Raw genomic sequence first — 110,997 nt, forward strand, 5'->3', positions numbered from 1 at the left:
GAGTTTTATTAGTTGGTAAAAGTAAGATTGGCTCTAATGTTTGTGTTGGTTCTTTGACAACTATTATAGAACAAGATTTAGAATCAGAGAAAGTTGTGTTACCTGCTTCTATTATTGGTAACTCAGGGAGAGAAATATTAGACGATAATACTACATTTACACCAACTAAAACACATTTACTGAAAAATCAAAATTCATCTAAAAATGCTCATGTATTGGATGAAACTTATGAAAATAATTATGTTTCAAATTTAGAAAATACTGCTTTATCTCCAGAGACAAATCAAACGGAAACTGAACCAGATAATACTCAATTACAATTAGCAAATACTGTTTCATCTCCAGAGGAAAATCAAACAGAAATTGAACCAGATAAGACTCAATTACAATTAGTAAATACTACTTCATCCCCAGAGGAAAATCAAACAGAAACTGAACCAGATAAGACTCAATTACAATTAGTAAATACTGCTTCATCCCCAGAGGAAAATCAAACAGAAACTGAAACAGATAAAACTCAATTACAAGAAGAACCATTTCCAAATATTGATCCTCAAATTTATGGTAAGGATTATGTCAACCAGATAATGAAGACTTTATTTCCTTATAAGAATTCAAGGAATTCTCATCCTGATGATGAAGACTAAAATATATTGTCAAGAATGATTTTGACGTAAAGGAGATATATCAAGAAAGTGTGAGAATTATAAGATAAACAGATCATAAGGTGTGAACTCCAAGGGGAATGTCATAATTTTTAGTTGGTAGATCATTATCAATTACTAATGAAGCTACTTTTTGAGGATTATCTTGTTTAAAATGAATAGTTTGAGCTGGAAAATATGTCGTTTGATAATCATAAATAGTTTGCTCTTTTGTTAAACCCTCTTGTCTTCTTGATAATGCTCTTTTCAAAGTAGTTTCAAAGCTACAATTGAGCCAAAGTTTAAAGTCATATTCTTTGATAAATGGCTCTTTAAACAGAAATATTCCTTCAATAATAATAATGTCTATATTTTGGAAATCATAAATATATGAATAAAAATTATCTGTTTTAATATCGATTAGCTCGGCTTCCAAGCGAATTGATTTTTGAGATTTAAGAGGGATAATTAATGAGTTAAAAAGTTCTTCCCAACGAAAAGCATTTTCATAAAAATGTTGAGCTGAATTTATTTCATTAAATCTAATATCTTGAGAGTTATGCCAAGCATCAAGACTAACCAAAGCAACTTTTAAACTTTTGGCTTGCAATAAATTAAATACTTCATTTGCCACTACTCCTTTACCGAAAAATTTTGGTTTAAAGCCTCCCCTTTTAAGGGGATAATAAATAAAAATTTTCCTTTTAGTCAATCCTCTTCTTTTCAAGGAGAGGTAATTATTAATTATTCATTATTCATTATTAATTGTTGAACTGAGCCATCAATACCACTAATAGCAACCAGTAAACTTTGAGTATTAGGAATTCGAGAACCCATCTGTACTATTTGATTAACGGCATTTTGAATATTATTTAGCAAAACTTGAGGTAACTTCATCTTTAAATTTTCCTATCTGTTATAGCAATTTAATTAGCTATCAGCTTTTAGCATTCAGCAACGCCGAAAATTTATGTTTGACAAGAACACATTTTTTTAGTAGTAGATAAGATCAAATCCTCTGGCAATGAAAGTATTATAAAAAACCGGGCTTATGGGGGGTAGATGTTAGTATAGTGGAGTATTTAATAAAAATATGGTTTCTATGTTTATTTATACCGATACTACCGAATTTGATATAACTTGATCATTATAAATAAAATATAATATAATCTAAAATTAAGTAGAGACATACCTAAAAAACTTTCTATCTTGCAGGGACAATAAAGTGATTAATAATCTCTAAAAATTAACTTCCTTAATCTCAGAAACTCCCACTGGTGAGAGTTTAACTGTAATTTTAGGTGAACTAAACCAGTTTATATTTTCAATTTCATATATATATAAAATTCCCAAATTAGCCCTAAAGACCATCAGCTAGGATGTTGGAAAGATTTAGGTGGGTTAACTGCTACGCCGAAGTCAAGAGGTAGAAAATGAAAATACAAACCCACAATAATTATAAGCTAGACTCTATTGAATCCCCAACCAAGTTTGGAGATTCAGCTCTTGGTTTAGTAACAACTCGAAGTTTTCCGGCCATAGTTGGTACTGCTGATATGATGCTAAAGTCATCTGGCGTAATTTTGGTAGGGTATGAAAAAATTGGTAGTGGATATTGTACGGCGGTAGTTCGCGGTGGTATAGCAGATGTTCGTTTAGCGGTAGAGTCTGGAGCAGAAACAGCCGAAAAATTTGGACAACTTATTTCTAAAACTGTCATTCCTCGACCTTTACCTAATTTAGAACTTGTATTACCTATTGGCAGTCTTTTATTTAAACTATCTCAAGGTAAAATTTCTGCTGAGTTTAGAAATAAGGCAGTTGGTTTGATAGAGACTAGAGGTTTTCCAGCAATGGTGGGAGCTTGTGATGCTATGCTGAAATCTGGTGATGTACAGTTAACTGCTTATGAAACTACAGGTGCGGGTTTATGTACTGCTATTGTTCGGGGTTCGGTTTCTAATGTGGCGATCGCTGTAGAAGCAGGAATGCACGAAGCTGAAAGAATTGGAGAGTTAAATGCTGTAATGGTAATTCCTAGAGCATTGGATGATTTAGAAAGAACATTGCCTATAGCTAATTCTTTGATTGAAGAAAAACTTGAACCTTTACGTTTACCAATGGCAGTTAAGGAGAAAGAAAAGGAACTGGTAAGATTACCTGATTTTTCTCAACTTCCTTTACCGATGCAAGAAGAAGTTAAGGATAAATTATAAATTATAGACATCTCCAGAAAAGTGTTTCAAGTCAAAAGTAGCGAACTGACACAGCTAAAACTTTGCATTAAGCTTTTTCTTTTAATTCTTGCTATGGCAAAGTTTCACTACTTTTTTTCTCATACAACATTTAAAGTGCGTTGGTTGAGTATGGCTTGTGACGACGGATTTCGGAATCCTTTTCATAATCTGATTTTCAGCCCTATAAGACATCCTACTGGCGCTATTGTGTATAGAGCAAGAATTGATTCATTTCCTGAAGCACTCCGCCAGAGGGGATGGATAGTAAAATTTCTCTTCTATTGCGTATAGAGCAAGAGTTAATTCATTTCCTGAAGCACTCCGCCAGAGGGGATGGATAGTAAAATTTCTCTTCTATTGCGTATAAAGCAAGAGTTAATTCATTTCCTGAAGCACTCCGCCAGAGGGGATGGGTAGTAAAATTTCTCTTCTATTGCGTATAGAGCAAGAGTTAATTCATTTTCTGAAGCACTCCACTAGAGGGGATAGATAGTGAAATTTCTCTTCTATTGCGTATAAAGCAAGAGTTAATTCATTTCCTGAAGCACTCCGCCAGAGGGGATGGGTAGTAAAATTTCTCTTTTATTGCGTATAAAGCAAGAGTTAATTCATTTCCTGAAGCACTCCACCAGAGGGGATGGATAGTAAAATTTCTCTTCTATTGCGTATAGAGCAAGAGTTAATTCATTTCCTGAAGCACTCCACCAGAGGGGATGGATAGTAAAATTTCTCTTCTATTGCGTATAGAGCAAGAGTTGATTCATTTCCTGAAGCACTCACTCCACCAGAGAGGATAGATAGTAAAATTTCTCTTCTATTGCGTATAAAGCAAGAGTTAATTCATTTCCTGAAGCACTCCGCCAGAGGGATGGATAGTAAAATTTCTCTTCTATTGCGTATAGAGCAAGAGTTGATTCATTTCCTGAAGCACTCACTCCACCAGAGAGGATAGATAGTAAAATTTTCGTACTGGACTGACAAGCTTTAAATGTTGCATTAAAAAAAAATCGTTAAACCTCGCTATAACAAGAATTATACAAAAAAACTAATGCACAGTTTTAGCTGTGTCAGTCCACTACTAAACCTTCTAGCGTCAAGTTAAATTTTAAACAAAGGCACCACCGTCTCTACGAGTAACACCAATTACAGAAGGTCTTGGGGGTAATAAACCATTAAAACTACCTCCAGGATTTCCTACATATCCTATATTGCTAGGCCAACTACTACCACGAGGTACACTTCGTGCCTGATTGAATAAACTTGTACCATCCAAACTTAACATCTCAATAGTACGACCTAGTATAACTCCATCCCCAATAGGAGAACTTTCACCAGGATGCTGTACAGCTAATAGTAGAGTTTCATCTACACCACTACGATTTCTGATAAAGTATGGTCCAGTCATTTCGCAACGAGGAGGGCCATAAGCAAAAGGTACAACTAATCCAGCATTAGGTCCAACAACAGGAATGTAGAACAACCAGTTATTACCAAATACTCCTGTCAAGCTAGAAATATTTCCAGTAGCAGTATGGTCAATCTCTCTTAGCTCTGCAGCAGCACCAGTTCTGAAACCATTATGGTTACTGGTAGACATATCAGTTACGCCCCAGATATTACCCAGAGTATCAATTTCTAGGTTATCTACATTAGCAAAACCTGCGCCATTAATAGCACCATCTTCTCCGCTATGCTCAAAAACTGACCAACTAAAAGTGGTACTTGTGGCATCGCTGTTTGTTTCAATGAATCGGTACAGACCACCAAACTGCTGAATGGCATTAATATCTGCGGAGTATTTACTCACAACAAATATTCTGGAGTCTGGATATCCATCTCCACCAGGTGCATTATCTGTATAGGCAATAAATAAACTACCATCACCAGGATGAACTTCCACATCTTCAGGACGAGAAGAAGGAGTACCACCTATTAAGTTAGAAGCTAAGAAAGCGTCGGATAAAATTGCACCTTGGCTAGAATAAAAATCTCCTAGAGTTCTACCTTGATAATCAGATAATACATTGTCATTAGTCAAGTCTACAATGAGAGATCCACCATCCTCAGTTGCTCCTGCAATACCAGCACGTTGAGGTAGGCGAATTCGACCATCTCTTTGAGCTTCACCAAAAGCATTCAATTCAGCTTCAGCAATTTCTCTTGGTGATAGAGGATTAGTTGGTGTACTAGGAACTAATGGAATCCATTGACCAGAACCATCACGATTTAATCGTGCCACATAAAGAGTACCTGCCTCAAATAATTGGCTATTGTTTGGATCAGTAGGACTGGAAACAATACCATTACTGATGAACTTATAAGTATGACCACCACGACGGTCATCTCCCATATAAGCTACTAATGGTCTACCTGCTTCTATTCTAAAAGCAATATTTTCATGGCGGAAACGACCTAAAGCTGTATGTTTTCTGTTTACGAAACTTGGGTCTGCTGGAGATATTTCTACCATCCAGCCATACTTTTCACCAACTAAACCAAAGGTAAAACCTATACCTTCTTCGTCATAACCAGTCTGAATACCATTAGGTTGTACAGCTTCAGTAACGCTTCCTTGGAAGTTTTCTTCTGCAGTCAGAATTGTACCCCAAGGGGTTGTACCACCAGAACAATTAAAGGCTGTACCAATAATTCTATTACCAAGTCCATCAGAACTTAGAGGAAATACTTCAGTAGCAGCAGGTCCGGTACCTATTAAGAAGTTTTGGTCTCCAGTTTGATAGCTAGCTGTACCCCAAGATGTGACGCTTTGATAACCATCTGAACGTTCAGAGTTAATTCCTAGTCCAGATAAGAGATGTACTCTACGGTTAGCATCATCTGCTACAGGAGTATAACGACCATTACTTTTTGTAATTCTGACAATAGATCCACCTTGGTTATAAGCAAACTCACCCAAGGTGAAGAGAGTGGGTTGAGATAAATCTAAACCTAATACTAGCTGGTCTGTAGTGGGGAAACCTGCTAGGTCATCACCACCTAGTAATGATGATATTGGATAAGAAACATACTCATGGTTCGCCCATAGGTAGCCATCATCTGGGTTACCATTAATAGGGATAAAACTGAGGTAGTCATTGTTATAACCAAAGTATTCTTCTTGGTTGGGAAATACGCGATCGCCCCAACCAACAATCACATACCTTTCATATTCGGGGGGTACTATAACATCATCAAAGTATTCGTATGATTGTAGTTGCACATCTACACCTGCTCCTATTGTATTTCCTCCTCCACCAATTCCTAAAGGTACGAAGCTAGGGCTATTTTCATAAGCTTCTAAAGGATGTGCCAATTTTAGGGGTGTAAAACTCAAACCTCCAGTTTGAGCTTGAGCTACTTCGGAGCTACCCAAAAAATTACCAATTTTTGGTGATAGTGCTGTAGCTGCTGCGCTACATCCGAAGAACATTAATAGTTTTCTACGAGTGAGTCTGGACATAAAACTCTATTTTTTGTTTCTCTCTTTGAGGTAAGTAGTGGATAGGGATTTTTGATGTATTACGGGCAATATTTTCAACCTGAATTTTGTTCATATTCTCAGTTTTTTTTATACTGCCTCCAGCAGTTTATCTATAACAATTTATCGTTAGTTTATAGTTTAATTAAATTTAGTTAAAGTGTTGTTTAAATTTAGGTTAATTGATCAATTAACCTAATATTTATACCATTTCGACCTGATGTTGCGCTTAATATAAAAATGAGAATAGTCAGTGTAATAAGGTCTGAGCAAAAATTATTAAGCGCATTGTTACAGAGAAATGGTATTAGGAATACAAAAGAAGAAAAATAGTAAACATTCAGCTTAAAGCAGTCAGCTAGAGCGCAAATAATAGACTTATGCGTGAAAGTTAAAAATAACATCAATTATTATCCATAAATTATCAATTAATTCTCTTTTTAGTTAAGTTTTCCCTATTTTATCGAGAGGTATAATGAATATCCTTGTCACGTTAAAGGAGTGTACTAAAGTTCAACTTATCCCACTATTCTAAAAATGCTGATTTACTTAAGTAAAATTTTTCTGAAAAGCTGGATTTTTCGTTTTTATATTTAAGAGTATTTGGGCTTTTCAACAAAAATATTATTGGTGGGATAGGTTCTCTTAACTTTTAATTATCTCTCAATTTCAAGGGTTGCTTTTACCTCTTTAGCTGATAGCTAATAGCTGATGTCTGAATGCTTAAGAAAAATAACTTTACCTCAGTAACTTGAGGAACACTATATTATATAAAATATTATATAAAATATAAAAAAGAATGCTACCAATAATTTAGGTGGTTAAAAGACTTTACTTAAGACTTTTCAATTTAACTAAAAACAGAATTTGAATGTAATAAATGTGTAATAAATCAATGATATATAGGCTATTCATACTGAATTTTGACTCCTTGAAACACCCTAAGTATTTGTAGTAAAAATTTTAGTATTTCATATTAATTAGCTATCAACTATCAGCCTAAAAATTTGTGCATAGAATTAGGGCTTGCTGATTAAATTTTAAAGTGTTTACATATCAAGCTTTTGGTCTTTTTAAGTCTTGAAAAAGTAGGATATTTTGAGTTGAAAAGCCTCAAAATGTTAGTATTTTAGACGCATAGTTGGACAGAGCAATTGAGGAACAATTCTAACTCCTACCTCCTCTAAATCCCTATTCCTATTCCTATTCCTATTTCTACTGACTACTACAAAGAGCAAAAATACTTTTGAGCGCAAACCCTAATTAGGTATCTAAAAGCTTGGATCATAATCCCCGACTTCTAGCTTGTCGTCTAATTTTAGGAGGGTTGAATAATGGATAATGGATAATTACCTCTCCCTAAAAGGGAGAGGATTGACGCGGTAGGGAAAAAATTTATTTCTCTTGGTTAATTGGATATGGTTAGGTAACCCATCCATCCCATCCTACGGACTGCTCCGCAAACAACCGCTCTCTTGGGGAGGCTTTAAATCTGAATTATCTAATTATTTAATTGTTTAATTCTTTAATTGTTTCGGTAAAAATTTTCTTCTAAAAAAGCTGACTGCTGTTTGCGGAGCATTCCGTCAGGAAAAGCTTTTTAATAGTTAATCATCTATTATTTTCGGGTCATCTTCATCAGTGGGAAATATGGGAGAAGATGAAGGTCTTTGTCTAGGAGATTTCTTTTGAGGTTGAGGAATTGTTGGTTGAGAATCAGGTGATGGTCGAGGTGGAGCAGGAACTTGAGGAGAAGAATTAGGAACTTGAGGTTGATTATCAGAAATATCGCTATTATCATCAAACTTTAATAACAATTTAGCATCGGCAAAATATCTAGTAAAATCATCAATCTTAGGATTATTTTGCCATTCTGCACGAGATACAGTAGAACGGATAACAGGTACTATTTGACTTCTACGTTCTCCTAATATAGTAATAGTAATTTCTGTAATTTCTGGATTATTGGCAAATTCTTGATTAATTCTTTCTTGGGCTAAATTTTCTGCTTGTTGCACCAGAATATTATAAGAGTTATTATCATTAGAATCTATCAAAATACTGGTATTTTTTGTAGATGCTAAAACCGTTAAGTTGGTTATTAAAAGACTAGCTAATGTGAAGATTATATTCAATAAAATACGATAATATAAATTCATTGACCTTTAGTGAAGTCTGTTCAATAATTAATAATTAATAATTAGCTCTTCTGTTATAGAAGGATTGGTTAAAAGAAATTTTTTTTCTTCTCAAGGGGAGATTGGATATGGTTAGGTAACCCATCCACGCCATCCTACGGAATGCTCCGCAAATAACCGCTTTTTTAACATTGATAAGGAGAGGCTTTAAACCTTATTTTTTCGGTAACATACATAAAAATTTATACCCTACTTTAGCCAACAATAGTTAAAATCTGATTAAATTTTGGTTAAATTTTGAATGGCATTATATTTTTCAATTTTATAGCAAAGAAAGAATTGGTTAAGATAATTACTGATGATGAATCAAAATCCCGGAAATGTTTTTTCAACTGTTCCCAATTAAGTGTTACCAGTTCAGCAATTAACAATTAACCACAATCTTTCGGTAAGAATAGAAAATAAGAAAAGCAACTATACCTCAGTAACTTGAGAAACCCTATATATATCTATAATTTATTCTCAGTAAAAATTCATAGTTAACTCAGATTATCATAATTTTAAGATGATATTATGTGAATTTATATAGCAATCAGGAATGATTTATGAGATATTTAAAAACGATTCAAATAAATCTAAATCCTTTTATATTCTGACTCCTGACTCCTGACTCCTGACTCCTAATTACTACTAAAATCTCACAACTGAAACATGATTGCTATAGTTATATATAAATTCATTGAATATAACAGGTAAAACTCTGTCAATAAATATGGCAGAAACATTGAAGATTTTTTTTGCATATCAGACCTAAATCTAGTCGTTCAAAAAAATTTCAAACTTTTTCCTGTTATTTACTTTCACAAACAAAATATATAAAGCAGATTGAGAATGATAAATATAATTATAACTACTCCTGCTTATGAAAAATTCAAGAAAAATAGGCAAGTTTCTTTTGTTATTTATTCTAGTTATAAGCCTAATTATTACAAGCAAAAAATTTAATATACCGGAACTTTTAAGAAATACATTAATATGGATTGAAACTCTAGGCTTCTGGAGTCCTATAACTTTCATCATTATTTATAATTTAGCGACTTTGCTATTAATTCCTGGTTCTGTTTTGACCCTGGGAGGAGGAGTAATATTTGGAATTTTTTGGGGGTCAATTTATGTCTTTTTGGCTTCAATTTTGGGAGCTACAATAGCTTTTCTAATTGGCAGATACATATCTCGTGATTGGGTTTCTCAAAAATTAAGTAAATATCCAAAGTTCCATGCTATCGACCAAGCTGTTGTAAAAGAAGGATTGAAAATTGTATTTTTAACTAGACTTTGCCCATTGTTTCCTTTTAATCTTTTGAATTATGCTTTTGGTGTAATGCAGGTTTCTTTTAAAGATTATTTTTTGGGGTCTCTAGGTATGATTCCAGGAACATTGATGTATGTTTATCTTGGTTCTTTAATGGGGGATATTGCTTTAATTGGTACTTCTCAACAACCTACAAGTTTTACTGTGGAAGTAACTAAATGGATAATTAATATAGTTGGTTTAATTGCTACAGTTGCTATAACTATTTATTTAACTCGACTAGCTAAAAAGGCTTTAGAAGACAGTATTAATTAATATTCTGATATTTCAGCAAAAAACGAATTAATTTAATATCAAAAAGTAGAGAAATCGGGTTTCTATTAAGTTCACTACTATACTAATATCTACCTCCTATAAACCTGGTTTCTTATAGGACTCATTTGGGATTTTTACATTGATTTTCCTTTCTACAACATTCACTCCGAGCTGAGAAACTAGAATATTTTGTGTTGAATAAAAAGTCAGGCATATAGGCGAACGACCCCAGTTAATCTTTATAATATCGCAAAAATTGCGAGGATGCAACTGCAAATTCTTTGAGGCGCGATTTTTTTCATTAGCTCTCAGAAAATGAGAATGTTTGTGGTTTTCCACTTAAGAGTGATGTATGGAAAGATTTGATGAGGGAAAAGCAAGTATTTTGGGAGGCTCCACTTTCTGGAAAACTTTTCTGCTATTGCTCCTGGGGAAAATTCCTGAATGTGACTGATTGTCTATGAGTAAGGAAATTTGATTGAACAAAAAATCAAGCATATAGGCGAAGGACTCCATTCAATCTTTATAATATCGCAAAAATTGCGAGGATGCAACTGAAAATTCTTTGAGACGCGATTTTTTTTAGGTAGCTCTCTAAAATGAAAATGTTGGTGATTTTCCACTCAAGAGCAGTGGATGGAAAGATTTGATGAGGGAAAAGCAAGTATTTTTGGCAGCTTCAGAGGATGAAAACATTTCTGGTATTGCTCCTAAGAAAAATTCCTGAATCTGAGTTCCTGAATATGAGCGATCGCGGAGGCGAGATTTTTTTAGGAGCTTCAGAAAATGAAAATGTTGGTGATTTTCCACTCAAGAGTGATGGATGGAAAGATTTGATGAGGGAAAAGCAAGTATTTTTGGCAGCTTCAGAGGATGAAAATATTTCTGGTATTGCTCCTGGGAAAAATTCTTGAATGTGAGTGATTGTCTATCACTAAGGTAAGTTGGTTGAATAAAAAGTCAGGCATATAGGCGAGCAATCCCAGTTAATCTTTATAATATCACAAAAAATGTGAGGAAGGAAGGGAAAATTCTTTGAGACGCGATTTTTTTCAGGAGCTTCAGAAAATGAAAATGTTAGTAATTTTCCATTCAAGAGCAGTGGATGGAAAGATTTGATGAGGGAAAATCAAGTATTTGAGAAAGCTCCACAGGATGAAAATATTTCTGGTATTGCTCCTGGGAAAAATTCTTGAATGTGAGTGATTGTCTATCAGTAAGGTAAGTTGGTTGAATAAAAAGTCAGGCATATAGGCGAACAACCCCAGTTAATCTTTATAATATCACAAAAAATGTGAGGAAGGAAGGGAAAATTCTTTGAGACGCGATTTTTTTCAGGAGCTTCAGAAAATGAAAATGTTGGTGATTTTCCATTCAAGAGCAGTGGATGGAAAGATTTGAATGATGGGAAAAATCTGATTCTAATCTTAAAAGTAGGGGATTCAATAATGGATAATGGATAATTGATAATTGATAATTGATAATTACCTCTTCCTTTTAGGGAGAGGATTGAATAAAAGGAAAATTTTTTCTTCTCTTGGTCGATTGGATATGGCTAGGTTTCCTCAGCATCCCACCCTACGGGAAACTGCGTTAACGACCGCTTTTTTATTCTTGCTCATGAGAAGCTTTAAACCTTAATTATTCGGTAAGTAAGAGACAATTTTTCAATCTTTTTCTTATATTGCCTCTATTCCACTCCCGACTCATAATTCAAAAAATTTGACGCGGATAAATTTACCAAATAGCTTCAATAAACCATCAAAGCAACCAGATTTAATCTTAGGTGTAGGTGATTCAGCAATAGATTTTCCTAGCACCTAACACCTAATACTTCTACCCTTCTAATTTCTTACTAATTAATTGATTTGTCATCTTTGGATCGGCACGACCTTGTGTTTTTTTCATTACTTGCCCAACAAAGAAACCTTTGAGTTTTGTTTTACCACCACGATATTTTGCTAACTCTTCTGGATGTGCTGCTAAAACTTCATCAATAATTGCTTCGATCGCCTTAGTATCTGATATTTGAATCAGACCTTTTTTCTCCACTAATTCTTTAGGAGAACCACCTTTTGATAATAATTCTGGCAGAATATCCTTAGCAATTTTACCACTAATAGTACCATCTTCAATAATTGTGACTAACTCAGCCAAATTATCAGGTTTCAGACCAATATCATTAATACTAATCTTTTCATTTTTCAAAAAAGCAGTAATATCTCCCATTACCCAGTTAGCTGCTTGTTTAGAATTTCCACCTGCTGCAACTGTAGCTTCAAAATATTTTGCTACATTAGAGTCGTCAGTCAGTACCCGAGTATCATAAGCAGATAAACCTAACTGACTTTCATAACGCTGACGTTTGTGTGCGGGTAACTCTGGTAACTCAGCTTTCCAAGTATCTAACTGCTGAGTCGATACCTCAATAGGTGGAATGTCAGGTTCGGGAAAATAACGATAGTCACTAGAACCCTCTTTAACCCTCATACTAATAGTACGTTGAGAACCCTCTTCCCAAAGCCTAGTTTCTTGGACAATTTTTTCTCCTGCTTCAATAGCTTCCGTTTGCCTTTCTATTTCATATTCGATCGCCCGTTGTATGGCACTAAAGGAATTCATATTTTTGATTTCTACTTTTGTGCCAAATTCTTTTTGGCCTACAGGTCGCACAGAAACATTTACATCACACCGCAGGGAACCTTCTTGCATATTACCATCACTAACTCCAAGGTAACGAACAATTCGTCTTAGTTCTTGAGCATATTCGGCAGCTTCAACTCCAGAACGCATATCCGGTTCTGAGACAATTTCGATTAATGGCACACCAGCACGGTTGTAGTCCACCATTGAATAAGTTGAACCAGATAAGCGATCGCTACCTCCATGGACTAACTTACCCGCATCTTCCTCCATGTGTAGTCTAGTAATACCAATTTTTTTACGAGTTGCACTACCATCCTCGTCTACCATCTCTATTTCTAGCGAACCATGTTCGGCGATGGGTAAGTCATACTGAGAAATTTGATAATTTTTTGGTAAGTCTGGGTAAAAATATTGTTTCCGGTCAAATTTACTGTAGGGTGCAATTTGACAATTTAGGGCCAATCCTGCTTTGACGGCATATTCTAGAACTTTTTGATTAAGTACGGGTAATACTCCTGGCATTCCCATACATATTGGATCGATGTTAGTATTGGGGGTTGCACCAAATTCTGTGGAGGAATTGGAGAAAATTTTAGTTTGGGTACTAAGCTGACAATGGGTTTCTAGACCAATAATAGCTTCATACTCTGTTTTAATTTTTACAGTTGTGGTCATTTCAGTTATCAGTTATCAGTTATCAGTTATTAGTACCTCTAGCTGAAGCCGAGGATTGAGACTTTCTTTTTTAATTTATCTAAAATTATAGCATTAATTTTTCGATGATAAATAAAAATTAAAGGTAAGTATTGAGCATTCAGCTATCAGCTATAAGTTATTAACTGATTATCAGACTGAAGGAGAATTAAAACTTATTAATAAAAAGGAAAGGTCATAAGCTAATCGAAGTCAAGTCCTGTAGGTTCAAAAGCAAAATGCAAGTGCATTCTACAGTAAAAGCTGAATGCTGAATACTAATAGCTGAATCCTTACAATTAAAGAATAAAAATAATAACTGATAACTGTCATTTCAGTTATTAATACCTCTGGCTGAAGCCGAGGGTTTAGTCCTTATTTTTTTGTCAGGAAAATTCGGGCATAAGTAAGAATTATTCAAAGCATTTTTACCGATAAATTGTACTAGAAAGCAATCTTATTAAGATAGCAATCCTCAAATAAGTTGTCACAATTCAAAAACTATAAATAAATTCCTAAATTCTTGTTTACTGCTGACAAACTTATTCCCGAAAAGGGATAATATTTATACAAAAAAAAATTGAATAGGATTGCTAGAGAATTATGTACTTTGCTTCTTCTTTATTTATGATTCTACGAATTTTTTTAAAGCTAAAAGTGTTTGAGATAAAGTTCTTTTCATTTGAGAACCTAACAAAAGTGAAAAAATATACTTGAAAATTCCTAAAAACAAAATTCTATGTGTTACTAAAGTTTTACTTTCAAATGGTTCAAGAATATGTTCAAACCTGATAGTACATAAAGGTGATTTTGATTCATTAATAAACAACTTATTCTTAATTACTTTGACTAACCTAATTTGAACGTGCCCAGATTGAGTTTGTAAATCAATCAATGAATTATCAGCAAAATCTCCATGAAGATGTGCATATTTAGTATCTGGGTCCCAATTTGACCATTGGTTTACTTCTGAATAAACTTTAAAGATATTTTCTGGATTGGCATTAATTTCTATTTTGGATTCAAGTTGCATTATTTGTATACCTCCGAATAAATTTTCAGTAAATAAAATAAATACATATTCTAGTGCTATTTTGTACTATAGGAAGAGTCTTTAAAACTTGATTTTGTATTGATTTAGCAAGTTCGGGATAAAATTTATGGTGGAGAACTGAAGATTGTCTAAATTTTTTTACTTGATTGGTGCTTTTATTGTGAACTGAAGAGTCGGTAAAATTATTTTGATTCTTGATAGCAACTGTGACTACTGCTTCTAGTTCTTGAGGTGCCAATAAATTATCAATTTGCAGATATTTTATAGGTAAAATTTTGGATTGATTTTGATTTGAGGTTGACTGAGAAAAGTTGGGCATAAATGTCGGTATTTTCGAGGTAGCAGGTGCAGCAATACTGCTATTAGCTGAAGTTATTGGATTTTGAGTAGTTCTTTGAGTAGATTGAACTATTTCTAATATTCGCAAAGCAATCTCTACTCTTTCTGCTAATGGTATGTTTTAGTTATCAAGAATGGTTTCTAGGAAATCAACAGACTTAGTTGCTAGTTTTTGTAGTTTATCTACAGGCATATTGTTGGTAATTAATAGTTTTCTTCAGACATGATTTTTTAAGGAATTCAGAACTCTGAATTCAGACGTTATTTTTCTAACAATAATTTTTATAAACAATCCTAAAACATTTCACTATTTAGATGGAGTAAATCACCCAATTATTTTGATAAATCTGCTCAGAAAAAGGTGTATTTTGTGTCTGGTTTTGACCATTTTTACTTTTACCATCTAGCAGTTGTTTCATTAATTAATAATGGATAATTACCTCTTCCTAAAAGGGAGAGGATTGACTAAAAGGCAGGGTCAATTTATTGTTACGCCTAGAAAAAAGTAGGAGAGGGTGGGGAGGTGTGGGAGGTGTGGGAGGAAAGTCCGCTTTTATTTATGGAGCTTGGGATACCCCAAGACCTTATCCTCCTCATCGGGACCATCGGGACCATCGGGACCATCGGGACCACCCTCTCCCTAAATATTCTCTGGCGACAAAGAATGAGCAATGCCTTGGAAAGGGGGGAGGGGAGCGTCGGGATGGGAAAGCCAGGCCAGGGAGTACGGTTCTATAGTTATATTTGATTATAGCCATTGACAATTATATATATAGCCATTACAATAACTAGCTGAGAAATCCAGCTAGATTCTACGATGCTACTGAAATATAAGTCTGAGCTTCAAGCCACATAAGAGTCAATAGGATTATTATCAACACAGAAGGAGGACATCACTTCTGTTAAAACTGCGGTCATAGCTCACTTGGCCCTCAGAATCCCGCGCTCTCCATCCCCCCTAACCCCCCTTGGAAAGCTATCCCTGATCAGGAACTCCTGAAACCCTTGTGGAGAGGGTGGGGAGCATGGGGAGGATGGGGAGGATGAGAAGGAAAAATCCTGTCTATATTGATAAAAAAGTGTATTGAAAAATACTCTTTTCTCCTGAAAAAGCAGATTCAAGAATTAAACATAACTTGTCTATGTTGTCAAGTTTTATGTTAAGAAAGATGTATATAAAGCATAGCTTAGAAAGGGGGGAGGGGAGCGTCGGGAGTATGTCAAATCTCTATATCTAGACAAACCTTGTAGAATTTGGGCTATAAGATAAGTAGTTAAGGTGATTTAAGTTATGAGTTATCACTACTTCTGGCTTGACCTAGTGCCCCTACGCGGAAGTAATGCATTCAAAATTCATGCATTATTGCTGAGTAAGGCTTTTAGGATTTTGTAACTGGTCAGTTATTTCTGCAATCCTGCACTAGAGGTACGAGACCTTATTTCTTGGTAAACTAATTGTATATTTGACGTTTAGTGGCCTTAGTTAGAATCTAGTGGTCACCCCGTGAGATATGTAGCAAAACTTTTGATATTTCGTATTATCGCCTTCTCCCTAGTCTGAAAAATAGTCAAAGCAAGAATTTGAAAATCTAATAGTAAATTAAATGGTAAAATAATAGTGTAAACTTTGTAAGTCGAGCCTAATTTTGGCAATTAGTTTAGTAGGAGAAAATATGGCTGAATTAAGCAAGGAAGAAATGCGTGAAAGACTGGGCAATATTGACAAGATTCGCGATATAATTTTTGGTTCTAAGTTGAGAGAATACGAAAGTCGTTTTGATAATTTAGAATCAGAATTATCCATAGTTAAACAAGAAATTTCTAATCAAATAGAGCAAGTCAAAAATGCTTTTTCGACAGAACTACAAGCTACGGTTGATTCTATGGAAAAAAAAATTAGAACTATAAGTTTAACTCTGGAAAATACTCAAGAAGATATTGGAGAAACTAAGCAAAAAATTGAAAGAGTAAATCGTAAAATTGCTACAACTAAAGAAGGCTTGGATGAAATTATTGATAACCAAACAAATTCTATCCGGGCAGATTTGTCTCAAACAAGAGAGAAATTACAAAATGATGTTATGAATCTTAAAAGCCAAATATTTGAGGAACTTGAGAAACGTTTTTCTTTACTGAAAGATAGCAAAGTTTCACAGGATGACTTGGCAGAAATTATGTTTGAAATTGGCATGAGGATGAAAAAGACTGAGTTTGTAACTGAACTGATGGAAGCAGCAGATCAAAATTTAGAAACAGCAATTTTAAAGTCAAACAACAATTATTAAGTTCTGGGAAAAATGGCTTACTTAGATAGAAAACTCGGTAATAATCAGCAAAATATAAATAATAATCAATCTGTTGAACTAAACCCGGAAGCAGTTGTACAGTTAGAACGTTTGCTGAATTTATTGACTGACCTCAATTTAATTAATTTTCCGGTAGAATTAACAGAGGAATCTATTAAGCCTGAAGAGCAGAAAAATTTGCTCGCAACTCAAACTAATCAAACGGAAGAAAATCATAATTTAATCCATCAGAGCATCACTAAAAATTCTGCTGAAAATGAAGATGACGTTATTGATGTAATTAATTTTCTAGCAGAATTGCCAGAGGAATTTATCGAGTCTAAAGAGCAGAGAAATTTACTCATAACTGAAACTGATCGAGCAGAAAAAAATCATAATTCAATCCATCAGAGCATCACAAAATATTCTCGTCAAAATTACGATAATGTTATTAATTTAGAGAGTCAATCTACCAAACATCAACAAGAAATACCAACCAGAGAAAAACCATTATTTATTCCTGAAAAATTATCAGAATTATCAGGGTGTCATCAACAAAATGATGCGGAGTTAGAAGCGTTTGAAGCTCTACAAAATCTTTTATTTGGTTCACAAGTAGCTAGATTAATTAGAAAGCTAAATACTAACCTGAAAAAACAAAACTTTAATGATCGTCAAGATGAATTAAAAAATCTATTCAATCCTTTATTACTAGAAAATTTATTCACTCATTTAGGTCAAACAGAAGGAGAAGTTCTAGAAACAATTACCCCAGTAATTGACGAAGCTATACAAAAAAGATTTAGACAAGATCGAGGAGCAATCAGTTCTGCACTAGCTCCTATATTATCTCCGGCAATAGCAATACAAATAAATCAAGATCCCCAAGTAATGGCTGAGGCACTAGCACCAATTATTGATGTTATTCTGATTAAAAAAACAGAACAAGACCAACAATCAATTATTGAAGTTTTAGCACCTTTATTTCCAGTAATAATTTCCTATGTTATACAGAATTATCCTCAAGAAATTGCTAAGGCATTGGCACCAGAAATGGGAGCGGCAATTAGAGAACAAATTAAGATAGATAAGCGACAAATTTCCCAAGCATTAGCACCAGAAATGGGTACAGCAATTAAAGAGCAAATTTTCTTAGAGCAAAATTCTATAGTTGATGCTTTATATCCTGTTATTGGCAGTACCATTTCTAAATACATGACAGAAGCAATCCGGGAAATTAATGAGAAAATTTCAGATACATTTAGTTTCAAGGGAATAAGACGGAAAATTCAGGCAATTTTTCGAGGGGTTTCTGAGGCAGAACTTATTATCTCAGAAATAATGGTTTTTGCTGTCCAAGCAGTATTTTTAATTCATAAAGAATCTGGTTTAGTAATTGCTGAAGCTCAACAGTCTGGGCGAGAAAAATTAGAATCAGAAATGGTGGCGGGAATGTTAACAGCTATTCGGAGTTTTGTGAATGATTGTATTGTTCAGTCTGGAGATGTTTCAGAATTGAATGAGATTGAATATGGAGATTCAAAAATTATTTTAGAAGTTGTCGGATATTGTTATTTAGCAGTAGTAATTAAGGGAGAACCTAGCAAGTCATTTATCAAAGAATTACGACAAACACTCACCAATATTGTCATAGATTACGGTAAAGATATTAAGAATTTTGCCGGCGATCCAGATACAATCCCTAGCTCAATTAAATTACAACTAAAAGGATTATTAGATGTAGATGTACAAGAAAATGAAAATAAAAAATTATCTATTTCTAAACCTCCCACTGCTTTGTTAATAGTTGGTGGATTAGTTGCAAGTTTAATTTTAATTCCCTGGGGAATTTATCAGTATTACAGTAGACTTTATCGAAGTGTTGAAGTCAAAACTACTCAAGCTTGGGCGAATGCTCCAGAATTAGCTTTTTATAGTTTTAGTTTAAATGCAGAAGTAAAAAGAGGTTCTTTAACTCTAACTGGGAAACTACCAAATCAAAATTTACTTGATCGAGCAGTAGAAATAGCCAAAGAACAGGCTAATTTTTCTAATTTAGATTTAGAACTAGATAATCAAATAGTAGCTATAAAAGTACCACCTGACCCCTGGAAAATAAGTGGTGAAGTAGAGCGAATCACAAAAGCATTAAATCAAATAGAAGGAGTGTCGATAAGCAGTAACTATACAGAAGATAAAGTGACAGTCAAAGGAACAGTGATGGATATGGCAGATGTTGAGAAAATAACCAAAAAAATTGAACAAGTTCCTGGAGTTGAATCTGTCACTACCACGATTAAACTAGATCCACTAAAAGTGAAAGAGCGCATCTATTTCGCTCGAGGTTCAGCTAAACTTGAATCTGCTTATGCAAAGACAATAGCTGACATTAAAGAATTTCTGAGTCAATACCCTCAAGAAAATCTTAGGATAATAGGTCATACAGATCGTACTGGCAATCCAAATATTAACAAAAAATTGGCCCTGAGAAGAGCAAATGTAGTTAGGTATGCTTTAGTAAAGGAGGGAGTAGATGCCAGACGATTAAAAGTAACTGGACAAATAAACTCTCCTCAAGATGTGGAGTCTAATCAACCACTATTGTTAAGTAGGTGTGTAACATTTGATTTGTTTAAAGGAACGGCAAAAGACAACTGACTATAATTATGATATCGAAAAAAATTTGTCTTGTTGGTGATTTTGGTGTGGGAAAAACTAGCCTAATTCGTCGATTTGTGGATCGACAATTTAGTGATAAATATCTTTCTACAGTGGGGGTAAAGATTTCTACTAAAATAGTAAATTTAGCCACAACAGAAACAGAAAAAAATAATTCCTTGAAGCTATTAATTTGGGATTTAGAAGGACATACTAAGTTTAAAGCGATCGCTCCTAGTTATTTACAAGGATCGAGTGGAGCGATAGTTGTTGCAGATGTCACTCGTCAAGAAACTATAGATAATCTAGCTGAAAGATTAGAATTATTTTTCTCAATAAATCCTCAAAGTTTAGCTATATTGGCTTTTAATAAATCTGATTTAGTTGATGCAGAAATAATTAATCAACTATTATTAAAATTTAGCGATCGGGAAGATGAAAGAGTTATTGCGACATATCATACATCTGCTAAAACTGGTGAAAATGTGGATGATATTTTTGATAAGTTATCTTATAGGATAGTGGCATAAACAGCTTGAAAGGAGTAGAAAAAATTCGGTTATTGAGGGATGCTTATCCCATCCCTAAATTCGATGTAAAGTAAAGATAAGACTTTTTTAAATACCTTCTTATACTAATACTAAGTGTAAAAAAAGAACGTTAAAAATAACGAGCTAGTATTAATGGAAACTTAATTTATGATGCTAAAAATATGAATATTTGGTTATTAATTAGCGCCTACCACTATTAACCTAAAATTTATTTGTAGCAAATCTTTATAAAACTGGTATTAACTGGTATTAGTAATATGGATTTGGTATTAGATTTGGTATTAGTAGTTAGGGTGTATCATAAATTAAATTTGAAAGTGCTATGTAGCAAGAGTTTTGAGTTTTTAACCTTAAAAGACTCCAGACACTAAAAACCTTGAGTGACAAAGCTTCTAACTTCTAATTGATGACAGACTCTAGGAGATAGGAGACAGAATTAATGTAAGAATTCAGCTATCAGCTAGTTCAGTTATTATCTTTGAGGGAGGAACTTAGTATGGCAAGATTGAGGATAAATTAAAAGTTAGTGTCAAAGCAAATTAGCTAATTTTAGCAGTTTTGTAAAGACAGCTAAAACCAGACAATTAATAGTTGTTAATAGTTGAAGGGTTGGGAATTAATTAGTTAATAATTTAGTTACGTCACTAATTAAAAACTACCAAATAATATTTTTTTGTTCTTAAACGTAGTTATATTAAGTCTTTTGAACTATTATTAATAAGGCGCTATATATTCCTAAAAAAAACGTATTAGATAATAAGTTTTAGGTGTTAGATTTTTGGGAAAATAGGTTTAGTAGAAAGTACCTATCATAAATTAAGTATAATACCAATTCGCAAAAATAATGCTATACTTTGGTAAGACTTCAGTTATTAAATAATAAGTAAGATTCAGTAATCTTTTGAAAGATTCATTGGCCAAACCCAAGGATATATTATACCTAATTTATCTATTCCCTACTCCCTACTCCCTATTCTTAATAAATTAGATTTTTCAGTTTAAAGCACCGATGATTAACCTATTTAAAAAACTATTATCGTCTCGTCAAACAGAGTATTCGATCATTGATTCCCAGTTAAAAATTTTAGAGGTATCAAATGGGTTAAAAAAATTTGCTGAATTTCCAGAATTAGCAGTTCCAGGTGAAGATATTCAGAATAGTTTTCCAGAATTAGTAGGATCTGAAAAATTATTAGAGGAAGTGATTAGTGGCAAGAGAGAAAATTTTGAATATGAGGGGGTAGCTAGATATTCCACAGAAAAAAATCCTCTATATTTTAATATCCTTGTAATTGCTGATTTAGATGAAAATTCCCAGGAGCAAAATTTAATAGTATTAGTAGAAGATGTCACTGAAAAAATGGTAATGCAGCAAAAGTTAATTCAAAGTGCCAATGAATCTAATCTTTTATTAAATAAAATAACTGCGTCTCAGGATTATATTAATAAAATTATTACTTACATGGGAGATGTTTTATTGGTAACAACAAGTTCGGGAGTGATTAAAACTATTAATCGAGCAGCAGAAATTTTATTTGATTATCAGGAAGAAGAGTTGCTAGGCAAAGAAATTTCCATGATTATTCCCCAAGAAAAATTACTACATAAAGCGCGAGAGAAACATCTGCTATTACAAGGAAAAGTATCTCAAGATGTAGACTTAATTTGTCAGAACAAAAGTGGAGAAAAAATTATTGTTGAATTTTCTTGTTCAGTAATTCAGACAGATGTTGAAGGAGTAGAAAATTTTGTTTATATAGGTAGAGATATTACAGAGCGGAAAAAAGAGGAAGAAAAAATACGTCAAGCTTTGGAACAAGAACGAGATTTAAGAGAAGTAAGGGGTCGTTTTTTCTCAATGGTTACTCACGAATTTGGTAATCCGTTGAATACAGTTTTATTATCTACTCAATTGCTACGAAGTTATGAATCTCAAATTACTGAAGTCGAAAAAGATAAATATTTAGTATTTATTGAAGAGTCTACACAAGAAATGCTTGAACTGCTAAATGATGTCAGATTTATTGGTAAAGCGGATGCTGGAAAACTGAAATATAAACCGGCACCTATTGATTTGATTAAAGTCTGTAATTATATTGTTAATTCAATTAAAGTTACTGCTAGAGATAGACATATTATTAATTTTACGGTTAGCAAAAAATTTTCCACAAAATATAAGTCTAAGTCTGGCAATAATGAGGTGCAATTTTTCTTGATGGATGAGAAACTAATTCGACATATTTTAAATAATTTGTTATCTAATGCTGTTAAGTATTCACCGACAGGAGGTAAGATAGATTTTCAGTTGAGTTTGAACGATCAAACAGGCATTTTTCTGATTAAAGATGAGGGAATAGGTATTCCAGTTGAGAACCAAAAAAAATTGTTTGAATCTTTCTACAGAGCAAGTAATGTAGGCAAAATAGGAGGAACAGGATTAGGATTGTCTATTGTTAAACAGTGCGTAGAGTTGCATCGTGGAAAAATAGATTTTTCTAGTGAAGTTGGTAAAGGAACTACTTTTATAGTGGAAATTCCATTAGAAAGAGTATCTTCAAATTAGGGAAGTGTGGGGAGTGTGGGAAGTGTGGGAAGTGTGGGAGGTGTGGGGAGTGTGGGAAGTGTGGGAGGTGTGGGAGGTGTGGGGAGTGTGGGGAGTGTGGGAAGAAGGAAGAAAAAAATACTCTACTTTATTTGAATGATGAAAAAAAATGTGGTGTTTTTGCCTAAAAAGTGTGGAATAGGGAATAGAAAAAAAGCTGTACTTCATTTGAATAACGACAAAAAATGTGGTATTTTTTTCCCTAGAAAGTAAACTTATACAGGAATAATCATACTATGGCTTTAACAGAGTCTACAATGCTAACATTGGCAACTCCAGCACCAAATTTTCAGTTACTAGATGTAGTTTCTGAAAAGACAATTTCTCTATCAACATTTGAGGGGAAAAAAGCATTATTAGTAATGTTTATTTGTCGTCATTGCCCATTTGTAAAGCACGTTCAATTAGAACTTGCTAAAATTGGCAAAGATTATGTTTCAAAAGATGTGGGAATTGTTGCTATTAGTTCCAATAATATTGAAACTCACCCTGATGATGCTCCAGATAAACTAAAAGAAATGGCTTTAGAATTAGAGTTTAATTTTCCTTATTGTTTTGATGAAACTCAGGAGGTAGCAAAATCTTATACTGCTGCTTGTACTCCTGATTTTTTCCTATTTGATGCAGATTTTAAATTAGCGTATAGAGGGCAATTAGATGATAGTCGTCCTAGTAATGAAAAACCAGTAACGGGAAGTGATTTACGAGCAGCTTTAGATGTAGTTTTAGCAGGAAAAAATATAGGGGAAGAACAAAAACCTAGTGTAGGTTGTAATATTAAATGGAAACCAGGAAATGAACCTCCTTATTTTGGTTAGAAGTAATTAGATTCAGTATGATTTGAGAAAAAATCATAAATTTTCCAGTCAGAGATTGTATTTATTTAATAAGAAAAATCGTAAGCATTTAGCTATTAGTATTCAGCTCTCAGCTTTTTAATGAATGAAGCAAGCATTCTTTGAACTTCTACTGCATTTTAAACCAGAGTATTGAAGCACAATAAAAATAGATTTGAGTTGTGAACCAATACAATTTGGTGCTGGGAAATTGTCGATGTATTTCGGAAGCTGAAAACCTATTTTATCCGCAGGAAAATAGCTAATAGGTGACCACTATTTGGGCAGTATTCCGCAGGAAATGGTTACGAAAAATAACTTAACTTTGTAATAGTTACCCTACAAGGTTAAGTTATTTTTTAGCTATTAGCAGTCAGCGTTCAGCTTTTTAATTTAATGAATGAAGCCAGTTTTTTTTGAACTTCTACTGCATTTTAAACCAGAGTATTTAAGCACAATAAAAATAAATTTTAGTTGTGAACTAATACAATTTGGTGCTGGGAAATTGTCGATGTATTTCGGAAGTTGATAACCTAGTTTATCCCCAGGAAAATAGCTAACAGCTAACCGCTATTTGTGCAGTATTCCGCAGGAAATGCTTACGGAAAATGACTTAACTTTGTAGTAGTTATTCTGCAAGGTTAAATCAGCATTCAGCTATTAGCAGTCAGCAGTCAGCTTTTAAATTTAATTAATGAAGTAAGCTGTCTTTTAACTTATACTGCATTTTCAAGGAGAGTATTGAAGCACAAGAAAAACGGAGTTTAGTTGTGAATTTATACAATTCTGTGGCAGGAAATTGTACATGTATTTCGGAAGTTGATAACGCAGTTTATCCCCAGGAGACTAACTAATAGCTAACCACTATTTGGGCAGTATTCCGAAAATTATTACGGAAAATGACTTAACCTTGTAGTAGTTATTCTGCAAGGTTAAATCAGTATTCAGCTATTAGCAGTCAGCATTCAGCTTTTTAATTTAATGAATGAAGCAAGGTTTTTTTGAACTTATACTGCATTTTCAACCAGAGTATTTAAGCAAAATAAAAATAAATTTTAGTTGTGAAGCAATACAATTCTATGGCAGGAAATTGTAGGTGTATTTCGGAAGTTGATAACATAGTTTATCCGCAGGAGATTAACTAACAGCTAACCGCTATTTGGGCAGTATTCCCCAGGAAATGCTTACGGAAAATGACTTAACTTTGTAGTAGTTATTCTGCAAGGTTAAATTATATCGAAATTAACTAAATAGAAAAAATCTCATCTAAATTTATGAGGATTTTATTATGTCAAAAAAAGATTCTGACTCTTCTCGCCTTTTTGATGCAGGTTGCCTTGTAGAACTGCTAATTTTGACGATGATTTTAGGAGGAAGTTATTGGTGGTTTATTGAGAGAAAGAATATTGATTTATCTCAAGTCATATCTAAGACTTCTGTTGTTTCTTGGTTCCATGAAAAGTTTCCTAATGTACCTATTCCTTTCAAACCATCTCCATCAGAAGTAACTAAAAATTTACCAGACTCATCTAAAATCAAAACACCATTACCAACTCCTTCTCCACAAAAAAAGGAAACAGAATTAACTCCAACTCAACCATCTCCAACAGAAGTAACTAAAAATTTACCAGACTCATCTAAAATCAAAACACCATTACCAACTCCTTCTCCACAAAAAAAGGAAACAGAATTAACTCCAACTCAACCATCTCCAACAGAAGTAACTAAAAATTTACCAGACTCATCTAAAATCAAAACACCATTACCAACTCCTTCTCCAAAACCAACTGTTCATCCAATTCAATCTAAGAATAATTCCTTAGATGAAAAAAGTTTAACTCCTTGGGAGAGAAAACAAATTAGAGGTATATATTTAAGTCGTTATGCTGTAACTAATAATGCTAATGAAAGAACAATTCGTGAACGAGTTCGTTATTACAAAAAACAAGGATTTAATACAATAATTCATGGGGTGTGGGGAAATGGTTGTACTATGTACAAAAGCGAAGTAATGGAACAAATATTAGGAGCAAAAAGTTGCCCGAATCTATTTAATGAACAATGGTTAAACTGGTTAATTGATGAAGCACATAAACAAGGAATGGAAATTCATGCTTACTTTGAGAAAGGTATTAAAATAGATGAAAATAGTCCGATATTTGATTTAGCAATTAGGAAAAAATGGATAGTTCCTGGAGTAGACAAAACCTACGATAGAATCGAGCATTATGTTTTAGATGTAGAAATGGAAGAAGTGGCTAATTTTTTCACTAAAATTTTAGTTGAATTTGTCAAAAAATATCCCAATATAGATGCTGTTCAATGGGATGATTATCTGGGATATCATGCAGAATTACCAGGAAAAGTTGACCGAACTTCTAACTTAACGAATTTTACTCAGCGAATGATTAAAAAAATGAAAGAAGCTAATAATTCAGTTAGTTTTGATATCTCTCATCACAACCCTTATTGGGCAAAAAAATATTTTGCAGCAGATTGGGAAAAATGGTCGGTAGATCGAGTTTTTATTCAAGCTTATAATGAAGATAATTTTCAGGAAGAATTAAATTATGCGAAAAAATATGACGGTGTTGGTATTACAGATCAACAATTACATCGCCTTCGGGAATTAGTTAATGATTCTAATGTTAATAGTGTGTTAGTTTTCCCTCTTTCAGGAAAACCTGAAAAAGCTGCTTCCCGTGTTAATTCAACTTTGTCAGATTAGGGATTTGAGGAAAATTAAAGAATTCTGAATTCTGAATTCTGAATTTAGAATTTCAAGGAGAAACTATACTAATACCATTTCGACCTGATGTTGCGTTTAATAAAAAATAACAGCTATTATTCATTAATGAATAATGGATAATTACCTCTCCATTCAGAATTCAGAATTTAGAATTTCAAAGAGAAACTATACTAATACCATTTCGACCTGATGTTGCGCTTAATAAAAAATAACAGCTATTATTCATTAATGGATAATGGATAATTACCTCTCCCTTTTAGGGAGAAGATTGACCAAGAAGGAAAAAATTTATTTCTCAAGGGGAGATTGGATATGGCTAGGTTTTATCAGCATCCCTAGACCGATTTTTCCCTTTGAAAGAGGAGGTTTTCAAGGTAAATTATTTAATTAATAATTATTAATTATCCGCTCAAATTCATGCGCTAAAATTCAGGTCTGGGTAATAATTCTTAAGCGCATTGTTATAGAGAAATGGTATTACAACTTAAACAATAGTGATAACTGATAACTGAAATGGCATGATTAAGATAAAATCAATAATAAAGGGAGTTTTGAGGAGAATAAAAATGGCTGTAAAATTACAACGACCAATTTTAGTAGGGGGAATAGGATTATCTCTACTGTTATGGTTATTAGATAGTGTCCAACATTCTGTGACGGAATTTGGTGGAACTACTATGTTAGGAATTATGGCAGCAAGTCTGGGGGTTTGGTTATTGAAAAGACCAAAATGTTTACCGCCCCAGAAAGCAACTATAATTCCATCACCAACAAAAGAAGCTGCGGAAAAAGCGATCGCTACTTTAACTACTACTATAGATCAGCTTGCTTTGGAAGTGGAAGGTATTAATAAGTCTGAAAAAATAGGTAATGATATTAGTGAACTACGTCAAAAAGTAACTACTCTTACTCAGGAGTTAGAAAGAGAGGAATTAAGTATAGTTATTACGGGTAATCAAGGAGTTGGTAAAACTGCTTTGACTGAGATATTAAAGTCTGAGTTGATATCTGAAAATTCTCAAAAAATAGAAGTTACTGATATAACTTGGGAGTCGGAATGGATAACCAAAAATGAGGATGCTAAAGTTAATCCTTTATCGCCTTACGATTTAATATTATTTGTAACTACGGGCGATTTAATAGATTCAGAATTTCAAGCTTTATCAAAACTAACAACTTTTGGTCAACGTTTTATTTTGGTTTGGAATAAACAAGATTTATATTTGCCAGACCAAAAACCACAAATTTTCCAAAAAATCAAAGACACTTTATCTACTATTAACTCAGAAGAAAATTTACTGGGAATTTCTGCTCAACCTAGTTCTATTAAAGTACGGAAATATCAAGAGGATGGCAATATTCAAGAATCTATAGAACAACCATTACCAGAAATATCTGGATTGACAGAAAAGCTGAATCAAGTATTAGAGCAGGAAAGGGAAAAATTAGTCTGGGCGACTACTACAAGAAAGGCAGAAATAGTTAGATTAGAAGCAAAAAATATTCTCAATCAAATTAGAAGAGAAAGAGCTATTCCTATAATTGAACAATATCAATGGATAGCTGCTGCTGCTGCATTTGCTAATCCAGTTCCTGCTTTAGATTTATTAGCAACGGCGGCTATTAATGCTCAATTAATAGTAGATTTAAGTGCTATATATGAGCAAAAATTTTCCCTGGAAAAAGGCAAGGAAGTAGGGGGAACTATGGCAGAGTTGATGTTAAAACTTGGATTGGTAGAATTATCTACTAAAACATTAACTACTATCCTAAAAAGTAATAGTGTAACTTTTGTCGCTGGTGGTGCAATTCAAGCGGTAAGTGCTGCTTATTTAACTAGAGTAGCAGGTATGAGTTTAGTGGAATATTTTGCTGTTCAAACAGATAGTAATTCTGTGAATATTGAGAAATTAGGAAAAATTATTCAAGGTGTATTTAGCAAGACTCAAGAGAATAATTTCTTGAAGTCTTTTGTGACTCAGGTAATGAGTCATGTTTTACCACAGGAGAAAAAATTAGAAGTTGTTTCAATTCCAACAGAATAATATGGGAATAGATGATAAGTACCTCTGTGGAAGATTTACTATTTTGATAATTTTTCAGAGGTGACTATTATGGGAGGAGACTAACAGATATCTACTGAGCATTCAGACTTCCCGACTTCGGCAAATACTAAATTTTCTGGGAGTTGAGAAATGAGGAAAAATTCTGCAAGAAATAGTCAGTACCCCTGGGGAAGATTTACTATTTTGATAATTTTTCAGAGGTGACTATTGTGGGAGGAGACTAATAGATATGAACTGAGCATTCAGATTTCCCGACTTCCTCAGATACTAATGCATGTGAAAGTTGAGAAACTCGGAAAAATTCTATAGGAAATAGTCGTTACCTCTGCTGACTAATTAGTAGATTGAGAATTTTTTAGAGGCGATTATTATCTGATTAGACTAGGAGATACGAACGGAGCATTTAGATTTCCCGACTTCCCCAGATATTAATGCATGTCAAAGTTGAGAAACTCGGAAAAATTCTGCCAGAAATAGTCAGTACCTCTGCTGACTCATTAGTTGATTGAGAATTTTTCCGAGGCGACTATTCTCTGAGAAGACTCGCGGATATTAACTGAGTAAAATTTTCCCGACTTCCTCAGATCCTAATTTTGTCAAAGTTGAGAAACTCGGAAAAATTCTATAGGAAATAGTCAGTACCTCTGCTGACTCATTAGTTGATTGATAATTTTTTAGAGGCGATTATTATCTGATTAGACTAGGAGATACTAACGGAGCATTTAGATTTCCCGACTTCCCCAGATACTAATGCATGTGAAAGTTGAGAAACTCGGAAAAATTCTATAGGAAATAGTCAGCAGAGGTACTGACTCATTAGTTGATTGATAATTTTTTAGAGTGGTTCTAAGAAACTCTCTTCGTACAGAAGATCAGATATCTGATCTGAATTTTCATCAATAATTCTGTCAACTTTATCTCTTAATAATTGTTCCCAATTTTTTAGTGGTGTCAAATTTTCGTAGTCAAAATAGCTTTTTTCCTTACCGAATAATTAATAATTAAATAATTCACCTTTTTTCAAATGATTAATCCTGGACAAATATTACAAAATCGCTATCAAGCAATTCAATTACTAGGAGACTCTGGTTTTGGTCAAACTTGGGAAGTTGATGATGGTGGTACAAGAAAAATTCTGAAAATATTGCAAGTTCCAAAAGCAATAGATGATGAAGAAATGGAGCAAGTCATTGCTCTGTTTGAACAAGAGGCAAATGTTTTAAAAGAATTGCACGATCTTGGATTGCCAAAAGTGGAACCAGAGGCATACTTTATTGAGTCAACGGAAGGTGTGGGACTATTACACTGTTTGGTAATGGAAAAAATTGAGGGTATCAATTTATCTGAATGGCTCAAACACAATCATCACAATCAATCTATAGAAGAAGAGCAAGCGATCGCTTGGCTAACACAATTAGTAGAAATTATTAGCAAGCTCCATCAGCATCACTGTATCCACCGGGATATTAAACCAACAAATATTATGCTGCGTACCTCAACAGTACAAAACCAAAATCCTACTATTGTACAACAGATAGTATCTGAAAATTTGTCACAGAATAGCCAAGTTGAGTCAAAAGATAAAGAAGTTACGAATGCCGAAAATTTATCTCCAATCTCACTGACTCCAAAAAATGTTGCACAACAAGGAAATAATACAGAAACACTTGGAACAACAGAGGGCGACAAAAGGGAACTTGAGAAGAAAAAAAATCATATAGCAGATCGGCAACAGTCGCCAAAACAAGAGTGGGGTCAACTAGCATTAATTGACTTTGGCGCTATGAGGCAAGTTACAGAAACTTATGTAAAACAAGTAGAAGGTAAAGATGTCACTGGAATTATTTCTCAAGGTTATACATCCCCAGAACAATATGAAGGCAAAGTAACAAGACAGTCGGATGTTTTTGCTATTGGTCGGACTCTAGTTTACTTACTAACTGCTGAAAAACCTACCAAGTTGCCCACAGAACCTCAAACTGGTAGATTAATGTGGCGAGATCGTGCTACTCACATCTCACAAGAGTTGGCAGACTTAATTGATGAGATGATGGAAAATTTGCCTCAGTGTCGTCCCCAAACAACTGAAGATATTCTGGAACGTCTTGCTACTTACAAACAACAAGTAGAAACAGAAACAGAAGTTGAACTTCTACCTACTCAAAAACAACAACCGACTGCTGTAACAGAAAACAAGTATTATTCGCGACTACTCCAGCTAAAACTACTTAATTTCCAGGGTAAATCTCAAAAAACTAAACCTAAACCTAACAAATGGTTAGGCAAGATTTCTCTATTTACACTGGGAGTAATAGCTGTTGTCATTGCTTTTTTACCTGAAGCACCAACAACTTGCCCTTTAAAGTTTGATGACAAGTTAAGTTGTGGCGAAGAAATTCTGATTCCTGGTTCGGCAGCAAAAGATAAAGAAAAAGGAGTAAAAGCTTTTGCTGATGGTAATTATTTGCAGGCAGTCATGCTCTTAGAAGCAGCTAGAAACAAACAAATTAACGATCCAGAAATTCTGATTTACCTGAATAATGCTAAATTGGCGGCTAACAATACTGAAGCTTATACTATAGCTGTTGCAGTACCAATAACTGGTGAGTCACGCGCTTTCAACTATAGTTTGGAAATATTGCGGGGAGTTGCTCAAGCTCAAGAGGAAATTAACCAAAGCGATACTGCTGACGCAACGCTCCGCGAACGCCGGATCGGAGGTAAGGGTTTAATTGTGATTATTGCTGATGATGTAAATTCTTCTGCACAAGCTGTGATTAGAGCAAATGATTTGGCTGCAACTGGTCAAGTTTTAGCTGTAGTTGGTCATCTTTCTAGTCAAATTACTATGGAAGTAGCTCAAACTTATGAAGAAAATCAATTGGTATTAATTGCTCCTACTGCTAATAGTTCGATGTTATCTAATCGCAATAATTTTTTCTTTCGGATGATTCCATCTGATGCGACGATAGCTCAAGCAATGGCGAGTTACCTAATTAGTCAGTCTGAAGATGAACAGCCAAAAGTGGCTTTGTTTCATATTCCTAATGATGTTTACAGTGAATCTCTCAAGAATCAATTTAGTCTGAGTTTCACCGCAGGTCGTGGCAAAGTAGTTAAAGATTTGGATGAGAAATTTGATTTATCGAGAACTGCTTTTAATGCTAGTGCTGCGATAGATAGAGCAGATAAACAAGAGGCTACAGCTATAGTATTATTGCCGGATATTTTCAATTTATCTAAGGGAATAGAGGTAATCAAAGCAAATTGGCAGTTGAATTTACCGATCGTTGCTGGAGATAGTCTTTATAATGATTATACTCTCAAGTTTGGTGCTGATGAAGCTGAGGGAAAGCTTGTGGTAGCTACACCTTGGCACAGTTTAAATAGTCCTAATCTAGATTTTCCTCAGCAAGCAAAGGAACTTTGGGGTGGTGCTGTGAGTTGGCGTACAGCTTTTGCTTATGATTCTGTTCAGGCTTTGATTACGGCTTTGGAGTCTCTCCCGGAACGAAAGGAATTAAATCGCATTGCTTTACAACAAGCTTTAGCAAGTGAAGATTTTAGTTCTTACGGTGCAACGGGAGATATAAGTTTTTTGGGGAATGGCGATCGGCAAGAGTCAAAAATTAGTTTTACTCAGGTTGTTAAGTCTAGTTGTTCGCCATTGGGTTATACGTTTTTGCCGTTAGATTATCCTGTTAGTAAGTTTAATCTTTTGGAATGCGAAGAGTAAATTGAGTTATCAGTTATCAGTTTATTTCCAGTGTTTAAGAAACCGGGTTTCTCGGAGGTAGATGTTGTATGGTGGGACTTTTTATATAAACCGGGTTTCTATTGGAGCAATAGTCAATTCATTTTCTGGAGCAATAGTCAATTCATTTTCTGAAGCACTCAGTTGTGGGAGTGAAATTTTTCCTCTATTGAGTATAGAGCAATAGTCAATTCATTTTCTGAAGCACCCAGTTGTGGGAGATGAGTAGTGAAATTTTTCTCTATTGCGTATGGAGCAATAATAAATTCATTTTCTCAAGCACCCAGTTGTGGGAGATGAGTAGTGAAATTTTTCTCTATTGCGTATGGAGCAATAATAAATTCATTTTCTCAAGCACCCAGTTATGGGAGTGAAATTTTCCCTCTATTGCGTATGGAGCAATAGTCAATTCATTTTCTCAAGCACCCAGTTATGGGAGTGAAATTTTTCCTCTATTGAGTATAGAGCAATAGTCAATTCATTTTCTGAAGCACCCAGTCATGGGAGTGAAATTTTTCCTCTATTGCGTATGGAGCAATAGTCAATTCATTTTCTGAAGCACCCGGTTACGGGAGATGAATAATGAAATTTTCCGACTGTTGCGTATGGAGCAATAATCAATTCATTCTCTGAAGCACCCAGTTGTGGGAGATAAATAGTGGAATTTTCCGACTGTTGCGTATGGAGCAATAGTCAATTCATTCTCTGAAGCACCAAGTTATGGGAGATGAATAATGAAATTTTCCGACTGTTGCGTATGAAGCAATAGTCAATTCATTTTATGAAGCACCCAGTTGTGGGAGATAAATAGTGGAATTTTCCGACTGTTGCGTATGGAGCAATAATCAATTCATTCTCTGAAGCACCCAGTTGTGGGAGATAAATAGTGAAATTTTCCTAATTACGTGGTGGGTTACATTTCATTTTCATGTCACGCAATGTTTTCCTTACGGAATGCTCCGCTTTCCATGTCGGCTCTTAGCCGAAAACGCACCCTACCGGACTGATTTCTTTCTTGTAGAGAAGCGATCGCTACTCATGTAGGTTGGGTTGAGGTACGAAACCCAACATAATCAATCACAAAGGAAGAAGCAAGAAGGAAAAAAGGGGTAAATATTTAAAAAAAGGCAAAAACATAGCAGTAGGGCAACTCGCAAGTCGCCCCATATCAATACCCTAGGGAAACGTTTATCCACGAACGGCGCGGATTAGTTTTGCTGCTGAGTGGGCGATCGCGCAAATAATGATGGAAGTACCAATGGCACTACCAACTATCAAACCAACTTCTTGATTTTCTATTGCCAAGTGGGTAATTTGATCTATTACATTAATAGGTCTAGTTTCCTGGACTTCGGTATAAGTTGTTTGTTTTTGGTTTTCTGGAAAGTTGTTATTTCCCATTATTATTCTCCAGTATTAAAGGTCAAGCTACTTAATTTTCACTTTAACTAATACTGAATAAAAAAATAGTTCAACTTTGCCTCAATTTTAGGTAAGAGTTAGTGAGGCAAATTTGGGAATATTGAACTGATTTTACCGAATAACCGTTAAACATTTAGGACTCGACTCTGGATAAGTAGTAGTAGTAGCTTAACCAAAAGACTGGAGTCATGGAACTAAGATTGCTTATTTTAGGATTCGGAGAACCTAAGTAGTTGTTATGCAGTTAGACAGTATTAAAAGTCAGTAGTAGTAGTTTGACTAAAATACTGGAGTCATAGAACTAAATCATTTTATGGAGATAAAAACCATCGCTTGGCGAACACAATAGAGATTAGTCTTACAAATATTAGTATAGTACAGATGAGCTATTAAAGTTGTCGATAATCGACAACTTTAAGTGCCTATGAAATATTTTCTCGATAATTGACAACTTAAGTGCCTATGAAAAATTATTACACATTTTGTTTATTCCCTGTTATCCCTTACCTGTTTTAGTTTTCAGGTTCTTTCTTCCCTATCTCAAACTAAAAAATTAATTTTGCACCATTACTTAAAAAAGTTGTATATTGAAAAAAGTTGTCGAAGATCGACAACTTACAAAAATTATTTTAATAATAAATAGCCTAAGGAGTAATTCCAAAAAGGTATTGATTTTGTTCAAATTTTCCTAATCATTATGACCTTTTTATAAACCAATAATGACCATACATTTTTTAGCTAAGTGTGCTAAAAAAAATGCAGTAGTAGTAGTTTAAAACTTAAATAAAAATTTCAAGCTATGGAGTTATGGGACGAAAAGCAAGTTCAATAAAACTGAACAAAGAAGGTATAGAAATGATTGATACAGCCAGAAAGAAAAAAGGTTGGAATAAAATAGAACGGCAGTGGTGCTGGGAAGCATACGTCTCCGAATCAACCTTGAAACGTTTTATTAGTGGCAAACCTATTTCGGTTAAAAATTTTCAAAGCTTATGTGAGGTTGTAGGAATAAAAGAATGGAACTGCCTGGTTGATTGGGAAAATAGTGACAGTAGCACCGTTGCCCAATTTTCTGAAGAACTTCTTGACACTTCCCTTACCGAAAAAAAACCACAATCTAAAGGAGGAATAGCTGTAACTGGGGTTTTCACTTCAGAAAAAAAGCTGGAAGTGGAAATGACACTAGAGCATTTACAGGAGCTTTTAATGGAATGCAAAATCGTAGTTAAATCTCCACAGGAACCTAACTCCAACTATGGATGTTCTGTGTATGGTCTTTTTAGTCTAGATCAGCAATTAGAAATTGAAGTAGCATTGGAGCATCTAAAGCTACTTTTGCTTACTTGCACAGTTACATTTCATAGCAGAAATACGTCTGAAACCTCCAACGATTAAACATAGATTTCATAGTTCTTGAAATTGTCTTTTATTTTTATGAAAACTGTTATAAATCACGATGAAATATCAAGAAAGGGTTTGGAGACCAAACCCCTACGAAATTGCTATTTTTCGTTTTCGATTAATTATCTTCTATTTTTATGAAAGCTGTTATAAATCACGATGAAATATCCAGAAAGGGTTTGGAGACCAAACCCCTACGAAATTGCTATTTTTCGTTTTCGATTAATTATCTTCTATTTTTATGAAAGCTGTTATAAATCACGATGAAATATCCAGAAAGGGTTTGGAGACCAAACCCCTACGGGATTGCTATTTTTCGTTTTCGATTAATTATCTTCTATAATTAGAAAACCTAGATTATGAAAACTTAATTGAAGAATAGGATGATTCATAGAATTTTTACCTCACCATTTCTGTCAATTTGTCTGAGTTTAATAAAGCAAGGGATGAAACAGTCCCCTACTAAACTCTAACCAAACTAAGTTATAATTTAGGGAAAATAATAGTAATTAAATTAGGATAGTATAGATTATGGCAACACTAGAAGAGGCTCTTATAATAGTTAACCAACTTTCCGTTGAACAAAGAGAAATGTTATTAGAAATTGTTAAAAATCAAATGATTGAAGCTAATCGAGAGGAAATAGCTCAAGCAGCAAAAGAAGCGATCGCCTCTTTTCATAGAGGAGAATTACAATCTCAACCTATAGAAAATATTATCACTGAGTTACAAGCAACTTTAACAGAAGATTAATCAGAGAAATTGTTTTAACCCCAAGATTTAAACGGTCATTTCGTAAATTTGTGAAGCGAAATTCTCAACTTGAGCAAAAAATTCTTCAAACAATAAAGTTAATGCAAGAAGACATTTTTGCAACTTCTTTAAGCACTCACTCATTACAAGGTAAATTATTAGGGTTAAAAGCTTTTTCTTGTGGTTATGATTGTAGGATAGTTTTTTCTTTAGAGATTGATAAAAATACCACAGAAGAAGTTATTATTTTGATTGATATTGGCACTCACGATATGGTTTATTAATCTTATATCGAAATTTTTGTGGCGCGATCGCTAACTTTTTCACAAATAGACATAAAATATGGTTAATCAAATTACCGATCTAAAATTACTGTATGAGGTAGATTATTTTCTGTGGTTAGAAGAAACAATCAAACTACTAAATAATCGTCAGTTAGAAAACCTAGATTATGAGAACTTAATTGAAGAATTAGAAGCCTTGGGTAGAAGTGAAAAAAGTGCTGTTGAAAGTTTCGTTATTTTAATTATTCAACATTTACTACTTTATCAATATTGGGAGGAAGAAATAGCTAATAACTCCAGGCATTGGCATGGAGAAATTTTAACTTTTCGGACTCAATTAGAATTAAAAATCACAACAAATTTACGAAATCATTTAGCTGAACGACTTAACTATCTTTATGGCAAAGCTAGAAAAATTGCTCAAGCTAAATCGAGACTTCAATTACCAGAAATTAACCCTTATTCTCTGGAACAGGTATTGGATGAAGATTGGCTACCAGAGTAGTTATTTAACATCTCTTCTTCTATCAATACGATTACACCACATTGTAGGGAGGTTCCATGGAAGGTCTCTACAGGGTTATCGTTCGGACGATTTATGGTTTTTGTTTTTTGATTTCTGCCAAAATTTCCGGTAATCTCTCTAAATCTTCGTCAGATAACTTACGCCCTGGTTTAGATGTCAGGCGATCTGCTAAGGCATAAAATGCTTCGGTATCGTCTCGATGAGCTAATACATAAGCTCGTAATTCTGATTCATTCATGGTTTGAAAATTAGGATGATTCATAGAATTGTTACTTCTCCATTTCTGTCAATTAAAACTTCGATATCTTCACCTGCGAGAATGAAAATATTATTACTTCTTTCATCTAGTCTAACTAGAGAAATTGGTAAATACATTTGTGTAATTCTTTGGCACCAAATAAAACATTTAACCGCCTGTATTTCTGTGGGCATTAGTTCGCACCTCATACCGTTCTACTAAACTTACCCATAATAGTATGAAGTAAGGAAGAAGGAGTAATTAAAAAAAAGGCAAAAACATGGGGAAAAAACCTTTTTCTGTCATTGCAGGGGCGAATAGCCATTCGCCCCTACTACGGTCTACCTAACCCAAAACAGTAACACACCGAAAATTAACTGTAGAATTCTCTATTTGCTTAGTATAACACACCGAAAATTAACATTTTAGATGGTGCGTTACATTTCATTAACGCACCCTACAAAAGCTCCTAACTTTTGACTTTTGACTTTTGACTTTTGAATTCTAAGAGTCGATATTGCACTTCCAAATAAACCAATAAAGCATTAATATCCGCTGGATTTACTCCTCCTATTCTAGACGCTTGCCCAATAGTTAATGGCTGAACTTTTGACAATTTTTCCCGCGCTTCCATCGACAAAGTAGAAATAGCAAAATAATCTAAGTTAGCAGGCAGTTTTCTATTTTCTTGCCGACTAATTTGGTCGATTTGATTTTGTTGTCTTTGCAAATAACCGGAATATTTAATGTCAATTTCGGCTCCTTCTTTTTCAACTAATTTCAAGTCTAAATTCCCCAAATTATACTTTTCCAAATCCACATAATGGAAACCAGGTCGGCGCAACAAATCTGCTAAAGTAATTGAACCTTTAATTTTTGTCTGAGTATCGGCAACAATATTAATAGCTACCTCTTCTAATTCTTTAATTCGAGTTGAATTTAACCGAGATTTTTCAGCATTAATATTAGTTTGCTTCCTCTCAAATAACTCCCACCGACGGTCATCAATTAAACCAATTTCTCGACCTAAAGGTGTTAGTCTTTGGTCGGCATTATCAGACCGTAAAATCAAACGATATTCGGAACGACTCGTCAACATTCGATAGGGTTCGCGCAAATCTTTTGTACATAAATCGTCAATCAAAGTACCAATATAACTTTGTTCTCTGGGGAAAATAATCATGTCTTGATTATTAACAAAATTAACGGCATTTATTCCCGCTACAAAACCTTGAGCTGCTGCCTCTTCATATCCAGTCGTACCATTAATTTGACCAGCACAAAATAACCCCTCAATTTTCTTAGTCATCAACGTCGGATAACATTGAGTCGCTGGCAAAAAATCATATTCCACGGCATAAGCAGGCCGCAACATTACACAATTTTCCAAACCAGGCAAACTGCGCAACATTTGTAATTGCAATTTCTCAGGCAAACCAGTAGAAAACCCCTGAATATAAAGTTCAGGAATATCACGCCCTTCGGGTTCAATAAATATTTGATGACTACTTTTATCAGCAAACCGCACAATTTTATCCTCAATACTCGGACAATAGCGCGGACCTTTTGCATCCACCCACCCACCGTAAACAGGAGACAAATGCAAATTATCGCGAATTAATTTGTGAGTTTCTGGAGTAGTGCGCGTCAGATAACAACACATCTGTTCCCGTTCCACCCAAACTTCCGGATCGAAACTAAACCAACGCACCTTTTCATCCCCTGGTTGAGGTTCCAGATCGGTGTAGTCAACGGAACGTTTATCAACTCTGGCAGGAGTACCCGTTTTCAGGCGTCCGGTTTCAAAACCAAGTTTATTGAGGGTTTCAGTCAAACCGATCGCCGGAAATTCTCCGGCACGTCCCGCTGGCATCGACTTATTGCCTACCCAAATAACTCCACCTAGGAAAGTTCCGGTAGTAAGGATGACAGCTTGACATTTGAAAGCGACACCGAAGTAAGTTTCTACTCCAATAATTTCGTCGTTGTCTCCCAAAATTAAATCTGTCACCATACTTTCCCGGACTCGGAGGTTTTCTTGGTTTTCCACAATATTACGCATAACAGTCGCGTATTCCCGTTTGTCAGTTTGAGCGCGTAACGCCCAAACAGCAGGTCCGCGAGAAGAATTGAGAATGCGTTTTTGCAGATAGGTGCGGTCTGCCATTTTGCCTATTTCTCCACCCAAAGCATCCACCTCGTGGGTAAGTTGAGATTTTGCGGGTCCCCCAACAGCGGGGTTGCATGGTTGCCAGGCAATTTTATCGAGGTTGAGAGTGAGTAGGAGCGTGTGGCAACCGAGGCGTGCGGTGGCAAGGGCAGCTTCGCAACCGGAGTGTCCGGCGCCTACTACGATGATGTCATATTCTTCTTGGAAATCGAAAGTTTTGGTCATTTTAGTTATTAGTTATAATAGGGAACAGGGAACAGGGAAGAAATGGAAAAACATTTCCGCTGTTTAAGATTGATCATCGGTCTATATCCTAAGCAATTTTTTATTACTTTAGTTATTGTCTAATTTTATAGTCAGGAATTACGCAAAATATCGAATAACCATCTGTAAAGGGCAAATGCAATTCGCCCCTACAAGGTAACTTTGCGCAAGTTATGATAGTATAACATTTATTATTGGTAATATGTGATTTATAGAGAGGGCAATTATTCAAGTGGTAAACCAACTTTTTTATGGTGATAATTTAGAGGTTTTACGCAGACATATTAAAGATGAATCTGTAGATTTATGTTATATAGACCCGCCGTTTAATTCTAAGCGTAATTATAATCAAATTTATAATAATATTGGTGGGGAAGATAGGGCGCAAGCACAAGCTTTTATTGATACTTGGACTTGGGATGATTTTGCTAATCAAGGGTTGGTAGAAATTATGGAAAATTACCAAGGTAAATTTACTTCTCAAAGTATTGATTTGATCGTAGGTTTAACAAAAGTTTTAGGCAAAGATAGTTTACTTGCTTATTTGATTTGTATGACTCTACGAGTAGCATAAATTTATCAAGTTTTAAAACCAATAGGTAGTTTTTATCTCCATTGCGACCCGACAGCGAGTCACTATTTAAAATGAGTATTAGATGCAGTTTTTTGCCCTCAAGGTGGAGATTTTCAAAATGAAATTATTTGGTGCTATAAATTAGGAGGTAGACCTCGAAATGGTTTTCCTAAAAAACATGATGTAATTTTTTTATATACTAAAAGCAAAGATTTTAAATTTTTTAGTGATGCTATTCGAGTTCCTTATGAAAGTGATGGAGGTTATGTTAAAAGTGGAAGAAAAATTGTTAAGGGAAAAGAATATAAAATTAATCCCTTGGGGAAAGTCCCTGAAGATTGGTGGTTTATTTCTGCTTTAAATAGACAATCTAAAGAACGCCTTGGTTATCCTACACAAAAACCGGAGGTTTTATTAGAACGTATTATTAAAGCTAGTAGCGATCAAGGAGATGTAATTTTAGATGCTTATTGTGGTTGTGGAACTACTGTTGCGGTTTCACAACGTCTGGATCGAAAATGGATAGGAATTGATATTACTTATCAGAGTATTAGTTTAATTCTCAAACGTCTTGAAGATACTTTTGGTGAAGGTGTTTTAGTAGAAATAGAATTAAATGGTATTCCTAAAGATATGAATTCAGCTATAGCATTAGCTAATAAAAAAGATGACCGTACTCGCAAAGAATTTGAAAAATGGGCTATCCTTACTTACACAAATAACCGCGCCATAGTTAATGAAAAAAAAGGTGCAGATAGAGGTATTGATGGTGTGGTTTATTTTCAAGGAGATAAAGACGAACCTGAGAAAATTATTTTGCAGGTAAAATCTGGAAATATTAAATCTGGAGATATTCGTGACTTGCAAGGAACTATAACTTTAGAAGGAGCAGCTATGGGGATTTTTATTACTTTAAAAGACCCAACTAAAGCAATGATAAAAACTGCTAAAACAGCAGGAATCTACCAAAGTAAATTTATGAGTCAAAGTCTGGATAAAATTTCAATAGTAACCATCGAAGAAATTTTAGAAGATAAAAAACGATTAGATATTAAGCTGAGTTATGAAGTTTTGAAGTCCGCAGAAAAACAAAAAGAAACTCAAGGTAATCAGTTGAAATTTAACTTAGATATTTAGGAATTTGAAAATTAATCAAAAACAGGATTAAGAAGAGCAAAGAATTAACATTCAACATAATCATTATTGTGATGATAATCTAAATTTCCTTCACTTAACCTCTCAATAATTACATCACAATTTTGGATTTCTATACCAATCCAATTTCGATTATTTGCTTCACAAACTGCATAAGTTGTACCACTTCCACCAAATGGATCGATAATTAAATCTCCTGGTAAACTAGACATGAAAATAACTATTTTTAATACCAATTTTTAACAATAACGTTACCAAACTATAATTGTATAAAACCGGGAATAGCAGGGCTTTAGGAAAAAATTGGTTAAAAATAAGGTTTTAACCTTATACAGTAATGTTTTTACATAAAATTAACCATTTTTTGATATATCTAGGTTTCAGTTATTTTGAACCTCTTCAAGTATTTCTTTTGCTACTACTAGCTTTGAAGCAGTTTTCGGTGTTAAAAATCTCAAAGTACCGATGGGAAATAGGTAACAGATATTCGTAGTCAACATTTTTGAGGTACTGATAACTGATAACTGATAACTGATAACTGAAATTAGGAGTTCTAATTTTTCTAAATACTTTTGGCTTACCTTTAGAATAATATAAAAGACTGTAATGACTGGGATAAAGTCTACCAGATATTGGCATTCCAACTTTCAAATTAATAGTTATCCAATGGCGAAAAGTTAAACCACAATTTATCAGATGAGAGCCTAATAATATATTCCATTTAGGCAAGTTATAAATGAATAAACTACCACCAGGTTTAAGGATGCGACAACATTCATTTATCCAAGCAAAACACCAGTTCAAATATTCACTATCTGCCAGAGAGTCATTAGATTTATTGCCATAATTTTTGCCTAGATTAAAAGGAGGATCTGCAAAAATTACATCAGCAATTTCATCTTTGATATTCGGTAAAATTTTCAGGCAGTCTGCCTCAAATAAAATACCTTGACTTGAACTAAAACATGGTTCAATTTCTCTGGGATTTTCAAAGTATTTTTCCCAGGAAAATTTACTTAGGTTATTAAAGTTTAAAGAAAGTTGTTTTGCCATCTAGATTAAAAGGAGGATCTGCAAAAATTACATCAGCAATTTCATCTTTGATATTCGGTAAAATTTTCAGGCAGTCTGCCTCAAATAAAATACCTTGACTTGAACTAAAATATGGTTCAATTTTTCTGGCATTTTCAAAGTATTTTTCCCAGGAAAATTTACTTAGGTTATTAAAGTTTAAAGAAAGTTGTTTTGCCATTTTATAATACAAAAGTAAGTAGGCATTCAGCGGTTAGCTATCAGCTAAGGAAGAAGGAAGAAGGCAAAAATTGATTTTAATAGCAAATACATAACTTTTAACTTCTCTGTTTTATCAAGTTTTATCTTAAGAAAGATGTTTATAAAGCATTGTTTTAAGAGCAGAGTTTTATTGCTGAGAGCTGACAGCTAATAGCTGAATGCTCTTACAAAAGTAGGGGTAGGTTGATAACCTCCCCTAGACAAGTTTAATGCTTTAACAGGCGCACAGTATCTCAACTATGCCATAACTTCCCGTGCAGTTCGGGACACCTCATCTATTTATTTATAGTAATATAAGGTACTGTCAAATTCAGTAAATATTAAAAAAAATAATACTTAGCCTAGAAAAAATCATCTTGCTTATTATAGTAAATGCTATGAATATGAAGTTGCGATCGCGCTAACTTTGTATAGTTATATTCTATTTATATCAACTTTAAGAAAAGAAGCTATTAGTCTCTTATTTCATTCTATTTAAAATCAGATTAAGGAAAATTATTCAGATGGTAAATAAACTTTTTTACGGTGATAATTTAGAGGTTTTACGCAGATATATTAAAGATGAATCTGTGGATTTATGTTATCTAGACCCGCCGTTTAATTCTCAGCGTAATTATTATCAAATTTATAATAATATTGGTCGGGAAGATAGGGCACAAGCACAAGCTTTTATTGATACTTGGAGTTGGAATAATTTTGCCAATCAAGGGTTAGCAGAAATCCTGGAAAATTATCAAGGTAAATTTACTTCTCAAAGTATTGATTTAATCGCAGGTTTAACAAAAGTTTTAGGCAAAGATAGTTTACTTGCTTATTTGATTAGTATGACTTTACGAATAGCAGAAATTTATCGAGTCTTAAAACCAACAGGTAGTTTTTATCTTCATTGCGACCCTACAGCTAGTCATTATTTAAAATTAGTTTTAGATAGTATTTTTTGTAGTCAAGGAGGATATTTTTTGAATGAAATAACATGGAAAAGAAATTTTACTAAAAAAGGTTCGCAGTATCAAATGCAGCGTTTTGCAAATAATTGCGACATTATATTTTTTTACAGTAAATCAGATTGCTACTTTTTTGAGACTCCCAAGACTAAATTAAGTCGCCAAGAGCTTGAAAAAAAATATAATAAAATTGATGAAAAAGGCAGAAGATATAAATCAGAACCGGTTGAGTTGCCTGCAATGATGGCTAGAGAAAATTTACGTTACGAATATAAAGGTTATTTACCTGTTTATGGATGGATGATGAATCGGGAGAAACTGGAAGAATTAGATCGACAAGGAAAGTTATATTTTACTAGGAATGGAAAGCCAAGAAGAAAAAATTTCCTGGAAGATTATGAGGGATCGGAAGTAGATAACCTCTGGATAGATATTATGCCATTAGGACAAAAACAGTCAGAGATATTAGGTTATCCCACCCAAAAACCAGAGGCGTTATTAGAACGTATTATTAAAGCTAGCAGCAATGAAGGAGACGTGGTTTTAGATGCTTATTGCGGTTGTGGAACTACGGTTGCCGTCGCCCAAAAATTAGGTCGTCACTGGATAGGAATTGATATTACTTATCAGAGTATTAGTTTAATTATTAAACGTCTTGAAGATAGTTTTGGTCAAGGTTTTTTAGAACAAATAGAATTAAATGGTATTCCTAAAGATATGGATTCAGCTATAGTATTAGCTAATAAAAAAGACGACCGGACTTGCAAAGAATTTGAAAAATGGGCGTTACTTACTTACACAAATAACCGCGCCATAATTAATCAAAAAAAAGGTGCAGATAGAGGTATTGATGGTGTGGTTTATTTTCAAGGAAATCAAGACGAATCTGAGAAAGTTATTTTGCAGGTAAAATCTGGAAATATTAAATCTGGAGATATTCGTGATTTGCAAGGAACTCTAACTTTAGAAGGAGCAGCTATGGGTATTTTTATTACTCTAAAAGCGCCAACTAAGGCAATGATAAAAACTGCTAAAGCAGTAGGAATCTACCAAAGTAAATTTATGAGTCAAAGTATGGATAAAATTTCCATAGTAACTATCCAAGAAATTTTAAAAGAGAAAAAACGATTAGATATTAAGCTGAGTTATGAAGTTTTGAAGTCCGCAGAAAAACAAAAAGAAACTCAAGGTAATCAGTTGAAATTTGATTTAGATATTTAGGGATTTAATGTATGAATATGAAATTCCTATCTCTAACTCCTAAACAAAATTTTCATAGCAGAAAATTCAGGCGATCGCTCTCTCTATTAAAACTGAACAACAGAAGTTAATTTAGATTAAAAATTAATATAGCAATATGAAATTATTTCTGAAAAAAACTGTAGGGATTTGGTCTCCAAACCCCAGGGAGTTTTCATTCTCCACCCCAAAATTTAGGGCTAGGGAGCTAAAAACTTTTCATAATAAGCTATCGCACTATTTTTTCTAATATTAGATATTTTCAGAGAAAAAAAAGATCAAACTGCCTTCAATTTAGAGTTTAGATGAGTGCCGAATTTGATAATGAAAATTCTCTTCTCCAAACCAAGCGCCAAAATGGGATTTGGAAACCAAACCCCTACGGTTAACGAAGTTAGAAGTCAGAAGTCAGAAGTTATTTTTGTAACGGGAATTAGAGCAAGGCTCCAAAAATATTTCGCCTTAAAAGGCGGGGTTTTAGAGCCAATTATTTTGATAAAATATGACAACCTATTGAGGATTTATATAGTTACTAATGTGCGATTTATTTGACATTATTGAAGTTCCAGAAGATTCAATCTTATAAACTGAACAACTTGGAACTAAGGATAAATTTTGGTATCGCGAGGATGAACTTAATTATCTATATAAAAAAGCTAGATATAATACAGGGGAAGCTTGGTCAGAAAAAATAGCATCAGAATTATGTGAATTACTTAAACTGCCTCATGCACATTATGAATTAGCAATTTGGAAAGGCTATTTAGGCACAATTTCACCTTCCTTTTTGCCACAAAATAAGACTCTTATTCTTGGCAACAAAATTTTAGTAAAAATAGACGAAAGTTATCCCGAATTTAGTTCTAATAATTATAAAGTTTCCGAACATACTCTTGATATTGTCGTTGAAGCGATCGCTAATAATTCTATCAATTTACCTTTAAACTGGAAACCTCCTGAAGGTATTGAAACAGCAATAGAAACTTTTGTTGGTTACTTATTATTAGATGCTTGGATAGGTAACACTGATAGACATCACGAAAATTGGGGATTTATTGTCAATAATTTAGTAAATTTAGAAGCAAATTTAGCTCCAACATTTGACCACGCATCTAGTCTCGGTAGAGAATTATTAGACTCCAAAAAACAGAATCAAATCAATAATAAAATTGTCAAAAATTATGCAGCTAAATCCAGGTCAGCAATTTATGATAAAATAGGAGATAAGAAAGCTATGTTGACACTAGATGTATTTGAAAAAGCAGCACAAAAATATCCCCAAGCTGCTCTAATTTGGCTCCAAAATTTAGCCAATATATCAGCAGAGGATACATTGTCTTTATTTGAACGAATACCTAAAAATTATATCTCTGAAATTTCTATTGAATTTGCCCAAACAATTCTGACAATTAATCAAAATAGACTTTTACAAATAAGAGAAAATTTGCAATGAAAAAATTATTCTTAGCTTGGCAAGATTCCGTTACTCGTGCTTGGTTTCCTGTCGGTTCTTTAACTTATGAAAATAATTGGTATGAGTTTGTTTACCTTAGAGGTGCAGAAGAAGCTAAAAAATTTTGTTTTTCTGGTATTTGGTCTTTAAATGAATTTGATAAAGTTTATCGCTCTCAGGAATTATTGCCTGTATTTTCTCATAGAATTATGAAGAGAACTAGACCAGATTATCCAGATTTTATTAGCTGGCAAAATCTCTCAGAAACAGAAGATAATCCGATGGTTTTATTGTCTCGTAGCGGAGGTAAAAAAGTAACAGATAATTATGAGGTTTTTCCTTTTCCAGAACAAGATAAAAATGGTGTTTATTATCTATATTTTTTTACTCATGGTTTGCGATATGTGGCATCTGAAACTATTGACAGAATCAAAAAATTAGAGGTAGGAGAAACTTTGTATTTAATGGACGATGCGCAAAACGATTATGACTCAAATGCTTTAATGCTACGCACGAAAGATTTTTACCTTTTAGGTTTTTGCCCTCGATATTTATTAAATGATGTTTTTCCCTTAGTGAAAAAGTATCCTGATTCAGTTCAAGTAACATTAGATAGAGTTAATTTACCACCAGCACCGTTACAAATGAGATTGCTTTGTCACTTAACAGTAAAACATGATGATTTTCAACCTTTTTCTAGTGAAATGTATGAATCTTTAGCTGTACCAATTTTTAGTTAAATTTAAGTTAGCTTTGCTGTATCAACAATTAATAATTAACAATTAATAATTAATAATTACCTCTTCTTATGAAGCTTTATACCTTTATTTTTCGGTAAGATAAAGATATATATTTAAGATTCGGCAAAATAAGTAGAATAAATGCAACTTGCAACAGGAGTAATAACAATATGTCTATATATATAAAGCACCTTGAAGCTAAAGGAATTTATGGAATTTTTGATATAAATTTAGATTTTCATCAAGGAGTTAATGTTTTATTTGCTAAAAATGGCAAAGGGAAAACTACTTTGCTACATATTATTGCTAATTTACTGAATGAAGACTATGAAAGATCTGCCTTTATTGATTTTGATTATATTAATCTGAGGATGAGTAATGAAAGTCAAGTCGAGTTCAAAAGTAATATAAATGATGAGGAGATTATATTATCTTTGAATGGAGGAGCAGAAAAAAAATTCCATTTCCATTCGAAAGAACTAAAGAATATACTTCTATAGAATCTTTAGAAAATGCTCCTATAGCAAAGTATTTTTACCAGAAACATTTACTTAGGTTATTAAAGTTTAAAGAAAGTTGTTTTGCCATTAATACTAATTAAAAAAAGAATGCTATAAAACTGAGCAGTTCTAAATTGATACTTAGAAGCTGATCTAATCAGTTTAGGACATCTCATATATTTATTATAATGCACAATAAATCAGGACTTACCTACCAAAATAAGAAACCGGGTTTATTGCCCTTTCATCTTTGATATTCAGTAAAATCAATAAAAGGAATGTAACCTGCAACAGGAGTAATAACAATATGTCTGTATATATAAAGCACCTTGAAGCTAAAGGAATTTATGGAATTTTTGATATAAATTTAGATTTTCATCAAGGAGTTAATGTTTTATTTGCTAAAAATGGCAAAGGGAAGACTACTTTGCTACATATTATTGCTAATTTACTGAATGAAGATTATGAAAGATTTGCCTTTATTGATTTTGATTATATTAATTTGATGATGAGCGATGAAAGTCAAGTCGAGTTAAAAAAGAATAGAAATGATGAGGAAATTATATTATCTTTGAATGGAGTAGAAGAAAAAAAAATTCCATTTAAAGGAACTAAAGAATATATTTCTAGAGAGCTTTTACAAAGGATATCTATCTTTGCAGAAGCTATACCAAAGATGTTGAAAAGTGATAATATTCCAAATCAATCGTCAGAACAAAAATTAGCAACTTCTACAAAACAAAAATTAATAATAGCTTATTTTCCAGCTTTTAGAAGTATGATAGAAACTTGGGCATCAACACAAGCAGAAATTTCTGATGAAGAAAAGCAACAACTAAAAACACATTTTGCACGCCAAATTTTTGGAGACTTTGTGCCCTTACTTAACTATCCATCTGTTATTGAAATAGAGGAAGTATCAAACCTAGAAATTTTTCAAGCTTTTTATCAACTAAACCAAGCACAAAAAAAATATTTAGGAAACGTTCTACCTCAAATATTTAATGCTCTTTCTAATGCCAAAAATTCAAAACCTGTAGAAGAAGACTCAAATTCAATTTTAGAAGAAATCAAACAACTGAGTAACGATCTAAAGTTTCAAATGCCTGAAGATATCCGCACTGCTGTCGAATCATTTCAAGCTGATGAAGAATCTAAAGATGCTGCTGTAAGAATTTTAATTACCTACAGAGAAGCACTGCAAAAAATATCTGATGAACAGAAAACTTATTTTCAGAATATTGAGAAATATCTAGCTGCTGTTAACTCATTTTTAGACAGTAAAAAAATAGAAATTATCTTAAAAAAATTACCAATTTTAGGCATCAATTTTCAGAATGGTATGGCTCCTCTTCCTGGAATAAGTCAAGCATTATCATCAGGAGAACGTCAAATTTTAACGATGATATATGCCGCGTCTCAGATGAGCGAACAAGAAATAGTTTTAATTGATGAACCTGAAATTTCTCTTCATGTAGATTGGCAACGTAAATTATTAGAAAAAATCTCTCAACAGTTAGGTAATAAACAAATTATTGCTTGTACTCATTCTCCAGTAGTAGGAGCTGACTATGAAGATGAAATAATAATACTTGAGCCTCAAATAACTCAAAATTCTTAAATATAGCAATCAGGAATCAGACGTGAGAAAAAAAATCTGACAAATTTTTCAGGATTGTTATAGTTTCTACCTATGAAGATGAAATAATAATACTTGAGCCTCAAATAATTCAAAATTATTAAATATAGCAATCAGGAATCAGACGTGAGAAAAAAATCTGACAAATTTTTCAGGATTGTTATAGTTTCTACCTATGAAGATGAAATAATAATACTTGAACCTCAAATAATTCAAAATTATTAAATATAGCAATCAGGAATCAGACGTGAGAAAAAAAAATCTGACAAATTTTTCAGGATTGTTATAGTTTCTACAACAATATTAGATGAGTAAAATTAAAAAGAAGAGGAATCATAATAATGGCAAAAAGCAGTCCGAAATATACTCCAAAAGAGTATCGAATCTACTTGAACAATAGTAGTCAAAAACATATTTTAGTTGAAGGCAAAAATGATAAATATTTTCTAGAAAGAATGCTTTCTTATTTAGCAAATGAAATAGATAAACCAGAACTAACCGAACAGGTTGTTGTAGATTCAGCAGCATCTTTAATTGAATCTGAATCAGGAACAGGTAGTAATAAAGAAAAAGTTGAGGAAATTGCCAATAGTGTAGTTGATAAACCTTACAGTCAGAGATTTATTGCTTTCATAGATCGGGAGTTGTATTTATTTGATTGGGATTATGAACAAACTCAAATACTCCAAGACAATTTTCCCCGACATAATATAGAAAAACGAATTATCAGAACACGAGGACATTCATTAGAAAACTATTTATTTGAAGTCGATATAGTCAGTAATTTTTTTAACCTAAATACAACAATACCTAATCCCCAAATAGCCACAAATTTATTTAAACAAATTTTTAAGTCGGTAATATATTCAGCTTGTACTATTGGTTTAGCTGCTACTAAAAGTAGCCTATTACAAAAAATAGAATCAGGTATTTTGTGGAGAAATTTCATTGAATTAACTTCTGGGGAAATAAATTTTTTGTTAGAAGATTGGTTAGACTTCTTGATTGATAAACGTAGTGTATCTAATAGCAAAATTTCAGAAATTAAGCACAATTATAAAACTTATATTCAACTGATTAATCAAACATCTTTTGAGATTGTGAGATGGCTATCTCATGGTCATATTGGTTATGATTTTTTGAAAGAAGCATATATTAAATGTGTTATGCAAATTAGCAAAGAAGCCGAGAGTAATGTTAACTGGGCAAAAAAAGATAAGATGTTGCAGCAGTTGATTAATTATTGCGTTGAGGAAATATTAAGTAATGACAGGATGTATTTTCAAGAAATATTTGAAATGTTAGATTTATCGCGAGATTAGATTAATTAAATTGAGGGTAATTCTTTAAAAGAGGTAGTAGAGGAAAAAATTGATATTTATGCGCAATAGTTGATTTTATTTGTGATTTTGGGAGAAGTCTATTCAATACATTTGCTCTTAGAGTCTCGGAAAAATTTGTCTTGCTTATCATAAGTAAATGTATGAATATGAAGTTGTAGTAGCTAAGTTATGAACAAAATTTTTATCCTAAAAAATTAGGCGATCGCTCTGTTTACCAAAACTTAACAACAGAAGTTAATTGAGATTAAAAATTAATAGCTACTAACGTGGAATTTATTTAATCAGGACTAAAGCCATGCAAACCCAGAAACCCGGTTTCTCTTAGAAGTTTACTGTTCAAAACAACGATTTATCCTAGAAACCGGGTTTCTTTGCGTAAGTCCTATTAATATTATTCAAGTTCTAAAAGATGCTAACGAGGAAGAGGAACTTATAACTGATAAAAAGGTGTTAGGTATTAGGCATGAAAAGAATTAATCTTTCAATTACCGTTTTACTAAAAAAGCGCTCCCGCATCAAAAGCGCTCCCGCGTCAAAAGCCTAAAACCCAGACAAAGCAGGATTTTTCCTTCTGCCTCCCCCCAACCACAAGCTATCCCTTATAAGGAACTCTTGAAACCCTTGTGGGAGGATGGGGAGGATGGGGAGGAGGGGGAGGAAGAATTCTGTCTACATTCATAAAAAAGTGTGTTTTTAAATACACTTTTCTCCTGAAAAAGCCGATTCAAGACTTAAACATAACTTGTCTATGTTGTCAAGTTTTATGTTAAGAAAAATGTTTATAAAGCATAGCTTTCAAAGGCAGGGTCAATTTATTGTCATGCCTAGAAAAAAGTAGGAGAGGGTGGTCCGTGTGGTCCGTGTGGGAGAAAAGTCCGTGTGGGAGAAAAGTCCGCTTTTATTCATGCAGCGGCTTTACTTCGAGACCTCATCCTCCTCATCCTCCTCATCCTCCCCATCCTCCCCATCCTCCCCACCCTTTCCCTAAATATTCTCTGGCGACAAAGAATTAGCCCTGCCTTTCAAAGGGGGGTAGGGGGGATACATAAGTGCCTTTTGCTATAACAGGTGACGAACTACCTACCACCTAACAAATAAGATTAAACTTCCCCCAGAACTAGATTGCCTCTATATTACTTTCCCCAGTCCGAATTCGGACAATTTTATCTACAGGAGAAATGAAAATCTTACCATCGCCGATCTCACCTGTACGGGAAGCACTAATAATCTTCTCAACAACCATATCCACCTGGTTATCCTCAATTACAATCTCAATCTTGAGCTTCTGCAAAAACTCAACCGTATACTCAGAACCCCGATATCTTTCAGTTTGCCCCTTCTGTCGCCCAAACCCTCTGACTTCAGAAACAGTCATACCTACGATACCAGCATTAACCAGAGCAATTTTCACCTCGTCTAATTTAAAAGGCCGAATAATAGCTTCTACTTTTTTCAAGTTATTTACTCCTTACACTATAATTTTTAAGTCTACTTGTTTATCAGGATGCCATCCTTTAATATCACTGCCCAGTGGGCCTTGTTTGTCAATAAATATACATTTATCCAGAAGGCTTTTGAATAGGCTCTCAAAATATTAAAAATACCAAAAAAATTATATACAAAATCTTAAACTTTTCTAGAATTTATCTCAAAAAGACCTTTTATTCAGTCACATTTTCAAGTAAGATTATAGATTTAATTATAAATAATCGTATCTAGAGAGGAACTACCAGTGCAGTTACAAACTAAAGTAACCATTAAACAAGCCACCGGCGCCTTTGCACTAATGGATAGTCTGAAACGTCATGGAGTCAAACACATATTTGGCTATCCAGGCGGTGCTATTTTGCCAATCTACGACGAACTTTACCGAGTAGAAGCAGCAGGAGACTTACAACACATCCTAGTCCGACACGAACAAGGAGCTGCCCATGCTGCCGATGGATATGCCCGTGCTACTGGTAAAGTAGGTGTATGCTTTGCCACTTCAGGTCCAGGAGCAACAAACCTAGTAACAGGTATTGCTACTGCTCAGATGGACTCAATTCCCATGGTCATAGTTACAGGGCAAGTAGGCCGACCAATGATTGGCACTGATGCCTTCCAAGAAACGGACATTTATGGTATAACCCTACCAATAGTCAAACATTCTTATGTGGTTCGAGACCCAAGGGATATGGCCAGAATTGTTGCTGAAGCATTCCATATTGCTAGTACAGGTCGTCCCGGGCCAGTATTGATTGACGTACCCAAAGACGTAGGATTAGAAGAATTTGAGTATGAACCAGTGGAACGTGGTTCTATCAGACTACCTGGATATCGTCCTACTACTAAAGGCAATCCTCGTCAGATTAATCAAGCAATTAATTTAATCCGAGAAGCACGTCGCCCTTTATTGTATGTAGGGGGTGGTGCTGTTTCTGCTGATGCTCATGCAGAACTTCAAGAATTAGCTGAATATTTTAATATTCCTGTTACTACTACTTTGATGGGTAAAGGTGCTTTTAACGAACATCATCCCCTGTCAGTGGGAATGTTGGGAATGCACGGTACTGCTTATGCTAACTTTGCTGTGAGTGAGTGTGATTTGTTAATTGCTGTTGGTGCCCGTTTTGATGATCGAGTAACAGGAAAGTTAGATGAATTTGCTTCTAACGCCAAAGTAATTCATATTGATATCGATCCGGCAGAAGTAGGTAAAAACCGGACTCCTGATGTTCCGATCGTGGGAGATGTACGTCAAGTTTTGATCGATTTGCTACATCGTTGTCGGGAGATCGGTGAGTCAGTTAATTCCAATCAAATTCAATCTTGGTTAGACCGAATTAATCGTTGGAAACAAGATTATCCATTAGTCGCCCCCGAATATCCAGATAGTATCTCACCTCAAGAGGTGATTAATGAAGTTGGCAAAATGGCTCCAGATGCTTACTATACTACTGATGTTGGTCAGCATCAAATGTGGGCAGCTCAATTTCTGAAAAATGGTCCTCGGCAATGGATTTCTAGTGCAGGTTTGGGCACGATGGGTTATGGAATGCCTGCTGCTATGGGTGTGAAGGTGGCGTTGCCAAACCGAGAGGTGATTTGTATTGCTGGTGATGCTAGTATTCAGATGAATATTCAGGAGTTAGGTACTCTGGCACATTATGGTATTAATGTCAAAACTGTAATTATTAATAATGGTTGGCAGGGTATGGTGCGTCAGTGGCAGCAGGCATTTTTTGGCGAGCGTTATTCTTCTTCTAATATGGAAGTGGGAATGCCAGATTTTGTTAAGTTGGCAGAAGCTTATGGAGTGAAGGGGATAATGATTTCTCGTCGGGATGAGTTGAAAGAGGCGATCGCTGAAATGTTAGCTTATGACGGACCTGTTTTAATGGATGTTCATGTGACTAAGGATGAAAATTGTTATCCAATGGTTGCTCCTGGTAAGAGTAATGCTCAAATGGTGGGGTTGCCTATTCGCAAACAGCTTGAGCAAGCTGTGGAGTCAATTACTTGTAGCAATTGTGGATACGAAAGTGTTGCTACTAATAATTTATGCCCTGAATGTGGTACTAAATTTTAACTTCCCTGGCGGGAAGTCCTGCGCTCTCCATCCCCCCTAACCCCCCTGCTTGGAAAGGGTGGAGGGGAGCAGAGGGAGGGGAAAGCCAGGGTCAACGGTCAGATACCTCCCTCTGCTAAACGTTCTGCTCCCCTTGACTTTCGAGGAGGTATTTTATGACAATACTTATGATTGATCGTAAGTTCAACGAACACAGGGGGAGGACATCACCTCTGTCATGCGCAGCGGTCAGGGTTTCTATGGCGCTCAGAATCCCGCATTGTCCATCCCCCCTAACCCCACGAGTGAAAGGGGGGAATAGAAGGGCAACGTCGGGAGTATGTCAATTGATTGACAAAATCTCCTACAGAGGAAGTCAGGAGTAGGGGAGATGGGGATATTTTTTAACTTTCTCTTGTATTCCTTCTCCCTAGTTCTTGAATCTTACAGCGCTTTTCAGTTGAGTAGACCACTAAATTCATTTCAACTGAAAAGCGCTGTAATATCCCTTTAATGAGATAGTTTAATAATGTTGTTTTGCCAGTTCCTTTTGCTCCTAAAACAGCAAGTTTTTTACCCTTCAGTTCAATTAAAATATGTTGCCATTCAAGTGCTCCGTATGCTCCTGCTGCACCAGCAAAAACTGCTCCAATAATTAATGCTATAGTAATAGGGTCTATAGTATAAAGTTAGCTTCAAAAAAATTCCCTCTATTGAGTTGAACTCAAATTAGCCAGAATATCTTTTATCAATGTTGTTTCATCGCAATAGTAGTAATTACACAATACTCAGTAATAAAATAGCCTCAAATATATACAAATAGATTTAAATTCAAAAAAGTATAAATACTTGAAAACTCAGAGTCTTTCTGCGGAATGTTACACAAACATCTACTTTTATAGCTTCAAAAGTAATTCGCCTATCTAGACTAATCTTTCCCAAAAAATGCTACCCAAACAGAATTTTTTTTTGCCATAATAATCTCTAATATCATGTTCGGATAATCAGTTATAAAAAACCTTTTCCCTTTCAACCTTTCTTTTCCTTCTGCCTTCTGCCTTCTGCCTTCCTTCCTCCTAAGTGTAAGTATTCAACCGAACATGATATAAGTACCAATAGTACACTACTAATTTAAGCAGATATTGCTTGATGACAAATCCACCTTTACATATTATACTAATTTTCCATTTGCTCAATGTCAATATTTCAAGAATAGTGGGACTGGTTCAAAAATAGCAAATGGTTTCTATAACCTAATTCATTTCAACTACCACCCAAACAAACTGTTAAATCTTCATCTGGAGTAGCGATCGCTTGTAAATTATATTTCTCCTGCAACACCTCAAACACATTGGGTTAAATAAAAGTAGGCAAAGTCAGTCCTAACCGAATATCTTTAAAATTCCCAAATACAACAAAGTCAAAAAAATTGCCACCGTCTTTTGCTCATACCAAGACAAAATCATTGACAACGACAACTCATTTACACCCACATCAAAAGCTTTTGCCAAACCCAAAGCAATTTGAATTATTGATTATAAAATCTCAACAAAAATATGCTTTTTTATATTCCATACTTCCCTTCCATATACCGCTAGGTGCAAGTTAAAAGTTAAAAGTTAAAAGTAATCTCTGAATGAGTTTTAGCATTTATGAATATCCTAACCTATTATTTGATTTTCATTTAAAAGTGTTTAACAATGGCTAAATCATAAAGCATTCAGCAGTCAGCATTCAGCTATCAATTTTATTATCTTGAGAAGAGAAATTAGCATCTTCCTGATTTAAAAGAATTAAAAGTATGGGTCATTTCAGTTATCAGTTATCAGTTATCAGTTATCAGTTATCAGTGAACCTCCGACTAAAATCAAAGACTTGAAATACTGAATAAATATTTTTTTCATCCCCTTAAAAGGGGAGGCTTTAGACCTCGTTTTTTGCTAAAAGCTCATGCTTGCTTCATTTTTTAAAAAGCTGAGAGCTGACTGCTAATAGCTGAATGCTTACATAATTCCATTACACTAATTTTAAAAAATTAGTCTGATATTTTATCTTTTCTTTAGGATTAGCAAAAATTAAAAACTTGTTAATAATAATTATTTGAATAAATATTATTACATTATACTAAAATATTTTTGGTTTAGTCTGGAAATAAATTAATATAACTAAAACTATAAGTATTTGTTAACAAATGTTGGCAAATATGGAACCAACTACTACTAAGTCTCAAAAAGCCTTGTTAAGCTGGTTTGAGCGTTGTCAACAAAGCCGTTAAGATTAGCAAATTCTCAAATTATGCAAGAAGTACACCAAGAACAGACTTATACAGAAAAAGTCAAAATTCAAGTAGAAGACGATCGCACAGGTACCAGTCTGGATACCATCAAACGAGCGATCGCCGACAACTTATATTATCTACAAGGCAAAAACCTAGAATCTGCCACTACCTATGACTATTATATGGCCTTAGCCTATACAGTGCGCGATCGCTTGCTCCACCGTTATCTAAAAACCACCAAAACCTACTCCAATCAAAACGTCAAAACAGTATATTATCTCTCAGCAGAATTTCTCATGGGTCGCCAACTAGCCAAAAACCTAGTTAACGTCGGTTGTTGGGAAGTAGCACGTCAAGCCTTAGAAGAATCATGTCTGCAACTCGATGACTTAATAGAAAAAGAACCAGAACCAGGTTTAGGCAACGGCGGTTTAGGTCGCCTCGCCGCCTGTTTCCTTGACTCCCTCGCCACCCTAGAAATTCCCGCAGTAGGCTACGGTATCCGTTATGAATTTGGCATTTTCAAACAACAAATTTATAACGGCTTCCAAGTCGAACAACCCGACAAATGGTTAAGTCTCGGCAACCCTTGGGAAATACCCCGCTATGAAGAACAAGTAGAAATTAAACTGGGTGGTTACACCGAAGCTTACACAGACAAACAAGGCAACTACCGTCTGAGGTGGGTACCTGCACGCACAGTCATCGGAATGCCTTATGATACTCTAGTACCAGGGTACAACACCAACACAGTTAATACCCTACGCCTCTGGAGTGCCAAAGCTAGTAATGAATTTGACCTGCAAATATTCGACTCTGGGGACTACAACCGCGCCGTCGAAGATAAAACTGTCTCTGAAAATATTTCCAAAGTTCTCTATCCCAATGACAACATCTTCCAAGGCAAAATGTTGCGGTTACAGCAGCAATATTTCTTTGTTAGCTGTTCTCTACAAGACATCATCCGCACTCACTTATCTCGGAATCCCAATTTAGACAACCTCCACGAAAAAGCGGCTATTCAATTGAATGATACCCACCCCTCCATTGGCGTTGCAGAATTAATGCGACTCCTGATAGACGAACATAATATGGATTGGGAACCAGCTTGGAATATTACCCAAAATACTTTTGGCTATACCAACCATACTCTGTTAGCAGAAGCTCTAGAACGCTGGCCAGTTAGTATGTTCGCTACTCTATTGCCACGACATCTTGAAATCATCTATGAAATTAATTTCCATTTCCTAGAGCAGGTTAAAAAACGTTATCCAGGGGATGATTCCCGTTTAGCACGGATGTCACTAATCGAAGAATTTCCCGAAAAGCGTGTACGGATGGCTCATTTAGCTTGTGTCGGCGCTCATGCTATTAATGGTGTGGCAGCATTGCATACTCAACTTTTGAAAACAGATGTCTTAAGAGATTTCTACGGACTTTTCCCGGAGAAATTTACCAATAAAACTAATGGCATTACTCCCCGTCGTTGGTTGTTAATTAGTAACCCAAAGTTAGCATTATTAATTACAGAGAAAATTGGCAAAAATTGGATTAAGAATTTAGAGGAAATCAAACAGCTTGAGCGGTTTATTGATGACCCGGAATTTCGCCATAATTGGAATCAGATTAAGTATGAGAATAAACAAGATTTGGCTGCTTATATTAAGGAAAATATTGGAGTTGTAGTTAATCCTAATTCTTTGTTCGATATTCAGGTAAAAAGACTCCATGAATATAAGCGTCAACTGTTGAATGTGTTCCACATTATTACTCTTTATAATCGGATTAAAGAAAATCCAGATACGGATATTTTGCACCGCACTTTTATTTTTGGAGCAAAGGCAGCACCAGGTTATTATATGGCAAAGTTAATTATTAAATTGATTAATGCTGTAGGGGAAATAGTGAATAATGACCAAGATGTGCGCGATCGCCTTAAGGTAGTTTTTATTCCTAATTTTTCAGTATCTCTTGGTCAGCGAATCTATCCTGCTGCGGATCTTTCTGAACAAATTTCTACTGCTGGAAAAGAAGCTTCTGGTACTGGAAATATGAAATTTTCTCTCAATGGTTCTTTAACTATTGGTACTCTGGATGGAGCAAATATTGAAATTCGCGAAGCTGTTGGTGCAGATAATTTCTTCTTATTTGGATTAACTGTTGAAGAAGTTAAAGCATTAAAATATGAAGGATATAATCCTGAACAATACTATACTTATAACCAAGAATTACGACAGGTAATTGACCGTATTGCTTCTGGTTATTTTTCACCAGGTAATCCAAGTTTATTTCATCCACTTATAGCATCTTTACTAGAAAAAGATGAATATATGTTATTGCCTGATTATCAATCTTATATTGATTGTCAGGAAAGAGTGAATGAAGCTTATCGCAACCCCGAACATTGGACTCGGATGTCAATTATTAATTCGATTAATATGGGTAGATTTTCTGCTGACCGTACTATCTGGGAATATTGTCAGGAAATCTGGAATGTTGCACCTGTGAAAATTGATATGGAAGCATATAGTCAGGAAACAGCAGGTTTACAACGTTACTGTCAGATTTGATTGAGAGGGAACAGTCGTATGGTGAGCAAATAGGAGGGCTGTTTCATTCTCCCAAAAAGCAGAGTGTGGGAAGTGTGGGAGGTTTGGGGAGTAAGAAACTTCCAAAAAGTTGATTCAACACTTCCCCCTGTTTCCGCAGTTCCCCTCTCTAGTGATGCTTACAGCGCTTTTCAGATTGATGAAGCACATCGTCAGAACCAAAACCCTGTAGGGACCTTCCATGGAACGTCCCTACTGTGGTTTACTGAAATGAAAACTGCTGTAAAAAAAATAAAGCCAGAAAATAGGCTCAAATTATAGCTCAAATTATAGATAGACAGAGGTTGAAAAAACAAAATTTACCAGAGCAAAGTCTTATGAACGGTTGCAGCTACAGAAGGATTAACTTGAATTACTGAGAAACTGCCAGCAATAAAAGGGTAATTAACAGCTTGGCAAAATCTATGATTATCTACTACAATCTATGATTATCTATATTTGATTTGATGCTACTAGGATTCATGCGCCGAGTTATACCCAAATAATCAACAAAAAACCTTGCTGGCTAAACACGCAGGTGTGGCTCGCCATGCCTGTAATTGGGGATTATGGCTAACTAGAAACATCCTTAATCACAATTCTAATAATCCCAATCAGAAGCTGAAATTTCCTACTACTATTGACCTGCATAAACTTCTAGTAGCAATGGTTAAACAAACATAACTATTGGTATTATGAAGTATCTTGAGTCTGCGCCTCAATATGCTTTGAAGTATTTATCCGTTGCGAGTAAGCGTTGCTTTAGTAAAGTGTCTGGTCAACCTAAATTTAAGAAAAAAGGTAGAGACTATAGTTTTACTTGATTATGGTTCAATATCAATAGGTTTTAATCAGATCAAACTACCTCGAATTGGATGGATTAAAACCTATGAAATATTACCAGATAATGTAACTCCTAAATCTGTAACTATTAACAGGAAAGCTGATAGATGGTTTATTAGTTTCAAAATAGATGCAGAAACTCAAATTACTGAAAAATCAGTAGATGTAGTTGGTGTAGATTTAGGCATAAAATCTTTAGCAACATTATCCACTGGCCAAGTATTTCCTGGTGCTAAATCTTATAGAAAGTTAGAAGCTAAACTTTCCCGGTTGCAATACTTGAACCGAAATAAAGTCAAGTTTTCTAATAACTGGAAAAAAGCTCAACTTAAGATAGCTCGAGTGCATAGCCAAATAGCCAACATCAGAAAAGATACATTGCATAAACTTACTACAACAGCCGGCTAAAAACCACAGCCAAATAGTAATAGAAGACCTAAATGTATCAGGAATGATGGCAAATCATAAGTAGGGGCGAATGGCCATTCGCCCCTACTGGCAGTTGCTGATATGGGTTTTTACGAGTTCAGAAGACAGTTAGAGTACAAATGTAAGTTATATGGTTCTGAGCTAATCATTATTGATATAGAATCCGGTTATATAGTATATGTTCATTATTAAATCGGACAATCGGACCATCTCCCCCAACAATACACTCTTGTATTCAACCGGATTTGATATTACTCCTTACTCCTTACTCATTACTCATTACTCATTACTCATTACTCCTCAGTAATACGATAACTAATTACCCGGATTCTATATGATAGATGGTTTCCTAGCTCTAAGACTTGCAGTAGGTGTGGAGCTGTTAAAGAGTCTCTGTTGTTATCAGAGCGCGTTTTCAATTGTGAACACTGCAATTTTAGCTGTGATAGCTCCGCAACTAAGCGCGCGAACGAGACTTGAATGCAGCGTTAAATTTAGCTATGGCGGGCAGTTCGTCCGTGACAGACTGTGGACTGGGTAACGCCGACGGTAGGGACGTTGCATGCAACGTCCGTACAGCAGGAAGAGAACAGATTGTAAGCAAGAAAATCATAGATTTATATAGATAATCGTAGGTTTCTAAGAACGGAGGAAAATCCTTACCAACTTTTTGCGGTTTAGTAAAGAAAAGATCGTAGTTGCACCGAGAAACAATGGTACATTAGCTTGCTTTTTCAAAAGTGATAAAGTATCCTTGACATACTCCCGACGTTGCCCTTACGGGAAAACACGGGATTCTTCAGTCTGGGAAAGCCAGACCGCTGCGCATGACAGAGGTGATGTCCTCCCCCTGTGTTGACATTGATAATAACAAAATGCTCCTAAAAGTGTCAAGGGCATATGAACGTTTAGCTTATGAAGGTATCCGAATCCGGGTCCAGGCTTTCATCCCGACGCTCCCCCTCCCCCCTATGCACGGGGGGTTAGGGGGGATGGAGAGCGCGGGACTTCCCGCCAGGAAAGTTAAAATTCATCATTTTTTCCTTCATGCTAAACTTAAAGTTCACCTAACAACTTTAACACTTTATTTTGCTTGAGCAATACTTTTACCTTTTATTTTTATAGCCTAACTCCTTGATAGAAATAGATTGAGTTGATATTTAAAATTGGTCTTGAAAACTGGATTTGGTATTACAAAAACAACTTCTGACTTCTAACTTTATTGACTTGGCTGCCGAAACTGATAAATATCCTTAATCACCTGCACCCAACTATCAGTAACACCCTCAAGTATCCGATCGCCTTTTTCCTTAGTCGCCACCTTAGCATCACCCAAAACACCACTACGACTCAACTCTCGTGTCAACCAAGTAAAAGGCAAATTTCCCTCCATACTCAACATACTATCTTCTGGCAAACCTTGGGGATATTCGCACACCGCCTTATCCATCCTCACCACATCCGGCAACATGGATAGCATCACGCTAGTTTCAGCATCTCCAGCATGAATTCCTAATTCCAATTCCTTCTGCGTCAACAATTCCTCACAAGGATTAGGTACGCGCCAAGCAAAGAGCGGAAATAGTAAAAAATCCTCATATTTTTGGTGCAAGTCTCGCGCCACAATCTCAAGAACTTGAGGCTGCCCACCGTGGGCGTTTAAAAATACCAACTTGCGGAATCCAGAGCGATAGATACTTTCTCCTATTTCTGTCAAAACAGCCATCAAAGTCTGGGCACTAAGAGTAATAGTGCCAGGAAAATGCCAATGCTCGTTAGATTTGCCGTAATATTGGGTAGGCAAAGCGTAGGCCGGGATATTCCGGTCTAATTTAGCCAGTGCTTTACCAGTGGCATAAGTAGCGATCGCTGAATCAACTATTAAGGGCAAATGAGGTCCGTGTTGTTCAATGGAACCTACTGGTTGAATAATTACTACATTTTCTTGATCTGGCATTGTCTCAATATCTTGCCAGGTCAGATAGGGAAAAAATCTATCTGGTGGGATAAAATTGTGCATTTTCCTTCCTACGCTATGCGAATCAACTGTTCAACCTTTTCTTTATCACTTTTTCTAATACCATCTTCATATAGTTCCCACATACTGTTCACTCGTTCTACATTACCATCAAAATCATAGACTGTTACTGCGGCTAAGGTCTCAATCCAAACTGTTGCTCCACAACTATGAGGTTTTTCTGGTCGATAAACTATCCGACAAGGACCATGAATGTCTATTTCGTGACCTGTTGCTAAATTTTTAGAACCTTGTTTAACAGAAGCCACTTTTTTCTCTGTATTTCCATTTGTTTGATTATCCCTGAGATTATTTCTATTCACATGAACAGTCTTTTTGCCACAGTGCTGACGGGAACGCCAACGAGGTTTAGGGCCGCGCTTTTTACTTGAGATAATTGGCATTCCGTCAAAAAGAGGTATCACCCAAGTCTTACCGTTAATTTTAGAAGCACCCATAATGCGACCTTCTTTGAGTAAGACTCGGACTCGTTGAGCTGAAATTCCTAATAGAGTTGCGGCTTCAGTTGTTCCTGCAAATGGAAACATAGTTTTTTTACTGTTTTATAAAACTGATACAAGGCGTCACATAAAGTGACAATCTGGTGTTTACTTTCTGCTGACCGTTCTTCTTAACCTATGATTATTTATATAAAATGGAATAAATATAGCCTGTTCTATTCCTGCTTCAAACTGGCAACGTCGGCGTTATCCAGCTCCTCTGGCACACGCGGGCGAACTGCCCGTAGCTAAATTTAACGCTCTTATCAAGTCTCGATTGCAGCTAAAATTGCAGTATTCGCAATTTGATTGCGCGCTCTGATCAAAACAGAGACTCGCGATTCAGTTCCACAGTTAGAGCAAGTTTTAGAGCGAGTTACCATTTATCCACAACAACCAGCTAAGTTCTAAGATTTAATAGCATATATTAGTCTTTTAGATTTAAACATAAATATAATAGCATTAAACTTCTCATTTTCACAGAAGTCAAAATGTTTCCATACAATTATTGATTTTTTTAAAATTAAAAATAGAAAACAAAGCTATATTTTTCTATACGCAATAGTAGATTATCAAACTCCCTGAAAAACAAAAGTGTACCTCACTATCTAGGCAAAGTGCTCTCGCTCAAAAGCAAACAAGTCTCTTGAATTGCTCACAAAAATATCTCATTATCTCTGACTTAGGAATCAGCTCTTATGAGGTTGAATAGTTATAAATAAATAAAATAATAGGTAATATATCCAGAAGGCAATAGAGAGAGAGTGAGGAGAAAATTTTTTGATAATTAATTAAGCGAACTTAATGTCAGTTGTCACAGATTTACCCTAGACATTCAATACAGCGCCTCTAAAATTTCAACAGTTTTTAGTTAAAATTGATTATTCTAAAATTTGTCAAAATTAGCTTCTGATAATATGTACTGGCCAACCGATATTATTGAATTTTTAGCACTCCCTTTCTCTAGCACTAGACTTGCCAATAAAAACTGTTATTAATAATGCAATTTTGGTAAAGGCTTTAAATTACTATTCAAACTTATATCCTAAGTCGTGTAGAAAAAATTAGGAATATTTATAATATGTAGATTAAAACTCGAAAAATCTAGTGGGTCATTTCACTGCTCAGTTATCAGTACCTCCTGGAATAGAGAGGCTACGAAAATACTAAATCGAAGATTTTTTTCATCCCCTTAAAAGGGCAGGCTATCGACCTGATTTTCTGGTCAATTAAACGAACTGAGTAAATAATTTATCCTATACCCTAAACATTTTTCTTTCCCCCTACCCCATGAAAAAAATTGACACAATAGCAATCCTCATAGGGTAAAAACTCTTGAAAATTAGGAGATAATGTCAATTTAACTAGAAGGATAAGTTGTGCATAAAGGAAATCAAGATTACCTACTCAAATATTATTGGCCTTATGACTTAGTAAGATTTTTTTTGCACAATTGATAAATTTCAGTATATATTATTAATAATCCAAACAATTTTCACTAAAATTGATTTACTATAGTACTAATAGAGTAAGGAGAATTATTAAGAACTATGGTTGAAAATGCCACAACTCCACTAACGGGAAAGCCTTTACTACAAAGGGTAAAAGAACTTTCTGACTTACCACGAAGGGAAACTGCTAAACGATGTGGATATTACACACTTACGAAAAGTGATGAAACTCGTGTTAATCTCACAGATTTTTATGATGCAATTTTAGCAGCAAAAGGAGTTCCTTTAGAAAAGAGTGGAACTAAAGATGGTCGCGGTAGGGAACCAACTTATCGAGTTAGCGTTCATAAAAATGGCCAAATAGTTATAGGAGCTACTTATACTGAAACTATGGGCTTAAAACCAGGAGATGAATTTGAAATCAGGCTAGGATACAAACATATTCATTTGAAACAAATAGATAATGAGAAAGATGATGAGACAAATGGTAATGGCTCACAAATAGAAGAATAAGTAGAATGGGGAGTCAGGGAATTTTAATTGACTGGAACTAGAGGCTAATTTTACTTCTAAAATCATTGCCTGGTTAACGTATCAATATTGATTGTCAAGATTCCCAGATTCTCCCTAATTTTTCTCTGGCCTTGAGGTTAAATTAAAAGAAAAAAAATCTTTATTTTTATTTAACTCCACACATAAGCTTAACGTTGTATCTAATCGGACAACTATTCAAAGTGTTCCATCTGTATGGAGTAATTTGTTTATGCATGAGTTTCAGATTTACGAGAAAGGAACGGGAGCGAGAACAAGCCACGTCTCTTTAGAGCGTGGATGAAAAGCGAACGGCGACTTCAGTCGCCTTTTAAAAAGTGTATCTTACTTTTAATGTTATCGTATTAGCATGGAGGTGATAAAGATGTATGGATGCCAACAAGAGTTAATTAAAAAAACCGAAAATCTCCCTTTTTTAGAATACTTATGCACGACGGCTAATAAGCTCATTAATTGTGGAATTTATTTGGCTAGACAATGGTATTTGAAATTGGGATATATTACGGGCAAATACAACTTAGAAAAGGAATTAAAGTCCAATATAAATTATAAGTTTTTGCACTCTCAGGCAGCACAGCAAACTCTCAGAGGAGTAGCAGAGGCATTTAAGTCTTATAAAGAGCTATCTAAGAAATACAATAAAGGGGAGTTATCAGATAAACCTCAACTGCCTAAGTACCGCAAAAAAGGAGGAATGGGAATAATAACTTATCCATGCGCAAGCCTTAAAGCTAGATAAAGATAAAGTTAGAGTACCTTTAGGAAAAAAAGTTAAGGCCCTTTTTAAAATTGATGCTTTTTCCCTAGACTTTCCCAGTAATCTTGAGTTTAAAGAAATCAGAGAAATTAGGATTCTGCCTCGTAACGGTTGTTTTTATGTGGAATGGGTTTATGAGTTAAAAGCTAATAAACCTCAGTTAGACAAAGATAAGGTTTTAGGTATTGACCACGGAGTTGATAACTGGTTAAGTTGTGTCTCTAATACTGGGATGAGCTTCATTATTGATGGCAAACATCTTAAGTCAAAAAACCAATGGTACAACAAACAAGTAGCCAATATTAAAAAAGATAAACCCCAAGGATTTTGGTCAAAGAAATTAGCTGGCATCACTGAGAAACGCAATAGACAAATGCGCGATGCTGTTAATAAATCAGCAAAATTAGTTATAAATCATTGCGCGAGAACATGGCATTGGTAACATAGTTTTTGGTTGGAATAAACGACAAAAAAATAGCATTGATATGGGTGCAAAAAACAACCAAAAGTTTGTACAAATCCCTACAGCTAAACTTAAAGAACGGATTAATCAGTTATCTGAATTGTACGGCATAGAGTTTATTGAAACTGAGGAATCGTACACCTCACAAGCATCGTTTTTAGATGATGATTTCCTGCCAACTATCGGTGAAAAACCTGAAAGCTGGAACCCATCAGGTAGGCGAATTAAGCGATGCAGCGCGGTCTTGGGGGTTTCCCCCATGAGCGACTGCATCAAGACAAAGAGGACTTTATCAAACTCAACATGGTTTATTAGTTAATGCTGATATTAATGGTGCGGCAAACATTCTCAAAAAAGTAGCAACAACTTTAGGATTTTATCTTGAAGGAGTTGGTAGAGGCAATTTGACTATGCCTTTAAGAGTTCGTTTTTGGACTACTTAAGAATCCCCGTGTATGCACGACCGGCGAGAAGTCAATTCTTGTAGAAAGGTTTTTTCATAAAAAGTATTACTGTTACTAAATATTTGCTCACTCTGTCATATCAGTTATCAGTTATTAGTACCAACCCTTATAAGGAACTCCTCAAACCATTTTCGCATATCGGGGAACGGGGAGGTCTGAGAAGATGAAGACTTTATATCAAATTCGCTTAATTCTGTATAAAAATCAGTAAATTATTCAAGATATTAAGTCCTAACTACTAATTTCAAACATTGCATTTTAGGAAAATCATGATAGCCTTTCTCTATTTGGGGATTCATAAGACGATATCCTCCAGCCCAGTCACTATGTTCTCCAAATAAACAAAGGCGACCTGGTACAAAAAGTTTCATATTTTTGTTTGCTGATTCTTAATTAGGAGCTTTATCTGCCCTCTGCTTTGCTATATCTAAATTATTTTGATACTCAAGGACTTTTGTTTGTGCCGTTTGATAATTTGGGTCAGACTCAGGCACTTTTTTCATTAGATCGACAGCTTTTTGCCAGTCAGTAGCTACTGCGTTCCATTCAGATTTTGTTTTAGCTGTCTGAGCTTTTTGGGCAGCACTTTGGGCGCTCGTTACACCAAAATACCAAGGGTTAGAGTCGGCAGGTGTGGTTTCAGTTGTTTTTGGAGATTCTTTTGACTGAGGATCGCTAGGGGAAGTTTCTGGCGTAGATGAGTTAGCTTCATTAGACTTAGTGTTTTCTGACTTTGACTGACTGAGGAATGGTAGTGGAAATATACCACTAAAGTGCAATGCAGCAAGAGTACCTACTACTACTAAGACAAATCCGAGCAATATTGGTATTAAAGGAATTTTCTTTTTTTGAGATTGAGGTTGCTCTGATAGTTCTTCTTCGTCATCTTCATTGTCTTCATACTCAACTTCCTCATCGTATTCTCCTTCCTCGTAATAATCTTCATCTGTTTCGGTTTCGTATACATTTTCCAATTCTGGATCTAACTCATCTACAGTTTCTGGAAAATCCTCTGCTTCTGATTCTTCTTCAAGTTCAGATATATTACTTTTTGGTGGTGTACCTAAAAAAATTTCCTCTTCCCAGACTGGTGTTTCATCACCTGTCTGAACGCCATACACCTTAACAGTGTCGATCGATTCAACTCCTAATTTCACAATTCCAGTTCGGATAAATTCAACAAGAGAGGCTTGTTGATTAGCAATTTTATCCGACTCCAGTGTAACTTCAAGAGAATCATTGTCCTTTGTTACTTGGACATTGATACCTTTTTTTTGTAGTGAATGATTGATAATTGAGGAGATAACTTTTGGATCTCCTTGTTTAGCAAGTTCCCGCAGATTGTTTGATGTCATGACTAGCGTTCCTTTGGGCTGGAGGGCGAATAGTGAATAGTTAATAGTTAATTTACTTAATTACTATAATCAATTTTGATATTTTTATAGTATTTCTTTTTAACAATACCCTTAATAATTGTCTATCAAAGCTGATGCATGCTAGCGCAGATCGCTCCTGAATATCTAAGCTAAGTTTCAGCATCTATAAATCGGGTTGGTTCAGAAACTTACTATAAATATTTGATGGAAATAAATAAATCAGATTTATCTTCTCAACTATATTCTTTTTTATTAAGTGTAGTTTCATGATAGAAATGGTATTATCTACAAGGGTGAAAATCTTCGCTATCTTAACGGTAGATTGTTGATTTTTCAAAAAATTGGGTTTCAAGTCTCTTCCTAAGAAGAAAACTTTGACCCTATATTTAATAAGCAGAAAGGTATTCCACCGAGTCTAATCAGTATTGCCCAACCGCCAAGAATTTGCAGAGTTAGAAAAACCTGCTACTGGATTTTATATTAGCAGGAATTATTAATTTTTCACAACAGCGAATGATTAAAATTTGCTTCTTATCTGTCTATACCTCTGGTTAAAAAAATGATTATACTATAAGTTTTAATAAGTAGTCGTGCTTTTAGGAATTTTCTAGTTGAGATAGGCAACAGGGAACAAGCAACAGGGAGTCATTTCAGTTATCAGTTATCAGTTATTAGTTATCAGTAACGACCGCTAAACCAGGAGGCTTAAAAATACGGAAGATTCTTTTCCTTCTTGGTCAATCCTCTCCCTAAAGGGGAGAGGTAATTATCCATTATCCATTAATGAATATAGTTTTTTCAAATGAGATGTAAATCTAGATTGAGGTTTTTTCGTGCGAAAAAGTGCTGTCTTAAGTACCGTATATCCTGATTTTTACTACTATTTAATGCTGTTTTAATTTCTTGACTATTCCCTCCATACCTTGATACTATTCCCTTTTTAATTTGACTCGGTTTCCACATCTCAAATAAAAATGCTATAGCTAGTTTAGCTGATTATATAATTATAATCATATTAATTTTATCAATCTTTGGGAATAGTAATTTGAGATGCCATTGAATCAGGATTGGTAAACGGATTATATCTCCATAAATTAAATTTTGGCTCGGGAAAATACCTTCAGATAAACTATCATAATTGACTTTGATGAGTGTGACTATTCTTACTCCTTAATTATGACCATTTTTTGAATTCAAAATTCGCGCATTCTAAAGTTAAAAATTTTGGTTATAAGTGAATTTCAATAATTGTTTAATTAAGGATTCAAACCTCGTTCGTACAACCACGAAAAAATCAAAAATATTTTCCTGATTTCAAGCCTCTGACTTTAGGCAGAAGTTATAATGAGTGAATTAATAATTTTGAATTGATTTGACCAATAAATAAGGTCTCAAGCCTCCTCGTTATTCGCGCATTCTAAAGTTAAAAATTTTGGTTATAAGTGAATTTCAATAATTGTTTAATTAAGGATTCAAACCTCGTTCTTCAAAAAACGAAAAAATCAAAAATATTTTCCTGATTTCAAGGCTCTGACTTTAGGCAAAATTTATAATGAGTGAATTAATAATTTTGAATTGATTTGACCAATAAATAAGGTCTCAAGCCTCCTCGTTATTCGCGCATTCTAAAGTTAAAAATTTTGGTTATAAGTGAATTTCAATAATTGTTTAATTAAGGATTCAAGCCTAGTTCTTCAAAAAACGAAAAAATCAAAAATATTTTCCTTATTTCAATCCCAATACTTTAGGCAGAGGTTATAATGAGCGAATTAATAATTTTTAATTTTGAATTGATTTGACCAATAAATAAGGTCTCAAGCCTCCTCGTTAAACAGGAGAAAAAAGGAAATTTCAGTCCTTATTCGCCTCCTTATTACTATAGATATTGATAAATGATAACTGATAACTGAAATAATTTTTAACCCTAAATAGTTTGACGATATTTCCTATAACTTTCTTGATGTTGATAATAGCTGACAAAGTTCGATAATTTTAGTTTGTAGGGTAGATATTTCCTCCTTTCCTTGTTTGAGACTTACTTCCAACTCTAACAATAAGGGTAAAGTTTTTTGTAACTGATTTAATGATAAAGACTTTACCTCTTGCCGTAAAATATATACCCGTTTCGGGTTGTTTATTTCTACAGCTTGGGCGATCGCCTTTTCATCTTTTTCTCCTGTCTCTATCATTAGTTTGACCCAAAACCATGTTCTAAATTGGCCTACTAAAGTAGCTACTATTCTTAATGGATGTTCGTTATGGGCAATTAAATCTGCTACTAATTCCAAAGCTTTAACTGTATCTCCTAAACGAATAGCTTTGGCCAACTTCAAACTACTTTGAGTTTGAGGTCCTACTAGAGTAGTAATTACTTCTAAGTCTAAAACAGTATCTTGGGTATCATAAAGTTGTAATTTAGTCAACTCACTATGCAATTGTCGGCGATCGTTACCTAAAGCTTCTGCTAAAAAAGTAACTCCAGCAGTAGTAAGCTTAACTCCTACTTCCTGAGCCATTTCTTTGACTTGCTTCTCAAGTAATTCTGTTTCCCAAGGAGGAATAGGAGAAAAATCTCGAACTTGAGCCACTTTTTGGAGCAATTTTGTGGACTTAAGTCTTCGATCAGGTTTATTAGGCGTTGTAAATAATAGCAAAGTCGTTTCGGGAATCTGAGGTAGAGTCCTCTCCAAATCCTCTAACAAATTTTGTGAGCAATGCTGAGTTATATTAGTATCGACGAGCCAAACAAAACGACTACCAGAACCAAAAGGTGGGGTCATGGCCTGATTCAATCCAATTTGAACTGCATCTGTTGCTGGCGAAATTTTGTCATAATTAAAGCTAGTCCAGATCGGATCGAGGACAGATTGACGCAAAGCATTAACGGCTTGCATCATTGAATATCCATCCTCGCCAAAGTATAGGTAAATTGGCATAAGAAGCTATTTTTTGACAAGGGGCAATTAAGATTGGACGATACATATCAGAACTACATTAACCGAGTAGCTCAAATGACGCTACCACAAAGTTACAAGTCTCAGTTGGAGTATATCCAACCTTCTCCCAAATTTAAAAAACTAATCAATGGCCAAGTTGAGGCAGCAAATTTTCCTGGTTATTCAGTGATTACTCCACCTGGGGAAGAGGACTCACAAAACAGTAATTTTTATCAGGCTTTACAAAAGTGTCAAGAACAATTAATAGAACTATTAGGTACGAGTTTAATGATTCCTGTGCCTGGCAATAGTTTTCATTTGACCTTAGCCGATCTAATTTGGGAAAGTGCTTTTCTAGATGCTAGTCAAAATAATCCTCTATTTGAAGAAAAATTACGTTCTTGTATTGCAGAAAGTTTTCAGGAGTTATCTATTTCCGCAAATGGCCATCAAATTCAATGGCAAATTTTGGGAATTATAGTAATGACTAGATCAGTTGGTGTTTCTTTAGTGCCAAAAGATGAAACTTCTTATGAACAAGTTCTAAAATTACGTCGGTTAATTTATCAAAATCCTAATTTCATTGCTCTAGGTATTGAACAGCAATATCACTTGACTGCTCATGTTACTTTGGGATATTTTGGGGAGATTCCATCAAATTTAGATATTGCTGGTTTGGCAGATAGCATTTCAGAATTAAATCATCAATGGTTAGAAACTACTCCAGAAATTTTGGTACATCGGGGAGAACTGCGAAAGTTCGATGATATGATTAGCTACTATAGAGAATCTGATTGGCCTGTTGTAGATTTGTGATGAAATTAGACATTAATTATGGTCTAGTTAATTAATAAATCGAAAAATCAAACATAATTTTTGTCCCGCCGAACAATCCTATTTTTGGCGGATAATTTCACCTATTAGTTATCAGTACCTAATGCTAAAATTAGATCCTTGAAATACTAGGCGCGAATATTTTTTTCATCCCCTATCCAGGGGAAAGAGTATTCAGGTGACTTTTTGGTTATTCACTTATAAATCTTCCATCATATCGGGTGTGGAATTATAGAATAATTCTCTACTAAGAGAGCAAGAAAAACTTACTCTTAAGTTATGGCCATTATTGAGTTATGCGATCGCTAAAACAGCTCAATTACTTCAAATAAGTCAAAGATTAGGACTTACGCAAAGATATTATATGTAACATCTAATAGTTAATTTCGAGCTTCACTGTAATTTGATGGGTTAGCGGATCTTTGCGTTAGCAATCGCCTAACTATATAGCAACAAAACTTCAGTTATTTTAAGTTAAATAACTTTCATTTTAATGGAAGGATATTTGAATTCTGACTTGAGATATTCCAATAATAATTTATGCTTAATTTAATAAATAGTTTTGCCTATTTTCGCACTCTATATTTTTCAAAAATTCCAGACTAACATAGCACAAGCTATATAACTTTTCGGAATTTTTCTGAGACGACATTGATCAAAGTTAATACTGGTTAATTGCTTAATTTCTGGATTGATATCTTCAATTTTCCATATTCTCTAATTTTTCTATATTTCTCTACACCACCAGTATTATCTATGCTTACGATTAATTTTTAAACGACAGTAATAAATTTTTCCTAAGTTATCTACTAATTATTGTGTCATTACTAACATTTTCTAGGTGATTTGCTAAAGAGTGTGATTGTATAATTTGTGTGATAATTCAGTAAATATTGACAATAACTAATATATAGCAATTCCCAAGAAGCGTGAGGTACAAAATTCCTTGGTTTTAGGGAACAGGGAACACTTAACTGGGAACAGGGAATAGGGAATAGGGAATAGGAAACAGGGAATAGGAAATAGGAACAAATAAAGATAGGTGTACCTCACGATTGCTGAGAAACGCTATACTTAAAATTCTTATTTTTAAATCAAATTAACAATAAGCATCTCCGAAAATCAAAAAGCAAATCAATTCTCATCCAGAAATTATCTATTCTTTCTTCCTGTTCCCTGTTCCCTGTTTCCTATTCCCTCTTTTCTGGAGATGTATAATAATATAATTCTCTAATAATTAGAGTATTTTAGCAATGTTTATTGACTATTAGCAACATCTATATAGGAATCCTAAATAGGTTGTGACAAATTAAAAAGTAAATAAAAAAGTTGAAACTCCTACCTGTTGCCTGTAGCAATAGTGTCTGTTGCCTAAAGCAGTAAAATTTTTGCCACGAATATATTAGAGCATTACTATCGCAATCAGGAATCAGATGTGAGAATTGAAATGTTGCTTAAAAGTAGAGAATATAGCAGCTATTATATTCATATATATTCATTTTTTTTCTTCCCTGTTCCCTGTTCCTAGGAAACCATGTCTATATTTTTTCACGAACAACTTTACCGCAGTCCAGACATAATGACAAAGCTAAAAAATTTGTCAATAACTATTTGTGGTGCGGGTGCTTTAGGAGCAAATATTACTGAAAATTTAGCTCGTTCTGGATTTAGTAAATTAGGAGTAATAGATTATGATCGTATTGAAGAGCGTAACCTATCTACTCAACCTTATTATCGTTCTGATATTGGGGCATTTAAAGTGAAAATTCTGACGAATAGTCTTTATCGTGCCCTGGGAATAAAAATTGATGGTAAATCTCAAAAATTAACTGTAGAAAATGCGGATCAACTATTAGGAAAAAGTGAATTAGTTATCGATACTTTTGATAATAGTCTTAGTAGAAGTGCTGTTAAAAATTATTGTGCTAGTTCTGATATTTATTGTATTCATGTAGGATTAGCTTCTGATTATTCAGAGATAATTTGGAACGAAAATTATCGAGTTCCTTCTCCAGTAAATGATGATATTTGTGATTATCCTTTAGCGAGAAACTTGGTAATGTTAACTGTTGCTGTTGCTTGTGAAACGGTGATTAATTTTGCCGCGACTAAACAGCAGCATAATTTTACTGTAACTTTGGGAGATTTTGTTGTAAAAGAGTTATTTATATAAGATTAAAATTGAGCAAACAAACATTTGATTTATTTTGACAGCAATTTTGAAAGTTGTGAAGTACAGTTTAATACTAATATTTATTACTTATTCTTTGAGATAAGTTTTCATTAGACTTCTTGCAGAAGTCAGGCAATAGGCAATAGGCACTCTTGCAATAGCGGTGCGACCCCGCGACGACGACAGATCGCTTGCGGAACGCGCATCAAGAGAGGGGATGAAATTGTTGATTTCAGAGCTAGTATTGATTGAATTTTTACTTTTGCAAGAGGTCTATTTGATTAGACCACAGTATTCAATAATAGATAATGGATAATGGATAATGGATAATGGATAATTACCTCTCCCTAATACCAATTACCATGCATTAATTATATACTTCAGCTATACTTCAATAGTCAATAGTTATCAAATTTTAAAGTCTGTTTTTGACAATTTAAGGTAGGTTAGTATATACTTTTTCTACAGACGTTGAATGCAACGTCTTCTCCCCACACCTCCCACACGAACCAACTTCCCCACCCAATCAGATATAGCATTCATGCATGAGAAATGGTATAAAAAGGAAAGGATTGAGTAAAAAGAAAAAAATTATTTTTTGCCCCTTTATTGGGGAGGTTTTAAAGGTAAATTATTTAATTATTAATTATTCGGTCAATCTAAATGGTACTATTTTTTGGTAGTCTATCAAGAAAGTGTGGGAATAATAAAATGATTATTGTTCCTAAATACTTTCAATCATCAGGACTTACCCAAAGAAACTATATATAGCGTCTACTAATTTGGGTGATTGCTTAAAAAATTATAGCGATCGCTATAGAACCCCTAAGGATATCTTTTGAGAAAAAGGTATATATTTAAGTTAAGTAGAGTAGCTCACTTTTTATAAACAGGAGTTAGGTAAATCCCTAATTCGAGTAGTTTAACAGATAAAGAATTGGTTATTATTAAACCATTATTTATTGCCAAAAAAGAAAAAAATTCGTCTGACAAAATGGACTAAAAGACATAAAAAATACCATTTATCTATCTATTAAATTAAGATGCTTAAAGCAATTTTGTTTGACCTCGATGGCACTCTGGCAAATACAGATCCCTTGCATTACCAGACCTGGAAAGAAATTTTAAATAATCACGGAGTAGTAATTGACCATACATCTTATAAACAATATATTAGTGGTAGAACTAATCCAGCAATTATTCAAGATTTATTACCACAATTATCCGCCACAGAAGCAGAAGAACTCGCAAATTATAAGGAAGTAAAATTTCGAGAAATTGCCTTAAACTTAAAACCATTAACAGGATTATTAGAATTTATTGAATGGGTGGAAAACCAAAAACTCCAGAAAGCAGTTGTCACAAATGCACCTCCTGAAAATGCTAAATTCATGCTAGAAGTTTTACAGCTACAAGATACTTTTCCATTAGTAATATTAGGTGGAGAAATGACTGTGGGAAAACCCGATCCTGCACCTTATAAATTAGGTTTAGAAAAGTTGGAAGTTTCGCCTCTTGAGGCGATCGCTTTTGAAGATTCTCGTTCTGGAATTAAGTCTGCGGTAGGAGCAGGGATTTATACAATAGGAGTTGCTTCTACCCATGAACCTGAATCTTTATTAGAGGTAGGAGCGAGTATTGTTATTAATGATTTTAGTGATGCAAAACTACGGCAACTTTTAGATAACTGGAATATTTCTGGTATGTAGCAATATAAGGATTTAGCATTTAGCATTCAGCTATTTAATTATTTGGTAAATATTTTTTGCTCGCTCCCTACTCCCTACTCCCTACTCCCTAACTTAAATAAAAAGGGAAGGGTTTAAACCTGAAATGTTTAATTATTAATTATTTGGTCAAGATTTTTTGCTCACTCCCTACTCCCTACTCCCTACTCCCTACTCCCTAACTTCAGAGAATACTTTATGAATAATTTGTACTTCCGGGTCTACTTCAATCCATAAACTTTTTTCTCTACCTTGAGTTCTAGTAATTTGATGAGGTTGATAAACTATTTTGCAAGGTCCGAGAATTTCTGCTTCGTGACATACATTGTAGCGATCGCCTTGTTGAATATTAACTGCTGGCAAAGAAGTAGCATTTTTTTGATTAGCTTGAACTACAGTTGGTAATACATGAATAACTGTTTTAGTTGTACGCTGTCCTTTATTCCAAGTACCGTCTGGACCTCGACGACCTGGTATGATTTCTGGTATACCTTGGTTATTGAGAGGAATGAACCAAGACCGCCCATTTTTATAAGCACCCTGAATCCGACCTTCTTTAAGTAAGACTCGTACTCTAGCTGTAGAAATATTGAGAAGAAAAGCTGCTTGTGTTGTACCTACTTCCATTTTAATAAACCATTCCGAAACGTTAATATTATCAGTATAAAGTCGTTCAATACAAAAGTCAAAAGTTCTCGCGCCGTCGGGTTGCGTGAATAGGGAATAGCAAACTTTCTTTCCTGTTTGATTATTTAGAAATGTCAAATGCCTTAATGGGTAGTGCTATAAAAGTCAGATAAGCGTTGAGGTAATTAGCGATCGCCTCAAAACTACCCATCCAAATCGTACAGGTTTCTCAGAAGTCGAGGCACAGGCACATGAAACTTATTTTATCTAAAAATATCTTTTTATATATAATTTTGAATAAATTTTATTCTAAGTTAAAAAAAATAAATAATTGTAATAATCTTAGAATAAATATTAATATCATGTCCGCTGCTATAGTCCCGTGTAAATCGGCACAGGCAAGATGCCTATTCCACAAGGTTCAGATCTACAGGAAATTTAAGTTGTTTCGGGGTAATACCCTTAACTCCTAGATAACTACAGCAATACATAAGCAAATTTCTGAATTCTAAATTCGCGCATTCTAAATTCTAAATTCTTACCCTTTACAATACCGATGCTACCGGACATGATATAAAACAGTCCCAGGAACCTAATGGACGAAAAAGTTTTTTATTAAAGCTACAGATAAAAAACAATTAAGCCAAATCTTGCATATAAAAATCAGTATAAATAATGTATATAATTTTCAAAACTTATGTGAAAAATAAATATAGCACTACGCATTAAGGTATTTGACATTTCTAAATCCTGCTTGCGGAGCATTTCCCTATCAGAAAAAGCCTTTGAAAGTATGCTATTCCCAGTTAAGTGTTCCCTATTCCCGCTCCGCGTAGCGCTATAAAAAAAATCTAGTTGATGAATAAATATAAAATGATGTATCCTGTAATTTACGTAGAAATATAATTAGCTGTAATTATAGTTACGATTAGGATGAGAAGTTTAGAAGAAAATTAAAGATGCAACCAATTCGTCAAGGTGATGTGATATTGCAGCCGATTGAGCTAACCTCAGGCCAGAAATTGTTTCACCTGACTTTAGCAGAAAGACGTTTGTCTGGAAGACTTAAACGTTAAAGGCATGATCCATTCTCGAAAGTTAGCGGCAGACAACAGACGGCCAGGAATTATATCAATTCAGGGAACGATTGACAACCAAAATCGTTACCAACGGCGGAACTGTTGTATTAGCCATGCAGTGGTTTCCATCGTCTAAAACTTGTCATCATTGCGGTCATATTCATTGCTGTATTAACATAATTGCGATCGCATCTATAATTGTCCTCCGAAAAGGCACAACAATAGACCGTGACTTGAATGCGGCGATTGTACTATCTCAATATGGGGAAGTTAATCAAAAAACTAGGGTAGGCTGTACCCGAATTTACGCTTGTGAACTAGAAGGGGTCCACTCCCTAGATTGAAGCAAGAAGCAAGCATCAAAACTGGTAATTGCAAGGTTTATCCTGATGCCTGCCGGAATTGAGTAGGTATTGTACAGCAAAAGTCACAGGACATTCTCACCAGATTACTAATGGAAATGCCCAGCTATACGAAAAAGATGGCACGCTGTATCTAAAAGTTTTGTCACAGACAGCAAATTTAACTCACGAAGAACATAAACCAGTCAAAATTCCACAAGGAAACTGGATGGTAGGCATTCAGCGAGAATATGAACCTATGGGATGGCGCTATGTGGCAGACTAAAATTAAAAATCTAACAACAGAACAAAAAGCATTTATACGAATTTATCGGGAAAAATGGCGCAAAAATATAGTGTCAACTGACCCGATAAATAGGGAAAGAGGAACAGCAGCAGTAAATGCAGTTTATTCGGCACAGGGAAAAAAGAAACCAGAAATTCTATTTCTGAGTAGTCCAGATGCCATACAGCGCTTTTCAGTTGAGTAGACCACTAAATTCATTGTTAGGAGTCAGGAGTCAGGAGTCAGGAGTGAGGAGTGAGGAGTTAGGAGTCAGGAGTCAAGAGTTAGGAGTGAAGAGTAAGTATCATTGTGGTTTATTCATATGAAAACCGCTGTAAAAGAAATAGTAGGGTCGTGATCGCCCCAACGTTTAGTACAAATTTTGGGATCTCCCTTACTGAGTTCGTTGCAAATTGAACTGTCAGAGAAATTGGAAAGTCAAATTGACTATCAACTCTGGCACTAACTGGAAAATGATTTGCCCAACGAGCAATTGTTGCGGTTAATGTTTATTTGGCAAGATGCTCTAGGTAAAGACGCAGAATTGTTAGGGTGAAGTTGCCAGAAAGATATGGATTATTACATCCTCACCGATGGCAGTCGCGATGGTTATTGACAGAAGAAAATGCCGAGTTACGGCGAGTCTTAATTCAAGGAATAGACTACAGTAGAATTTGTCAGGAATTACAAGCGGTAGAATTAGATAGTTGGCGGGAGTATAGTTTACTGAGAATAGATAATGATATTGATGTTGAACCGATATATCTATTAAAAATGACTTGCCCGAGTACGAATTATATTCATGCCACAAGGGTACCGCCAGATGTGAGTACGGCGAGAGAAGCTATTAAAATTCTGTCTCGAGTCTCCTGACTCCTGATTCTAAAATTCTGTCTCGAGTCTCGAGTCTCCTGACTCCTTCTTCTATACTATATTTTGTGGTGCGGAATGTAAGATAGAACGTTAAAATCTCAGTTGAGGTTAAAAAGTTCTAAAATCTTACTTTTGAATGCATGAATTTTGAATTTCTAATTAGAATCTAACTGTGCATTCAAAGTTTTCACGATCCGATCGCGCGTTTCTTCTAAATGCGCTCTAGTATAATCATCCATCTTCTTACGCCGTTTTTTAATCGCCTTGTGCAAATCTTTATCCAGTTGTCGCAGTTCATACCAAGCTAAACTTCGAGCATCTTCAGGCACCCTCCGATTACGCAAAACTATTGAAATTAACAGATTCAGATGTTCCCGTTGTAGGGAACGACGCATACCAGAAATTTCAACTGCACCCCCAGTTGGTTGTAAAACCTCCCTCCAAATACTATTTTGCAGAGTCTCAAAAAGTTCTGGTAACTGCAAAAGATTATCTGGCGTTGTCTTCAACTCCAAATCTCGCAGACGAGTCAAACGAGTATTAGAAAGGAGCGATCGTAAAATTCGACGTTGCACCAATAAAACCCGGTCTTGAATTGGATAATCTAAAGGAAACACCACAACAGGACTTCCCCAATGTAACCAACGAGACGGTGCCAACTTATTCAAGAAATCTGGTGAGAACTGAAACGCCTCCTCACTAAAAACATACTTATCTAGTATTTCCAAAGCTTGACGTTGTTTCTCTACAGGTATTGGTTCAAATGGCAAACCCCTATTAGAGCTTTTTATGTTCTCTCGGTTAAACGACTGACCCCCCACATACAAAGTAGCATTCCTTATTTGCCGGAAATAATAAGATAAAACCAGATCAAACATCACCCTGATATCGCTATAACTTTCATTATTTCTAAGACCCCGCTTTTCTAAACCCTGCCAAATATTCTGGGCGTTATCTAATTGCCACTGAGAATAAACCAATGTATCGCCACTGAGGTCAAACCTATTTGCTGCCGGATCTAGAATGCTATAGGAATCTTCTTCTGGAGCATAAGATAATTCTGGTTGCGTAGCTCGACTCGCAATCTCTTGTAAAAAGCCTTTTTCACCAATATAGTTAGTTATGCCACTGGGTTTGTAACCGTATTCAATCGCCCACTCATCATAAGGACCGATTACAATCGGAAAATAGTCTCCTTGAGTTATTCCCTGTGGAGCTATATTAACTGGTACGTAATCCATTATAGATGCGACTAACCCTTTTGTGTGAGTAATGCTGGTATCATTCAACTGTTCTGGTGCCAACATTGTGCTACCATGGAAATTATGTCTGAGACCGAGAGTATGTCCGACCTCATGAGCAGTCAGATATTTTAAGAACTGATTCACATACTTTTCCGTTTCTGTACTATAAGGTCTGACATTTTGCAAAACATCCATTGCTACTGCTCCCACTCCTAACTGTTGAGATGAATTCCAACCAAAACAAAGGTGTTCTGATGAATGGGAATGTGATAATAATGACTTACCAGAAGATAGATATTGTGTTTGTAGGGATTTAGGAATTATAGATTCTATATTATTATTTTTGTCAGAAATATTTGCTTCTGCCTCAGTTTCCAGATTATCTAAATCCCCTGAATACATATCTAAAACACAGGGATTATAACTTTTGCCATCCTTAGTTTTAAAAGCCTTAGCAAAAGATTGATTTTGTAAAACCAGACGACCTATTTCACCATATTTAATACTTCTAATAACTCCTGCATCTAGAATAATATCTGCATCTAAAATTTCCCCTGTTAATGGATTGAAACGGGAAGGACCAATGCCTCTAAACCAAGAGTCAAAAGTAGTAGACCAACGAATTGTATTGTAACGAATATCTGCTGGGTCCCAAGTCGCATCATCGGGCATTTGTTTAACTTGAATAGCATCAATAAATCCGGCTTTTTCAAAAGCTTGATTCCACATTAAAACTCCTTCGCGAATGGCATCTCGATATTCGATTGGGACTGTATTTTCTATCCAGAAAGTTATCGGTTCTAAGGGTGGTGATAAAGGTGCGCTAGGAATTTGTTTTTCCAGATTCCATCTCTTAATATAACGAACAAAAGGTTCCCGACGACTATTGTCAGAAACATCTTTATAGGCACTAAGAAAATAACCTACTCTTTCATCTGCAAGTCGAGGAATATAACCATTATTTATTGGTAATTCAGAAAAACTAAAGCGGACTCTAAGATTAAAAGCACGACTATCTGGTACAGATTCCAAATCTCCTGTATTATATTCATTTAAAATTCCATAAACTGACTCTAGTTCTATATTCAAAGGAAATGCTTTTCCATCACTAATATAAGAATTTGTATATTCTATTGAATAGTCATCAGGTAAGATTTCTTCTAAGGAGAATAAGTTTAAATCCCCAATCAATAAATTTTCTAAATCAATGAGTAATGTTTGTTTTTGAGGATGAGTTGCTTCAATAGGTAGAGAATATAAAATTGAGTCACTAAAAGAACGTTTAATCGAACGAGCTTGTGGGTCGAATTCGTCAGTACGAAACTTGATATTTGGCAAAACAAATTGAATATTATCTTGCTGTTTTCTTAACTGGAATACAAAATCTCTAATTGGTATGCCACTAATTAAACCTGCTTCACCAATACCCGATTCTAAAGCGATCGCACAAAGGAAATTTTGATTCAGTTGTTCTGGTTGAATTTCCATTAATGTTTGACCTGTTTCTTGGTCTCGATAAAGAGTAAACATTCCTTCTAATTTTTCATACCCATCAACTAATTTTTCATAACTATTATCTTGTGCTTCTGCATTACTAATTAATTGTGGTTCTGCTGAAATATTTGTTATTGAAGCTCTAGTCCTAGGAACGATCGATATTACCAGTATCAATGATAGACAAAATAGCAGTAATATGCTTATAATTTTACTAATTTTTAGCAGAATTATTTTGTCTAGTTGTTTTGTCTGTTTAGGAGTTTTATTTTGATTAAAAATCCACATAATTAATTAAGGAGTAAGAAAGAAGTATAGTAGTGACGTAACACGCCTAAAATTTGGCAATAGTAGACACTAAAATTAATCATATCAACAATTTAATTAAAAAAAATGTCCCACCCTCCGATTCGATAACTTAATGTACAAAATTAGCTGTGTCAGTCTCATAATATAATCAAATATTGAGCTATTAATACTCATGTTAAATATTTTAATATTTTCCCACTTTACCTGATTTTATTAATTTAGGTTTCGTATTTTATAGCAGTTCTTTAACGTACAGCGGATTCCACTTTGGTGAGATACACCAATTGCGGGCAAGATGCCCACACTGATAGGATTTAACTGTTAATTTGTGTACTTCATATACTTGGAATATGCTGTAAGAAGTACAGTTTTAGATCCCCCCCTGCCCCCAGATCGCCCCTAACCCCCCTTAATTAAGCTATGCTTTATAAACATCTTTCTTAACATAAAACTTGGGCATTATAGACAAGTTATGGGTACGTCTGGGTTCGGCTTTTTCGGGAGAAAAATGTATTGAATTAGACACAAAGAAGTGAAGACTGTAGACAGAATTCTTCCTCCCCCTCCTCCCCATCCTCCCCATCCTCCCACAAGGGTTTCAAGAGTTCCTTATAAGGGATAGCTTAATTAAGGGGGGAACCGCTTAAAAAGGTGGTAGCCTTCAAAGTCCCCCTTTTTAAGGGGGATTTAGGGGGATCGTGAATGTACCTCATAACTATGGGAATTGCTATATATAATCAGGAGTTACGCATGAGGTAGGAAAAACTAGGATTTGAGATTGCTTTCCTGTCGGTCTAAAGTCACAAAAATACATTTTACTGTGTAACTTCTAATAATAATTCAAAAATTTATTTTTTTCCCTTTAAAGGTGAATTATTAATTATTAATTAAATGAATAGGTTTTCTATACTTTTTTGTATCTTAATTTATCTTTTTCATCAAATATAAGTTCCCTATAAAATCTTTTAATAGTGCTTATTATTCGTAACATTCTTTTTTAAAATTGGTATAATTCTCTCAAATCCAATACAAATAATTTTTCAATAATTAATAATATTAAGAAATTACCTTGATTATAACCTAGATACCCCCTAGTGCAGGATAGCAGAAATAACAATTTGCAGCTTACTAGCTTCCTAAAAGCCTCACTAAGCAAGACTTTTGAATGCATGAATTTTGAATTCCGCGTAGCGGCACTAGCTAGTACCTGGATATTTTGTTATGATAAGAAACCACTTAAAAACTAAGAGTACCAAGAGTAATTTAACAGAAAGAGAAAAATGGAAATGGCAAATAGCTCTCTTGCTCAAACGGACAGTGATATTTTTGGTTACAATGCTGTCTTTGAAGAAGAATGGGATAAATTGGGACAAATGTCAACCAAGGAATTTGCCCAACGTTACGATGCCAATGCTGATTATCTTCAAGGAATCAATTGGGACCCAACTACGGCTAAATACTGGAATTTGTTCAATATAGATCCAGAAGAAAATAATAAAAATCCAGAAAAACGAAACTATCGTAATTATGACTTTCGCCTCGATCCAGAAGAACTCGCTGTCTTCAAGAAAAATGGTTTTGTCGTTAGCGAGTACATGGGCGCCAGGAGTTTTGCTGAGATGTTCTATCGCATCTATAGTAATGATTTACCAGTATTTGTTTCAGCTGACTCCATTCTTCATGCTTGGCATATCTCTTATGATGCTATCCTCGAAGAACTTGAAGAATTGGTTTTAGCTCCTTCTTTAAAAGAAATTCTTGAGAGTATGGCAGAAAAGCTCCCTGTAGCTGCGAGAGAATATGGAAATGGAGAGCTAGAATCAAGTTTAAAAGATGTTGATTATTTCTTAGCAGTAGCTCGTTCTCTACTTAAACCCAATCCAACTAAACAACGTTCCAATCTACCTGAGGAACATATCAAAACTTACTTAAATCAGGATAAGCGTGTTGCTCGAACTCTCAATTTTGTTAAATCCCAACAATTTCTGGAATTTAAGTTATTTGGACGAAAACGCCAAGTAGATTTTTCTCAATTTAAACCAAGGGGTCATTATGAAAGTTCTGAAACACTGCGAAAGTATTTCCAAGCAATGATGTGGTGTGGCAGAATTGACTTCTGTATTGCTGGTAAACCCCAAGATGCTTCCCCGCGAGAACTGGGTGCAGCGATTATTTTCCACGATCTTCTCAAAAAATCAGGCAAATTCCAGTTATGGCAGCAATTTGATGAAACTCTCCAAACCTTTGTGGGTTGGACAGATTCAATGACCTTTGCTCAATTGGAGCAACTTTTGACACAAGCACAGATTAAGTCTCCAGCAGATATTAATAACTTATCAAGTTTAGAGCAACTACAAAATCAAATTTTGGAGGGAAATTTTGGTATTCAAAATATCCGAAGTCACTATCAATTACTCGAACCGGAAGAAAAACCACAATTACCCAGAGCATTCACAGTATTGGGTCAAAAGTTTATTTTAGATAGTTGGGTAATGTCTCAAGTAGCTGATATGTCAAAAATCGGGTATGGTACTTATATCCCAACAGGTTTAGATGTGGCTTTTGCTGTATTAGATAATAATCAGATTGTTCCCAATCTTGTTGAACGTATTACTAATCTTAAGAAAGAACAGCCAAAAGTTGCACTTAATTACCAAAAGAACTTAGCAGCAGCCAAAAATGTAATTGAACAACAAGATCCATCCGTTTGGAAAGATAATATTTACATAAATTGGTTAGCAACCTTGCGTGAATTGTCAAAACCTATTTCCGACTCCAAATATCCTGAAGCAATGCGAACTCGGACTTGGGGGATGAAAACTCTCAACACTCAGTTAGCTTCATGGACACAGTTGCGCCATGATACTATTCTTTATGCAAAACCAATCTATGGTGGGGGAATGACGTGTGAATATCCGGCTGGTTTTGTTGATCCGAGACCAGAATTTTGGGAACGTTTTGAGCAAATGGTGAGGTTGACTGCCGAACAGCTTACAAAAACGCCTCTACAATCCCAAGAAATTCAGACCAAACAGGTTAATTTTCTGGAAAATTTTGCCCAAAAGTTGGGCATTCTCAAAGAGATTGCGTCAAAAGAACTTGCGCAGAAAGCACTTACAGAATCCGAATCCGGATTTCTTAAAGATATTGTCGAAATGACGTGTCGGAGCTACAACGGCTGGTATTCTCAGCTTTTCTACAGCGATCAAAAAGACTTGAAGAAATGGGATGCTTTAGTTGCCGATGTGCATACACAACCTGGAATAGAAGTAGAAGACCCAGATATTGTTCTCCATGAAGCTGTAGGGAATGTAGATTTGCTGATGATTGCAGTAGATAACGGTGACGACCGCATGGTTTTTGCTGGTCCGGTTATGAGTCACTACGAATTTGAGGTTCCGAACCTGATGCGGAAATCTGATTCAGAGTGGCAGCAAGACATAGAGAACGACAATCTTCCCCCTCGTCCTGATTGGACAAAGGATTACCTCGTTGTCGGCAACAAAAATGCTACCATACTCCGCTTCTCAAAAACAATAGAACTGCTTGGTAAAGAAGATATATCAGTTCGCATTGAGTCTATTTTGGCTTTAGAAAGAATTGCGAAGGATTCTGAAAAAGACCATTGGACTATCATGGAAATTTTAACTTCATATATTCGTAAATATAGTCCTCAACAATCTTCAAGTAATGCTGAAGAAATTCCTATGGATATACAAGTAGCAATAACAGTTATTAGCAGGAGAGATGTAAAAAAAGATAAGAATAAAACATTAAATCTCAAGAATAGTTATTTAATAAAAGCTGACCTCAGTGGTGCTAAACTCAGTGGTGCTGACCTTAGTGGTGCTAAACTCAGTGGTGCTGACCTCAGTGGTGCTGACCTCAGTGGTGCTAAACTCAGTGGTGCTGACCTCAGTGGTGCTGACCTCAGTGGTGCTGACCTTATTGGTGCTGAGCTTAGTGGTGCTGACCTTAGTGGTGCTGACCTTATTGGTGCTGACCTAAGTGGTGCTGACCTAAGTGGTGCTGACCTAAGTGGTGCTGACCTTAGTGGTGCTGACCTTAGTGGTGCTGACTTTAGTGGTGCTAAACTCAGTGGTGCTGACCTTAGTGGTGCTAACCTGAAAGGTGCTGACCTTAGTGGTGCTAAACTCAGTGGTCTTAACCTCAGTGGTCTCAACCTCAGTGGCGCTAACCTCAGTGGTCTCAACCTCAGTGGTTTCGACCTCAGTGGTGCTAAACTCAGAGGTGCTGACCTCAGTGGTGCTAACCTGAAAGGTGCCGACCTCAGTGCTGCTGACCTCAGTGCTGCTGACCTCAGTGGTGCTGACCTCAGTGGTGCTAACCTCAAAGGTGCTGACCTCAGCGGTGCTAACCTCAGTGGTCTCAACCTCAGTCGTTTCGACTTCAGTGGTGCTGACCTCAAAGGTGCTGACCTCGATGGTGCTAACCTCAGTGGTCTCAACCTCAGTGGTTTCGACCTCAGTGCTGCCAACCTCAGTGGTGCTAACCTCAGTGGTGCTAACCTGAAAGGTGCTGACCTCAGTGGTGCTAACCTCAGTGGTCTCAACCTCAGTGGTTTCGACCTCAGTGGTGCTAACCTGAAAGGTGCTGACTTCAATGGTGCTAACCTCAGTGGTCTCAACTTCAGTGGTTTCGACCTCAAAGGTGCTAAACTCAGTGGTGCTGACCTCATAGGTGCTAACCTCAGTGACCTTAACCTCAGTGGTTTCGACCTCATAGGTGCTAACCTCAGTGATGCTAACCTCAGTGGTGCTAACCTCTATCGTGCTTTCCTCAATCGTTCTAACCTCAGTGGTCTCGATCTCAGAGGTGCTGATCTCTATCATGCTAACCTCTATCGTGCTGACCTCAGTGGTGCTAAACTCGGTTCTGCTAACCTCTGTTGTGCTTGCCTCAGTGGTGCTAACCTCAAAAGTGCTGACCTCAGAGGTGCTGACCTCAGTGATGCTAAACTCAGTGGGACTGACCTCAGTGATGCTAACCTCAGTGGTGCTAAACTCATTAACAAACAAATCAAAACAGCTTGCAATTGGGATAAAGCTATTTACATAAAAGTAAAATATTCGGATTCAGACGATGAATGGATTCGAGAAAATGAAGAAGCAAATAATCAAAAAATCCAAGAAATTGAACAAGATCAAAGTTCTGATCCTGCTAGTCCTCCTGACTGCAAAAACTAAAAAAAATCAGTTTATTACTTATGAGTTTGATCTGACACAATCCCCTTCTCCAGAATGGGTGGCGAACTACCCCATAGTTCCTGAAAACACCAGACCATTTTGAAGAAAATACACCTCGTCTATTTCTATGCCAACAGAAGAAATTAATAATAATTATAGTGTTAGTGGCGTGTCACTGCCATCTCCTCTATAGTTATTATTAATATCTTAATATACTTAGTAAAGAATCCCAATCTTTGTATCAATTATATATTTTTTTCCTCGTATAATACAATACCATGTCCGGATAAGAGCGTGATAAAAACACTTCTTTCTCCTGGTACATTCTTTTCTCCAGTCTCGAGTCTCGAGTCTCCTGACTCCTCCCTAATTATTTATAACTATTCAACGGGACATGATATAACTAGCAAATTGCGCTATCCTAGTTATTGGTAATTAATTTTTCAGAGGATAGAGATGACAAATTTGGAGCAAGCAGTTTTAGAAAGATTGCGAAATTTACCCCCCCACCAACAGCAAGAACTTTTAGATTTTGCTGATTTTTTACAGCATAAAACAAGCTTTAAGCGACCTCGGATCGATGTTAAGGGACTCTGGACTAATTTAGATATTGATATTAGCGAAGAGGATATTAGTCAAGCGAGGCAAGAAATGTGGGCAAATTTTCCCAGGGATGATTTTTAATGACAGCAGTTATCGCAGATACTCATACAATTATCTGGTATCTAAACCAGTCATTTCAGTTATCAGTTATCAGTTATCAGTTATCAGTATCTCTTCGGCTTTAAATACTGCTGTTTTCGAGCAAAATTGCATTTATGTTTCTGCCATTTCTGTCGTTGAAATTGCTTATTTAGTGGAACGATCTCGGTTGCCCGAAGAAGCTCTAACCCTATTAGTTGATACTTTTTCTAATCCTGATACTGCTTTAGAGATAGTTCCTTTAAATTTGGCGATCGCTCGTACTGTACGGCAGATTCCTCGGAATGTTGTTCCAGATATGCCAGATAGAATTATTGCTGCAACAGCGTTCTACTTAAACCTACCTTTGGTGACTCGGGATCTCCAGATTCAAAGGTTAACTGAAATTCAGACAATCTGGTAATTTCCGTCAAATTTATACTCGGCACGGAAAGGAATTACGCTTCTCAGACTCAAAAATAGGATTTTTCTTCGAGTCAAAAAACGTAATTCTTGCCCGTGTAAAGTATATTTTCGTTTTTTAAAATAAAAATATGATTATAATCTTAGACTAAAAGCTAAATAGTCATCAAAGTAAAAATAAACATAAAAATATGGAACTTTTGGCCTCTTGGCATCAATCAATTACATCAAGCTGGCAGAACCTGACAAGAATTATTCAACCTTTGGCCTTTGCAGCCATTGTTGGCTTTGCCTGCAATTGGCTAGGAGTTCCTGTAGCATGGTTACTTGGGCCTCTATTAGTTGGCATTACTTATGCTTGTATTCAGGATAATCCCAAACCTCTCCCTTCTGATTTTATTAAGGTTGGCAAGGCAATTATCGGACTTTACTCAGCATCCAGATTTTCTCCAGATACACTAATGTTAGCAACAACCCACGCCATACCTGTAATCTTGTGTATTTTAGGAACGGGTGCTTTAAGTATGTTTAATGGCTACTTACTGTACAAATGGGGTGGAGTCAATAAATTAACAAGTTTTTTAGGAGCTATTCCCGGTTCAGCTACTACCTTAGCTATAATGAGCGAAGAGTATGGAGCAGAACCAATAACAGTCACTGTACTTCAATATATCCGCATGGTTGTTGTGGTACTAACCATACCCACAACTGTTACTCTCCTGTTTCCGAATAACGTCGTAGAACCAATAATGACCGCACAATCGACAGTTAACGATTCTACGGTCTCAATATTCTTGAATTTACCTGTATTGGCTGGATGTTGTATTTTGGGAATTCTACTTGGTAAGTGGCTCAAGCTGCCTACAACCGGATTTTTAGGTGCCTTTTTAGTAGGACTATTATTATTTTGGAATTTGCCTGGCTTGTTTTTCGTGCCCCATTGGTTGTGGGTTTTTGCATTGATGTTAGTTGGACTTTCCATCGGTTGGAGATTTAATCTACAAGCAGTACGCCAGCTTTGGCAAGCCGTATTACTGGAAATTATTCTTGTTATTGTACTGATGTTATCTTGTCTTGTTATTGGATATCAATTTCACTTGATAACTAAAATAGACCTAATAACAGCAATTCTTGGTTTTACACCGGGAGGACTGGAAGCTATGATTGCCACAGCTAATCAGTTAGGAGGAAATACGGGAATGGTGTTAGCAGTACAAATAACACGGCAAATGTTGATTTTATTGGGTCTTTATCTATTCGGATTTACACAAAATAGAAGCACAAAACAGTCTGAGACATAGAAGTGTGGGGAGTGTGGGAGGTGTGGGAGGTGTGGGAGGTTGGTTCGTGTGGGAGGTGTGGGAGGTGTGGAAAGTACAGGACTCAAAAATATAGGGTTGTAAATATTCTCTGACGACAATGAATGAGCAATGCCTACTCCCCTACTTCCCTACTCCCTCTTTTCTGGAATATAGATACACTTAGGCTTCTATAGAATCTTGTCTGCTCATGCATGTTGGTATGCTTGAACTTTAGCGACTGAAAAGCTGGCACTTTTTTTATTCCAAAACAGCAGTGGGAGCATCTTGCTCCCGTGCCAGGGATTCCTTGTTCTTGAAAGGCAGAGAAACCGGGTTTGTCTCAAATACCCTTGTACGGACGTTGCTTGAGGATTAATGCGTTTTCCGTTCCGGAATGCTCCTATTCCATGTCGCGCAGCGTTAACGGAGTTGTGCTTTAGCAAAACGTCCCTACCATTAATCTCCCACAAACCCGGTTTCTGATAACGCTATCGGTATAGCGTTTCTCAAATTGGTAATATCATGTCCGCTGGTATCGTTGGTGTAAACTCAAGGGTGAATTTTACCGGAAATTTAAGTTTTTTTTCTGGATCTTAAGTATTCCTGCCAGTTAAGTGTTCCCTCCTCCCTGTTCCCTGTTCCCTGTTCCCTGTTCCCTGTTCCCTACCTTTGCTATACAATACCGATGCTACCGGACATGATATAAGATACAGTTTTATATCATCAGGACTTACGCAAAGAAACCCGATTTCTAGGGTCAATCATTGTTTTTGACAATAAACATCTACGAGAAACCGGGTTTCTGGGTTCGCATGGCTTTAGTCCTAATCATGTCCGGTAGCATCGTTTGTGTATAGAATTACAGTGGTTTTCCTGCACGGTAGACCACAGTAGGGACGTTTTCCGCGCTTGAGCGGACATCTAAGGGCGAATGGCATTCGCCCCTACGAGCGAGCGCGACATGGAATAGGAGCATTCCCTATACGAAAACGCATTTTTGTTATGCAAGATCCCTACAGGGTTTTGGTTATATTGCTACAATCAAATCAAAAAATTCCCTTAGCAGAATTCTCAATAAGATAGCCAGGCGATGCAATTAAATTTAATCGCATTAACTCTTCTGGAGCTAACTTCGGCAACTGTTGCACCAGAGTCAGAAAATCTTCTTGCTCTTTAGGATCAATAATTCCCTCAGTTAGAGTCTCGAACTTGCGAATATAATCAGGACGCCGAAACGGCCTCGCCCCATAAGAATGAGCATTAGCAACAGCCAGTTCATCCTCAATTTTAGAACCATCATTAAAGAAAATCTCAACGCGAGCGCCAAATGCTCGTTCCTTCGGATCTCTACTATGATAACGTCGCGTCCATTCTGGATCTTCTAGCGTGCGTACCTTATGCCAAAGGCGAACCGTATCCTCACGCTGTGCCCGTTCTGGAGTATAAGAATCAAAATGATGCCAGCGTCTGTCTTGCAGAGCAACAGCAAAAATATACGTAATCGAATGATCCAGGGTTTCCCGCGTCGCCTGGGGGTTCATCTTTTGCGGATCTCCCGAACCTGTACCGATGACATAATGAGTTTGATGACTGCCGTGAATAACAATTTCTTTTATATTCTCGAAATCATCAATTTTTTCTCCCATCCGAAACGCTAAATCAATAAGTCCTTGGGCTTGATATTCTGCGGAATGTTCTTTGGTATAAGATTCCAGAATTGCTCGCTTTGCTTCCCCAGGTTCAGGAAGAGGCACTTCATATAGAGCATCTGGTCCGCTTAAAATCCAAGCAATAACACTGTCTTCACCTTCGTAAATTGGTGATGGCGAACCTTCTCCTCTCATGCAGCGATCGACAGCTTCGAGAGCATTTTTGCCAGCATAAGCAGGAGCATAAGCTTTCCAGCTTGAAATATCAGCTTTGCGAGATTGCCTAGTTGTAATCGTGGTATGAACTGCCTGCTGGATAGCTTGATAAATCGTTTCTGTATCTAATTCTAACAGAGTACCAATTCCAGCAGCAACAGAAGGTCCCAAATGAGCTACATGGTCGATTTTGTGTTCGTGGAGACAAATTCCTTTAACTAAATCGATCTGAATTTCATAGGCAGTTGCAATCGCCCGCGTCAGAGCTGCACCATTACAACCGCATTGTTGAGCCACTGCAATAATTGAGGCAATATTATCTCCTGGATGAGAATAATCAGCAGCATGAAAAGTATCGTGAAAGTCTAGTTCCCTCACGGCTACACTATTTGCCCATGCAGCCCATTCTGCACATACTTTTGTTTCTGGGGGAACGCCAAAGATAGTCGCACCATCATTGCGTAAGTGTGTTAGAGCTTGAGCGCGGGCTGTTTGCACTGAATGATAATTGAGAGCAGCACAGGCAGCGGCAGCATTGTCTATGATGCGGTTGATAATCATTTCAACAACATCATCTTCAAGTGCAACTGGATCGGATGCTACTGCGGCAATTTTCCAAGCAAGTTGTTCTTCCTTGGGAAGATACTCTTTAGAGGGATAAGTTCGGACTTGATGAATTTTCATAATTTTTTTCGGCTGTGAAAGTCTAATTTAATTAATGTTTACCAACAGATATCTCTGGATAAAGAGGGAACAGGGAACAGGGAACAGGGAACAGGGAAATACAATTGATAATTTATGGATAGTAATTGACTTTATTTTTAATTTTCACGCTTATGTCTAATGGATAATTGATAATTAATCCCCAAAAGTTTAAAGCCTCTCTTTACCAATGAATAATTGATAATTAACAATTGATAATTAGAGATACTTTTTATTAATCAATAATTGATAATTAGAGATATAGCAATCAGTTGTGATTTGTGAGAATTTGTAATATTTTATCGTAGGATTTTGGTCTCCAAACATAAGCTAAGATAGGGTTTAGAGACCAAACCCCTACATTTTTTTCTCATATCTCATTCCTGATTGCTATAGTTTTCATTATCCATTATCCATTATCCATTATCCATTAATTAACCTAGGTATTTGAGTAAGGAAGTTTGTCACTTTTCTATATGCTTGCACAAATGGATCGAAATAAAGCTGCCAGATATTATCGTAATCTTTTTGTTCGATTCCGACTGCAAAATATTCCCGGACTTTTGGAACGTAAAGCGTTCCAAATAAGTAGTCCCAAAATGAAAATATTAAAGCAAAATTTTTGTCAATATGCTCTGCTTTTTTACTATGATGAATTTGGTGCATAGCTGGACTATTGAAAATATGATTTAAGTGCCAACCGTAGGAAATCCAAATATGAGAATGTCGCAGATTAATCACGAACCGAAGCAAAAAGGTGGAAATCAGTAAACCAGCAATAGCGATCGCTTCTATTTCCTGATTTATACAGTAGCTGAATATTCCCATATAAACTCCTAGAAACAATGCTCTAAAGATTTGCTTAAACGCTACATCAACTGGGTGATCTCGAAAGCCTGTCATGGGATTCAAACCCTCCGCTGAATGATGTACCTTATGAAACTCCCACAGCAGCGGGATTTTGTGCAGAAGGTAATGAGAAAAAAAGGCACTAAAATCTAGCACCAGAACTGCCAAAATTGTATAGATAACTTTGAGAGTCAATGTCACTTCTAGTTGACTTTCAACTGGTCCGAACCATCCCCGCAAATACTGGCTGAGGAAATGGGCCGTTATCTCCGATAAAGTAAAGAAAGCAGTCAGACTAACAATTATCTTGAATAAGCCATTTATCAGATAACACTGATAGTCTAAAATTGCCGATCGCTGAGTATAAAGAGATTTCGGAAAGCAATAACCTAATGCTTTTCTCAAATCAAAACCCATTGATTTTGACTCGCGGAGATAGTAAACCCCTAAAGCAACCAGAATAGTGAAGAGCGTATAACTCCAATATAACCGATTACCGGGATTAACTACCGGAAAAGCAAGTAGAAACAATGCTTTCAATAAATCTGGAAGTTGCTGAATAAATTGTCCAACAGAATCAACCATATCAATGCTCCTGAGATTATTATTAAACCATCAGTATCGTAATGCTCCGCCATTGACATGAAGAGTCTGACCAGTGATAAAACTTGCTGCCTCAGACGCTAAAAAGACGCACATACTGGCAATCTCTTCTGGCAATCCCAAACGTCCTTGAGGAACAGTAGCAATCCTTTTGGCAGTTCTTTCCATGTCTGAGGAAGTACCGTGACTCGTGTCTATAGGTCCGGGAACAATATGATTGACTGTTATTTTTTGTGTGGCTAATTCCACCGCTAAAGCTCTTGTCAGACCTAGCGCCCCCATTTTGGAGGCACAAACGTGAGTCCATTCTGTTCTACCGATAAAAGCATTTAGTCCCGATACATTAATAATACGACCCCATCCAGTAGCTATCATACCAGGAACGACAGCCCGAGAACAGAAAAAGGGACCATCTAAGTTAACTCCCAGGACGCTGCGCCACTCCTCTGTTGTCATCTCGGTTATGGCACGCGATCGCCGTAATCCCGTATTATTGATCAGGATATTAATTGGACCAATTTCATCAGCAGCCTGTTTTACCATTGCCTGGACTTGGTTTTCATCACTAACATCGGCCAGGATCGGTATGGCCTTTACTCCTAAAGCCTCCACTTCCTTAGCCGTAGATTCAGCTTCCTGGGCACTACTACGAGCATTTATAACTACAGAAGCACCCTGTCGCCCCAATTCCAAAGCGATCGCCCGACCAATATTTCTGCTCGAACCTGTGACTAAAGCCACTTTACCTTCTAAATTTGTTTGAGTCATATTTCCAGCGTTAAGAGTCTATTAGAGTGAAATAGCCTTGTCTCAAGTATTTCTTGATTTGGCGATCGGATGCTTTAAAAGCCGGCTTTCCCTTATATTCGCCACCGACTACATGAGCGTTAGTCTTGTCGCTACCCAAGAAAGACTCTAGGGTTGCTAGATGCTCTTCAATCTCTGCAATTGTGGGCGAAAAGACTAAATTTATTGATTCTAACTGTTTGGGATTTATGCACTTTTTGCCAGTAAAACCAAAGATATTACAGGACAGTTCTGCTTCTGTGCGAGAACTTTCTGGATCGTTAAATTTTGCCGAAACACTGTCAAATAACCCCAGTCCATACTTTTTGCCTGAGAGAGCAATCGTACCTAAAATTTGTTGGAACAGAGGACTTTTACAGGTAGAAATTCTCTCTACACCAATGTCGGTTGACATATCCCCGACCCCAAAACCAAGTGCATCCCGGTCTTTTCTTAGAACCTTAGCAATCTCGTCCACAGCATTGAGACCGGCAATGGTCTCAATTGTAACGATGTAGTTCTTCTCTTCTCCAATTGCTTCCATCAGTCGGGCTATTTCGGCGCCCGATTCTCCTTTGGGAAGGGTGACAGAATCAAAGGGAAATTGAGCGATCGCTTTGATGTCCTCTTTTAAATCATCAGGATCACCAGCATTAATTCTAACATTGTACTCAACTATTCCCGGCTTGGGAGGTATTTTGGCAATACTATCTCTTGCCACTTGCTTTTGACCAGTTGGAATGCTGTCTTCTAAGTCCCAGATAAAACCATCTGCTGGCACTTCATTATTGCCAACTTTTTCTAGGTATCTAGGCCGATTTAGGGGAACAAACAGATGGGACCTTCTTTTGAATTCAGGTTTAAACTGGCTGTCGCAGCAATATCCTTTCAGATACTCATAAGTATTTTCGGATAAGCTGAACTTGTGGTTATACAGTATAAACTCAAGAGAAAATTTTGTCATCACCCTTTACTTTACCAAGTAATCTAAACTTATAATCATATCATTACATTTTCTTTTTGCTCAAATTTAATCTTAATATAAATGTGATTAGATTTTTTATGATAATTATTCAACGGGATTTGATATAATGTTTGATTCTAGATTTTAGAAGTTGTTTATGGACAAACATGGATCATGGATAATGGATAATGGATAATGATAATTACCTCTCCCTTTTAGGGAGATGATTAGACATCTCCAGAAAAGAGGGAACAGGGAACAGGGAACAGGGAACAGGGAAGAATAATTGATAATTTTTGGATAAGAATTGATTTTACTTTTTATTTTTGGAGATGTCTATTGGCTAAAAGGAAAAGATTGATTTTTTTCCCCGGCGGTGTTGATGGCTGGTTTGGTGGCACCGGAGGCGGTGGTTAAGTTTGGGGATGTGGAGATTTCTGAGTTTACTGGTGCGGGTAGGGTTGATGCTGATGTGCGGGCAGCGTCCCCGGAGGGCGCTAAAGTCCTACTACGAACCGGAGACGATCGGCAATAACAAAGTATCTTCAATTTCTTGTCTGACTTCGCGACTCACATAGCGAGATTGTTTCAGACATTGTACTAGCAACAGGTTGCTATTGTAGTAATCCTTTAAGAGTTCGTATTGCTCATCGGTAAATTGCCAATCGTGACCGATGTTGCGATACCGAATCATAATGTTCCGCAATTGTTCTGCCCAAGCATGACGATTTTCTTGCCACCATTTTTCGCTGGCTTCCGGGTCAAGTTCTGAAGGAATTTGATTTTTCAATTGTTGCACTTCCTCCTTTAGTTCTGGATCGCGTCCATGTTTTTCTAAGATTTCTAAAGTATGATTCAGGAGTTCGAAGCGATTCCGTTGTTTGGCATGGCGTTTAATTTCATTTCGATCTTCAAGTTGACCCGGTTTAAATGGAAAATAAAGATCGCGATCAATTTTTTCATCAATTGTGCGATCAAGACAATAATCCAGTCCATTGAAATTCTTCCATCTGTTTTGCTTTGGATCTAAAACAAAACCCAGATCGACTTTTAAGGAAATATCTATTGATATATCGTATGGTAAACAGCGATCTTCGCATAAAAAATGTGAGAAATAACCCTCTAAAGCCGGTTCAATATAATTCGTCCGAACCGCAGCGGCTTTATAAGGATGTTCCACGGAATTAGTCTTTTGATTCACCCAATCCAGGCATTCCTGTATCCCTGCATCTCCGGCGACGATCGCATCAACTTTTTGCTTCATTAATTTCAGCAAATAATCGGCATTGGGCATCATTTCCACCGCAATAAGAAACACCTCTCGCCATTGCTTGTTCGCAATCCGTCCCACCAATTGTTGAAAAGCCTGATCCAACCTTTGCGGATCGGGACTATTGACGATATAACGAGCCGTAAAGTATTCCTGAAATGTCAAATGAGAAAAAGAGTAAATCCCTTTAGCCCGTTCGACTAATATCCCATGCTGCGCTTCAATTCCTTTCAGCACTGCTGCACTATCCAGACGCAATTCTTTGGGGTCAGTTTGCGCCTCTGGTAAACTGCGGATATATTCGATAATATAACTCTCTACTTCCTCTTGTGCAAAGAACAGTTTAGCTTGAGCGAAAGTCTTGTAAGCGATATAACTCAGTAAATCTTCTTTTTGCTGAGGCTCTAATTTTTTGTATAGTTCCGGTCGCTCAATATTGCGCTTACTATCCCACTTTTTCAGGAGTAACTCCAGTCCCTCTTGATAGAGTTGAGACCGTTTACGGGGAAAACTTTTCAATTCTTCAAAGACCAAGCACAACAGAGTTAAAAGCAGTGGGTTGCTGGCCAGTTCTTTACTAGGTTTATTCCCATTGAGTTTTTGATGAAATTTATCAGTCAACTCTTTGGCTTCACGGGGCACTCTAGCCCGAAACCATTTCCGGACAAAATCTCGAATCTGCTCTTCAGTAAAATCGGCAACTTCAACCTCAGTAAATTGGTCAAAAACATATTCACGGGCAGCAATCCGGCAGGTGATCACAAAGCGATTTTCGGGAAACCTTTGCACGAAGGAGCAAATGCGATTGATGACGCGGCGGTTTTCCTCGGCTTTGACTTCATCTAACCCATCCAATAATAGGAAAAATTTGCCGTGACGCAACAAGCTTTCTACTTCTTGATCTGCCACCTTCCCAGCTTGGAACCGCTTTTGGATGTAAGTAAGTAAATTGGGTTGACCTTCAGCGAGGGCAAACTCTCTCAAGGTAATAAAGATTAGCACTAAATCAGATTTTAGGTAGCCTTCATTGCACTGATTAGCCAAATGCTTTAAAAAGGTCGTTTTCCCCGCTCCCGGTTTCCCTAAAACAAATAACTTTTCATGGTCGTTTACAGCTTTTAATGCGGGAACTCGCGATTTACTAATTGCTCCATATCCCAGGCGATCAAAATCTTTCGGCTGACAAGTTTTGGCTAAAGTCTCTAATTCTTCCCGGTTTTTAGAGGTTACTTTTTGCAGAATATTCACCTCAGTATAAATATCATCCAACCCAATAGGATAGCACATATCCAGCACTCGCATGGTGCCGCATTCTCGTTGAATAATATTTTTTACCTTTGACCGGGTGATTTTCACTAAGCTTTCGAGATCGGGTTCTTTTTGCTGTCCTTTATAGGCGACATTGATTGCGCTTTGAAGCGTTCTTTTGTTGACTTTCTCTCCCGTCACTCGCGACAAAAACTTATAGAGAGCAGGCGCTGCATTCCGTTCGATATGCGCTCGATCTGCCCCTGAGTAACTTTGAGCGATTTCTTTGAATGTTTGGTTTTGCCAAATTCCTTGAAATATATCTCGTTCCAGGTTGCTTAGTCCCTCGTCTCTATGCTGCCGAGACAAATTTTCGACAAAATCTAATGCTTGTTCAAGATTTAACATTTTTCCACCTCTATATCTTATCAGTAGCTTGAGAACATCCGGGGTAATGATGCTAGTTGCGAGCGCTGCTATGGCACCTGTTATCCCTCCTGTTACTCCAGAAAGTAGCGTACCAGAAACGATAACCATGACACCGACAAAAAGTCTGGTTCGAGATTTTCTGAAGTCGAGCATAGTTTTTATTATAGAAGCCATTTGGTATATCGGGAAAGTGAGGCTTTTTGGCAAAGGAGTCAGGAGTCAGGAGTCAGAAGTCAGGAGATGGAGAAATAAAATAGGGGAAAAAAGTAGAAAAATGCCTCCATCTTCCCACACTTCCCACACTTCCCACACTCCCAATCTATAGATCCCAAATGGGTTCTATAACCGATCTACTGTTCATATCATAACTGCCCGATCAGAGGTTTAATGCCGTGTTTTGAAAACACTGTAATTTGCTGTAATTTTATGAGCTTCAGAAAATCCTGTAATTTACTGTATTTTGATGAATAGGCATTTACCCTTCAGTCTGCCACAATGAATTTAATCATGAGTTGACGTTAAAAAAATGAACCAAATTGTCATAATTGCTTTAGTAACTCAATTAATTTTTCTAGCTGGAGAAGTTCCGGCAGCAGGCTATCTCAGCCAAAAGGGAATTGACGGCAGCTTTTACCATCCCTGGTTTTTAATCTTTTCAATAACTCGGATTATTGGCATGGCTGGCCAGCTTTATCTTTGGTCGCAAACCCAGCTAGGCTTAATCGCCGCGTTAACAGGAAGTTGTGGCTTAATTTTGAGTAACTTACTGGGGACATTTGTCTTGCACCAACCGGCCTTGTCTCCCCAGGGATATGTAGGGTTATTTTTAGCTGTAGTCAGCATTTTTCTATTAACAGCTAAATAGTTAACCGCTCAAAGTATTCTTCGTATGTTCGTAGTAGCGCAAAGAGCGCCCTACTCCCCTACTCCCCTACTCCCCCACTCCCCCGCTCAAGAAAGTCAGGAATAATATTATCCTCAGCTAATGTTTGAGAAACAGCGATCGCTCCATAAAGATTCAGATGACTAGGATCAGAAAAGTTGCTAAAAGTTTCTGGCCATGCACCACCTAAATCTCGGAATATAAAATTAGCATATTCCCCAGATAATTCCTGCATATATTCCTGAAATTTTTGTTCATAAACAGTTCGTACTTCGTCTAAATATGTTGTAGTTAAAGGCATATTTACAAATACAAAATTAATCCCTATTGACTGAGTATATTCCAGTAAATTTTTCAGTGCCGTGGTTTGTTTTCCTGTTAATTGAAAGTTTGCATAATCAGCATCATAATCGCCAGAAACTTTAGCATAATTTTGATAGTAATTTTCTGGTTCAAACTTAATCGAAATTGGCAAAAAACCATTTACTTGAAATTGGTCTAATTCTAAGGTTTCTTCTACTGCTAATTCTGGGTTTTCTTGCTGATGCAAAAAATCCCAATTTGTCGGATTATTAATAATTGACACGATTAAATTTTTGAGGCGATCGCGCTGTTGATAAGTAGCTGAAACTTCCTCAATTTTTTCCTGAATATTTTTGAATATTTGTTTAAATCTATTTAAGCCAAAATTAACTGAACCGTCTGATATATTATCCCGAATAATAAATGTGCCAGCATCTACTTCCTCATAACCTTCAGAACTAGCAATAATCTCAAAAGTTCGATCGACTCTCCCACTATTGAGAGCGCGAACTCCATCAGCAAAAATAATTAATTTTGGCAATTGTTCTGGTGGTAAAACCCGACGTACAATCAAATCTACTACTTGAGCAGTTGCCCCATTTACCCCAAAATTATAAATTCTTAAATCTGGATATCCTGAAGTTGCTAAACTTTCTGCAAGCACCGTTGGATCGACTCCTCTCAATGCTCTAGAACTACCAACTATTAAAATATCTGGGATTGTTTTTTCGACTTTTAAATATTCTTGATAACGAACTAACTGTTCATCTAATTGCGGACTATTAAAAGTAGGATAAGTCGTTAATTCTGCAGTTCCATTTTCATCGACAATTTTTTCTGTCGGAGTTTGACAATTCCCACCTTGACAAAGAATTCCAGACAAAGAAACATCTGGAATTCGCTCTAATATTTCACCAACTTTTAGATCGGTTTGAACTGTTAAGAAAATTCCCAAAGCAGCATAACCAACAGCAGCAACCCATTTACCATAACTGCTAGTATTGTATGTTAATGAATTACTTATTTTTGTAGAATCTTCTTCATTAGGAATAAATAAACGAGAACCAATAAATAATTGTTGGATACCTGTAAACAGTTGTGCTGTCAGTGCGAACCGAGCGGGAACTAACAGTTTTGAATCAGTTTTTTCAGTCGTTTTTGGTGCTAATTTGAGGAAAACACGATCTGCTCTTTTACCCGATAAAAAATCCATCTCCGCAGAAGCAGCAAACTCCGGAACTTGCTCAGAATGCTGGCGACTTCTCGTAGTAAAATTAATACCGTAACGCCACAAAGGCAATTTTTGACCAGCACGACGACCGTAAACTCTTACCCCACTAACTCCAGGAATTTTAAGTTGACCCAAGAAATTAGCAATAGTCGGTCCTACTTGAGATTGAGAAGGACAGGTAGGAGCTTCGCTCATAACGTGCAATAATTCTTGCTTCGCTAATATTAATACCCGGATACCACCTGTTTGCAGTCGTCGATCCAGATCGGGATTAAGTAATTTGTTTAATAGAAAACTAATAGCTTCATGGTTTCCCTGACTTGCCAAAACTTTAGCGTCAGCAGATAGATCCGGATTTTCCGATGCAGGTAAATTCAACCAGTCTATCCATAGAGGTGACTCAGATTTTTGGCGAGCTGTTTCATTAATAGTACAACCATAAATGGTAGCAGCTTTGATACCTCTTGGTAAAATTTTGGCTAATGTAGAAGCGATCGCTATTTTTGTTTTCTGTTGTTCTGGATATTCTTGGTCGAAATTATCAGTCTTAGTGCAAAATAAATGTAAAGTTGACTCTTTTAGGGTAGCTCGAATATCCACTGCCAAAGTAGCCAACTCTTGTTTAAGTAACCGTTCAATGGCCGCCACATCTCCCCAACTCGCCCATTCTTGTAGCATCAGATCCGGAGGAGTTAGATCCACCCGCAACATCCAGTCTGGCGCCGTTTCACCGCGAACCAGCAGAGAAATTAAAGCTTCATGGAAATCTTTAAGCTTGAGTTCTCGTAGTTTTTGGGTAATTGGTTCCCCTAACAGAGATGGATCGGGACTATAAGCTGCTTCACAAGATACCCATAATATTTTTTGAGTTTTCAATTTAGGATTTTTAGCAGCATCCTCTGATTGTGAAATTGTTTCTGTTGGTTTTTCCTTAAATTGTCTTTCTCGAATAGCGACATTTACACAAACCCCTAACTCACCTAAAATTTCACTCAGATAACTAGCAATTGCATCGGGATGGCCATATTCAGCTAATTTTTGAGAAGAAACAGTCAGGGGAGAATCAATTAGATATGAATCTGATTCTTTGACCTGATCTAGCTGTGTTTCTAACTTGGATTTTTCTGATTCAGCGATCGAAAAAGTCTCTGAATCTAATTGTGGAGATGAAAAATTTAGATGGTTTAATGTGTCATTTTTCCAGACAGAATCCTGATGAGGAGTTAATACCAATTCAGAAGCAATATTGTCATGAATATCCAATTTAGAAGATTGCCCAACACCAACTTTTGTTAATTTATCTTCCGGTAAAGTTTGACTAGGATGATAATTTTGTGAATAATTTTGAGGAGAAGGATAAGTAGATGTTGGGTGAGAATTAATTTCTGAAGAATTAGAAGAAGTATTTACACTCTGACTTTGAGTTGCTACCTTATTACTATCAAGTTTTACTGTCCAGTCATTTCGTCTACGTCCCAAAGTGCGACCACACAAAAACGTCTGATAAATCCGAGGTTGATTAGGAGGTAGTAAAGATTCTATATCAATCTTACTCAGTGCCTGGGAAAACTGAGCTAGGGCAAAGCTCATTTCGGGACATTTTTCCGCTTCACAGAGAATATGTAGATGATTGCCCCGCAATCTTACCTGTACTTGCACTTCTGGAAGTCCCAAAGCTTCCTTAGCCCAAATTTCTAGGGGGGATCTATTTTTGGTCAATATTGTTTTATTTCCTTTCATCTTCACTTTGAGATAGTTAGGAGAGAAATAAAAAAATACCTCCTAGACTTTTCGACTTTTCTGGTTATTTTACAGACAGGAACTTCGGAGTACCACCTCCCTATCAGGTTATACCAATTCTTTAAAATAACGTTACGCTTCCTTAAGACTTCAGTTATTAACTTATAAGTATGGCTTGCTGATTAAATCTCAAAGTCTCTACAGATAAAGGTTTTAGCATTTTTATGTATCAAAAAGTGCAAGCTTTTAGGCATCTCAGGTTCAAAAATTCAGCATAAAAGGCTAACTATGGCAAAAAAATTCAAGGACTATTCTTTCTCCTACCTCCTTTGTAACTCCCTGACTCCTGACTCCTGACTCCTGACTCCTGACTCCTGACTCCTACTTTTCATCACTCAGGGCTATCAAATAATACAGTAGTTAAATAATAATCTGTCCATTCTTGTCCAAAAGCTTTTTCTAAGACTCGACGGGTTTTGTCATTTTGTCTCTGTTGAGTAGAATAATGGCGTTGAGCTTTGAGAATCTCAAGTTGTTGTTCTGGAGAAACAGGTTTTTGGGCGATCGCTTGTTGGCAATGTATTTCTAGGAAAGATTCGACTATCGATATAAATTTTTGTTCTTCCTCTAAACCAGTTGGTCTTATAAATAGACAAAATTCTGAAAATATTTCCCCCCATTCTGGCAGTTGCCGAGGATGAGAAAATTCTTTTATTGGTAAAGTTTGAAGTTGATAATTATAAACTTCTGGTAATTTTCTATTGTGAGTTAGGGGCGATAAATCGACTACTGCTGCACTTATTTGGCCCTTTCCTCCCACTAAATCTGTACCAAACATAGGCAGAGCGTAACTTATTCTAGGAAACATGACACAATGCAATATATCCAGATTTTTGCCTATTTTTGCTAGTTCTAGGTGTAGCTTCCGGAACTGGGGAGTTTGATAGCATTTGTTTTCAATTGTTAGTTTTTCTCCTTCCAGGCGGCCTTCTACATAGCCTAGCTCTGTGGGTAGGTAATATGGTTGTAGGTCTAGGTAGCGTTGCCAAACTGCTTCTATGGTGTCTGCTAGTTTGCATACTAAGGGATTTTGTTGTTTTCGTATTGACGGAATTGATGTTTTTAACATTCTCGTTATGGGCCAGTTAATTTTGGTCTTGTTATATTGACTTTTTTTAGATTTTAGATAATTTGTTGATTAGGTCTATTTAGATTTAGTAGTTTATATATTATTAGAATCCCATAATTGTGTCTCAATTGTTCAAGTCAGTAGTCAATAGTCAGTAGTCAGTAGTCAGTAGTCAGTAGTCAGTAGAAGAGCCACTCACCACTTGTTTCTACTATTAGACTTCTCCAAAAATGAAAAATTAAATCAATATCTTATCCATAAATTATCAATTACTCCCCCGTGTTCCCTGTTCCCTGTTCTCTAAAACCAAAGAATTTTGTACCTTACGCTTTTTGGGAATTGCTATTTAACATATAACAATTATTTAATTGATAATTTTTTCAATTCTTAACATAGTCGATATCATATTTTCCTAAATACTAAATTATTTCCTAATCATACTTTCAGTCTAGTTTTTATTATATGGTAAGTGCAACTAAAATTTAATCTAGATTTACAATATCAAGAGTATTGAATACTTGTTAAATGAAGTTTCATTACATTAACTTGCATATTTGATTAATAGTGCTAAATTAAAAATATGAAGAAGCAAATAAACTTCTTTGCGAGATGTACAAGAGTTGAAATGAGAACTTAAGGACTAACCACAAATCTAATCAAAGCACTCAAGTTGCGAACTTGGTTAGTCCAGCCCACTTTTTTAAAGTAAACGTTATTTAGGTGATAACACCTTGGGGTGCGTGGCCAGCTCCAAGCTCTGTTGTTCGGCATTAAACAGGTAAAGAGATTTGAAAAACCAGTGTGTTGAGCGGAAAAAGCCAAAATAACTGGGCGAGGCCAACTTTACGCATTTTGTGCAGAATGGACGCAAAAATGTCCAAATTTTTGCCTAACCTTATGTTTTGAGGTGTATTAATATAACTCAAAAACATCTTATTTCTTTAGGAAATAGAGACAATTACTCGTTTTAAGCGCTTTTTCTAGGAGGTAACAAAAAAACTGTTTAATCCATCAATTGTCTGTCTGTTCAGACACCAACAGCAACTCCTTTGTCAGGGGCTAATATTTTCTCAAATCTTAATAGTATGGGAGTCAAAAAAATCTCAAGTTTATGTTTGAGCTTCACTCCATTTAAAATTTAGTAAAATAGAGGAAATAATTTTAGCAACTCAGGAGGTTACAACTCTGTTAAATTCCAGAAAATCTGTCTCGTTAAATACTCAAAAGCAACACCTAGATAGAAAACTGATACTTCTTAATAAGTGGTAGAAAAGGAGCAATGTAACTAAAGTTAATGGCTTAGTACATCTCCAAATATAATCCTCAAATGTAAAGAAGTCACTCGGTGAGTAAAACTTAGGTGTTGCTTTTTGATCGTTTATAAACTGACTGATATAGAATCAGGATATATAGCAATATGATATGAAATGATTCGTGAAAAAAAACCGGTTTTTTTTCTACTCCACACCTCCGACACCTCCGACACCTCCGACACCTCCGACACTTCCCACACTTCCCACACCTCCCACACCTCCGACACTTCCCACACCCCCTATTCCCTACTCCCTACTCCCTCTTTTCTGGAGATGTCTGATAGATTGGGATTTGAATCACAAACTTTGTTCCCTGTCCAACTTCAGAAAAACACTTGAGTTGACCCTGATGTTTTTCTGTAATGATTTGATAGCTGATAGACAAACCCATACCTGTTCCTTTACCTACAGGTTTTGTTGTAAAAAATGGGTCAAAAATATTTTGTCTAATCTCTTCTGGAATACCAGGACCATTATCTGCGATCGAAATTTCTACAAATTTTGAATCAATTACAGAAGTACGAATTATAATTTGATTCGGATTATCCTCGATTTGTTGATATGTAAGGTTAGCATTAGATTCTTCTAGAGCTTCAATAGCGTTTGCCAGAATATTCATAAAAACTTGGTTTAGTTGACCAGAGTAGCATTCTACAAGAGGTAGTTTGTCATACTCTCGAATTAGTTGAATCTTGGGACGTTCGGGTTGAGCTTTCAAGCGATGTTGCAAAATCATAATAGTGCTGTCAATACCCTCATGAAGATCGACTGCTTTAAATTCAGCTTCATCTATACGAGAAAAAGTTCGCAGCGACAATACTATTTCTCGGATACGTTTGGTACCTGTTTTCATAGAAGCGATGGTTTTAATTACGTCTGACTGCACAAATTCTAGGTGAACATCTTCAGCTTCCTCTTGAATCTCATCAACAGGATTAGGATAGTTTTTTTGATATAGTTCCAAAAAATCTAAGAATATTTGGGTATAGTCCTCCATATGACTGAGGTTAGCATGAATAAAGTTAAGAGGGTTATTAATTTCATGGGCAACTCCTGCAACTAACTGTCCTAAAGCTGCCATTTTTTCCGATTGTATTAACTGAACTTGAGACTGCTGTAGCTGCTCTAAAGCCTGATTTAGTTCTGCTGTACGTTTGGCTACTTGATCTTCTAAGTTTTCCGTGAGGTGGTATAACCTTAACTGTGTTTTCACACGGGCAATTAATTCTGCTTCTTGAAATGGTTTAGTTACATAATCAACTGCTCCTAAACTAAGTCCCTTGACTTTATCAGTAGAATCATCAAGAGCAGTCATAAAAATTATGGGTATATTTTGAGTTATCTTAGAAGCTTTAAGACGGCGACAAGTTTCAAAACCATCAATACCAGGCATCATTATATCAAGGAGAATCAAACTGGGTAAACTTAATTCTGCTTGACTAATAGCTAATTCACCATCCGTGGCGATCGCTACTTCAAAGTCAGCATCATTTAAAGCTTCTGAAAGAACTGCTAAATTGGCAGGAGTATCATCTACTACTAAAATTAAATCTGAATTGTCCATAACTTAGATCTTTAAACATTATTATTATGCGATTTGTAATACCAGTTTGACAAATTTTTGCTACAAATATTTAGGGCTTGCTGAAAAAGTATGCATGGGGTTTGGGTAGGAGTCAGGAGACAGGAGACAGGAGACAGGAGGAATGGGTATGGGAGCGAGTTGCTAGTCGGATATTTTATCCCTTGGTTTTTCTGCCAATAGTCAACCTTTTCATCCTAACTTTTTTAGCTGCCTACAACGAAAACCCTGTACTTTTTCAATACCTAAAAAGGCTTGATCCTTTTTAGGTATTGAATTTGATATTTAATCAGCAAGCCCTATTTAGGTTATCCCGCACGGATACAGGAGTCATATCATGTTCGGATAATCACTTATAATAAAGCATAAGGTTTGTAGTATAGCTCTCAGCCCGAACTGTAGATACGGCTCAGAGCTATACTACGAACTTTAATATAATAACTATTTAACCGAACATGATTACTCAATCTTTGTAATTCTCTCCCCTCCTTACTCATTACTCCTTACTCATTACTCATTACTCCCTACTCCCTACCCCCTCTTTTCTAGAGATTCTTGAATAAAAATTGTAATTTTTTTAATTTCAAAGCCTTTAGCTTGCTGAACAATATATTTAACAAAGGCAGCATAATCTTGATTTTCTTGTTCTAAGGTTTGAGCTGCTGCTACTAACTTTTTTAATCTACCTTGTTGAGCAAGCTGAAATAAGTTTTCCAGATCTGCTAGTGGGGGTAATATCATATCTGCGGTAGTAGTTTCTGTCTTGTTACTATTTTGCTGATGTTGTGACTCAGTAGCATCAGAAGTAACAGTAGATTCATATTTCCAGGTAATCTCTAAGTGTTCTTGCAGTAGCTTAAATAATTCATCTGCTGCTACAGGTTTCTCTAGAAAAGCATCGCCACCTGCATCTAAACTCTGCTGTTGATCCATTGAAGAAACAGATGCAGAAGAGACAATCACTGGAGTTGGCTTAAGTCTTTCCGATGCTCTGATTTGTTTGATCAAAGCATATCCATCCATCGCTGGCATCATTAAATCAGTAATAATTAAATTTGGTTGCAACTGATTAGCCTTATTCAAACCATCTTCCCCATTTTCGGCTTCAATCACATTAAATTTGAGCGGTTCCAGTAAGCTGACAATTACCGAGCGGTTTTCCCACTTATCATCGACAACTAACAAAGTTTGTGACTCCCCTTCATAACCAATTAATTGCTTATTGGTGTCAGTCATAACTTGATATTGCCACTCTTGAGATAGAGGAAAATTGACTTCAAAAGCAAAAGTGCTACCCACTCCTAATTCACTTTTAACTTGAATCTCACTATTCATAAGACTGACAATATTATGAGTAATAGCAAGTCCTAATCCAGTACCTTCAGCGTGTTGTTTCCCCTCGCTAACTTGTTCAAAGGGTAGGAAAATTTTTGCTAAAGAATCTGGACTCATGCCAATTCCTGTATCCTTAATCTGGAAACCGAGTCTGACATTATCTTCAGGTATTTGATATTCAGTTTGTTTTTGTGCTGCCATAGAATTAACTACCTCTACCTTAAATGTCACTTTACCCTTTTCAGTAAATTTAGCGGCATTTCCTAATAAATTAATTAGTACCTGACGCAATCTCTTGGGATCGGTTAAAATACCTTCTGGTAAATTAGGATCTGGTAGGTAAACAAAATCAACCCCTTTTTTTTCTGTCCGAATACGAATAATTTCCCCTATTCCCTGGAGAAAAGATGGTAAATAAACTGGTTGCGGTTGCAATTCTAGTTTGCGAGCTTCAATTTTGGAAATATCCAGAATATCATTAATCAGTGTGAGTAAATGGGAACCACACTGGTGAATAATCTTAATTCCTTTTTTTTCTTTTTCTCCCCAGGTTTGGGAACGATTGAGGATTTCAGCGTAACCCAGAACCCCGTTGAGAGGGGTACGGAGTTCGTGACTCATATTGGCTAAGAATTCACTTTTCGCCTGATTTGCCGATTGAGCGGCAGACGTTTGGATTTCTAGAGAACGATAAGATTCAGCGAGAGATTTTGCCATTTGATTAAATCCTGTCGCTAATTGTTCTAACTCATCTTTTGTTTGAATATTGACTTGACAATTTAGATCGCCCATGGCAATTTGATCGACGCTAGTTTTTAATTTTTTTATGGCTCGAATAACAGGGGATAAAATCAAAAAAAATTGCAAGAAAAATACAGCTATAATAATCGCAATCACTAAAGCTGACATAAATATTGAAATTTTACTGAGCGCCTCGACTTTCTCGATTGCTAGAGCGTCGTTTGCTTTGGCAAGTTCAATCATTTCCTCCACCAGAAAGTCAATATCGCGAATATAGAAATTTAAAGACTGTAAATCTTGTCTAATTTTTGCTTCATCAGCTTGATATTTGGGTTGAGTTAAAGGTTCAGCAAGTTGGATGAAATTTTGGTAGCGTCGTCGTATAGTTCCAATTTTCGTACTATTTTCAATCAGACTTTCGAGTTGGTTTAAATCCTTAAAAAATTGTCTTTCTAACTGTTTATAGCCATCTAGCTTTACCCTTCTTTGTTGTAAAAACAACCAATCTTTGAGAACGACAATTTGTCCCCTTAAAGCGATTTGCAAATTGTGAGATAAATTGAGGGCCTGACTGGTTTTGAATCGAGTGTTAGAGGCTTTTCTTTCAGCACGAATTAAAAAAAATTGACCGCCACCAATCAGGATAATAGCAAGACTGGCAGTCGCTATACAAGAACTAATAAATTTATGCCTGATTTCCATAACTAAAATTATTGAGATGGGGAGATGACTTCCTTGTGAACTTGCCGAATCAACTCGTAATCGCGATCGGTGACAATTGTAAATCCCATTGACCGCATTCCTGAGTCATTGGCAAAACCTTCCGCCTTAATGATTGCGGATTTGAGAGTATCTACTAATTCTGAAGGAAACTTTTCATTAACAACAAAAGGAGATTCGGTAATCGGATCGGATTCCCAGATTTTGATATAGTTGTCGTCAGTTAGGATGCCTTCTTGTTTCGCCCGATAGATTGCCGTACTCTCTACAGAAACTGCATCTATTTTTCTGTCTATTAAATCAATGATTGATTGATCGTGATTGCCGCTATACAGAACTTCTGAAAAGTCAGTTTCTGGAACTATCTGCTCTTGCTTAAAAGCATAAGAAGGAACTAAAAAGCCAGAGGTAGATGATCGACTGACAAAACTAAATTTTTTACCTTTGAGATCTGCGAGAGTTTTAATATTTGTTTCGGGACGAGTCAGAATTGTGCTGGTGTACCAAGGTCGTTGGGTGACTTCGTGAATCGCAGCAGCGAGCGGTTCAATTTTGGGGTTTCTTTGTTTGGCTTTAATATAGGAGAATGGACCTAAAATTCCCATTTGAGCTTCTCCCGTTACTAACATATCAATGGCTGCATCATAATCTTTGGCTATTTTGAAATCCACTTTACGTTGTAACTTTTCTTGTAAATATTCAATCCAGAGTTTCTGGGATTTTTCTAATTCTTTTTTCTTGACTGAGGGTACCGAGACAAAAATCAATGTTTCTACTGGCCTTGCTTCTCGGGCAACTTCTGGAATAGAAGTTGAGGATGATTTGTTCCCCGTTCCATTATTGGGAGAATTCTTATTGGCGGAATTTGTGCAGGCGAGGGCAATGAGAGCGATCGCGCAGATGGGCATACCTATTTTTTTGAGGCCGTAAATTTTTTCTGGGATAGATTTTGGGGTTAACATAAGATTATGATTGAACTGAAGTCGATTTCTTAACTTGAGTTTGGTCTTGATTAGTTGGTTTTTGAGTATTTTTCACTGGATTTCCTCCATTATGTAAAAAACCATAGCATTTTCATTTTACAGTAATTTCACGCCCGCGCGTGAGGTACAAAGCTTTACTATTTGTTAAAAGCTGGAAACCTGTTAGTAATGAGTAGTAACACAACCTTCCAGGTTGTGGAGACCCGGTCAGGCTGTGTTACACTGTACCTCACCATCCTCATGCATTGCTGTAGTTGTGCAACTGTCATGGGAGGCAACAGGCAACAGGCAATATCGAAGAGGGTTTAGAGGCTTTTTATAATTAGTAAACAACGAATTGACTTTTACCAGAAGCCTTTCTAGCTCAAGTAAGAAGTAATAAGTAAGAACTAATAAGTAAGAACTAATAAGTAAAATCAAGCCCGAAGATGAAGGTTTAAAGCCTCTTCATTCATGAAGAAAAATTCAAAAAATTCATCATTTTTTGAATCCTCTGACTTCAGGCAGAGGTATTACTTATTACTTGTGAAATCTGATTAGTATAACTCAGATATGTTGAACTATCCACAGGTTGGCAACTTGAGCTTTTTAGGTTCCATATCTACTATTACCAGGTATTGCCAACTAAGTAGTTACCCATACATAAAACTTAATGAAAATGTTTACAGCGCTTTTCATATTGATGAACGACAATGAGTAATGAGTAATGAGTTATGAGTAATGAGTTATGAGTTATGAGTTATGAGTTATGAGTTATGAGTTATGAGTAATGAGTTATGAGTTATGAGTAATGAGTTATGAGTTATGAGTAATGAGTTATGAGTAATGAGTTATGAGTTATGAGTAATGAGTTATGAGTTATGAGTTATGAGTTATGAGTTATGAGTAAGAAGTAAGGAGTAAGAAAGGAAATGAAAATGCATAAATTTTTAAATTCGTGCTTCTAGCAAACACATATTTTAGTTGAGGATTTTTGAATGCGATTACTGTATAACCGGATTTTATATCAGGAGGGAAGTTTTGGAGGAGTCATAATTCAGGATCTTGTCTTGGTTGTTCAATTCCTGCAGCATAATAATCAAGTAAATTACTTAATTATAGAACCCATTTGATATCTCTAGAAAAGAGGGAGTAGGGGAGCGGGGTCGGAGGAGAGCGCTCGTTTTGGCATTGTTCATTCATTGTCTGAGCTAGAATATTTACAACCCTACATTTTTTGAGTC

At 35.7% G+C, this 110,997-nt stretch carries 80 protein-coding genes and 6 pseudogenes; 51 read left to right on the plus strand and 35 right to left on the minus strand.

The annotated features are described in order from the left end of the window. Positions 1–647, plus strand: a pseudogene (locus tag F6K40_RS08020) (hypothetical protein); the annotation flags it as partial. Between the two features lie 73 nt (positions 648–720). On the opposite strand, the gene F6K40_RS08025 reads toward F6K40_RS08020, so the two are convergent. Next, positions 721–1,278, minus strand: a complete 558-nt coding sequence (locus F6K40_RS08025; RefSeq protein ID WP_293133877.1) for a nucleoside/nucleotide kinase family protein — start codon at positions 1,276–1,278, stop codon at positions 721–723. Positions 1,279–1,388: 110 nt separating this feature from the next. Continuing rightward, complete coding sequence (locus F6K40_RS08030; RefSeq protein WP_293133879.1) at positions 1,389–1,541, minus strand: hypothetical protein; 153 nt, start codon at positions 1,539–1,541, stop codon at positions 1,389–1,391. Between the two features lie 536 nt (positions 1,542–2,077). On the opposite strand from F6K40_RS08030, the gene ccmO reads away from it, so the two are divergent. Then, the gene (gene ccmO, locus F6K40_RS08035) at positions 2,078–2,860 is read left to right on the plus strand and encodes a beta-carboxysome assembly protein CcmO (RefSeq protein WP_293133881.1); all 783 of its coding nucleotides are present in this window, start codon (positions 2,078–2,080) and stop codon (positions 2,858–2,860) included. Positions 2,861–3,657: 797 nt separating this feature from the next. Here the strand turns inward: ccmO and F6K40_RS08040 are convergent. From F6K40_RS08040 to F6K40_RS08050, 3 genes are all read right to left on the minus strand, one after another. Beyond that, positions 3,658–3,816: a hypothetical protein gene (locus F6K40_RS08040; RefSeq protein WP_293133883.1), complete on the minus strand. Its 159-nt coding sequence runs from the start codon at positions 3,814–3,816 to the stop codon at positions 3,658–3,660. 170 nt (positions 3,817–3,986) lie between these two features. Beyond that, entirely contained in the window at positions 3,987–6,341 is a 2,355-nt protein-coding gene (locus F6K40_RS08045) for a PhoX family protein (RefSeq protein WP_293133885.1), read from the minus strand. A 1,625-nt stretch (positions 6,342–7,966) separates the two neighbouring features. Next, positions 7,967–8,494, minus strand: coding sequence for a hypothetical protein (locus F6K40_RS08050; RefSeq protein ID WP_293133888.1), 528 nt, complete (start codon positions 8,492–8,494; stop codon positions 7,967–7,969). A gap of 925 nt (positions 8,495–9,419) precedes the next feature. On the opposite strand from F6K40_RS08050, the gene F6K40_RS08055 reads away from it, so the two are divergent. Together F6K40_RS08055 and F6K40_RS08060 are read left to right on the plus strand one after the other, a co-directional pair. Further along, on the plus strand, positions 9,420–10,124 hold the full coding sequence (locus F6K40_RS08055) for a TVP38/TMEM64 family protein (protein ID WP_293133891.1): 705 nt from the start codon (positions 9,420–9,422) through the stop codon (positions 10,122–10,124). 686 nt (positions 10,125–10,810) lie between these two features. After that, on the plus strand, positions 10,811–11,038 hold the full coding sequence (locus F6K40_RS08060; RefSeq protein WP_293133894.1) for a hypothetical protein: 228 nt from the start codon (positions 10,811–10,813) through the stop codon (positions 11,036–11,038). Positions 11,039–11,960: 922 nt separating this feature from the next. Here the strand turns inward: F6K40_RS08060 and gatB are convergent. From gatB to F6K40_RS08075, 3 genes are all read right to left on the minus strand, one after another. Beyond that, positions 11,961–13,445, minus strand: a complete 1,485-nt coding sequence (gene gatB / locus F6K40_RS08065) for an Asp-tRNA(Asn)/Glu-tRNA(Gln) amidotransferase subunit GatB (RefSeq protein ID WP_293133896.1) — start codon at positions 13,443–13,445, stop codon at positions 11,961–11,963. Between the two features lie 643 nt (positions 13,446–14,088). Then, positions 14,089–14,496 carry an SRPBCC family protein gene (locus F6K40_RS08070; protein ID WP_293133898.1) on the minus strand — a complete coding sequence of 136 codons (408 nt, stop codon included), beginning with the start codon at positions 14,494–14,496 and terminating at the stop codon, positions 14,089–14,091. Positions 14,497–14,521: 25 nt separating this feature from the next. Then, positions 14,522–14,944, minus strand: a complete 423-nt coding sequence (locus tag F6K40_RS08075) for a hypothetical protein (RefSeq protein WP_293133900.1) — start codon at positions 14,942–14,944, stop codon at positions 14,522–14,524. 398 nt (positions 14,945–15,342) lie between these two features. Between F6K40_RS08075 and F6K40_RS08080 the strand changes: the two genes are divergently transcribed. From F6K40_RS08080 to F6K40_RS08125, 10 genes are all read left to right on the plus strand, one after another. Next, positions 15,343–15,594: a hypothetical protein gene (locus F6K40_RS08080; protein WP_293133902.1), complete on the plus strand. Its 252-nt coding sequence runs from the start codon at positions 15,343–15,345 to the stop codon at positions 15,592–15,594. A gap of 935 nt (positions 15,595–16,529) precedes the next feature. Continuing rightward, on the plus strand, positions 16,530–17,141 hold the full coding sequence (locus tag F6K40_RS08085; RefSeq protein ID WP_293133905.1) for a hypothetical protein: 612 nt from the start codon (positions 16,530–16,532) through the stop codon (positions 17,139–17,141). Between the two features lie 12 nt (positions 17,142–17,153). Then, a complete protein-coding gene (locus F6K40_RS08090; RefSeq protein WP_293133908.1) occupies positions 17,154–19,799 on the plus strand; it encodes an OmpA family protein in 2,646 nt (881 codons plus the stop codon). Positions 19,800–19,801: 2 nt separating this feature from the next. Then, positions 19,802–20,329 (plus strand): Rab family GTPase, encoded by a 528-nt coding sequence (locus F6K40_RS08095; RefSeq protein ID WP_293134068.1) that lies wholly within the window; start codon positions 19,802–19,804, stop codon positions 20,327–20,329. A gap of 1,030 nt (positions 20,330–21,359) precedes the next feature. Then, on the plus strand, positions 21,360–22,913 hold the full coding sequence (locus F6K40_RS08100; RefSeq protein WP_293133911.1) for a sensor histidine kinase: 1,554 nt from the start codon (positions 21,360–21,362) through the stop codon (positions 22,911–22,913). A gap of 4 nt (positions 22,914–22,917) precedes the next feature. After that, the gene (locus F6K40_RS08105; RefSeq protein ID WP_293133913.1) at positions 22,918–23,052 is read left to right on the plus strand and encodes a hypothetical protein; all 135 of its coding nucleotides are present in this window, start codon (positions 22,918–22,920) and stop codon (positions 23,050–23,052) included. Positions 23,053–23,188: 136 nt separating this feature from the next. After that, positions 23,189–23,770 (plus strand): thioredoxin family protein, encoded by a 582-nt coding sequence (locus F6K40_RS08110; protein WP_293133915.1) that lies wholly within the window; start codon positions 23,189–23,191, stop codon positions 23,768–23,770. 1,306 nt (positions 23,771–25,076) lie between these two features. Further along, positions 25,077–26,516: a family 10 glycosylhydrolase gene (locus F6K40_RS08115; RefSeq protein ID WP_293133917.1), complete on the plus strand. Its 1,440-nt coding sequence runs from the start codon at positions 25,077–25,079 to the stop codon at positions 26,514–26,516. Positions 26,517–27,103: 587 nt separating this feature from the next. After that, positions 27,104–28,582, plus strand: coding sequence for a slr1306 family protein (locus F6K40_RS08120; RefSeq protein WP_293133919.1), 1,479 nt, complete (start codon positions 27,104–27,106; stop codon positions 28,580–28,582). Positions 28,583–29,627: 1,045 nt separating this feature from the next. Then, complete coding sequence (locus F6K40_RS08125; protein WP_293133921.1) at positions 29,628–32,339, plus strand: ABC transporter substrate-binding protein; 2,712 nt, start codon at positions 29,628–29,630, stop codon at positions 32,337–32,339. A gap of 1,206 nt (positions 32,340–33,545) precedes the next feature. Here F6K40_RS08125 and F6K40_RS08130 read toward each other — a convergent pair. Then, entirely contained in the window at positions 33,546–33,758 is a 213-nt protein-coding gene (locus F6K40_RS08130; protein ID WP_293133923.1) for a hypothetical protein, read from the minus strand. A gap of 828 nt (positions 33,759–34,586) precedes the next feature. Here F6K40_RS08130 and F6K40_RS08135 point away from each other — a divergent pair. The 4 genes from F6K40_RS08135 (at position 34,587) to F6K40_RS08150 (ending at position 36,722) form a co-directional block, all read left to right on the plus strand. Next, entirely contained in the window at positions 34,587–35,174 is a 588-nt protein-coding gene (locus F6K40_RS08135) for a hypothetical protein (protein ID WP_293133925.1), read from the plus strand. 537 nt (positions 35,175–35,711) lie between these two features. Beyond that, positions 35,712–35,933 (plus strand): hypothetical protein, encoded by a 222-nt coding sequence (locus F6K40_RS08140; protein WP_293133927.1) that lies wholly within the window; start codon positions 35,712–35,714, stop codon positions 35,931–35,933. An 8-nt stretch (positions 35,934–35,941) separates the two neighbouring features. Further along, positions 35,942–36,217: a type II toxin-antitoxin system RelE/ParE family toxin gene (locus F6K40_RS08145; protein ID WP_293134070.1), complete on the plus strand. Its 276-nt coding sequence runs from the start codon at positions 35,942–35,944 to the stop codon at positions 36,215–36,217. Positions 36,218–36,275: 58 nt separating this feature from the next. Then, positions 36,276–36,722 (plus strand): DUF29 domain-containing protein, encoded by a 447-nt coding sequence (locus F6K40_RS08150; protein WP_293133929.1) that lies wholly within the window; start codon positions 36,276–36,278, stop codon positions 36,720–36,722. Positions 36,723–36,813: 91 nt separating this feature from the next. Here the strand turns inward: F6K40_RS08150 and F6K40_RS08155 are convergent, their stop codons facing one another. From F6K40_RS08155 to mnmG, 3 genes are all read right to left on the minus strand, one after another. Next, the gene (locus F6K40_RS08155; RefSeq protein ID WP_293133931.1) at positions 36,814–37,005 is read right to left on the minus strand and encodes a DUF6887 family protein; all 192 of its coding nucleotides are present in this window, start codon (positions 37,003–37,005) and stop codon (positions 36,814–36,816) included. Beyond that, the gene (locus F6K40_RS08160) at positions 37,002–37,175 is read right to left on the minus strand and encodes a DUF6888 family protein (RefSeq protein ID WP_293133934.1); all 174 of its coding nucleotides are present in this window, start codon (positions 37,173–37,175) and stop codon (positions 37,002–37,004) included. The genes F6K40_RS08155 and F6K40_RS08160 overlap by 4 nt, the downstream gene beginning before the upstream one ends. Before the next feature lie 275 nt (positions 37,176–37,450). Next, positions 37,451–39,376 (minus strand): tRNA uridine-5-carboxymethylaminomethyl(34) synthesis enzyme MnmG, encoded by a 1,926-nt coding sequence (gene mnmG, locus F6K40_RS08165; protein ID WP_293133937.1) that lies wholly within the window; start codon positions 39,374–39,376, stop codon positions 37,451–37,453. 271 nt (positions 39,377–39,647) lie between these two features. Here mnmG and F6K40_RS08170 point away from each other — a divergent pair, with 271 nt between their 5' ends. The 3 genes and pseudogenes from F6K40_RS08170 (at position 39,648) to F6K40_RS40700 (ending at position 41,126) form a co-directional block, all read left to right on the plus strand. Further along, a complete protein-coding gene (locus tag F6K40_RS08170; protein ID WP_293133940.1) occupies positions 39,648–39,989 on the plus strand; it encodes a class I SAM-dependent methyltransferase in 342 nt (113 codons plus the stop codon). Between the two features lie 120 nt (positions 39,990–40,109). Continuing rightward, positions 40,110–40,535, plus strand: a pseudogene (locus F6K40_RS40695) (DNA-methyltransferase); the annotation flags it as partial. An 87-nt stretch (positions 40,536–40,622) separates the two neighbouring features. Then, complete coding sequence (locus tag F6K40_RS40700; protein ID WP_365670686.1) at positions 40,623–41,126, plus strand: restriction endonuclease; 504 nt, start codon at positions 40,623–40,625, stop codon at positions 41,124–41,126. A 44-nt stretch (positions 41,127–41,170) separates the two neighbouring features. On the opposite strand, the gene F6K40_RS08180 is transcribed toward F6K40_RS40700, so the two are convergent. From F6K40_RS08180 to F6K40_RS08190, 3 genes are all read right to left on the minus strand, one after another. Beyond that, positions 41,171–41,380, minus strand: coding sequence for a DNA methyltransferase (locus tag F6K40_RS08180; protein WP_293133943.1), 210 nt, complete (start codon positions 41,378–41,380; stop codon positions 41,171–41,173). 163 nt (positions 41,381–41,543) lie between these two features. After that, a complete protein-coding gene (locus F6K40_RS08185; RefSeq protein WP_293133946.1) occupies positions 41,544–42,197 on the minus strand; it encodes a DNA-methyltransferase in 654 nt (217 codons plus the stop codon). Next, positions 42,169–42,396: a hypothetical protein gene (locus F6K40_RS08190; RefSeq protein ID WP_293133949.1), complete on the minus strand. Its 228-nt coding sequence runs from the start codon at positions 42,394–42,396 to the stop codon at positions 42,169–42,171. Before F6K40_RS08190 ends, F6K40_RS08185 begins: the two co-directional genes overlap by 29 nt. Positions 42,397–42,940: 544 nt before the next feature. On the opposite strand from F6K40_RS08190, the gene F6K40_RS08195 reads away from it, so the two are divergent. The 7 genes from F6K40_RS08195 to F6K40_RS08225 all read left to right on the plus strand — a co-directional run bounded on the left by F6K40_RS08195 (position 42,941) and on the right by F6K40_RS08225 (position 51,308). Beyond that, positions 42,941–44,602, plus strand: coding sequence for a DNA methyltransferase (locus F6K40_RS08195; protein WP_293133952.1), 1,662 nt, complete (start codon positions 42,941–42,943; stop codon positions 44,600–44,602). 805 nt (positions 44,603–45,407) lie between these two features. After that, complete coding sequence (locus F6K40_RS08200; RefSeq protein WP_293133955.1) at positions 45,408–46,073, plus strand: HipA domain-containing protein; 666 nt, start codon at positions 45,408–45,410, stop codon at positions 46,071–46,073. Further along, the gene (locus tag F6K40_RS08205; RefSeq protein WP_293133958.1) at positions 46,070–46,813 is read left to right on the plus strand and encodes an HIRAN domain-containing protein; all 744 of its coding nucleotides are present in this window, start codon (positions 46,070–46,072) and stop codon (positions 46,811–46,813) included. The genes F6K40_RS08200 and F6K40_RS08205 overlap by 4 nt, the downstream gene beginning before the upstream one ends. Positions 46,814–46,983: 170 nt before the next feature. Beyond that, positions 46,984–47,313, plus strand: coding sequence for an AAA family ATPase (locus F6K40_RS08210; RefSeq protein WP_293133961.1), 330 nt, complete (start codon positions 46,984–46,986; stop codon positions 47,311–47,313). A 307-nt stretch (positions 47,314–47,620) separates the two neighbouring features. Next, positions 47,621–48,934, plus strand: a complete 1,314-nt coding sequence (locus F6K40_RS08215; RefSeq protein WP_293133964.1) for an AAA family ATPase — start codon at positions 47,621–47,623, stop codon at positions 48,932–48,934. Between the two features lie 359 nt (positions 48,935–49,293). After that, a complete protein-coding gene (locus F6K40_RS08220) occupies positions 49,294–50,274 on the plus strand; it encodes a DUF4435 domain-containing protein (protein WP_293133967.1) in 981 nt (326 codons plus the stop codon). Positions 50,275–51,110: 836 nt separating this feature from the next. Beyond that, positions 51,111–51,308 (plus strand): hypothetical protein, encoded by a 198-nt coding sequence (locus F6K40_RS08225; protein WP_293133970.1) that lies wholly within the window; start codon positions 51,111–51,113, stop codon positions 51,306–51,308. Between the two features lie 104 nt (positions 51,309–51,412). Here the strand turns inward: F6K40_RS08225 and F6K40_RS08230 are convergent, their stop codons facing one another. Beyond that, entirely contained in the window at positions 51,413–51,751 is a 339-nt protein-coding gene (locus tag F6K40_RS08230; protein ID WP_293133973.1) for a P-II family nitrogen regulator, read from the minus strand. Positions 51,752–52,027: 276 nt separating this feature from the next. Here F6K40_RS08230 and ilvB point away from each other — a divergent pair, with 276 nt between their 5' ends. Next, positions 52,028–53,866 (plus strand): biosynthetic-type acetolactate synthase large subunit, encoded by a 1,839-nt coding sequence (ilvB, locus tag F6K40_RS08235; protein ID WP_293133976.1) that lies wholly within the window; start codon positions 52,028–52,030, stop codon positions 53,864–53,866. Between the two features lie 1,242 nt (positions 53,867–55,108). On the opposite strand, the pseudogene F6K40_RS08240 reads toward ilvB, so the two are convergent. After that, positions 55,109–55,380, minus strand: a pseudogene (locus F6K40_RS08240) (hydroxylamine reductase); the annotation flags it as partial. Positions 55,381–56,140: 760 nt separating this feature from the next. On the opposite strand from F6K40_RS08240, the gene F6K40_RS08245 reads away from it, so the two are divergent. The 5 genes from F6K40_RS08245 to F6K40_RS08265 all read left to right on the plus strand — a co-directional run bounded on the left by F6K40_RS08245 (position 56,141) and on the right by F6K40_RS08265 (position 60,463). Next, a complete protein-coding gene (locus tag F6K40_RS08245; RefSeq protein ID WP_293134074.1) occupies positions 56,141–58,693 on the plus strand; it encodes a glycogen/starch/alpha-glucan phosphorylase in 2,553 nt (850 codons plus the stop codon). A gap of 63 nt (positions 58,694–58,756) precedes the next feature. Beyond that, entirely contained in the window at positions 58,757–58,993 is a 237-nt protein-coding gene (locus F6K40_RS08250) for a hypothetical protein (RefSeq protein WP_293133979.1), read from the plus strand. A gap of 237 nt (positions 58,994–59,230) precedes the next feature. Next, positions 59,231–59,395, plus strand: a complete 165-nt coding sequence (locus tag F6K40_RS08255) for a hypothetical protein (RefSeq protein ID WP_293133982.1) — start codon at positions 59,231–59,233, stop codon at positions 59,393–59,395. Positions 59,396–59,455: 60 nt separating this feature from the next. Beyond that, positions 59,456–59,962 (plus strand): RNA-guided endonuclease InsQ/TnpB family protein, encoded by a 507-nt coding sequence (locus F6K40_RS08260; RefSeq protein ID WP_293133985.1) that lies wholly within the window; start codon positions 59,456–59,458, stop codon positions 59,960–59,962. Positions 59,963–60,310: 348 nt separating this feature from the next. After that, positions 60,311–60,463, plus strand: a complete 153-nt coding sequence (locus F6K40_RS08265) for a zinc ribbon domain-containing protein (protein WP_293134076.1) — start codon at positions 60,311–60,313, stop codon at positions 60,461–60,463. 739 nt (positions 60,464–61,202) lie between these two features. On the opposite strand, the gene F6K40_RS08270 is transcribed toward F6K40_RS08265, so the two are convergent. Both F6K40_RS08270 and F6K40_RS08275 read right to left on the minus strand, forming a co-directional pair. Further along, positions 61,203–62,003, minus strand: a complete 801-nt coding sequence (locus F6K40_RS08270; RefSeq protein WP_293133988.1) for a creatininase family protein — start codon at positions 62,001–62,003, stop codon at positions 61,203–61,205. A gap of 8 nt (positions 62,004–62,011) precedes the next feature. Then, positions 62,012–62,548, minus strand: a complete 537-nt coding sequence (locus F6K40_RS08275; protein ID WP_365670663.1) for a helix-turn-helix domain-containing protein — start codon at positions 62,546–62,548, stop codon at positions 62,012–62,014. A gap of 1,502 nt (positions 62,549–64,050) precedes the next feature. On the opposite strand from F6K40_RS08275, the gene F6K40_RS08280 reads away from it, so the two are divergent. The 4 genes from F6K40_RS08280 (at position 64,051) to F6K40_RS08295 (ending at position 66,042) form a co-directional block, all read left to right on the plus strand. Beyond that, the gene (locus F6K40_RS08280) at positions 64,051–64,464 is read left to right on the plus strand and encodes an AbrB family transcriptional regulator (protein ID WP_293133990.1); all 414 of its coding nucleotides are present in this window, start codon (positions 64,051–64,053) and stop codon (positions 64,462–64,464) included. A 403-nt stretch (positions 64,465–64,867) separates the two neighbouring features. Beyond that, entirely contained in the window at positions 64,868–65,242 is a 375-nt protein-coding gene (locus F6K40_RS08285) for a hypothetical protein (RefSeq protein ID WP_293133992.1), read from the plus strand. Between the two features lie 139 nt (positions 65,243–65,381). Next, positions 65,382–65,702, plus strand: coding sequence for a transposase (locus F6K40_RS08290; protein WP_293133995.1), 321 nt, complete (start codon positions 65,382–65,384; stop codon positions 65,700–65,702). Between the two features lie 37 nt (positions 65,703–65,739). Further along, positions 65,740–66,042 (plus strand): hypothetical protein, encoded by a 303-nt coding sequence (locus F6K40_RS08295; RefSeq protein ID WP_293134079.1) that lies wholly within the window; start codon positions 65,740–65,742, stop codon positions 66,040–66,042. A 534-nt stretch (positions 66,043–66,576) separates the two neighbouring features. On the opposite strand, the gene F6K40_RS08300 is transcribed toward F6K40_RS08295, so the two are convergent. Continuing rightward, on the minus strand, positions 66,577–67,542 hold the full coding sequence (locus F6K40_RS08300) for a hypothetical protein (protein ID WP_293133997.1): 966 nt from the start codon (positions 67,540–67,542) through the stop codon (positions 66,577–66,579). A 1,967-nt stretch (positions 67,543–69,509) separates the two neighbouring features. Beyond that, a complete protein-coding gene (gene holA / locus F6K40_RS08305) occupies positions 69,510–70,499 on the minus strand; it encodes a DNA polymerase III subunit delta (protein ID WP_293134000.1) in 990 nt (329 codons plus the stop codon). A 75-nt stretch (positions 70,500–70,574) separates the two neighbouring features. Here holA and F6K40_RS08310 point away from each other — a divergent pair, with 75 nt between their 5' ends. The 3 genes from F6K40_RS08310 to F6K40_RS08320 all read left to right on the plus strand — a co-directional run bounded on the left by F6K40_RS08310 (position 70,575) and on the right by F6K40_RS08320 (position 75,215). Continuing rightward, entirely contained in the window at positions 70,575–71,315 is a 741-nt protein-coding gene (locus tag F6K40_RS08310; RefSeq protein ID WP_365670691.1) for a DUF1868 domain-containing protein, read from the plus strand. A gap of 1,552 nt (positions 71,316–72,867) precedes the next feature. Continuing rightward, entirely contained in the window at positions 72,868–73,506 is a 639-nt protein-coding gene (locus tag F6K40_RS08315) for a ThiF family adenylyltransferase (protein ID WP_293134006.1), read from the plus strand. Between the two features lie 1,043 nt (positions 73,507–74,549). Then, positions 74,550–75,215 carry an HAD family hydrolase gene (locus tag F6K40_RS08320; RefSeq protein WP_293134009.1) on the plus strand — a complete coding sequence of 222 codons (666 nt, stop codon included), beginning with the start codon at positions 74,550–74,552 and terminating at the stop codon, positions 75,213–75,215. 189 nt (positions 75,216–75,404) lie between these two features. Here F6K40_RS08320 and F6K40_RS08325 read toward each other — a convergent pair whose 3' ends face one another. Next, a complete protein-coding gene (locus F6K40_RS08325) occupies positions 75,405–75,998 on the minus strand; it encodes a MerR family transcriptional regulator (RefSeq protein WP_293134012.1) in 594 nt (197 codons plus the stop codon). Positions 75,999–77,001: 1,003 nt separating this feature from the next. Here F6K40_RS08325 and F6K40_RS08330 point away from each other — a divergent pair. The 4 genes and pseudogenes from F6K40_RS08330 to F6K40_RS08345 all read left to right on the plus strand — a co-directional run. After that, positions 77,002–77,283 (plus strand): annotated as a pseudogene (locus tag F6K40_RS08330) (zinc ribbon domain-containing protein); the annotation flags it as partial. 58 nt (positions 77,284–77,341) lie between these two features. Next, the gene (locus F6K40_RS08335; RefSeq protein ID WP_293134015.1) at positions 77,342–77,566 is read left to right on the plus strand and encodes a hypothetical protein; all 225 of its coding nucleotides are present in this window, start codon (positions 77,342–77,344) and stop codon (positions 77,564–77,566) included. Further along, entirely contained in the window at positions 77,553–77,771 is a 219-nt protein-coding gene (locus tag F6K40_RS08340) for a hypothetical protein (RefSeq protein WP_293134018.1), read from the plus strand. The genes F6K40_RS08335 and F6K40_RS08340 overlap by 14 nt, the downstream gene beginning before the upstream one ends. Positions 77,772–78,118: 347 nt before the next feature. Further along, positions 78,119–78,439, plus strand: a pseudogene (locus F6K40_RS08345) (DUF6745 domain-containing protein); the annotation flags it as partial. Between the two features lie 155 nt (positions 78,440–78,594). On the opposite strand, the gene F6K40_RS08350 reads toward F6K40_RS08345, so the two are convergent. Beyond that, positions 78,595–81,465, minus strand: a complete 2,871-nt coding sequence (locus F6K40_RS08350) for a zinc-dependent metalloprotease (RefSeq protein ID WP_293134021.1) — start codon at positions 81,463–81,465, stop codon at positions 78,595–78,597. 1,307 nt (positions 81,466–82,772) lie between these two features. Between F6K40_RS08350 and F6K40_RS08355 the strand changes: the two genes are divergently transcribed. The 4 genes from F6K40_RS08355 to F6K40_RS08370 all read left to right on the plus strand — a co-directional run bounded on the left by F6K40_RS08355 (position 82,773) and on the right by F6K40_RS08370 (position 89,098). After that, a complete protein-coding gene (locus F6K40_RS08355; protein ID WP_293134024.1) occupies positions 82,773–86,693 on the plus strand; it encodes a DUF3160 domain-containing protein in 3,921 nt (1,306 codons plus the stop codon). 456 nt (positions 86,694–87,149) lie between these two features. Continuing rightward, positions 87,150–87,377 carry a DUF2281 domain-containing protein gene (locus tag F6K40_RS08360; RefSeq protein WP_293134027.1) on the plus strand — a complete coding sequence of 76 codons (228 nt, stop codon included), beginning with the start codon at positions 87,150–87,152 and terminating at the stop codon, positions 87,375–87,377. Further along, the gene (locus tag F6K40_RS08365) at positions 87,367–87,798 is read left to right on the plus strand and encodes a type II toxin-antitoxin system VapC family toxin (RefSeq protein ID WP_293134030.1); all 432 of its coding nucleotides are present in this window, start codon (positions 87,367–87,369) and stop codon (positions 87,796–87,798) included. The genes F6K40_RS08360 and F6K40_RS08365 overlap by 11 nt, the downstream gene beginning before the upstream one ends. 190 nt (positions 87,799–87,988) lie before the next feature. After that, entirely contained in the window at positions 87,989–89,098 is a 1,110-nt protein-coding gene (locus F6K40_RS08370) for an AbrB family transcriptional regulator (RefSeq protein WP_293134033.1), read from the plus strand. Positions 89,099–90,144: 1,046 nt separating this feature from the next. Here the strand turns inward: F6K40_RS08370 and F6K40_RS08375 are convergent. The 4 genes from F6K40_RS08375 to F6K40_RS08390 form a co-directional block, all read right to left on the minus strand. Next, on the minus strand, positions 90,145–91,647 hold the full coding sequence (locus tag F6K40_RS08375; protein WP_293134036.1) for an MmgE/PrpD family protein: 1,503 nt from the start codon (positions 91,645–91,647) through the stop codon (positions 90,145–90,147). Positions 91,648–92,088: 441 nt separating this feature from the next. Then, positions 92,089–93,099 (minus strand): sterol desaturase family protein, encoded by a 1,011-nt coding sequence (locus F6K40_RS08380; protein WP_293134039.1) that lies wholly within the window; start codon positions 93,097–93,099, stop codon positions 92,089–92,091. A 30-nt stretch (positions 93,100–93,129) separates the two neighbouring features. Continuing rightward, positions 93,130–93,885: an SDR family NAD(P)-dependent oxidoreductase gene (locus F6K40_RS08385; protein WP_293134042.1), complete on the minus strand. Its 756-nt coding sequence runs from the start codon at positions 93,883–93,885 to the stop codon at positions 93,130–93,132. A gap of 10 nt (positions 93,886–93,895) precedes the next feature. Continuing rightward, positions 93,896–94,867, minus strand: a complete 972-nt coding sequence (locus F6K40_RS08390) for an HpcH/HpaI aldolase/citrate lyase family protein (protein ID WP_293134082.1) — start codon at positions 94,865–94,867, stop codon at positions 93,896–93,898. A 382-nt stretch (positions 94,868–95,249) separates the two neighbouring features. On the opposite strand from F6K40_RS08390, the gene F6K40_RS08395 reads away from it, so the two are divergent. Continuing rightward, positions 95,250–95,402, plus strand: coding sequence for a hypothetical protein (locus F6K40_RS08395; RefSeq protein ID WP_293134045.1), 153 nt, complete (start codon positions 95,250–95,252; stop codon positions 95,400–95,402). Here F6K40_RS08395 and F6K40_RS08400 read toward each other — a convergent pair. Next, positions 95,376–97,967: an NACHT domain-containing protein gene (locus F6K40_RS08400; RefSeq protein ID WP_293134048.1), complete on the minus strand. Its 2,592-nt coding sequence runs from the start codon at positions 97,965–97,967 to the stop codon at positions 95,376–95,378. The two genes, F6K40_RS08395 and F6K40_RS08400, sit on opposite strands and share 27 nt — an antisense overlap. A 373-nt stretch (positions 97,968–98,340) precedes the next feature. Here F6K40_RS08400 and F6K40_RS08405 point away from each other — a divergent pair, with 373 nt between their 5' ends. After that, positions 98,341–98,679, plus strand: a complete 339-nt coding sequence (locus F6K40_RS08405; RefSeq protein WP_293134051.1) for a hypothetical protein — start codon at positions 98,341–98,343, stop codon at positions 98,677–98,679. Between the two features lie 58 nt (positions 98,680–98,737). Here the strand turns inward: F6K40_RS08405 and F6K40_RS08410 are convergent, their stop codons facing one another. From F6K40_RS08410 to F6K40_RS08435, 7 genes and pseudogenes are all read right to left on the minus strand, one after another. Next, positions 98,738–101,950, minus strand: coding sequence for a DUF1574 family protein (locus F6K40_RS08410; protein WP_293134054.1), 3,213 nt, complete (start codon positions 101,948–101,950; stop codon positions 98,738–98,740). A 412-nt stretch (positions 101,951–102,362) separates the two neighbouring features. Then, complete coding sequence (locus F6K40_RS08415; protein WP_293134057.1) at positions 102,363–103,100, minus strand: phycocyanobilin:ferredoxin oxidoreductase; 738 nt, start codon at positions 103,098–103,100, stop codon at positions 102,363–102,365. 1,378 nt (positions 103,101–104,478) lie between these two features. Next, positions 104,479–104,640, minus strand: a complete 162-nt coding sequence (locus F6K40_RS08420; protein ID WP_293134060.1) for a hypothetical protein — start codon at positions 104,638–104,640, stop codon at positions 104,479–104,481. Positions 104,641–104,666: 26 nt separating this feature from the next. After that, entirely contained in the window at positions 104,667–105,494 is an 828-nt protein-coding gene (locus F6K40_RS41325; RefSeq protein ID WP_375340555.1) for a sensor histidine kinase, read from the minus strand. A gap of 108 nt (positions 105,495–105,602) precedes the next feature. After that, a pseudogene (locus F6K40_RS41330) lies at positions 105,603–105,977 on the minus strand (response regulator); the annotation flags it as partial. A 549-nt stretch (positions 105,978–106,526) separates the two neighbouring features. Beyond that, positions 106,527–108,773, minus strand: coding sequence for a response regulator (locus F6K40_RS08430; RefSeq protein WP_293134064.1), 2,247 nt, complete (start codon positions 108,771–108,773; stop codon positions 106,527–106,529). 8 nt (positions 108,774–108,781) lie between these two features. Beyond that, positions 108,782–109,753, minus strand: a complete 972-nt coding sequence (locus F6K40_RS08435) for a phosphate/phosphite/phosphonate ABC transporter substrate-binding protein (protein ID WP_293134066.1) — start codon at positions 109,751–109,753, stop codon at positions 108,782–108,784. Positions 109,754–110,997: the final 1,244 nt, after the last annotated feature.

The organism is Okeania sp. SIO3I5, from assembly GCF_010672085.1.
In the GTDB taxonomy this organism is placed as follows: Bacteria; Cyanobacteriota; Cyanobacteriia; order Cyanobacteriales; family Microcoleaceae; genus Trichodesmium.

Bases quoted from the DNA above. Each gene is read 5' to 3' on its own strand.
- F6K40_RS08030 (WP_293133879.1), bottom strand. From the start codon at position 1,541: ATGAAGTTACCTCAAGTTTTGCTAAATAATATTCAAAATGCCGTTAAT.
- ccmO (WP_293133881.1), top strand. From the start codon at position 2,078: ATGAAAATACAAACCCACAATAATTATAAGCTAGACTCTATTGAATCC.
- F6K40_RS08045 (WP_293133885.1), bottom strand. From the start codon at position 6,341: ATGTCCAGACTCACTCGTAGAAAACTATTAATGTTCTTCGGATGTAGC.
- F6K40_RS08055 (WP_293133891.1), top strand. From the start codon at position 9,420: ATGAAAAATTCAAGAAAAATAGGCAAGTTTCTTTTGTTATTTATTCTA.
- F6K40_RS08060 (WP_293133894.1), top strand. From the start codon at position 10,811: ATGAAAACATTTCTGGTATTGCTCCTAAGAAAAATTCCTGAATCTGAG.
- gatB (WP_293133896.1), bottom strand. From the start codon at position 13,445: ATGACCACAACTGTAAAAATTAAAACAGAGTATGAAGCTATTATTGGT.
- F6K40_RS08070 (WP_293133898.1), bottom strand. From the start codon at position 14,496: ATGCAACTTGAATCCAAAATAGAAATTAATGCCAATCCAGAAAATATC.
- F6K40_RS08085 (WP_293133905.1), top strand. From the start codon at position 16,530: ATGGCTGAATTAAGCAAGGAAGAAATGCGTGAAAGACTGGGCAATATT.
- F6K40_RS08090 (WP_293133908.1), top strand. From the start codon at position 17,154: ATGGCTTACTTAGATAGAAAACTCGGTAATAATCAGCAAAATATAAAT.
- F6K40_RS08100 (WP_293133911.1), top strand. From the start codon at position 21,360: ATGATTAACCTATTTAAAAAACTATTATCGTCTCGTCAAACAGAGTAT.
- F6K40_RS08110 (WP_293133915.1), top strand. From the start codon at position 23,189: ATGGCTTTAACAGAGTCTACAATGCTAACATTGGCAACTCCAGCACCA.
- F6K40_RS08115 (WP_293133917.1), top strand. From the start codon at position 25,077: ATGTCAAAAAAAGATTCTGACTCTTCTCGCCTTTTTGATGCAGGTTGC.
- F6K40_RS08120 (WP_293133919.1), top strand. From the start codon at position 27,104: ATGGCTGTAAAATTACAACGACCAATTTTAGTAGGGGGAATAGGATTA.
- F6K40_RS08125 (WP_293133921.1), top strand. From the start codon at position 29,628: ATGATTAATCCTGGACAAATATTACAAAATCGCTATCAAGCAATTCAA.
- F6K40_RS08130 (WP_293133923.1), bottom strand. From the start codon at position 33,758: ATGGGAAATAACAACTTTCCAGAAAACCAAAAACAAACAACTTATACC.
- F6K40_RS08135 (WP_293133925.1), top strand. From the start codon at position 34,587: ATGGGACGAAAAGCAAGTTCAATAAAACTGAACAAAGAAGGTATAGAA.
- F6K40_RS08140 (WP_293133927.1), top strand. From the start codon at position 35,712: ATGGCAACACTAGAAGAGGCTCTTATAATAGTTAACCAACTTTCCGTT.
- F6K40_RS08150 (WP_293133929.1), top strand. From the start codon at position 36,276: ATGGTTAATCAAATTACCGATCTAAAATTACTGTATGAGGTAGATTAT.
- F6K40_RS08155 (WP_293133931.1), bottom strand. From the start codon at position 37,005: ATGAATCATCCTAATTTTCAAACCATGAATGAATCAGAATTACGAGCT.
- F6K40_RS08160 (WP_293133934.1), bottom strand. From the start codon at position 37,175: ATGCCCACAGAAATACAGGCGGTTAAATGTTTTATTTGGTGCCAAAGA.
- mnmG (WP_293133937.1), bottom strand. From the start codon at position 39,376: ATGACCAAAACTTTCGATTTCCAAGAAGAATATGACATCATCGTAGTA.
- F6K40_RS40700 (WP_365670686.1), top strand. From the start codon at position 40,623: ATGAATTCAGCTATAGCATTAGCTAATAAAAAAGATGACCGTACTCGC.
- F6K40_RS08185 (WP_293133946.1), bottom strand. From the start codon at position 42,197: ATGGCAAAACAACTTTCTTTAAACTTTAATAACCTAAGTAAATTTTCC.
- F6K40_RS08190 (WP_293133949.1), bottom strand. From the start codon at position 42,396: ATGGCAAAACAACTTTCTTTAAACTTTAATAACCTAAGTAAATTTTCC.
- F6K40_RS08195 (WP_293133952.1), top strand. From the start codon at position 42,941: ATGGTAAATAAACTTTTTTACGGTGATAATTTAGAGGTTTTACGCAGA.
- F6K40_RS08205 (WP_293133958.1), top strand. From the start codon at position 46,070: ATGAAAAAATTATTCTTAGCTTGGCAAGATTCCGTTACTCGTGCTTGG.
- F6K40_RS08210 (WP_293133961.1), top strand. From the start codon at position 46,984: ATGTCTATATATATAAAGCACCTTGAAGCTAAAGGAATTTATGGAATT.
- F6K40_RS08215 (WP_293133964.1), top strand. From the start codon at position 47,621: ATGTCTGTATATATAAAGCACCTTGAAGCTAAAGGAATTTATGGAATT.
- F6K40_RS08220 (WP_293133967.1), top strand. From the start codon at position 49,294: ATGGCAAAAAGCAGTCCGAAATATACTCCAAAAGAGTATCGAATCTAC.
- F6K40_RS08245 (WP_293134074.1), top strand. From the start codon at position 56,141: ATGCAAGAAGTACACCAAGAACAGACTTATACAGAAAAAGTCAAAATT.
- F6K40_RS08270 (WP_293133988.1), bottom strand. From the start codon at position 62,003: ATGCACAATTTTATCCCACCAGATAGATTTTTTCCCTATCTGACCTGG.
- F6K40_RS08275 (WP_365670663.1), bottom strand. From the start codon at position 62,548: ATGTTTCCATTTGCAGGAACAACTGAAGCCGCAACTCTATTAGGAATT.
- F6K40_RS08280 (WP_293133990.1), top strand. From the start codon at position 64,051: ATGGTTGAAAATGCCACAACTCCACTAACGGGAAAGCCTTTACTACAA.
- F6K40_RS08285 (WP_293133992.1), top strand. From the start codon at position 64,868: ATGTATGGATGCCAACAAGAGTTAATTAAAAAAACCGAAAATCTCCCT.
- F6K40_RS08300 (WP_293133997.1), bottom strand. From the start codon at position 67,542: ATGACATCAAACAATCTGCGGGAACTTGCTAAACAAGGAGATCCAAAA.
- holA (WP_293134000.1), bottom strand. From the start codon at position 70,499: ATGCCAATTTACCTATACTTTGGCGAGGATGGATATTCAATGATGCAA.
- F6K40_RS08310 (WP_365670691.1), top strand. From the start codon at position 70,575: ATGACGCTACCACAAAGTTACAAGTCTCAGTTGGAGTATATCCAACCT.
- F6K40_RS08315 (WP_293134006.1), top strand. From the start codon at position 72,868: ATGTCTATATTTTTTCACGAACAACTTTACCGCAGTCCAGACATAATG.
- F6K40_RS08320 (WP_293134009.1), top strand. From the start codon at position 74,550: ATGCTTAAAGCAATTTTGTTTGACCTCGATGGCACTCTGGCAAATACA.
- F6K40_RS08340 (WP_293134018.1), top strand. From the start codon at position 77,553: ATGTGGCAGACTAAAATTAAAAATCTAACAACAGAACAAAAAGCATTT.
- F6K40_RS08350 (WP_293134021.1), bottom strand. From the start codon at position 81,465: ATGTGGATTTTTAATCAAAATAAAACTCCTAAACAGACAAAACAACTA.
- F6K40_RS08355 (WP_293134024.1), top strand. From the start codon at position 82,773: ATGGCAAATAGCTCTCTTGCTCAAACGGACAGTGATATTTTTGGTTAC.
- F6K40_RS08360 (WP_293134027.1), top strand. From the start codon at position 87,150: ATGACAAATTTGGAGCAAGCAGTTTTAGAAAGATTGCGAAATTTACCC.
- F6K40_RS08365 (WP_293134030.1), top strand. From the start codon at position 87,367: ATGATTTTTAATGACAGCAGTTATCGCAGATACTCATACAATTATCTG.
- F6K40_RS08370 (WP_293134033.1), top strand. From the start codon at position 87,989: ATGGAACTTTTGGCCTCTTGGCATCAATCAATTACATCAAGCTGGCAG.
- F6K40_RS08375 (WP_293134036.1), bottom strand. From the start codon at position 91,647: ATGAAAATTCATCAAGTCCGAACTTATCCCTCTAAAGAGTATCTTCCC.
- F6K40_RS08380 (WP_293134039.1), bottom strand. From the start codon at position 93,099: ATGGTTGATTCTGTTGGACAATTTATTCAGCAACTTCCAGATTTATTG.
- F6K40_RS08385 (WP_293134042.1), bottom strand. From the start codon at position 93,885: ATGACTCAAACAAATTTAGAAGGTAAAGTGGCTTTAGTCACAGGTTCG.
- F6K40_RS08390 (WP_293134082.1), bottom strand. From the start codon at position 94,867: ATGACAAAATTTTCTCTTGAGTTTATACTGTATAACCACAAGTTCAGC.
- F6K40_RS08395 (WP_293134045.1), top strand. From the start codon at position 95,250: ATGGCTGGTTTGGTGGCACCGGAGGCGGTGGTTAAGTTTGGGGATGTG.
- F6K40_RS08400 (WP_293134048.1), bottom strand. From the start codon at position 97,967: ATGCTCGACTTCAGAAAATCTCGAACCAGACTTTTTGTCGGTGTCATG.
- F6K40_RS08405 (WP_293134051.1), top strand. From the start codon at position 98,341: ATGAACCAAATTGTCATAATTGCTTTAGTAACTCAATTAATTTTTCTA.
- F6K40_RS08415 (WP_293134057.1), bottom strand. From the start codon at position 103,100: ATGTTAAAAACATCAATTCCGTCAATACGAAAACAACAAAATCCCTTA.
- F6K40_RS41325 (WP_375340555.1), bottom strand. From the start codon at position 105,494: ATGGCAGCTTTAGGACAGTTAGTTGCAGGAGTTGCCCATGAAATTAAT.
- F6K40_RS08430 (WP_293134064.1), bottom strand. From the start codon at position 108,773: ATGGAAATCAGGCATAAATTTATTAGTTCTTGTATAGCGACTGCCAGT.
- F6K40_RS08435 (WP_293134066.1), bottom strand. From the start codon at position 109,753: ATGTTAACCCCAAAATCTATCCCAGAAAAAATTTACGGCCTCAAAAAA.